The sequence below is a fragment of the Synechococcus sp. KORDI-49 genome (assembly GCF_000737575.1).
Taxonomy (GTDB): domain Bacteria; phylum Cyanobacteriota; class Cyanobacteriia; order PCC-6307; family Cyanobiaceae; genus Parasynechococcus.
This window is the reverse complement of the sequence record NZ_CP006270.1, coordinates 57,672-162,197: the sequence shown is the minus strand read 5'-3', so window position 1 is coordinate 162,197 and position 104,526 is coordinate 57,672. Positions and strand designations below refer to the sequence as shown.

Here is a 104,526-nt window from a genome sequence, read left to right as displayed (position 1 = left end):
CCACATCGATCGCGCCGAGCTCGCCGGCCCGCAGCAGTTCCGGTGCCAGAGCGGCGCACTCCGGGGATGCCGCCATCAGCGATCCCAGCCCTCGAGCCCCCACCGCCAGCACCACGGCATCCACGTCGTCGATCAACCCCGTCTCACCCGTGGCCAGCGATCGCGTCTGCACCGATTCGATCGCCCCGTTCTCTGGGGAGACGTTCAAACGAGCCGCCAGGGTGCCCCCCAGCACCTGCAGCTGATGCTCGCGGCCCAGCCGCTGGCTCAACGGCGCGAGCAGTTGCTCGCCGATGCTCCGGCTCCTGATCCAGCGCACATCAAAGGAATCCTGATGGGCCAGCGCGTAGTAGTAGAGGAGCTCCATCGTCACCGCCGCCGACAGCTCCTCCGGCGGCTTGAACAGGCCCACCAGCAGGATCGGCCGCAGGAATTCATCGATCATCCGCTCGCTGATCTGCAGCTGCCGGAACAGGCTGAGCGCATCGAGAGCGTCGTAGCGCGCGTACACCGCAGGGCTGCGGTTCAGATCGAGCATCGCCACCAGCAGCCCGGCGATGCTGAGTCGATCGGCAACCGGCAGTCGCTTGAAGTTGCTGATCGTGGCGAACGCCTGCCCCAGCGGACTGGGCAGCTGCAGCCCATCACCGAACACCGGTGCTGTGGCCTCCAGCCCCTGGGGCGACCAGAAGGCACTGCTAGTGAAGTCGGTGAACACGTTGCTCAGTCCGAGTTCATCGGTGAGCGCATTGATGTTGGGGTAATCCCGCCAGAAGCCGCGGGTGCCGGCTTCAAACGGTTTGCCGCTGGCGGTGGTCAGCGGCGTGCTGCCGGTGGGATCCGCCAGCCCATCCACGAGCGTGACCCGCACACCGGCCTGGCAGAGGGCCTTGGCCGCACCCCAGCCACCCCAGCCGGCTCCGATCACCACCACGTGCGAAGGGCCGGCCGTTGATCGGTGTTGCACCGCCATCATTCAGCCCTGCCGCCGGTCGAGGCGCACAAGCTAAGCAGGGTTGATCCAGCACCACCTTGATGCTCCGCGCCCTGCTGCTGATCCTCAGCCTCTGCATCGGCAGCACCGCCGTTGGCGCACCACCGGTGAGCCGCGACGATCCGGAATCATCCGATCCCGGTGGTGCCGCCATCTCCACCGCCGTCGGCTCGGCCGTGGTGGTCACCGCCAATCCCCGCGCCAGCCGGGCCGCCCTGGCAGTTCTCAATGCCGGCGGTTCCGCGGTGGATGCCCTGGTCACCGCCCAGGCGGTGCTGGCGGTGGTGGAGCCCCAGAGCTCCGGCCTGGCGGGCGGTGGTTTTCTGCTGCACTGGGATGCCCGGCAGCAGCAGCTGGAAGTGCTCGATGGCCGCGAGATCGCCCCGCAGCGCAGCCGACCGGGCGATCTGCTGCAGCCCTCCGGCGAACCGCTGCCCTGGCGGCAAGCCACCAGCCGCCTTGAGGCCATCGGTGTGCCCGGCACCGTGGCTCTGCTCTGGGAGGCCCATCAGCAGCACGGCCGCCTGCCCTGGGCCACCACGCTGAAACCGGCTATCCGCCTGGCCCGCGATGGCTTCCGCCCCAGCCCGCGCCTGCGCCGCTCGCTCGGCATCGCTCAACGCATCGGCGTGGACCACAGCCCCGCCTTCCAGGCGCTCTACCTGCCCGGCGGCCAACCCCCTCCCGCCGACCAGCTGTTCCGCAACCCGGCCCTGGCGCGCAGCCTGGAGCTGCTGGCAAACGACGGTGGCCCCTCGTTTTACGACGGGGCTCTGGCCAAGCGGATCCTGGCGGGGATGGCTGCCCTGCAGACCCTGCAGCCCGGCTTCCGCGGCTGGACTGCTGCCGACCTCAGCTCCTATGCGGTGGTACGCCGCCAACCCCTCTGCAGGCAGCAGTGGAACCACCGGCTGTGCACCATGCCGCCACCCAGCAGTGGTGGGCTGGCGGTGCTGCAGACCCTGGCGCTGCTGGAACAGGACAAGGAGCTGACCGATGCATCCGATCCCCACACCTGGCGGCAGCTGGCGCGAGCCCAGGCCTGGGCCGATGCCGATCGCCTCTACTGGGTGCACGATCCGATCGATGGCGCCATCCCCACCGGGGCGCTGCTGAATCCGCGTTACATCCAGGCCCGCAGCGCAGCGATGCAGGCCTCCCCAGCCCAGCGTCCGGCCCCGGGACTGCCGCCGGGCATGGCGCGTTATCCCTTCGCGCTGCAGGATCAGGGCCGCGAACAGGGCACCACCCACCTGGCGATCGTGGATGCCCGGGGCAACCTTGCCTCCTATACCAGCTCGGTGGAGACCGTGTTCGGCAGCCGCCATCTGGTGGCGGGGATGGTGCTGAACAACCAGCTCACCGACTTCTCCTTTCAACCCGCGATCAACGGCCGCCCGGTGGCGAACCGCCGCCGGCCCGGGCGCCGCCCGGTGTCGTCGATGGCCCCGATGATCGTGTTCCGCCACGGCAAACCGGTGCTGTCGGTCGGCAGCCCGGGAGGACGCAGCATCCCCAACGTGCTCAGCCGGGTGCTGCTGGCCTCACTGGTGTGGCAGGAGCCACCGGCGCGGGCCGTGGGACTGCCGCATCTCTCGATGCGCAGCTCGGGGTTGGCGGTGGAGAAGGATCCGCCCCTGCCCTGGCCGGTCGCCACCGATCAACTGATGCTGAACGATCAACCGATGCGACGGCAACGCCTCGGCAGCGGCACCGCCCTGCTGCAGTGGATCGACGGCCGCTGGCAGGGGGCTGCCGACCCGCGCCGCGAGGGAACCGCCCTGGCCATCCCCTGACCGGAACAAGCAGCGATCAGTTAGCACTCTGAGGATGAGAGTGCTAGCTGGAAGTGATGACGAGAGGGCGCAATCAAGAGTGAGTAAAGATCATCAACACGAACCTTTTCCCAGAGAAAAAACCCGTACGTTCGAACGGAACGAGTGACAAGATGCATGATCCTGCTTCACTTCTTCGGGCTGGGAGATGTTCTGCGCCGGTTTGAGCTTGAGCAGCTCACCGGGCTCAATCTGATGGGCTTCCGACCACTCAATCTGGATGATCTGGTGATCTGGTCACAGGAGGTGGCACTCCAGCACCAATGGGATGCAGACAGAATTCATCAGGATGTGCTGCGGCTCTGGATCAATCAGGCCGACGACATCAGTGCGTGGAAACTCCGCCTGCAGCACTCCCCCGGTGAGGTGGAGCTGCTCGCCGGCATCGGTGATGAACAGAGCTGGCAACGCCACTGGGAAAAGATGCTGCGCCAGACGCCCCGCGGTGGCCGGGCCTGAATCAGATCAGACGGCGACGGGATTCGCCAGCTGAGCCTGCACAGCGTCCCAGAAGCAGTGCCGATCGTCGATCACCCGTGATCGCACCCGCTCCACCCGATCGCGTGCCATGGGATCGCAACCGATGAGTGCCTCAACCATCTGCTCGGCCAGGGGGCCATGGATGTCTCCATCCAGCTCGATGTGGCGCTCGAGGTACCAGCACAGAGTTGGGCAGGGGAGATTGATCAGACGCAGACGCGCCAGCAGCGAACGGAACAGATCAGGCACGATCAGCTCCCGGCCGTAGGTGAAGGCCGCAGCGAGGGCATCCACCTCGCCCGCACGGATCAGGTCCTGGGTGGTGCGCAGGAATCGGCGTGCCGCATCCGGAATCGAGGGGTGACACACGGAACCGTGCAGATCTCCGGCCATCGCCTGAACGAGAACGGCATCGATCACGCTGGTGTCGGCGTCGATTTCCTCCATCGCCCGCCGGTAGATGGCGAAGTGGCTGAGATGCAACGGGCCACCGAGATGATCCGGCAGGCAATCGCACTCCTCCTCGGCCACGAGGCTGTTGATCAGCCCGGCAATCCTGGGGTGCGGCGGCGGAGCCCAGGGCGCACCGGATGGAGCGAGATGCTGCTGCAGAGCCTTGAGCAGCAGCATGAAATCCCACACCGCGAAAACGTGATGTTCAACGAACAGCCGCAGGTGAGCGATGGAATCAATCGCCTGGGGCAGCGGGTGACGCTGAAAATTCACACTCAGAGGCCCAGTTCGGTCAGACCGGGGAAGTCATCCGGCCGGGGTCCATCACCCCAGGTGAATCGGCGATCCTCCGGTTTGATCGACACATCGTTGATGCTTGCCTCACGGCGACGCATCAGACCGGTCTCCGAAAACTCCCAGTTTTCGTTGCCATGGGACCGGAAGAAATGTCCGGAATCGTCATGCCATTCGTATTGGAATCGAACAGCGATTCTGTTGCCGGCATAGGCCCACACCTCCTTGATCAACTTGTAATCAAGTTCCTGAGACCATTTGCGCTTCAGAAAAGCAAGGATCTGATCCCGGCCGTGGATGAATTCGCTGCGATTGCGCCAGAAACTGTCTTCGGTGTAGGCCAGCGAAACCTTCTCTGGATCTTTGGTGTTCCAGGCATTTTCCGCCATCCTGGCTTTCTGCTGAGCGGTTTCCAGCGTGAACGGTGGAAACGGTGGTTTTCCAGTCATGGGATTAAAAAAAGTCAGGGCAGCTGGCTGATCACACGCACGCTGGCATCAGGGCTGTAGCGGGCAACCCACTGAAGCAGCTGAGATTCCTCCTCATCCGTTCGTGTACAGGCGAATCCATAACGGGCTCGAACCCGCTCGGATGCGGCCCGCAGGGCCTTGACGCCCAGCGATTCGAATTCAGAAACCCGGAAGGAATCACCGGCTTTCAGGTACTGCAGGATCACCGTGGAAGGTGAATACAACGTGCTGGATTGACCATCAGGCCATTCCAGCTCAAAACGGACTTCGGGCATTCATCAGGCCTGACCGAAAGGATCCTGCATCACGCAAATCCGCCGCTGCTGTCTCATCAGTCACAGCCGAAGCCAGTCAGCCCTTCGCTGCCATCCCACAGAAGTTCCTGATCACCTTCACGCTGCAACGCAACCCGACAGGGGCCGCTGCCGAAGGATCCGATCCGGCAACAGATCAGGTGCGGATCCCCCTGCAGCATCCGTTGCAACCTGCCGGTCATCGACGGACGCACCGCCAGCAGATATCCGAAACTGGGAAAGCAGCGGAGCCAGGCCTGTTCATCCACCTGATCAGGTCGCTCGATCGCATCGAGCTCCAGGGTGATGGGAGAACCGCAGGATTCCGCGAACATCACCGCCGTGCCGCAGAGTCCGCCCATGCTGATGTCCTTGGCGGCATGAACGATGCCATCGGCCGCGAGCGCCGGAAGCAGGCTGAGATGAGAGCGCAGCAGACCGGGACTCGCCGCCGTGGCGGCATCCCAGAAGGGGTAGTGCCGATAGAAGCGACCGCTCCGGTTCACCAGCAGCCAGAGTTCATCCCCGGGTGACGCCGACCGGGCCGACAGCACAGGCCCCTCCGCCACACCGAGCACCGCGACCGACAGCGCTTCGTAGGGGCTCTGCTGATTGGAATGGCCACCGACCATCGGCACCGCGAAGCGGTCACAGGCGCTGCTCATCCCCTCCAGCAGACGCTGCAGCGAATCGGGCCCCGCGGTCCAGACGCTGTTCACCACAGCCAGCGGTCGCCCTCCCATCGCAGCGATGTCGCTGAGGTTCACCAGCACGCCGCTCCAGCCCGCGAACCAGGGATCCTCGACCACCAGAGCGGGATGCATGCCCTCGCAGGCCATCAACAGCTGCCCGCTCTGAGCCGGCAACAGGGCGGCATCGTCGCCCAACCGGCCCGGCTTGCCGAGATGGGGAAACGGCACGTGATTGAACACCGAAGCCGCCGGGCGGATGTCCCGCTTGGCGAGCAGACCGCTCTGACAACGCAGCTCTTCCGCCAGCGACAGCAGGCTCATGCGGCCAGCTGCAGGGACGGTCGCTGCTGTTTGGCCGGAACGTAGTAGCTGAGGTCCGCCTGCATCAGGTGATGGCGGATGCCACGGATCTCCAGCTCCTCGATCGACGTCCAGTGCAATCGCTTGAAGAAGCGCACGTTCTGCAGCTGCACCGTGGCCAGAAAACGGTCGCATCCCCAGCCGTTCGCCGTGGTGACCGCTTTCCAGATCAGGCCCTTGCCGATCTGATTGTGGCGGCGGAAGGAACTGTGCACACCAAGCCGGCCGCCGTACCAGAGGCGCGGTTCGGTCTCGACGATCCGGACCACACCCACCACATCAACATCGTCATCCGCATCCGGGGAGGGAGGACCGTGCTGCAGGGCCGCGATCGGCCAGGCCACAGCATCGAGTTCATCGCGATCGGAGCGTTCGAACACGTTCTGCTCACGGCAGAAGATGCTGCGCCGCAAGCGCCAGTAACCGCGGATCAGGTTGGAGTCAGCACGCAGCAGATGGAACGAGAACCGATCCGAGCAGGCCGTCGGAGACAACTGGAAATCGTCGGCATCAACGCCGATTCCGGCACGCACCGACGGCGTGAACAGTCGCGGGGCCGAGCTCACGCTCCTGCCGATGCCTCCACTGCTGGGATCAAGACACAACATGATGATCAGCCCGCCTGCTCGAACAACGACAGAGCCGAACAGGCACCGCACTTCGCACATCCAGCGGCCATCTGCTCCGAACGCAGATCCCCCTTCCGCAGCAGGTCGGCGACGGCCTGGTAGACATCCACCATGAAGCCGGTGTCCGGAGCGGGGTGATGCTCCAGGGGCGTTCCGGAGATGGGCACGAAGGGAACGATGAAGGGATAGACACCCAGCTCGATCAAGCGGCGACTGCAGTCGATCAAGGCGTCCCGACTGTCTCCGAGGCCCGCCAGAAGATATGTGGACACCTGACCGCGACCGAAGACGGCGACGGCATCGGCGAACGCCTCGTAGTAACGCTCCAGGCTGATCTCGGACTTGCCGGGCAGGATGCGGCGACGCACGTCCGCCTCCACAACCTCCAGATGCATGCCGAGGCTGTCGATGCCGGCCTGCTTCATCCGCTGATACCAGATCGGATCATCGGGGGGCTCGCACTGACCCTGAATGGGCAGATCGACCCGGCGCTTCACCGCGGCCGCCGTCTCCGCCATCAGCCGGGCACCACGGTCATCGGCGTTGGGCGTGCCGGTGGTCATCACCAGCTGGCTGACGCCATCGAGACGCACCGCCGCCTCGGCCACTTCGGCCACCTGCTCGGGGGTCTTGCGGACCAGCGTCGCGTCGTCCTCCAACGACTGCTCAATCGCGCAGAACTGGCAGGACTGCGAGCGATCGCGGAAGCGGATGCAGGTCTGCAGCAGCGTTGTGGCGAGCACATCCCGGCTGTGCAGCAGGGCGATCGAGCGGTAGGGGATGCCATCCGCGGTGCTGAGCCCGTAAAACGCCGGTTCATCGGTGGCGGCGACCTGGGCCAGGGAGGCATCGCCCGGACCGCTGAGGGCGACACCGTCCGGGGAAGCATCGAGATGATACGGCGACGCCTCGGAGGCGTTGTTGTACACAGGCACCATCACCGTGCGGCCACCGATCTCGAGAGCGCGGTGATCCGAGGGGCCGGCTCCACCCCGACGCCCCTGATTGCCGTTCAACGGCTCTGCCCGCAGACCCTTCACCTGCAGTTCCGTGACGAGGCGGCCCAGATCAGACATAGTCGAGCTCCTCGCTGAAGGCGGTCGGCTCGACCGGCATGTCGTCCATGGTCAGGGCCGGAGTGCGGTTGATGCGCAGCGAGAGCAGTTCCGGCCGGCTGTAGTGGCCGACGCTGTCCATCATCCGTTTGCGCTTGGTGATCAGAGCCAGATCCAGTTCTGCGATGGCCAGGCCCTCGCCATCGGGCAGTGGTCCGGCCAGGTAACGGCCCTCCGGACTGATCACCGCGGTATGACAGCCCCCCTGAAAGGCCTTGTGCAGCGACGTATCCGGCGTGATCGACGCGAAATCCTCGGGGTCAAGCCACCCGGTGGAGCAGATCACGAAGCAGCCGGCCTCCAGGGCGTGGTGTCGCATCGTCACCGCGGTCTGTTCGGTGAAGATCGGACCGACGAGTGAACCGGGGAACTGGGCGCAGTGAATCTCCTCGCCCTGAGCCATCAGGGCGTAACGGGCCAGGGGGTTGTAGTGCTCCCAGCAGGCCAGCGCACCGATGCGGCCGAGGGGGGTGGGCACCACCTTCAACCCGGCACCGTCGCCCTGCCCCCAGACCATCCGTTCGTGATACGTGGGTGTGATCTTGCGTCGCTTGAGAACGATCTCGCCGCAGCTGTTGAACAGCAGCTGCGTGTTGTAGAGCGTGCCTCCATCGCGTTCGTTCACTCCGAGAAGCACCTGCATGCCGTGCTGACGGGCAGCGGCCGCGACTGCATCGGTGACAGGACCCGGCACGACGACCGCCTGGTCGTAAAGAGCCAGGTGGGGGCGACCCATGCGAACCGGTGGTTCGACGAAGGAGAAATAGGGGTAGTAGGGAAGAAATGTCTCCGGAAAGACGATCAGCTCCACACCCTCGGCCGCCGCATCGGCCATGGCCTTGAGCACGTTCTGCAGAGATCCGTCGAGGCTGAACAGCACTGGACGGATCTGAGCGGCGGCAACTTTGACAGTGGTCACCATGACAGGGATCAGCTCCGGCTCAGAGCGTCCAGGTGTCGAGGATGAAGGCGCCTTCCTTGCGGTGCATCAGCACGATGTCGAGCACATCGAGAGGATTGACCGGCGTGATCCCTGGCATCAGGGCCTTCTCACCATGGCCGTAAAGCGCCTGAAGTGCGAAGCGGCAGGCGTAGACCTTTCCGCCCTGATCCATGAATTTCTGAAGGCGTGCATTGAAGTTGAGATGGCCGTCAAAGGCGGCATCACCAAGCTTCGGAAAACCCCGCATCACCCCGAGAGTGACACCAGGACCGTAGAGCAGCACTGAGGTTTCAAAGCCTTTGTTGATCAGACGACTGGCCTGCAGAAGGTTCACCAGACCGATGGATCCTTCGAAGGCAACGGTATGGAATGTGACCAGAGCCTTTTCACCCGGCTCAGCCTTGACGTCAGGAAAAACTTTTTCCTCGTAGTCAACGAGAAAATCCCCCGGCTGATTGGCGGGGCGGTCGACTGCAGGCATGTGAAGAAACGTTGATGAACAGAAGCGTGGACCCTGGCATCAACAAAAAGTGTTCCATTTGCAACCAAATACAGCAGCAATGCGCGAGAAATCGCTTCAACTAATTGTGCCTTTCAATACACAAATGAAAATGATTTTCCTGAATCATTGCAATGCCAAGTTGTGTGCTGAAGCATGCTCAACAGCGCGCATCACTCCGATCTCCATCAGGTTGTGGTGATCGGGGCCGGACAGGCCGGTCTTTCCGTGAGCCAGGCACTTCAGCAGCACGGAATCCGTCCTCTGGTGCTTGAGAAGAACCGGATCGGACACGCCTGGGATCAACAACGCTGGGATTCCTTCTGCCTGGTGACTCCCAACTGGCAGTGCCAGCTGCCTGATTTCCCCTACGACGGCGACCAGCCTCAGGGATTCATGGCCAAGGCGGAGATCGTGGCCTTCCTGCGCCGTTTCGCCCAGCACGTCGGGGCTGATGTGCACGAGGGTGTGGCCGTGCAGCGGCTTTCGCAGACCGGCAGCGGCTACCGCCTGCTCACCAGCGAAGGCGAGGTGAGAGCGCAGCAGGTGGTGGTGGCCACCGGTGGCTATCACACACCACGCAGGCATCCACTGGCGGAACGGCTACCGACCTCCGTGCTGCAGCTCGATGCCCGCGATTACCGCAATGCCGGATCCCTGCCGGAAGGCCCTGTGCTGGTGGTCGGCAGCGGCCAGTCCGGCAGTCAGATTGCTGAAGACCTGTTTTTATCCGGTCGGACGGTGCACCTGAGCGTGGGCAGCGCCCCCCGCTCGCCACGGATGTACCGAGGACGGGACGTGGTGGACTGGCTGGATCGCATGGGTTACTACGCCATGCCGATCAGCGAGCACGACGATCCACGCAGCGTGCGTGCCAAAACCAACCACTACCTCACGGGCCGGGATGGCGGCAGGGAAATCGATCTGCGGAGGCGTGCGATCGAAGGACTGCATCTGCACGGTCGCCTCGCGATGATCAGCAGCGACCGGATCCGGTTCGCCGACGACCTCAGCCGCAATCTTGATCAGGCCGATGCGGTGTACTGCCGGATCCGCAGCAGCATCGACAGCTGGATCGAGAAGCAGGGCATCGAGGCCCCCTCGGAGGCTCCTTACTCCCCCTGCTGGCAGCCACCGGATGGGCAGGATCCGGGTCTTGATCTCACCGGTGAACCGCTGGCGGCAGTGATCTGGTGCACGGGCTACCGCAGTGATTTCAGCTGGATCGATGTACCGGTGTTCGATGGTTCCGGACAACCCGCCCACGATCGTGGCGTCACCCAGAGCAACGGCCTGTATTTCCTCGGCCTGCCTTGGCTGCACACCTGGGGGTCCGGACGGTTCTGCGGCGTGAAAGACGATGCTCTGTATCTCGCACGGCTGATCAGCCTGAGGCTGAAACGGCGGGACGCCAGCCAGGAACGGCTGGAATGCACCGCTCTGCTGGGCTCCTGAACAAGGTCCGGCCGCTGGAGAACCATGGCCGTTGAGACGATCCCTTGGCATGTTGAAGGGATGAAGCAACACTCCTGGCTCCAGCGCATCGGCACCTACCTGCTCGGCCTGGTGGATGAGTATTGGGCCATGCGCCGACCATGGCAGTACGGCAGCAAGCAGCCGCAGTGCGCTCTGCGCAACAACGGAGACCAGCTCTAGGGGCTGGATCGACCGCTCAGCTCACCACCACACCCCAGTAACGGGCCGTGCCCTTCCAGCCGCAGACGCTGGTGCATCGGAGTGAATCGGCTCAGGTGGCCATCGAGAGATCGGACCCGTCGTCGATCTTGAGATGCTTTGTCAGGCAGGTGGTGACACAGACCTGATCATTGATGTCGCATTCAGTGATGCAAACGAAGTACTCATCCAGGGCTTGCCATCGTTCAGTGATGGATTCATGGTTGTGTTCTCGTCTGAGCGAATACATGTGACCCTCGCAAGTTCAACACACTTACAAGCAGCATTTAGTTCAGGTCAAGAAAACTATTGCGCAGAGTAAATTACTTAGGAGGAAATTCTCAGGCTTAAATACTCAGTTAGCACCACATGTGCAGCGAGAGCTGAGATCGAACTGAGCACGCCGTTTCCAGCTTCGTTGTCTGTCGTCTTCTGGGCAATGCGCCTTTACACGGGTTGCCGATGGGAAGCCGCCCCACAACAGTGAATCCAGGGCAGGGGAGACGCCATGGACTTCAGAAGCCGCATCTTTGCCAACTCGCGCGGTTCCACCATCGATGCCGTCGGCAACGGTCAGTACCTGGTCTGCCATCACTCCAGCTGTTTCAAGGTGAAGGGATGGCGACGGGCCCATGAGGCCGTGAAGCGCCTGGAAGGCTCATCGGACTGAACGATGGCTGAATATCGAATCCACTGCAGGCACTGCGGTTACGAGGGCCGCGACAACTCCCGTTGGATCCCCTTCGCCAAGGTGCAGGCCAGGGGACGGAGCTGCCCCCGCTGCGGGAAGGCGACGGATCTGGAACCCTGGTGCACGTTGCGGGCGGAAACCTCGGTGCCGGATCTCTGATCCGCGCAGGAGCGGCTCCATAGCATCGGCAGAGACCTGATCCGACCCCATGCCCACCACAGCGAACAGCTTCCAGGAGTTCGCCGCGCGGGTCGACTATTCGCTGCTGGAGGCTCTCCGGCCGGATCCGGACGCCACGGTTGATGGCAACGATCACCGGCCACGGCCGGTGATGTCCGGCCATTACGTGCCGGTGACACCCACACCGATTCCCAATCCGGACTACGTCGCCCACAGCAGCACCCTGTTCGCTGAGCTGGGCCTGGACGATGCGCTCGCCCACGACCCCGATTTCACCCGCCTCTTCTCCGGTGATGCATCGGTGGCCACCCCCCCCGATGCATCCCTGGGGCTGGGCCACCGGCTATGCCCTGTCGATCTACGGCACCGAATACATCCAGCAGTGCCCTTTCGGCACCGGCAACGGCTACGGCGATGGACGGGCGATGTCGATCGTCGAAGGCGTCTTTGAAGGCAGACGCTGGGAGATGCAGCTCAAGGGCGGCGGTCCGACCCCCTACTGCCGCGGGGCTGATGGCCGCGCCGTGCTGCGTTCCAGCGTGCGCGAATTCCTCGCCCAGGAGTTCATGCATGCCCTCGGCATTCCCACCTCCCGCTCGCTCACGCTGTACATGTCGCGCGATGAGACCGTGCGGCGGCCCTGGTATTCAGAGCACTCACGCTCCCTTGATCCGGACGTGATGGTGGACAACCCGGCGGCGATCAGCACCCGCGTCGCCCCCTCCTTCCTGCGCGTCGGGCAGATCGAACTGTTCGCCCGCCGCGCCCGCGAGAACGCCCACCCTGAAGCGCGCCATGAGCTGCAGCTGATCGTGCAGCACCTGATCGACCGCAACTACCGTCCGGAGATCGATCCCGACCTGTCCTTCCGTGAGCAGGTGCTGGAGCTGGCCCGCCTGTTCCGCGGCCGGCTGACGGCACTCGTCGCCGACTGGATGCGTGTCGGTTACTGCCAGGGAAATTTCAACAGCGATAACTGTGCCGCCGGCGGCTACACCCTCGACTACGGCCCCTTCGGCTTCTGCGAACTGTTCGATCCCCGCTTCCAGCCATGGACAGGCGGAGGAGCCCACTTCTCCTTCTTCAACCAGCCGATGGCGGCGGAAGCCAACTACCGCATGTTCTGGAAATCCCTGCGCACCCTGATGGAGGACGACAGCGACGCCCAGGAGCAGTTGGATCAACTGCAGGGAGGCTTCGCCGCGGCAATGCAGCAGCAGCTCGAGAACATGTGGGCCCGCAAGCTCGGGCTGGCCGCCTACGACGAAGCCCTGATCAGCGAACTGCTGCAGCTGCTGGTGGCCTCCAGAGCTGATTACACCCGGGTCTTCCGCCTGCTCTGCGCCATCCCCGAGCATCCGTCGGAGCTTCACGCAGGCTTCTATCTCCCCTGTTCCGAGGAGCTGGACGCCCAGTGGTTGCTCTGGCTGCAACGCTGGCGTGCCCTGATCACAACCAACGGCTCGTTCGAGGCGACATCGGCAGCCATGCAACGGGTCAACCCCGCCATCACCTGGCGGGAATGGCTGATCGCCCCCGCCTATCAACAGGCAGAACTGGGTGACAACGGCCTGATCCAGGAACTGCAGACCCTGTTCAGAACCCCGTACGACACCCCAACCGCCGAACTGGCCGCCGGATACGACCAGCTCAGACCACGTCAGTTCTTCAGCGCCGGAGGAATTTCCCACTACAGCTGTTCGTCATGAGCCCTTGGTGGCAACGGCCACACATCGGTTCAGCTGGTTAGTTTCACCAACCCATCAGCTCAGGCCAGTGAACCGAAGTCCACTCATCGCCTTTGCGGGCGGCACCGTTGTCATCGCCGTGATGGTGCTCGCCGCCTTCGCCAACATGGCCGCAGCGGAAACCACCACCTGTCCGCGCAGTCAGCAGCAGACCACCAGCACAGACGCCTGATGAACTCCGATTCCACATCCAGCTGGCCCGTGCTGCTGCCCCTCGTTCTGTTCTTCGGTGGCATCGGTTCAGCCGCCGCCATGACCCAGCTGCTCGCCGCCTTCTGACCAGACCCTGATGCAGCAGGCCGCCGTCAGTCCTTTTTCTCCGGTTTGATCAGCTCACCGGTCTGCAACGACACCACCGCGAAGCTGCCGACGAAGACCAAGGCCACCACAACCAGGAAGCCCGCCGTGAGGTTTCCGATCTCCAGCTCGCCCAGTATGAACGCGAGCGACGGAGTCATGTCCTGCCCACCATGGCGTCGTTCGGAAAGAACTCTTCGAACAGGCTGAGACGATCCTCCCAGCGCATCTCTGTTTCCAGCTGAAGCAGTCGCTTTCTCAGCCAGATCAGGCTGTCGACCGCGATCGGCTTGTAGGCCCTGCGCTCAAGCGAGCGGACCAGGTCGTCTTTGTTCTGAGCGGAATTCATTTCACCATGCAACCAATCGTCTTCAACGTAAGGAGGGCTCAGTGATGCGCAAGCAGCGTCACATTCAGTAAGCATTAGCGGACACGCAAACAACCGCCGTTGCTCATCCGGCCCGCGAAAATTCCCCATCGATGCCGTACTGCCTCAGACACTGCTTCACCGTGAGCACAGAGAGGGTTGCCCCACTCTCCCCATCGAAGAGGACATAGGGACAGCCCCTCAGCACGCAGCGGCGGCGCGCATCCATGTAGGCATCAAAAACGGAGCGATGCGAACACTCCTCCACCCAGCCTTCACTGCTGAGGTAGCGCGTATGAATCATGGCGCTCAGATTCCGCTCAGCACTCAGTTGGAGGCATCCTGAGAGGCCGACTTGCCCTCCAGAACCACCAGCACGTCATTCCAGGTGGGCTGAATCACCCGATAGGTGCAGGGCATGATCCGCGACTTCGTGCGCGCATGCACAAAAGCCTTGAACTCGGTCTTGAAGCAGAGCTCCCGAACCCACTCACCACCAGACTCAAGACGCTCGATGCAGTACATCTCACTCAACTTGGATGGTCACATCAAAGCCATAGCCAGTAGATCCCCCAGAAAACAACAGACCCTGTTCGGGATCACCCTTGTTGAGATCGTGATCCTCTGACCGGTTCGACTCTTCAACCAATCAAGCGCGTCGCCCGGGAAGCTTCGTCATCCGTCAAGTCCACGACGCGTTCTTTCTCATCACCAGATGAAGAAACCGACAAACGGATCAAGCCTGATTCGACCTAAGGATCCAACAATCGAGGAGATCAGGGTCGTAACACAAGAGCTGTATCGGTTTGAAGCATCAGTTCCGTAGCTGATCACACCACGCGTGCCGCCAGCGCCGCAGAAAGTGGAAAAGCGGAGAAATCTAGGGTTCCGATCCCATTCGGGATGTCTGGTCCGAGAGGTTTCGGTCGGCACAGCCGGCTGCACGGAGGGACAAAAGCCCGGGAGACCGCCACAACCCCAACTCCCCCTCCGATGTCATCCCCAACGGACCCCAACGGGGCCTTTCAGCGTTCGCATCCCAGCGAAGGCATGCAGGCGCTCGAGAAGGAACGCAAGCTGCCCCTCACTGGCTGGCAGCAGGAAGTTGATCAGGCCAAGCGCCTGGGTCTTGAAGCGGCCGAAAGCATCGTGGACCGCAACATCTCCACGTTCTCCCGCGGCGAGCTGCCCCACTTCGCGGGCATCAACACCTTCATGAAGGCGCCCTACCTGGAGGATGTGAACCAGGTGGGCAACTACGACGTGGCCATCGTCGGGGTCCCCCACGACTGCGGCACGACCTACCGCCCCGGCACCCGTTTCGGGCCTCAGGGCATCCGCCGTATCTCAGCGTTGTACACCCCTTACAACTACGAAATGGGAGTGGATCTGCGCGAACAGATCACCCTCTGCGATGTCGGCGACATCTTCACGATTCCGGCCAACAACGAAAAGAGCTTCGATCAGATCTCCAAGGGCATCGCCCACGTGTTCGCCAGCGGCGCCTTCCCGATCATTCTCGGCGGCGACCACTCCATCGGCTTCCCCACCGTGCGCGGCGTCTGCCGCCACCTCGGCGATAAGAAAGTCGGCATCATCCACTTCGACCGCCACGTCGACACCCAGGAGATCGACCTGGACGAGCGGATGCACACCTGCCCCTGGTTCCATGCCACCAACATGGCCAATGCTCCGGCCGAGAACCTGGTGCAGCTCGGCATCGGCGGCTGGCAGGTGCCGCGCGAGGGCGTGAAGGTCTGCCGCGAACGCGGCACCAACGTGCTCACCGTCACGGACATCACCGAGATGGGTCTGGAGGCGGCAGCCCAGTACGCGATCGAACGGGCCACCGACGGCACCGACTGCGTTTACATCTCCTTTGACATCGACTGCATCGATGCCGGCTTCGTTCCCGGCACCGGCTGGCCCGAACCCGGCGGACTGCTGCCGCGCGAGGCACTCAAGCTGCTCGAGCTGATCGTGCGCAACGTGCCGGTGTGCGGTCTCGAGATCGTCGAAGTGTCGCCGCCGTACGACATCAGCGACATGACCTCACTGATGGCCACCCGCGTGATCTGCGATGCCATGGCCCACCTGGTGGTCAGCGGCCAGCTGCCCCGCAAGGACAAGCCGGCCTGGGTCAGCGATGTCTGCAACATGAACGTCGATCAGAAGTGGAGATAAGCCATGCACGAAGTCGACATGACCAAGTGCCTGCTGATCTCCCTCAATGAATGGCGGCAGCGACGGGACGACCCCAGCGCGATGGTGGAGACCGTCCACCTCGAGGTGGGCCGCTTCACCTGCGTTGAGCCCGATCAGCTGGTGACCACCTACAACGCCGCGGTGCAGGGCAGCTGGCTGGATGGTTCCCGGCTCACCATCACCGACATTCCGTTCGTCGGTCGCTGCCTGGTCTGCAACAGCACCTACGACCCAGTCCCGGAGAGCGCCTACCGCTCCCCCTGCTGCGATCACCCACTGGAGGAGATCGTCAGCGGCCGTGAACTGCGGATCCGCAGCATCGATTACCGCAGTGAGGCCGGCGCTGCCCTTGAGTCCGGCTCCATCCAGCGCATGCGCTGACACCTACGCCCCTTTAGCCATGCACATGCCTCTCGAGGACACCCTCGGTCTCAACCTCCTCGCCGCCAACCAGCACCAGGCGGAGCACAACCACGAGCATTTCCAGGCCTGGAACGTGCTCTGCCTCAACCTGATGAGCAGCCCCGGCGCCGGCAAGACCGCTCTGCTCGAACGTTCCCTGCCAGCACTGGCCGCCGATTGGGGCATGGCCGTACTGGAGGGCGACATGACCACTCAGCTCGATGCCGAGCGCCTGGAAGCCGTCGGAATTCCCGTGGTGCCGATCACCACCGGTCGGGCTTGTCATCTCGATGCCGCCATGGTGAGCGGTGGCCTCCAACTGCTGAAGCAACGTCTGGATCCAGCCCAGCTCGATCTGCTGCTGGTGGAGAACGTGGGCAACCTCGTCTGCCCTGCGGAATTCGAGGTGGGGGAACACCACAAGGTGGCCCTGCTCAGCGTCACCGAAGGCGACGACAAACCGCTGAAGTACCCGCTGATGTTCCGCCAGGCGGATGTGGTGCTGATCACCAAGGTGGATCTGCTGCCCCACCTGCCGGTGGAGCTGGCGACGATCCGCCGCAACATCCACAGCATCAATCCAAACGCCACGGTGATCGAGGTCTCCGCCCTCAGCGGCGAAGGCCTCGATGCCTGGCACCAGTGGGTGCGGCAGGCCCTTGCCGATCGCACCGCCGGAGCCTCCACAGCCCACGCGCCAGACCAATCCCCTGCTCTGGCCACCGCCTGAGCCCCGATCCCGTCATTCAACCCATCACGCCGATGCCATGACCAAGCAACTCCGCAATCTCCTGATCGCCGGCCTGGCGATCGTTCTGGCTGTCGCCTGCGCCAAGTCCCCCACACCCACCGCCGTCAGCGGTACGCCGATCGTGCTCGGCTACAGCAACTGGGCCGGCTGGTGGCCCTGGGCCATCGCCGTGGAGGAGAAGCTGTTCGAAAAGAACGGCGTGAATGTTGAGATGAAGTGGTTCGACGGCTACGTGCAGTCGATGGAAACCTTCGCCGCCGGCAAGATCGACGGCAATTCCCAGACCCTGAACGACACCATCTCCTTCCTGCCGGGCGAGAACGGTGGTGAAGTGGTGGTGCTGGTGAACGACAACTCCGCCGGCAACGACCAGATCATTGCTGACGCCTCGATCACCTCCGTCGCCGAGCTGAAGGGCAAGACGGTGGCGGTGGAAGAGGGCGTCGTGGACGACTACCTGCTCAGCCTGGCCCTCAAGGATGTGGGCCTCAGCCGTGAGGATGTGGTGATCAAAGGCATGCCCACCGACCAGGCCGCCACAGCCTTTGCCGCCGGGCAGGTGGATGCCGTCGGCGCCTTCCCGCCCTACACCGGCACCGCCATGCAGCGCGAGGGTGCCCGGGTGATCGCCAGCTCCAAGGAGTACCCCGGTGCCATCCCCGATCTGCTCACCGTCAGCGCCAACCTGATCAAGGAACGGCCCGACGACGTTCAGAAGATCGTCAAGACCTGGTGGGACGTGCGCGACTTCATGGAGAAGAACCCCGAGAAGTCCGAGGAGATCATGGCCAAGCGGGCCGGCATTCCCACCGAGGAATACGAGCAGTACAAGGACGGCACCCGTTTCTTCTCGATCGAGGAGAACCTGGAAGCCTTCAGTGAGGGCGAAGGCATGCAGTACATGCCCTACGCCTCGGAATCCATGGCGGACTTCATGGTCTCCGTTGGCTTCATTCCCGAGAAGCCGGACATGAGCAACCTGTTCGATTCCAGCTTCATCAAGAAGGTCGCCGACTCCTGATGACTGCCACGGCCGCCGCTGCAACCAAGGGGAGGGGCTCAGGGCTCCTCTCCATGTTCACCCTGGGGGCCACCCCGTCGGGGCCAGTGCGCGGTGGCCTGCAGGTCGCCTCCCTGCTCATCCCACTGCTGGTCTGGGCGGCCATCGCCTCTCTGGGCCTGGTGGACGAGAAGTTCCTGCCATCACCGGGAGCTGTGTTCCGCTCCCTGGCCTCCATGGCCGAGAGCGGCATCCTGTTCCAGGACATCGTCGCCAGCACCGGGCGGGTGTTCGCTGGCTTTCTGCTCGCCACCGTTCTGGCGGTTCCGATCGGCATCTGCATGGGGGTGTACCCGGCGGTCTGCGCCCTGTGCGAACCCCTGATCGCCATGCTCCGCTACATGCCGGCAGCAGCGTTCATCCCCCTGCTGATCATCTACCTCGGCATCGGCGAGGAACCCAAGATCGCGCTGATCTTTCTCGGAACGATCTACTTCAACATCCTGATGGTGATGGATGCGGTGAAGTTCGTTCCCAAGGAACTGATCGAAACCACCCTCACCCTCGGCGGCCGCAGCCGCCAGGTGCTGGTGCAGGTGGTGGCCCGCTACAGCCTGCCCAGCATCATCGACACCCTGCGCATCAACATCGCCACCTCCTGGAACCTGGTGGTGGTGGCCGAGCTGGTGGCGGCCGAAGTGGGGCTGGGCAAACGCATTCAACTGGCCCAGCGCTTCTTCCGCACCGATCAGATCTTTGCCGAACTGATCGTGCTGGGGTTGATCGGCTTCGCCATCGACATGGGCTTCCGACTGCTGCTGCGCCTCAGCTGCCGCTGGGCGGTCTGAGCCATGGAACTGCTGGTCAAGAATCTCTCCAAACAGTTCGGCGACAAAACAGTCCTCGAGGACATCAACTTCTCGATGCAATCCGGTGAGTTCGTCACCTTCGTCGGCAGTTCCGGCTGCGGCAAAAGCACCTTGCTGCGGCTGATCGCCGGCCTTGATCACCCCAGCAGCGGCTCGATTCACGTGGATGGATCCACCGTTCAAGGGCCCGGCCCCGACCGGGGCATGGTGTTTCAGAAATACAGCCTCTACCCCTGGCTGAATGCCGCCGACAACGTCTCCTTCGGCATGCGGCTGCAAGGCATGACATCGAACGACGTACGCGATCGCACCGCCTATTTCCTCGAGGTGGTGGGTCTGCAGGATGCCGCCACCAAACTGCCGCGGGAACTCTCCGGTGGCATGCAGCAACGGGTGGCCATCGCCCGCGCCCTGGCCACCAATCCCAGCGTGCTGCTGCTCGATGAACCCTTCGGGGCTCTGGATCTGCAAATCCGCGAAACGATGCAGGACTTCCTGCTCAATCTCTGGCAACGCACCGGACTGACCGTGCTGCTGATCACCCACGACGTGGAGGAAGCTCTGGTGCTGGCCCAGCGCGTGCACGTGCTGGCACCGAACCCCGGCCGGATCATCCGCTCGCTCGACGTGATCCTGGATAAAAGCGATCTGGATCAGCTGCGCCTCAGCAGTGATTTCCTGCAGCTGCGCCGCAGCCTGGCCACAAGCCTGCGTCAACTGGAGCCAACCATCGGGTGATGGCGTCCCCGCAGCGGTTTCTGCCGGCCCAGGCCTACACCGATCCGCAGGTGCATCACTGGGACTGCAGCGGTTACGCCCAGCGCTACTGGCATCCACTGACCGCTGGATCGGCCCTGCCGGCCGGCCACAGCCTGGCGCTCACCCTGCTGAATCAGCCGCTTCTGCTCACCCGAGCCGATGACGGAACCCCCCGCGCCTTTCACAACCGCTGCCCCCACCGCGGCGTGGCCCTCCAGCACGAACGCGACGGAGCAACCGCCTGCCGTCGCCTGATCTGCCCGTACCACGGCTGGACCTACTCCCTGCAAGGGGAGCTGCTGGCCGCTGCCCGCGAACAGGGCTTCGATCCCCCCTTCCAACGCCAGGACTGGCCGCTCCCATCCCTGCCCTGCCGAGAGGATGGACCCTTGATCTGGGTCGCACTCACCCCGGCGGTGACGCCCCTGGAGCAGCAGCTCGACCTGGTGCATCAACGGGTGGCTGACCTCTGGAGACAGCCCCTCCATCAGGTGCGGATCCTGCAGCGCACCCTGCGCTGCAACTGGAAGATCGCCCACGACAACACCCTCGACGACTACCACGTCGCCGTGGCCCATCCGACGACGCTGCATCGCGAACAGGGGCCGGTGCGCGATTACGTCCACCACACCACGGCCCTGGTGAACCTGCTGGTGACGCCCCACGCCGATGGCGGTTGCTTTCACACCTTCGGCCTGCCCCCGTGGCTGCACCTGATCACCTGGCCGGACGGCCGGCTGGCGCTGCTGGAGTTTCTTCCCCTCAGCCTCGACAGCTGCTGCATGCAGTTGCGGCTGTTCGCTCCAGGGGCAGACAGCGACGGACCTGGACTGCCAGAGGATGCGGCCAACACCGTCTGGTTGAAGGAGCTACTGGCGTTCCTCGACGAGGACCAGGCCCTGGTGGAATCCGCCCAGCGGGGCTACCGCAGTGGACTCGTGCCCGGTCCGGTGCATGCCCTCGAACAGCGGATCCTGCATTGGCAGGAGGTCTACCGCCGGGACCTGCCGGATGAGCTGACCCAATCCCTCAGCTGCTGGGCGTATGGAGGGCGGAGCGAAGCCAACCCGCCATCGCCGAATTGATCGCCGCGATATCAGCCACCGGTTCTGCGCTGAAGGGCTGCAAGGGCATGTAGCCGTCCGGTCCGAACTCGGGGGTGATCGTGACTGGTTGAGCCGATGTGCCGACGGCATCCACGAACAGCTGCCAGCAACGACGATGGGCCTCCAGCGCATCGGCCCACTCCGGCGCGAAGGGATGGCTCACCGAAGGCCCTTGGGCATGGCCGATCCGGGCATGGATGTGATCGACCCGTTCAGCCATCACCTGGATCGGAATCAGATCGGGCGTCATCAATCGTTCGGCAACGCAACACCAATGGCTCAGGTCTGCCGTGAGCCGCAACCGCGGATGACGCTCGAGCCAGACCGGCATCTGCCAGGGGTTGAACAGACTGCGGCTGCGATGGGTCTCCACCATCACCGGACAGGGCTCAGCCTCGGTGAGATCAAGAACTGCTTCCAGGAACCGATGCTGCTCGGGCTCAGGCCAACTGTCGCTGCCCGTGATCAGATTGATCTTGAGTGGGTCCATCCTCCTGGCACGATCCAAGGCCCGCACAAGCTGATCAAGGTGCTGCTGGGGGCCATCCGCGAGATCGGGTGTGTACCCGCCACCGGTGGTGATTTCCAGGATCAGCGGGTTCCCACGGGCGAGGAACAGCTGCCGCACCTCATCAGGCGGCAGTGGTTCCATGCAGGCATGGTCGATGTTGCATTCCAGGCCGTCGAATCCCTGGCTCGCGGCACGATCCAAGGCGGCTTCCAGAGAATCATCCCAGCCCCAGAGTGATTGGAACAGTTGCACCGATTCAGTGGTCGTCGGTAAACAGCTGGGGTTGTATGCCGAGGTAGACAGCTTCTCGGAACAGCACCAGCTTGGCTTTGGCATCTCCGCGTTTCTGTGCCTCGCCGTAGCGCAGCTGCAGCGATGAGATCAGTGTCCTGCGCCTGGCATCAGGTCGGTCTGCAGGGGTCAAAAACGGATCAAGATCTCCGGCAATTATGAATCCACCTGAGCTGGGGCCTCAAGGATCAGGCTGCTTCTGCTTCGAGCGCTCAAACCAAACCGCAACCGCAAAAGAGATACCGACGGCGATGCCGGCCCCGATGAACACAAATCCGAATTCGATCGGCATCTCGAACCATCCGTTGCCCTGATCATCCTTCACCTGCCCGATCAAGGCTCAGGCCATCAACCGCTGATAGGCCTCGTTCACACGTCGGAACGCCTCCGCAGATCCCCCCATGTCGGGATGATGCCGTTTCACCAGGCGACGATGGGCCTGCTTGATGGCTTCGGCAGAGGCCCCCGCCTCCAGGCCGAGCACCGCCAGGGCAGCGGCCCTGCTCCCCCACGGTTCATCGGGCGTGCGCTGATCCGTCTTGCGCTGATCCGTGCGCGTCCGGCGCCCACGACGGCGGGCCTCGCTCTGCTGCAGTTGCTGCTGCAGATCCAGCACCACCCGTTTCGGATCCTCATCCAGCCATTCACTGGCCCGCACGCCGTACAGAGCAAAGGCCGCCAGAACAGCCGTCGACTTCTTGGTCGCCTTCCCGCCGACCGCCGACAGCAGATCCGTGCCCAGACCGCTCACCAACCGGTCGAGCCGTTGCTGCAGCGTCAGATGCCCAGGGAAACCGAGGCGGTTGAGGCGCACGATCAACGCCTCGAGCGCAGCTTGACGCAGACCGCTCCAACCCGGTTGACCGGCCAGAGCCTCACCCCACTGCAACACCTGCTCACGACTGATCCGCGCGGGATCAGCGACCGGCGGTTGGTGTTGGGGCCGACGCAGCAGGTCCAGCTCACGGGTGAGCCGCATCACCTCGCGCCGCAGCGCATCGTTCTCCGCCAGCAACGCCTCCACGTTGCTGGTGACCCGCTCCTGACGTGGCCGTGACGCGCGCGACCAGTCGCGTGGATCAAAGCCCACGGCAGGTTCCGCTCATCACGGGATCAATCACCACGGCAGCCGTTGGCCGTTGGCATGCCAGAAGCTGCCGCTGGTCTCCATGGTCAGCGCATCAATCCGTGCCAGCAATCCCGCCACAGACTCCTCCGGGCTGATGCCGCTGGGATGGAACTGAATCATCCGCGTGCGCACCAGCCCGGGATGCAGGATCGCCACGGCAATGCCACGCGGCTCCAGATCGATCGCCAGCGATTTGCCCGCGATGTTGAGTGCCACCTTCGACATCCGATATCCATAGGACCCTCCGGAGCTGTTGTCGTCGATCGAGCCCATGCGGCTGGTCATCAGCGCCAGCCTGGAGCCGCGGGGCATCTGCGGCACAAGCGCCCGTGCCAGCAGCAGCGGCGCCAGGGCATTCACCTCGAACTGGCGGCGGATGCCCTCCGCATCGAGATCAGCCAGTCCCATCGACTGGAGGATCCCGGCATTGAGGATCACTCCATCCAGCGGCTGCGCATCGAGGCGCTGCACCAGATCAGCGATCGCCGGCTCGCTGCTCAGTTCAATGCCGTCTTCGATGCGCACCGTCAGATCCCGCAGCTCGGGGGAGCTCTGGCGGCAGACGGCAATCACCTGGTCGCCGCGGGCCTGCAGCTGGCGGCAGTACTCGAGCCCGATGCCGCGGTTCGCACCGGTCACCAGATAAGTCGCCATCCGTACGCATCCCTCAGTCCGATTCCGTCCTACCGCCAAGCAGCCCCCCAGCGACGCCGTCAGCGAATCGGCACAGCAATGAGTAGCGATACCTACACCCTCTCCCGGCTTTGAGCGGAATGATGAACGCACCCCGGTGAGGGGTATGCGTCGACTATCGGGAGGGCCTGGGAACCCTCCCTTTTTCATGGCTTTTCGCGGGAGCGCGTGGCTGTTCAGGCCAGCTGACGCCCCTTCCAGGTCCAGCCGCGTCCGGTGAGCGTCCGCCATACCGACACCGGACCGATGGCACCCACCAGCAGCCCTCCTGCCCCCATCAGCCACCAGTGGGTGAGCGGCACAGCGAAACGGTGGCGGTTCCACAGACGCAGAACCAGCTGCTGAACGATGGCCAGCAGAGCCAGCGCCAGCAGAGCAGACCAGAGCCCTGCCGGCTCAGGCAGCACCAACCGCAGCACCACGGCAGCCGGTGCCAGCAGCCAGGGGGTGCTGAACATCAGCACCACAACCGCCGCCGCACCGAGAGCCCGGAGTGGATCACGGTCGAGACCGAGGAACCAGTTCTTGGTCCAGCCCTCCCAGAGCGAGGCCAGGTCGGCATACATGCGCAGGTCCACGGCATCGACACCGAGCAGATACCGCAACCGGTAGCCCTCCGCTTTGATCCGTCGCGCCAGGGCCAGGTCCTCCACCACCTCGGCGGCCAGGGCGCGGTGTCCGCCGATCGCGTCATAGCTGCGGCGCCGGAACAACATGAACGGCCCCGCCGCGAAGGCGACCGACAACGCCGGATCATTGGCGGCAACGATCGGAAAGCCAAGACCCAGCAGGCTGGCCATGATCGGCTGCACCATCCACTCCGCGAGGCAGCCGCAGACCAGCCTCGGCGCCAGGCTGAACAGATCCGCCTCCTCATCGATCGCCTGGGCGAGGGCCCGTCTCAGGGCATCCGGCTTCAGGCGCACATCGGCATCGATGAACAGCACCCAGCTGCTGCTCACCTGCTCCATGGCCCGGGTACAGGCCCAGTTCTTGCCCACCCAGCGCTCCCCGTCCGGTCGCGGTCCGGCCTGCACCAGATGAACCTCGGCTGCGCTCGCGCCCTGCTCGTCGGCCGTGCGCAGCGCCAGCTCCGTTGTGGCATCGCTGGAATCGTCGTCCACCACCAGCACCTCCCAGCTGCTGCAGGGACTCTCACTGCTCAGCACAGCCGCCAGGCAGGCGCCGATGTTGGCGGCTTCGTTGTAGGCCGGAATCACCACACTCAGGGAGGTGGATGGCAGCGCGGCGTCTGGCGGCGTCTGCAGCTTGGGCGCCACAGCGAACACCTGCTGCAGCCCCAGCTGCAGGATCAGCAGGCCGATGCACGCCGCGGCGGCCATCAGAAGCAGAAGCACACCACAGATCAGAACAGGGTCCAGGGGGGGTGCACGACAGCAGCCTCCAGACAACCACGCAGAACCAGACGATCCGACAGAGTGCAGGAACCGATGCGAGCACCGATGAACCAGGCCAGCCGCGAACAGGTTCTCGCCGCATCAGCCGGATGGGTGGCAGTGCTGCTGAATGTGGTGCCGGGCCTTGGAGCCGGCTATCTGTATCAGCGCCGCTGGCGCGAGTACTGGATCACCTCGCTGGCAGCCACCGCCTGGTTTGTGGCCGGTGCCCTGCTGGGTCGCGGTGCCGATGCCGATGCGGAGGCGATCAACCAGCTCGTCGGCCTGCTCGGCCTGCTGGTGCTGGCCGGGATCACGGCGGCGGAAGCCGGTCTTGCCGTGAAGCGGGTGCGCTCATGACGGCCCTGCCTCCCATCGCCGGTCGTGAGGCTGAACTGCAGACCCTGATGCGGCAGGACGCCCCGATCTGGCGAGCCCACAGCAACCTGGCGCTCGATCGGATCCGATCCGGCTTCGCCTGTGCGCTGCACATGCATCAGCCCACCATTCCAGCCGGCGGCAACGGAGCGCTGATCTCCCACCTTCAGTACATGTTCGAGCACCAGGGGGAGGGGGATAACCACAACGCCGAGCCCTTCGCCCAGTGCTACAGACGGCTCGCCGATCTGATTCCGCAGCTGATCAGCGACGGCTGCAACCCGCGGATCATGCTCGATTACTCCGGAAACCTGCTCTGGGGAGTGGAGCAAATGGGCCGGACCGACATCACAGCCTCCCTACGCCACCTGGCCTGCGATCCGGTGATGCAGCGCCATGTGGAGTGGCTCGGCACGTTCTGGAGCCATGCCGTCGCGCCCTCCACGCCGATCCCTGATCTGAAGCTGCAGATCAGCGCCTGGCAGCATCAGTTCGCGGCTCTGTTCGGCACCGAGGCGCTGCAACGGGTGAGGGGCTTCTCGCCACCGGAGATGCATCTGCCCAATCACCCGGACACCCTCTACGAATTCATCAGCGCCCTGAAGGACTGCGGTTACCGCTGGCTGCTGGTGCAGGAACACAGCGTGGAGACCCTCAGCGGCGAACCTCTCAGCCAAAGCCAGAAGTACCTGCCGAATCAGCTGACCGCCCGCAACAGCAGCGGCGACATCGTGAGCATCACGGCCCTGATCAAAACCCAGGGCTCCGACACCAAGCTGGTCGGCCAGATGCAGCCCTGCTACGAGGCACTGGGACTGCAACGCCAACAGCTGGGAGACATCTCCATCCCTTCGCTGGTGAGCCAGATCGCTGACGGCGAGAACGGCGGCGTGATGATGAATGAGTTCCCCTCCGCCTTCCAGCAGGCCAATCAACGGATCCGGGACGACGGCAACGACTGCGTGGCCATCAACGGCAGCGAATACCTGGAACTGCTCGATGCCGCCGGTGTCGGCAGCGACCGGTTTCCGGTGATCCAGGCGGTGCAGCAGCAACGTGTCTGGGCAGCGGTCGGTGAGACCGCCACACCGGAAGCCGTCCAGACCGCCATCGCCTCGCTCCAGGCCGCCGGCGATGGTTTTTCGATGGAAGGTGCGTCCTGGACCAACAACCTCAGCTGGGTGCAGGGCTACGACAATGTTCTGGAGCCGATGAACCAGCTGAGCGCGCGGTTCCACCAGACATTCGATCAACAGGTGTCCGCAGACCCGGCCGTCACCGGCACGCCGGCCTACCAGGAGGCCTTGCTGCACCTTCTGCTGCTCGAGACCAGCTGCTTCCGTTACTGGGGCCAGGGCACCTGGACCGACTACGCCCGGACCATTCATCAACGCGGTGAAGCGCTGTTGACCGGTTCCACGCACCAGGCAACGCGTTTGATGGATCGCTGACTCAGCCGCCTTGTGTGTCCTTGAGTCTGCTGAGCTGCAGAGTCAGCGATCGGGCATCCTGCTCCAGTTCCCGCTGGATGCAGTCCACCACTTGCTCCGGAGACGCAAGAACCGCTTCATGGGTGAACCGGAGCGTGCGCATGTGCCGACTGAGCAGACGATCACGCTCGTAATCGCACTCCCGTTTCTTGGTGCGGTTGTGACGGGCTCCATCCACCTCCACATTCAGCAGCGAATGCGGGCCGATCACCAGCAGATCCAGCCGACGACAGATGGTGGGATCGCCACCGGGAATGCAGGTTCGTACCTCGAAGCAGAACAGAACGTCAGCAGCGGCGAGTGCCTCGCAGAGACGGACGTGTCCCTCGGAATTCAGATCAACACCCCGGAACCGATGCTCTGGCATCGATGAAAGCTCCCACCGTTCCATTCAGGCACATCACCCCTTGATGTCAGAGGCTGGGATCCGTGCCGACAGGGGGTGTCAGCCGTTTCGCCTCCACAAGCCCGGAGCCATTGCAGTGGTGGCAATGACAGAACTCATTCCGCCCGGTTCGGAGATAACCATGACCGGAGCAAGCCTGACACTCGCGGCGCCCACATGATGACTGTGATCGTTGAAATGTGATGAGCATTGACATGCTCCAAGGTCAACAATTTCATTGTGTGGAGCTGTCAACCATGGCGGCCATCAGTTGCCCGATGCAAACGCGGAGCACTGCTCCATCGCCGCTGCAGCGGGAAGTCCGGCTTCATAGGCCTGCACGGCGCAGCCACACAATCGGTGAGCGAACTCCTCCGGCCGTTGCGTGTTCACCGATCGGCACTGGCGATACATGGCGACCTGCTGCGGAGTGAGAGGAGCAGAGCGGGCAGGCGCCCCCATCAGAACAAACGGGGCGTGAAATGCAGCGACAACGATGAGGGGTTTCATCGGAATCGTCGAAGAAATGTCGGGACTCCTACACGATGCACGCGATGGGAATGGAGCCCGCTGATTCTCTGTCGAACGCAAGAATTGAAATTTCAGCAGTTCATTTTAGAAGCGCACATTCCAAGCTCGTTTCGAACTCACAGAATATTCCGATCGGGGTCAGGGCTCGCTCCTGCGCCAGCTGCGCTCCAACCGTTCCCGGTCGGAAACCGATGGCGGAGCCGCCGCACCCAGCTTGCGGCGGTAAGCACCTGTGATGCGCCAGAACTTCCAGAACGAGGCTGTCGCCACAACAGTCCAGGCCACCAGGATCCAGGCAGGGCTCAAGATCAACCACCTCATTCAGCCCCATGATGGACGCCCTGACAGCGGAATGAGTCCATGCAGCTGATCGCAGGCCTGTTTCTGCCGCTCCTGATGCTGTTCCATCTCGTGGGTCCGGTGCCCGGAGATCTGGGTGTCCACAACGGCCAGCTCAGCCCATGCCCCAGTCCCGCCCACTGCGCCAGCCGTTCATGGAACCCAGCGGACCCCCAGGCCGGTTTCGAGACACTGGCGGAGGCTGCCGCAGACCTGCCCCGCAGCGTCGTGGTGGAGAGGGATGACGGCTATCTGCATGCTCAGGTGAGCAGCGCTCTGTTCGGTTTCGTCGACGATCTGGAACTCCTGCGCCTCAAGGAGGGGCAGGAAGTGCAGGCCCGTTCGATCTCACGACTCGGGGATTCCGACCTGGGCGTCAACGCCCGCCGGCTGATGGAGCTGGACGCTGCGCTCGAGGGTTGATCACCCCTGCGGACTCAGACCTTGGCCCGCCGGAAACGACGCAGATCGCTGGCCATCTCCCGGAGGCCAGCCAGAAAGCCCACCGTCGCGAAAGCCACGAAGCCAACGATGATCAGCGTTTCCATAAGCGCTCTGGGATCGGCCATCAGTGCGGACCAGGAGGAGGTGAGCACACACATGGCAGGAAAGGGCGATTGATGAACAGCTAGCAAAGTCTCGATAAAATGCCTTCACAGACAGAAACCTGATTACAGGAAAATACACAAATGAATGAAATCATCTGCCCCCATTGCCGAACGGCATTCAAGATCGACGAGGCAGGGTATGCCGACATCCTCAAACAGGTTAGAGATCGGGATTTCGAACAACAGCTGCAGGAACGACTCACGCTGGCGGAGAGGGAGAAACAGGCTGCTGTGGAAATCACAGCCCAGAAAGTAACCACGGAGATGCAGAAGATCGCCGCATCAAAGGATGCAGAAATCCAGAATCTGAAAGCGTCCCTGGATGCCAGAGATCTCGCTCAACAACTGGCGATTGCAGAAGCCGTCACCACATCGGAGAGGCAGCGCGACATGATTGCAGGGGAACTGCAGCAACTCAAGGACAGTCATGCCACCGCAGCACGACTGGCGGAGACGAAGTTTGCCAAGGACCTTCAGGCGATCACACTCCAGAAAGAGGGTGAGCTGCGAGACCTCAGGGCACAGCTTGATTCCAGTGGGGTCGCACGGAAGCTGGCGATCAACGAAGCGGTGAGCGGCGTTGAGAAGGAGCGCGATGCCCTGCGGAACGTTCTCGACCAGACCCAGCTGAAACATCAGCTGGAAGAACAATCTCTCAAGGACAGTTACGAACGGCAGATCAAGGATCGCGATCAGGCGATTGAACGCCTGCGGGATATGAAAGCGCGGCTGTCCACCAAGATGGTCGGCGAAACCCTCGAGCAGCATTGCGAAACGGAATTCAATCGCATCCGCGCTGCCGCCTTCCCCAGGGCATATTTCGAGAAAGACAACGACGCCCGCAGCGGCAGCAAGGGGGATTACATCTTCCGAGATCAGGATGAGGCCAACAATGAGATCATCTCGATCATGTTCGAGATGAAGAACGAAGCCGATACAACAGCCACCAAGAAGAAGAATGAAGACTTCCTCAAGGAACTCGACAAGGACCGCACCGAGAAGAACTGCGAGTACGCCGTGCTGGTCTCACTGCTGGAGCCGGAGAGTGAGTTGTACAACTCCGGCATCGTCGATGTCTCACACCGGTACGGCAAGACGTATGTGATCCGGCCCCAGTTCTTCATCCCGTTCATCACCCTGCTGCGCAATGCTGCCATGAAGTCTCTGGAGGTGAAGGCCGAGCTGGCACTGGTGAAAGCGCAGAACATCGACATCACCAACTTCGAAAATGAACTGGACTCGTTCCGGAACAACTTCTCCCGCAACACGGATCTGGCACGCCGACGGTTCCAGACCGCAATCGACGAGATCGACAAATCAATTCTCCACCTGCAGAAAACCAAGGACGCGCTGATCGGTGCCGACAACAATCTGCGCCTTGCCAATGACAAAGCGCAGGATGTATCGATCAAGAAGCTGACCCGTCGCAACCCGACCATGGCAGCCAAATTCGCCGAGCTCCGCGGATCAACGGAAGACGGTTGATCAGGCGAACTTACGCGGGTAGGGCGTGTCGCCGGCGAGCTCGAGATTGATTTCACGGCAGATGTTCATCATCGCGCCGAGGCCGAAGTCTGGACCGTTGGGGCCATCGATGAACGCCTGGAACTGTTCTGGGGTGATCCCCTCGCGAACTTCCCAGATGCAGAAACAGGGACCCTCCGGGGCGATCGGATTGAAGCTGTGGTTGTAGAAGCCGGCCTCAAGGTTGGTCGTCACAGCCTCATCCCAGCCACCACCGGGAGCCTGGGCTTTCTGGGCGGTGTCCCACCACTGCTGAGCTTTACCGGCACGAAATTCGTGCTGCACATGAAAGAAGGTCGAGGCCATCGGGGATCGGCGATTCACGGTGAGTCAAACGCATGGTTCCTGTAAGCGAGACGACAGGGATTCGGCATGATCTGGGTGGTTCCTTGAATCCATCGGGTTCATGCCATATGCCATCGCGCCCACGCAATCGCATCGGTGAGGTCTACGGACAGCTCACGGTCGTCCGGCCATCCGAACGCCGTTCCCGCGGGGGAAACGCCTACTGGTGGTGTCGCTGCAGCTGCGGCTGTGAACGGGAGGTACCGAGCGACAAGTTGTCCCACAACACAACTCGCCGCAAAGCCACCGTCACAGCCTGCGAGAACTGTTCCCGCGAGAGGCAGGTGGAAGGAGTCTGCGCCAAGAATGATCGAGAAGAACTGGAACGACGCCGTGCAGCACAGCAGAACCGTCTGGATCTGAAGGGAAGCATTCCAGACGCCTGGCTCAAACTGCCGCTGACAGATGCTCACGCCCGTGAACTGGGAGCGGTGAAATTCTTCCGCGGAACCCGTTGTCTCCGAGGACATCTTGCTCCCTACAGAATCAACGGGGGATGCATGGCATGCGCAGGTCAGATTCCGTCAGCGGAATGAAACAGGCGCTTGTGATGAAAGCCTGTGATCAACGCTCGGATCGACCGACATTCGCCGTCATCCAGGCCCAGAGGGTCATCACGGAAGCACCGAACGTGAGCAGAGCGAGAAGTTTGGTTTCCATCACAGAAAGTCGTAATCGTCTTCGGAATCACCGGCAAATGCATTCATTACCAATGCTGAGAAAGGAATGAACACAGCGGCTGCAATCAGCAGTTCCATCACGTCGGCATTGAATGCCCTGACAGTAATTAATATTAGTTCACATTCCGTGGCCGTCGTGACCGTTTCGGCGGCATGAGTGCAAATACCCAACCCAGCTTCAGTCGAGCGCGGGGCTGGATCGCAGGCTGCTGAACTGAAAAGCCATCAGGCCGTGAGCCGTGAACCGGACGGCACAGAGCAGCGCCAGACCGATGCAGAGGGGGCAGTGAGTCAATCCCATCGCTGCAGCATCTTCGTCTGCGCTGAGGGATGGGAACCGAACGACGGAATTCTTGATGATCGGAGGCCTGGCCTCAACCCAGAAGACGCTGAACAGCGAGGGTCACCGCCACCCCCTTCGCGAAAGAGATCCATAACAGTGGATATGTGCCCAGCTGAAACCGGCGCATCAGGGCGTTGAGTGCGGTCTTGTGCCAACGGATCAGTGCGGGATCACCCTCGGTACCGAACTGATGAATCCGTTTCAGGGACACCTGACCGAGTTTGGCCATGACCATCGAAGAAGCGTTGCCCGGATGCTCGGTCAGCCTCAGAGACATGGCAATGGTGCTGCTGGTAAAGTGGTTTTTTGCTCCTCTTCCTCGGAGAACGGATGAGTCAGGTCACTGTCGGCGAGAACGAAGGCATCGAATCCGCATTGCGCCGCTTCAAGCGGTCGGTCGCTAAGGCTGGAATCTTCTCCGATCTGCGCCGCATCCGGCACCACGAGACTCCGGTTGAGAAGTACAAGCGCAAGCTGAAGCAGCGCTCCCGCAACCGCCGGCGCTGAGCCCTGCAGGAGAGCTCAGCGTCAACGCTGAATCAGCCGTTCAGCTGTAGACCTTCGAGATCAGTGCTCCGGCCTGCTCATCAGGGAAAACCGGAGTGACCGTCCAGTTCAGGAATTCAGCCCACTCGGCGGCGTGCTCGTAACAGACGCCGGCATCATCCGTTTCAACGATGATCCAGCCCTCGACGGATCCGGGGGCGTGGTAGCGCGTCCAGGAGCTGCACCCTTCCGGCATCGGAGCGCCGGTGCTCATGAAACGACGGGCTGCCTGCTCGTGGTAGCCGGTCTTGAATTGCCAATGCATCAAGAAGGTCATCGGTTCTTGGAAAAGGACACCCGCTCCTACCACCGCCATCCCGCCTCGCGGAGATGCGCAGAACACTGGTAGGTTCTGCGCACACGACTGGGACCCATGATTCGCAGCCTGCTCTCGATCGTCGCCGTCGCCCTCCTCTGGGTTCAGGTGCCTCAGTGGCAGGACGACTGGTCCCAGTGCGCCGTTGACGTACCGGACGTCGATTGCCACTGGTATGTGACAGCTCCGGACAGCACCTTCGGGGAGGGATTCGACTGGGCCACGGCACCCTGGTTCGATGTCAACGGTCTGCTGGACATCGCTGACCTGAAGCACACCGTGGCGGGTCTGCAGAGCTGAGACTCAGCCCATGCTGATCACGACAGGACCTGAGACCGGGTCTGTCACCCCCAGCTCCGGGGAAATCTCCTCGAGGAAATCCCGGACGCTGTTCAGATGTTCAATCATGTTGGAACGACCGGCCATCAGAGCGTCCTCGCTGTCCCAGAGGCCGACGAAGCAATACCGCCGTTCTCCGATCCGTGCCATGTGGTTTGAGGTCATCCCCTCGGGACGCACCCACGCACGCACCTTGTCGAGGTACTGCTCTTCGCAGCCCTGCTTCACGATCACACGAACACTGTTCAGGTAGCTGGTCACGGCTTCGTTACTGGTGATCACTCTCACTGTTCCAGATCAGGACGCAGCTGACCGTCTTCAACGTCACAGCTGATGGTCCCCCTTCGCCAGACTCACGGCGCTCCGGGATCCATCGATGCTGCTTCCCAATCCCTTCTGCCCGATCAGCGCCGCCAAGATCGCCGGTCTCAAGGCCACGGTGGTGCTGTTGCTCGTGCTTCTGATGAAGTCGAAACTGCTTCGCCTCAAGATGTCGCTGCTGGGAAGCGTGCTCGGATTCGCCATGCTCGTGGGATTCCTGCTGACCAGCGGGTTGCTCACGGTGATCGCCGGAGGCGCCGTGGCCTACGCCGCTACCCGATCCAACAGCAACTGAACCCGTGAAGACCCGTCTCGGCCTGCTTGCGGGCATCGCTCTTTCCGCCGCCGGAGTTCTTGGCATCGCCGGATCCGGCATCGTCTGGAACTTTCTGGGCCGTTTCTACGGACTGGGCGGCACCGTCGCCTCCCTGGTGCTCGTCGCCATCAGTCTTGTGCTGCTGCGCCCCCTGCCCCCGGAGCCGGTGCTGGTGATCGAACCGCAGACCCAGCCAACCCTGTCTGAACCGATCCGCCTGAAGCGCCCTGAAGCATCCCTGATCGGATCCCTGCTGGCGACGTTCGGCACCCTGGGTCTCGCAGCATCAGGCCTGCTCTGGAACTTTCAGGGTCTGGCGCTTGGACTGACCGGCACCATCACGTCTCTGGCGGCGCTCGCCTTCAGTGTGCTGTTCCTCTGGCCGTCAGCAGGGCGAACAGCGGCGCGTCCGATGGCTCCCAGCCCGATCCGCGACCCCGAACCCGCTGCGGTGGCGATGGTCGAGGAGCGTGATGTCACGCCAACCACCGCCGAGGAGATCGCCCGGTCACTGGCTGAGGAACAGGAGAGTGCCTCACCACCCGATCTGGTCACCTTCGCTCCGGACCATCTGCTCCCCGGTCAGACGCTGGTGAGACGGAAACGCCGCCCGGGTGCCTCCCTCAAAGGCTACCGAGGCATGGTGGAAGAGCTGTTCCGAACCTGATGGCTCTGTGACCGGAACCCTTCGTCCGCTCCCGACAACCGGCGCCGTCACCGGCATCCTTGAAGCGCTTGGCTTCTTCCGGGATCCGGACTTCGCATCGCGACGATTCCATGAATACGGCGATGTCTTTGAGACGACACTGATCGGTCAGCGACTGGTGTTCATCCGGGGAGAGCAGGCGATCCGTGATCTGTTCGATCAATCCGACGCCGTTCAGGGCTGGTGGCCGAAGAGCGTCCAGACGCTGCTTGGGAGCCGTTCCCTGGCCAACCGCAACGGTGCCGCCCACAAAGCGCGCCGTCGCGTGGTGGGTCAGCTGTTCGCCTCCGCCGCCCTGCGGCGCTACAGCCCATCGATCGTGGCGATGGTCGACGGGCTGGCCGACGAACTGCTGCAGTCGGAAACGGCCGTTCCTCTGGCCGAACGCATGCGCCGCTTCGCCTTTGCGGTGATCGCCACCACGGTGCTCGGTCTCGACGAAGACGACCGCGATGCTCTGTTCACGGACTTCGAGATCTGGACGAAAGCGCTGTTCTCCGTTCCACTGGCTGCTCCCGGCAGTCCTTTCGCCAGGGCTCTGGCGGCACGCAGCAGGTTGCTGAAACGCCTGCAGACGGTGCTTCAGGAAGCGGATGGCGGGAGGGGAGGCCTGGATCTGCTGAGCGGAGGCCTGGATGAAGCCGGCCTGCCACTCACGGATGAGGATCTCGTTGAACAGCTGCTGCTGCTGCTGTTTGCCGGATATGAAACCACCGCCTCATCGCTGAGCTGCCTGATGCGGGCCCTGCTGCTGGATCAGGAACTGATGCCCTGGCTGGATGAGGAACTCGATCAACTCACCTGGCCACCGCAGGGCGATCCCACCTCAGCCTTCGATCCCAGCCGGGCGCCACGGCTGCAGGCCCTCAGCAGTGAAGTGATGCGGATGACCCCTCCGGTGGGTGGTTTCTTCCGGCAGACCATCGAACCGATCGGCCTGGCGGATGTGGAGATTCCTGCTGGACGGGTGATTCAGGTCGCCCTGGCCGCCTCCAACCGTCAGGGTGCCGGAGACCTGGAGACGTTCCGGCCGCAGCGCCACCTGGATGGGTCCTCCCAGCAGATGCTGCTTCCCTTCGGTGGTGGTGAACGGGTGTGTCTGGGCAAGGCCCTGGCGGAGCTGGAGCTCCGTCTGATGACGGTGGGTCTGCTCAAGCGGGTCCGCTTCAGCCTTGTTCCCGGACAGGATCTCGATCTTCAGCTGATCCCCAGCCCTTCGCCGAAGGACGGACTTCTGGTGAGTTCAGCGCCGCGCTGAGAACTTCCGGACCATCGCAGCGTTCAGGCGCTCTCGTGGAAGATCCGCTCCAACTCCCGGCGGAAGGCCTGACTGCTCAGTGGTTCTCCACCGCGCCGGCGCCTGTTGCGTTGCAGAAGCGACCCGATCCACCACAGCTGAAGCGCAGCGAACAGCCCCCCTGTGAGCAGCAACGCCAGCATCAGTAGCTGGACTCCGGCAGGGTGAACCCTGACTGCATGTGCCCGACGTCGAGCATCACGTAGGTCAGCCACAGCAGCAGCGCTGCCACCCCCGCCCCAGCCGCCACCTTGGCCAGCGAGCGGCCGATCATCTCCAGAAGGCTGACCTCTTTCATCGGAACATCGTGGTGATGCACCGATTCTGGCTGCGGCAGGGCCCCTATGATCTCGGCGCTCTGCTGGGCACACCGATGAAGTGGGAATACACCCAGTTGAGGTTCGTGCCGCGCGGCAAGAGCTGGACCGGGGAGATCGAGGAGCTGTGGCTTGATGAGCAGCAACTCATCTCCCGAAGCCATCCCCAGAGGGAGATCACACTGGTGGGGCTGATGAACGAACTGGGAGAGCAAGGCTGGGAGCTGGTGTCCTATGCCCAGCCCTTCACCGGCTACCACGGTGGTTGCTACACCTTCAAGCGTCCACGCTGAATCCCATGCCGCTCTTGCCTCGCTGGCGCTACATGACCCCGGAGGCGAAAGCTCTCACCCGCAAGGTCGGCATATCCGCCGCGGTGGTGCTCTTCGGACTGGTGCTGCTGCGCACTCTGCTTCCCTGGATGATCCTGGCGCTGATCATCTGGTGGGTGCTCAGCGCGATGAACCGGCAGTGATCCCAAAAAAAAGACCCCGCCGAAGGCAGGGTCTTTCCCGATCAGGCGTGTGACCTTGTTTCCACCCTGATCAAGTCCTCACAGTCACAAGGTGGCTCACAGGGAGTCCGACCGGAAGAACACAGGTGAAAGAGGGCCGACTGTCACAGTGACAGTTCGGTGGATTCAGGCCTGGCCGAACAAGCCGAACGTGATCTGGCTGGCAATGCCATGGCCGGTGAGGAATTCCGTGATAAGACCGATCAGGAAACCCAGCATGGCGACACGGCCATTGAGCAATTCGGCTCGTCCCATGCGCTCCGACTGGATCTGTGCCTTGGCAGCGTCCTGATACCAGGCATCGCTGGACTGGGTGACTGAGTTGGACATGGCAGGTCCTTCGTGTAAAGCAATGTTACAGGACGTGAAGCCCGCTTCAACGATTGACAGGAACTTCGCTCAGGCCGGGGGTACGGGAGACCAGGTCATCCAGAGATTCAGCCGTGGCGGTGTAATCAGGCTCCAGCCGGCGGGCGATCAGCTCATCGATGGAAAGCATCCCAGGCCCACAGGCCAGAACGGCGACGGCGGCCGCGAAATACAGACCGAGAAGCTCGAGCAGGTAGATGTTGAATCCAGCCGTGATGATGGCGTGGTAGATGGCAACGCTGATCGTTCCGGCGACGGCCAGAGCCCCGAAGCGGGTGAGCAGACCCGTGATCAGCAGCCAGCTGCCGATCACTTCGGAGAATGCGGCCACGTACGACAGCAGGATCGGGAAGGGGAGATGCAGGGGACGCACGAAGGCGTCGGCGAAGTTCTCGATGTTGGCGAGCTTCTCGTAACCGTGGTGAATGAGAAGCGAGCCTGTGAACACCCGCAGAAGAAGCAGACCCAGATCAGCAAGGAAAGGGCGCGTAAGGACGGCGCGGATCATTGGGCTGTTAACACTTCACATAGGTTAAAAAACTTATGTGAAGCAGTGTGGCTCAACCCCTTAATTGAGCATTTCTACCCAGCCCTGTCGGTGACTGGGGGACGTGGTCAGTCGACCTCGTCAAGCTTGGCGTTGTGCTCTTTCTGCATCTCCACCATCTCGCCACAGCTCAGCGCCGGTGTGTACTCGATGTCGATGCCGAACATCGATCTCCAGAACATGAAATGCCGGAACAGCGCTTTGGCGTCAGCCGCCTTGCAGATGATGCACACACGACCTGATTCCGGCATGTGGAGCCTGGCCACGAGCTCGAAGCCGTCGAATCTGTCTTCGGAAGCACCACCTTCCATGTATTCGATGAAGGCGGTGTAGGCCTCGTCCTGGGTTTCAGAGGGAATCTGCGCTTCGCAAACGAAAAACTGCACGGGAGCTCCTGGGGACGCCGTTTTTCTAGTGGCAACCGCATCCGAAGGGCGGTGCCCCCTGAGACACGATCAGGCGAGAGCATCGGCCATGGCCACCGGTTCGAGTTCCTCACTGCTGGTGATCTCGACGATGCGACCGATCGACGCCGGAGTCTGCAGAGCCTCCACACAGCAACGGGCCACCAGCCGCCGGGGGATGGAATCACTCTCCTGTTGATCCGGCCCGCTCCAGCGAATGGCCTCGCGCTCCAGATCCTGATCACGCTCCGAGAGACCGCCGGGTCGGATCACAGTCCAATCCAGACCACTGGTTTCAAGCGCACGTTCGCCGACACGCTTCCAGACCAGGATCAGACCGAACAGGTTGAGGGGATGCCGCCAGCGGCCGGCACAGAGGGAACTGACCAGCACCACACGGGAGACTCCGACACGACGGCAACTCTCCACCTGGCGCCTCACGCCCCAGGCATCCACACGCATCGGACCACTCAGATCGATCGAGGGGCGAGCACCTGTGGCGATCACCAGGGAATCCACATCCCGCAAGGCCTGATCAAGTGACGCGTCATCCGTCAGATCGAGGCGATGCTGCTCACAGGCCTCCAGGGATTCAGGCAGCGTGGATGCTGGTCGCAGCAGCAGCCTGGCCTGGCCTCCGGCACGCACCACCTCTTCGGCCACACGGAAACCGGTCCGCCCGGAAGCTCCGCTCACGGCCACCGTGCCGAGCATGCTGCTGCTGTCGCTGGCCAGACCCTAACGACGGCCCGCCGTGGGTACGGGTCGGGTGATCGCCAGCAGCAGGGCTCCGATCAGGGAGAGATTGCGGATGAATCCAGCATCGATCGGTGCTGCATGGAAGATCAGCGTGGTAGGCACCAGAAAAATCAGCAGAAGCGAGGCACCGAGACGGGTGTCTCGCCCCAGCCCCAGAAAGAACGAACCGAGAATCAGGAGCACGATCGCCGCTGCCAGCAGGGCACCCCCCACTGGAGCGGGAATGCCCTTGGCGGCGATGCGGCTCACCGTGCCGCCGAAGTCAGTCAGTTTCCCTGGAACGGCGTTGATGAACATCGCCGCCAGGGCCAGACGACCGAACCTGTCAACCAGGTCAGTCGTCATACACGAGGCATTCGGGTTCGTCGGGGTTCTGCTCGCAGAACAGCTCGAGCGGGGAAGGATCGTGCTTGTCCTCGGGGAAAGCACGCTTGTGATCGAGCAGCCACTGCAGCTCCTCGGTCAGGTGGCGCACCTTGCCGTCGTTGTGATCGGCGAGGGCCTTCAGGAATTCCTCCTGATCCTTCTGGATGTGGTCGTCGATGGTTTTCATGCTTCCGGTCGAAACCTCTCCTCCGCTTGTTAGCGAGCGAAGGCGGACCGGATCAGCGGGTATTTCTACCTTTATTGGAAAAACAACACATCAGCATTCGCAATCGTCTCTGATCAAAGTCATGTGACGCATTGGTGGTCAGAAGAGCCATCAGGGGCGATCGTCTGATTGACAAAGAAAAGCGTTCATGCATTTCACGGAACGATCGCTGCTGACGGGCACAATCCTGTTCGGGATTGGGCTCATCGTCGGTATCGCCATCGGCTCGGCGACCGCCGTATCGGCACTCACCCAGGGGGCTCCTGACGTGCTGCAGAGCTGGTCAGGTGTGGTGGCCCTGCCCTGATATTGACGAACGATCCTGAACCGCCTATCAACACTCCCAAGGCGGCTTCGAGATCATGAACAGCAATGCTGAGCGCATCATCTTTCGCAGACGGAAAGCAGGATTGCATCGCTTTCTCGCCAGCATGCGCCAATTGATTTTCGGCTGATGAACAGCTGAGGTCAGTGCTTCAGCAAATGATGCGGCGCCGCGAGCCTGTGGTGGGCCATGTTGGGCGTGTCCTTCGCGTCGCGTCCGTGACCGATCGCAGGCCTTACACCGTCCTTTACCGGACGTCTGACAACAGCACCCTCGAAAACTGTTTCTACGCCTCTGATGCCTTTCAGGCTCGGTTGCTCGCCATCGAATTCAACAACTACATCAAGGACCACCCCAACCGCATCGTGAGGATCTTCAGCTCCCCCACCTGCTGAGCCGCCGTTCAGCAGGTGTGAACAGCCCTCAGATCAAGGCAAGCGGAAGGGGATGATCCAGGGATCGGCAGTTGTGGTCGTCGTCGTTGGTGGTCCTTAATTCAAGGTTGAAGAACAGGGCCGACGGCTTCGACACATAAGGTCCCGCATGCCAGGTACCCGGATGCAGCTTGATGCCCTCACCCGGGAGCAGTTTCAGCAGCAGAACAGAGTCGGAGCTGAGCCCGGCGGTGCCGGCTTCATGCGGAGCGACCGCCAGCCACCAGGGCTCGGCATCAGCGGATCCGAGGCACTGACTGACGCGGAAATGGCAGGTCATCGCCGCCACCATGGGAGGGCGACGCCTCAGACGCATCAGATAAAAGCGCGGTTGGCCGTCGGGGTCGAAATGAAGATCGGCATCCTCCGGACCGAATCTGGCTGGATCGTCCTGAGGCAGAAGCAGGGTTCCACACGCCGAGAACCGGGAGTCCTGCGGTCGGATCGGCTTGATCACATCGGTCATCGGATCGATGCGGATCCTCAGCGAGACCCGACGCTGATGTTGCCGGCACTGATCAGCTGTTCGAGCCTGGCGGTGAGCTTCTGCTCCGTTCGATCGAAGTCGTCATGGTTTCCGGCGACGTAGGCCAGCTCCTCACTGGTGATCACCTGATGGGTGACGGCATCCAGATAGATCTGAACCAGGGACATCGTTCCGACGTCAACAGGGCACAATCCTGGCAACAGTGGTCGGGAAACGGAGGCGTCCTTCGACACGGACGGAAGCGGTATGCACCCCCAGCGGATTCAGAGCCTCATCAAGGAGTGCGGCCTCGGTCTCTTCGACCTGGCCTGCCGTGTCAGTGCCCTCACCACCTGGGATCTCAACGTGCCGGTGGGTGTGATCGATGCCCGGCGCAGCACCCCGAAACTGACCGTCACCGCCATCGGAACGATCAACTCGGTGGTGCGGGCATCCGCCACCATCGGCCATCCGCTGATGCGGCGCTTCTTCGAACGCATGGAGGCCGTCGGTGTGGATCAGGCCCTGAACGAATCCAACTCAGGGCCGGAATCCGAAGCCTTCGAAGAGGTCTGGCAGGCCTACAAGGACGAACGCCGCCGCGGCGAAGCACCGATGTGGAGCATCGAAGACGCCACGGATTTCGTGATGACCTCGCGGGAGGCGCTCAGCGATCGCGAAGTGGCCTGTGTGGCGATTCTTCCCGGAGAACCTCACGCCATCGTCACCTTCTCGGTACCGATCGCCTTCCTCACGAGCGGATGACCGCCGCCGCATCCCGATGAGCCTGGAATCCCTGCTGATGTTCCTGGGGCTCGGCCTGATCGCCGTGATCGCCAACGCGATGTCGGCGTTTGCCGGCGGCGGAGCCGGACTGGTGCAGCTGCCGGCTCTGATCCTGCTGGGCCTGCCTTTCGCCACAGCCCTGGCGACGCACAAGCTGGCCAGCGTGGCCCTGGGAATCGGTGCCGCCGGACGTCACTGGCGGGCCAGCAGTCTCGATCCGCAGCTGTCAGGCCTCGTGTTGCTGGCAGGACTTCCCGGGGTGTGGATCGGTGCCAGTGCCGTCCTGGCCCTGCCGGATCGCTTGGCCTCGGCTGCCCTCGCACTCCTCACCCTCGGACTGGGGTTCTATTCGGCCCGCCGACCTGAGCTGGGCCGTGAGGACCGGCCGACGGCTTGGACCCGTTCAACGATCGCCGTCGGGGCCGCGGTGCTCTTCGGAATCGGAATCCTGAATGGATCACTGACCTCCGGCACCGGACTGTTCGTGACCATCTGGCTCGTGCGCTGGTTCGGACTGAGTTACACCCGCGCGGTGGCCCACACGCTGATCCTGGTGGGCCTTGGCTGGAACGGCACCGGAGCCCTCGTGCTGGGCATCAGCGGGGAGATCCGCTGGGACTGGCTGCCGGCACTGATCGCCGGGTCGTTGATCGGTGGATACCTCGGAGCGCACCTGTCCCTGAAGCGGGGCAGCCGCATGGTGAAACGCGCCTTCGAGCTGCTGGCCCTGCTGATGGGCGTTTCACTGCTGATCCGGAGTCTCTGAGGAATCTGTCGCCAGAAAACGTCCGGCAAAACGGGTCGCCAGCACCGCGGTGGCTGCCCCGTAGGCGATGAAGGTGATGGCCTGACCGGTCGTACCGGTTTCGTAGACCTCGCCTGTGAGCAGCATCCAGTCCATCAGTGACGCAACCGTGCCCCAGATCACCACCCAGACCGAGACATAGGCGATACCGCGAAAGGTGGAGTTCACGCTGGCCGAAGCGACTGGCGAAAGGCTAAAGAAGCAGCACCAGCTCCAGACATCCGTGTCTCGCTCCTTTCACTCCGCTCTGGTTCCTCCGCTGGTGCGCAATCTGAACAATCTGAGCCACCTGCTCAGGCGGGCCGGACGTCACGCGGAGGCCTCGGGGTTCCCGATGGCCGTGCTTCTCTCCAGCCGCCTTTACCCCGACATGTTCGATCTCACCCGTCAGGTGCAGATCAGCACGGACATCTCCCGGCGGGGCGTGGCCCGTCTCTCCGGACGGGAGGCTCCCGTGATGGAAGACAACGAGACGGAGCTGAGCCAATTGCTGGAACGGATCGCACGAAGCATCGACTTCATGGAGAGCATCACAGCGGCGGAACTTGATGGGGCCGAAGACCGCGAGATCCGACTGCCCATCCCAGGAAGCATGGGGGGAGGCGAGCGGGTGTTCGAGGGGGAGGACTTCCTGCGCTCCTTCGTGCTTCCCAATGCCTATTTCCATGTGACCACCGCCTTCGCCATCCTTCGCCACAACGGCGTGCCGATCGGAAAGTTCGATTACCTCCTTGGCGAGGATGCCCCCTGAAACGCAGTGCCTCCCGTAGTCTCAGCCCGGACAGGACGTGGGGATGCCGAGGAAGCGCCGCAAGCTCAGCAAGGAGATGGAGGCCGAGATGGCCGCCGCCAAGCGCAAGATCGAATTGATCATGGCTCTGATCCATGACATCCGGGACGACGACATCCAGGGTGAATATCTGGAAGCCTTCGGGCAGATCCGTTCAGCCGTTGTGAACCTCGTGGCGAAATACACCACAGACGGGTTCTGCGAGGAGACCGAAGGCCTCCTCGCGCTTTACAAGGGCCTGATTGTGGAATTTGAAGAGGAGTTCGAGCTCTGAGACCGAGTTCAGAGGCTGTAGGAGACCCCGCGGTAGCGGAAGTTGCCTGACTTCTGATCAGCAGGGCCATTGCTGGCGCTGTACCCACACCCTCGATAGGTGAGCGTGCGGGAGGAGCGCGCCGCGTCCTGACGGGCGCCGTACACGCCGCGGTCGTAACGGAGCTGCTGGGATTGAACTGATACGGCCTGCTCGTAAGCCTGGCCGCGATAAAGAAGCGTGGTCATGGGTCGCGTCCGAGATTGGCCGGCGTCCCCGTTCCATGGCGCCGGTCGAACTGCGCTCCGCTGTGTAGCGGAGTGAACGTTGTGTAGCGGTTGCTACAGACCCGTTATAGAGCAATGGTCAAGACGTGTGATGTTCAACAGAGCACAGGCTTATGGCCCGCCGGGGAGATAATCAACCGACTCATTCGATCGGTCGCCATGCCGTTGCGGCAGAACAAGAATCAAGTCTCTCCGCTTCGGCTGAAGATCACCCTTTTGGTCGCTGGTTTTGGACCACTGATCGCCGTCGGACTATGGCTCCAGTCCAAGGGATTCTTCAGTTGATGGCCATCCATCACGCCCTTGCAGCCCCACTGTTTCTGGCGCTGTTTCTGACGCTGCCCGACGGAAGGGCCGTCAAGGCTGAAACCATTCGACTCACCCTGAAGAACGGCGACACCATCAACGCTGAATTGGTGCCGGATGAGAGCACGGACGAGCGGAAGGTGGTGATGCATCCTCAGCTCGGCCGCCTGGAGGTGAGCCGGGATGCCATCCGACCCGAGCCGACACCCCCTGCCTGGAAATCCTCGATCTCCGCAGGAGTGATCGGGAACAACAAGGATGGGAATGACGACGTCACGGCCACATTCGCAGCAACATCGACTTACAAAAAAGACGGCGACAAACTCAGCCTGAAAGGGGGATACAACTACAACACCACCCGGGACGGGAATGAGCCCTTCAAGGTGCAGACCGACAAGGGCTCCGCGACCGTCCGTTACGACCGACGACTCAGCCGAGGCATCTCGCTGGTCACATTCGCCGACTACCACTACAACGCCACGAACGAGGCCAGCGTCAACACGGTGAAAGGGGCCGTCGGGCTCGGAGTTCCACTGATCAACACCCCATCCACCCAGCTGACGCTTTCTTTCGGCCCCTCCTTTCAATGGGGCAACGGAGGGAGCGACTGTGACACCGACTCAGCCTGTGGCCGGACCTACCCCGGAGCCAGCTTCACCACAGAGCTGGACTGGACACCGAATCCATCCTTCCGCATCAGTCTCGACAACAACTTCTCGGCCCTTGCCGCCTCGGAGTTGAAACCCACCAACAGCTTCGGCGCCACCATCAAATATTTCCCGTCCATCACCAGCGGCATGTTCACCTCCTTGCAATTCCTCTCCACTTACAACAGCATCGCCAAGCCGGAGATCGACAACACCGTCAACGGTCAAGTCGGAATCGAGTTCTGAATCATGCTGACGCCTCCCCTCAACAGTGACGACCTGCGTCGACTGTTCAGCAAGCCTTACGGAACTCCCGGCCCCACCCCGGAGCAATGGAAAGCGGTCTACGCCGAAGACGTTCTGTTTATCGACCCAACTCAGGAACAAAAAGGTGTCGATGCATACATCCGCGCCCAGGACGGCCTGATGAAGCGGTGTGACGATGTGTTCCTGGAAACAGAGAGCGTGGCTCTCAACGGTGAAGTGGCTTTCGTGGAATGGCGCATGGGCCTGAAGATCAAAGGGATCGAATTCATCTACCCGGGTGCAACAAGGCTCGTTTTCGGGAGCGATGGACGCATCACCAATCACAGGGACTACTTCGATTTCGTGGGTCCGACCTTCGGCCCTGTCCCTGTTCTGGGGCCATTCGTGCGCTGGATCTACAAACGATTCGTGTCTTGACAGTGACCGCATCAAAGTAAAAATCAAGGCATGATGATTTAATTCCGCCAGTTCTGATGGACCACGAACTCGACAAAGTCATCGCATGGATCGACGATCGCGATGCTGAAGCCGAGCAGTGGCTCAATGAACAGGCTGCTGAACGCTTCAATCTGAAACCGGAATCCGAAATGGCTGCCTACCTCGCAGCTGTTCTTTCATCCGACCTTCTTCCGGACTGAAACCCCTGCACTGCCACATGCTGATCGGTCCTCCGGCCAGCGGCAAATCCACCACCGCTCAAGAGCTGGCAGCACAGCTGCAGGCCCTGGTTCTGTCAACGGATGTGCTGCGTGAGGAGCTGTGGGGAGATGCGGCGATTCAGGGTCCCTGGCCCGTCCTTGAACGCGTGCTGCACAGCAGGATCCAGGAGTCCGTCGAAGCCGGGCGACCCGTTTTGATCGATGCCACCCACGCCCGCCGCCGCTGGAGGCGGCGGTTGATCCACGCATCCGGCCTGCCTGCCGAGGTGCACTGGGTGGGCTGGTGGATGCAGACGCCGCTCAGCATCTGTCTGGTCTGGAATCGACGCCGCACCCGCCTGGTGCCGGAGGAGGTGATCCGTCGGTTCGCCGCCACACTTTCAGACCCGCAGGCCTCTCCGACGCTGTCGGAAGGCTTTGCAGCCCTGCATCCACTGGATCCCAGCCGCGGGGGCCTGCAGGATCAGATCCGCCAGGCCCTCGAGGGAACAGCGCTCAATCAGGGAACAGATGACGCGACGACTGAAGCCTGATGAGAAACAGAGACCAACAGTGCAGCATCAGCGCGAAAGCCAGCGTCCGATCAACCAGCAGGGGAGATAGATCAGAACTCTCAACAGCAGCTGATCTACGGCTGCCAGATGCATCTCTGGGATGACGACATCCTCAGGGCCCTGGCCGACAAGCAACGCAACTGCATGGTGACCGTGCCTGTCACCGACTGGATGCGAGAGGAGCCTCGGGCCCTCCATGGCCAGGAGGCCAAGTGGCGCGACGTCGTGGAGAAGTGGTATCCACGCATTTCCTGCCGCCATGACCAGCTGCCGGAACCACCCGGCGTCTCCTACACCCAGGCGATCGAGGACTGCCTGAAACAGACGAGCCGGCAGTCCAGACACTCGGAACGCAGCCGTGGAGGCGGCGAACTGAATATCGGCAAGCTTTATTTCACCCTCACCGGCCAGGCCACCTTTCCGGAGTTCGACCAGCTGCTGGATCGCATTCACAGCGATGACCATCGGCAGGACAAGCGGCTTCCCGGGATCATCCTCGTGAAGGGCAGCAAGCAGTCGGGAAGCGATCTGGGGCTGATGCACCACAAATTCTTCATCGGTCGCGGTCGTCCCTTCCGTCACAACCAGAACGGGGAACTGAGCCTGATCGTTGGCACCTACAACTGCTCCTGGGGAGCACGCAACAACCTGGAAAGTCTGATGATTTTCAGACGCGAGGATTACAGGGAAATCATTGATGCCTACCGAACGGAATTCTTCGGAATTGTCTGTTCCAGGAAACTGGCCTGGGGCTACTGGCCCCTGGCATGAAGAAAGGTGAGCAGACGCTGCAATCAGGCACCGCCATGTCGAACCTGCATGCACCTGCAACAGGTTGATGAGCCTCGGCGAACTGTTCCTGGAAGCCATGGCCTCCGGCGTGATCACCAAGGGGGAGGTGGCCTGGGTGACGTGTCATCAGGATGACTTCAACCGCACGGAGGAGGCGGTGGCCCAGCGGCTCGGGCGACTGATGGACGAGGGCAGCATTCAGCTGGGGTGCCGGCTGCCCTCCGCCTGAGCTCGGATTGGCCTCCGGCTCCCCGGCTCAGGCCGACGTGATCCTGAACTTCTGGTTTCAGGAGTGCCGTCCGATCCAGTGGTTTCAAGCAGATCCTGGGATGGACAGCGTCATCCGCAGCCGGTTCGGTGCCGCGGTGCAGCAGGCGATCGACGGAGACTGCCAGGACTGGCATCAGGAACCACAGACAGCCCTGGCCCTCGTGCTGCTGCTCGATCAGTTCCCAAGGCACATCTGGCGCGGCAAGGCGGCGGCCTATGCCGGAGACAGCCAGGCTCTGCAACTCAGCCTGCTGGCCGAAAGCCATGGCTGGCTTCAACAGGAAGAGCAGCGTGCCCGGCGTCAGTTCTGGTTGATGCCAGGCTTCACAGCGAGGACCTCGCCGTGCAGACCCAGGCGCTGAGCCTGTTCGAACGATGGACCGATCCACGCACCCACGCCGTAGCCTTGCGGCACAGGGAGATCATCCGACGCTTCGGGCGCTTCCCGCACCGAAACAGCGCCCTGAAGCGCAGCTCAACGCCCGCTGAGCTGCAGCATCTTCAACAGAAGAGATCAGCTCAGAGCGCCCGCTGATGCAACCGACGCCGGCCGGACCTGCCGCGCATCCGTTTCACCATGCGGCGACCGGCACGGCTGGTCTGGGCCACCTCCAGCTGATTCCAGCGCCAGCCCAGAAGGGAGACCAGCACCACCAGCACCACCAGCAGCAGTCCGACGATCACAGGCAGAGACTGCTGCGCCACAGCTCCTGCTCATCCCCCAGATGGTGGCGCATGCAGCTGCTGATGCAGTCATCGTCGCCATCCACAGGACAGCGGGTGATGCACTCAAACCAGGCATCCACGGCATCCCAGGTCCTGCTCGTTCCGGGGCCGTCCTGTTCGTTCACCATCACAACCCAGCGCCTTGAAACCGTTGTAAGCCCTCCGGCGACAGGAGAGCATCCGCCAGTCACAAGCCTTGAGAAACGGCATGCCGCCGATCAGCGCTCACCCTCCTGATCCAGGGAGAACTCCAGCAATGCGGCATACAACAGGGTCCGCAGACGCTGCAGATCCTGCTGCTCCACGGGATCCGGTCCGCCAGGCCATTTCTGCAGATAGAAATCCACCGAGCGGTGAAGCAGGCGAATGGCCGCGATATCCAGATCGAACTGAAGCGTGGGGGGCTGGTCGGTCATCGGTCGATTCTCCGACCCCCATCCTGAAGTCTCCTGACTTACACAGCTGCGACTCAACTGCGGGTCAGGGCAAGAATTGATCGCTTACAGTCAGCGAAGAGATGACATCACTTCCGATTAATCATCAATAAGCATGGACACATTCACCGTCAGACGAGTTATCAGCGGTGACACATTCGTCATCAAAGACAAGACCATCGGAAAGGTAAAGGTGCAGATCGCCGGCATCACGTCGGCCATCAGTGCCAACGGGAACTGCGATGAGCGCTTTCGCGACATCCTCACCGGCCTGCTGCCGAAGGGCTCAGACGTTGAACTCAACCTCAAGGATCTGGATGATCAGGGCAATGCGACATCGGACGTCATCTTCCAGGGAGATATCGCCAAGAAATTGATCAAGCGAGGCTATGCACAGGTGAACCTGGCTCGCCTTGAAGACATCAGCCCATCCAGACTCAAGAAGCTGGAAAGGCTCCAGCAACGCGCCATCGACAAGAAGAAAGGTTTCTGGAGTGATGCATTCGCCGACTGCAGGCCGGAAGACTTCCCCGACGACGTGATCTCCAGCGAAGCGGAGATCACGTCGACCAGCCAGCTGCCGGAGTTCACCACAAAACCCGACAGCGGCATCCCGGGATACAACGGCGCCAGCGACATCCAGTGCAGCACCTGCTCGTGGACCGACATCGGCTTCGTGCCGGGGCAATCCACCCAGCTCTTCGGAGATCAGGACATCACCGTCGCCACACTGTTCGATCCGGAACTCGTCGGCCCTGATATGGCCGAACCGATCACAGGCTGAACAGCAGCTCGACATCCGCACCAGCCTCGGTATAGTACAGATGTACTGACTCGAGTCGAGCATGGCGCCCCCCATGGAGAGGTCTGTTCTGCGACCCAGCCGGTCACTGATGACCTGCATCACCTGCCAGTGCTTCCGGCATCAGACAGACGATGACGGCACCACGCACCCCGCCTGCGAGCTGCACGCCTCCACGATTCCTCAGGGCCACCATCTCAACCACCGCTGCCATCAGTGGCTGCCCCGTCTGGAACTGAAGATCGGCTGGTGCCCCGAAGCCGCCTGAATCAAGGACACCAGAGGAGGGGGCAGCAACCGATTCTGATCTGTCTGATGAAGCTGGGAACCAGAAATGCCTTCACCAGATCGAGGACCACGGAGAAGCGCTTCAGCACACAAAAAGCCCCCACCTTGCGGTGAGGGCTTTCCGATTCAGTTGATCTGAATCGTTTGGTCTGTTCCAGAAGGAACAGGTTGATTCCAGATCAACCGATGGCAGGTGCCTGCAGAGCCACAGGAGTGGACTCAACAGTTGCCAGGTCGAGGGGGAAGTTGTGAGCGTTGCGCTCGTGCATCACTTCCATGCCGAGGCCGGCACGGTTGATCATGTCGGCCCAGGTGTTCACAACGCGGCCCTGACCATCAAGGATGGACTGGTTGAAGTTGAAGCCGTTCAGGTTGAAGGCCATGGTTGACACGCCCATGGACGTGAACCAGATGCCGACAACAGGCCAGGCAGCCAGGAAGAAGTGAAGGCTACGGCTGTTGTTGAAGGAGGCGTATTGGAAGATCAGGCGACCGAAGTAACCGTGGGCAGCCACGATGTTGTAGGTCTCTTCCTCTTGGCCGAACTTGTAGCCGTAGTTCTGGGACTCGGTCTCGGTGGTTTCACGCACCAGGGAGGAGGTCACCAGGGAGCCGTGCATGGCGGAGAACAGGGATCCACCGAACACACCTGCGACGCCCAGCATGTGGAAGGGGTGCATCAAGATGTTGTGCTCGGCCTGGAACACCAACATGAAGTTGAAGGTGCCGGAGATGCCCAGGGGCATGCCGTCGGAGAAGGAGCCCTGACCGAAGGGGTAGACCAGGAACACAGCGAAGGCAGCTGACAGCGGAGCGCTGTAGGCCACGCAGATCCAGGGGCGCATGCCCAGGCGGTAGGAGAGTTCCCACTGGCGACCCATGTAGGCGGAGATGCCGATCAGGAAGTGGAAACAAACCAGCTGATAAGGGCCGCCGTTGTACAGCCACTCATCGAGGGATGCAGCTTCCCAGATGGGATAGAAGTGCAGGCCGATGGCGTTGGAGGAGGGAACAACAGCACCGGAGATGATGTTGTTGCCGTAGAGGAAGGAGCCGGCGACAGGCTCGCGGATGCCGTCGATATCAACCGGGGGAGCGGCGATGAAGGCGATGATGAAGCAGATGGTGGCTGCCAGAAGACAGGGAATCATCAGCACGCCGAACCAACCCACGTAAACGCGGTTGTTGGTGTCGGTCACCCACTGACAGAAGGCTTCCCAGTTGCTCTGGCGTCCGCTGCGGATGGCGGTGGACATGAGAGAGAAATGAAGACGGAAACAACCCCCCTGAAAGAAGGGAAGGTTGTGAAAAGCCTATGGAGTGCCGCACTTATTACACGGCGATTAAATATTCCGACGCAGGTCTCAATTCAACTTCATGAAGCACTTCATGAAGGCGTCATGAAGTTGCGTGAAGTAGCCACTGCTGGGATTGCTTCATGAATCCTCCCCAGTCCAATCGTTCCTGTTCGGCAGCCTTCGCCACCAGAACCGGCGCCTCCCGCTTGAGCCGCTCCAGATCCAGTGCATCCACCCCTGCATTCAACGCCAGCCAGTCCGCCATGGAACGCCCCACGACGCGGGTGAGGTAGGCAGCGCTGATCGCCTGCATCGTGCCCGCCACCAGCCAGCTGCCGCCATCCAGCTTCGCCAGCCCCAGCAGCATCTGGCTGCTCCACTCCACCACCCCCTGAGCGAGGGCGGCTCGGGCGAGCTGACCGGCAGCCTCCCGCAACACATCCGGCTGCAGATCCGTGCCCCACAACGTGCCCATCTCACGCAGCATCAGACCGTTGGCCACCGCCACCGCCAGCAGATCAAGGCTGGGCAGGGGGGATGCCAGCACGGAAGCCGCCACGATCCACTGGGTCCGCTGCTGCAGCGCCTGGAAGCGACGGCGACGCACCTGCTCAAGGTCAGCCTGCCACTGCTGATGCAGGCCCCTCAGCAGGCGCTGACGGGTGTCCTGAAGGTTGCGGATCGGTGCTCCCAGCTGACGGCGCAGGGGCTGAAGGACATCCCGCAACAGGCCATCCGGCCGCTGGACCAGCACGCGATCCACCCAGCGGGCGGGGAGCTGAGCCAACAGGGACTCGCTGCAGTGCCGATCACTCTCCCCGGCCGTGCTCCGCACCAGCAGCCACGTCGGCTGATCCTCCGGCAACTGCTGGATCCAGAGAAGGTCCTCCGCCAGCAGCGGTGCCGCAAGGCTGAACAGGATCAGCTCCTGCTCTTGAAGCACCGTCGGCCAGGTTCTGGCCCCCTCCGCACTGGCCAGGGGACGCGCCACGGACAACGTCAGCGGGGCCGCACCGGCCAGGGCCTGTTCGAGCTCCCCCTGCTGCGGGCAGGTCGCCGGATCGACGCACACCAGCGCCAGCCGTTGCGGACCCGAACGCTGGACCACCGCATCGAGCTGCTGACGTCGGACACCACCGTCGGGCTCCAGCGTTTCGAACTGATCCAGAACCTCCCTGCAGCGGGCGATCCAGCCCTGAAGGGAGGCGGGTTCCTGAAAGCGGGGAGGCGTCGACCCGCGGCTGAGCCACCAGACCCCGGCGCCGGTGAGCAGCACGCCGAGGCCACCACCGGGGACGTGCAGCAGATCACCGAGAAACCACTGCCCCAGAAACAGTCCACCGCCAGCCAGAGCGAGCCTGCCGGTGAGGTCCTTGGGCACCGGGAGAAGCTTCGCCAGCGGGACCGGGGGATTCACGCAGCAGACCTCAGGGGCAATCGTCGTCTTAGCTCAACCTCCAGCATGCGACCAGGAACACCGGTCAGACCGCTGAGTTCTCCATACCGTGAAGGGACGGAACGCGCTGATGCATGGCCACCAGTAACGGACGGATCGTCACGGGACGAGGAGGCGACCGTCGCAACAATGTCCGGCGCGTGCTCACCGTTGCCCTGGCCCTCAACATCTCGATGTCGCTGCTGAAGCTGACCGTCGGCCTGGTCAGCGGCTCCCTCGCCGTGATCGCCGATGCCATGCACAGCGCCACCGACGCTCTCTCGAGCCTGACCGGCCTGATCACGAACAACCTCTCCGACCCCAGACCCGACCGTGATCACCCGTACGGACATCACAAGTACGAAGCGATCGGCGCCCTCGGCATCGCGGGATTCATCCTGTTCACGGCCCTGGAGATCCTGCTGAGGTCTGGCGAACGGGTTCTGGAGGGTCTGCCCGCCATCCGCGTGACGGGCCAGGAGCTGCTGCTGCTGCTGCTGGTGCTCGGACTCAATCTGCTTCTGGCCGGTTACGAGCACAACGAAGGGCGGCGGCTCGACAGCGCCCTTCTCAAAGCCGATGCCCAGCACGCCGCCAGTGACGTGTGGACCACCGTGGTCGTGCTGGTGGGCATGGCCGGAGCCCTCTGGCTGAAGGTGAGCTGGCTGGACGTCGCACTGGCGATCCCCATGGCGCTGCTGCTGATCCGGGTCTGCTGGCAGGTCCTGCGCCGCACCCTGCCCTGGCTTGTGGATCACATCGCCATCGCACCGGAGGCGATCCACGCCGAGGCGATGGGGGTGCCCGGTGTGATCAACTGCCACGACATCGCCAGCCGCGGCGTGCTTGGGCAGCAGGTGTTCATCGACATGCACATGGTGGTTGAGGCCGATGACCTGGCCACGGCGCACAGCATCACCGAGCTGGTGGAGGAACGCCTCGATCGGAGCTTCGGCCCTGTGCGATGCACGATTCATCTCGAACCGAAGGACTACGTGGAAGAGGGCATCACCTACACCGGCACCCATGGCTGACGGGCCGATCAGCATCGATCGCCTGGGCAGCCTCACCGCACGCCAGCGTCTGGCCCTCTTTGGGGTGCTGGAGGAAGTGCGCCAGGCGCGCTCCTGGAGCTGGAGACTGCCGGTTCTGCTGCACGACCGCTGCTGGCTGCGGCTGTCGCGCATCCGACTGGATCAGCTGCAACGCTGGCTCCCACCCGATGGCGGCGGCGACGCCCCGGAACTGATCCGGTACAGGGAGCTCCTGAGCACGGGAGATTCCCCGCTTCAGGCCCAGCAGCGCTGCTGGCTCGAATTCGGGACGGAAGACTGCCAACGCGCCCTCAAGGGCTTCTGGGTCAGTCAGGACACCTGCCGACATGGCTGGACCACCACGCGATACCTGGATCTGCTGAGTCGCTACAGGGAGATGTTCGAAGCCGGGGACACCGCGGTGCCGATGCTGGTGCTGGCGCGCGCAGGCAGTCGCGAGCGACACAAGCTGTGCTGGGTTTCTGACAGCACACCGACGATGCGGCACACTTGCGCCTGATTCCAGGCCGCAGGCCATGAGCGATTCGTACGGCAGCGATCCCCAGCAGCAGGGAGGTCAGGGTGACGGAGGCCGTGAGGGCTTCCGGGGTGAAGGCGGCCGTGGAGGCAACCGGGGCGGCCGCCCATCCGGCGGGAACCGCGAAGGTGGTGGTTTCCGCATCCGCCTGAGCGACAACGAGATGCGCTCCGCGCGGGCGCTCCAGGAAGCCTTCAATCTGCGCTCCACCGTTGCGGTGCTCGGCTTCGCCGTGCGCACCCTCGGCCAGATGCTCGAAGACGGCCAGCTCGGTGAACTGGTGGAGCAGCAGCGCTCCCAGGGAGCACGGGGTGGCCGGCGCGATGGCGGCGGGAAGGATGGCGGCGGTCGCGGTCGTCGCTTCGACGATGAGCGCTCCGGTGGCGGTGGACGCGGGTCCCGTCCCGATCCCTTCGCCCGCCCCTCCAAGCCCCAGCCTCCAGAGCCGGAACCGGAGCCTGCACCGGAGCCAGAGCCGGAGACCGCACCGGATGCCGAGGCTGAACCCCTGGCCGAGACCGGGAGCGAGGCGGCCGTTGAGTCCACCGACCAGGAGTCCACTGACCCGGAGACCACTGACCAGGAGACCACCAAGACCGCCGAAGCCGAGGCCTGATCGATGCCACGCCCCCGGGTTCTCTCCGGTGTCCAGCCAACCGGTGCCCTGCATCTGGGCAACTGGCTGGGGGCGATCCGTAACTGGGTCGATCTGCAGAACACCCACGACACCTATGTGTGTGTGGTTGATCTGCACGCGATCACCGTCCCCCATGACCCGGCGAAGCTCGCGGAGCACTCCCTCGGCACCGCCGCCCTCTATCTCGCCTGCGGGATGGATCCGGAGCGCTGCGCCATCTTCATCCAGAGCCAGGTGGCGGCCCACAGCGAGCTCTGCTGGCTGCTCAACTGCGTCACCCCTCTGAACTGGCTGGAACGGATGATCCAGTTCAAGGAGAAGGCGGTGAAACAGGGCGACAACGTCTCCGTCGGCCTGCTCGACTATCCGGTGCTGATGGCAGCGGACATCCTTCTCTACGACGCCGATCTGGTGCCAGTTGGTGAAGACCAGAAGCAGCATCTGGAACTGGCCCGTGACATCGCCCAGCAACGCATCAATGCCCGCTTCGGCAGTGAGGACCATCCGGTCCTCAAGGTTCCCCAGCCGATGATCCTCAAGGAAGGGGCCCGGGTGATGAGCCTCACCGACGGGCGCAGCAAGATGAGCAAGAGCGACCCCAACGAGGGCAGCCGCATCACCCTGCTGGATCCACCGGAGCTGATCACCAAGAAGATCAAGCGGGCGAAGACCGACCCGGAGAGAGGCCTGGAATTCGGCAACCCGGAGAGACCGGAAACAGACAATCTCCTCAGCCTCTACGCCATCCTCAGCGGCAAGGGTCGGGAGCAGGCCGCGGCGGAATGCGCCGACATGGGATGGGGTCAGTTCAAACCACTCCTGGCGGAGGCCACCGTGGCTGCGCTGGAGCCGATCCAGGCGCGTTACCACCTGCTGATGGAGGACCGCAAGGAGCTTGAGCAGGTGCTCAAGAACGGTCGGCACAAGGCTGAAAGCGTGGCCAATGCAACCCTCTCCAGAGTGCGCGATGCCCTCGGCTTCGCGACTCCGGGCTGATCGGGATCCGCAGCATTGATAAGCCGGACTGATCAGAGCTGCCCAAGACGGCACTGCGCGGAATCACCCCCGCAACAGCCCCGGACCAGCCGCCGCCAGGCGAGTCTCGCGAGTCCCGGAGCCAGCGTCCACCCGCCTACACATATTTCAAGGTCAGCGTCAACCCCACCAGGGCCGATCTCGCGCAACCGCCTCGTGTCCAGCAAGGTGACCGTCCACTTGATTTCACTGCGTGCAGCGGCCTTTTCGCTTCGAAGATCTGCAACAGAACAGCCGTCCGTTGCTGGCGAGTGTCGCCTGCCTGTCTCTTCTGTTCTGCTCCGGAGCACCCCTCTCCAAGGTCTCGTTCTCGCCTGCTTCCCTGCAGCCGTCATCCGCCTCTGCCGCATCCAACCGATCGCTCCTGGCCAACGTGAGGGAGAACGGTCCCTACGAACTCACCCCGCAGCGCCGGGCCCTGCTGAACACGATCCGCTACGCCGAGGGCACCTGGAAGGACGGTGAAGACCAGGGCTACCAGATCATGTACGGCGGTGGGAAGTTCAAGGATCTCTCCCGTCATCCCGAGACGGTGGTGAAGAAGCGCTACTCCAGCGCAGCCGCCGGTGCCTACCAGTTCCTGCCGACCACCTGGAAAGGGGTGGCCAAGGAGCTGAAGCTGAACAGCTTTGAACCGAAGCATCAGGACCAGGCAGCACTTCACCTGGTCAAACGCCGCGGCGCTCTCCAGGAGATCGATCGAAGCGGTCTGACCCCCAAGGCCATGGCGCAGCTCGCACCGGAGTGGGCCTCGTTCCCCACCAGGGCCGGTCGCAGCGCCTACGGACAACCGGTGAAGAGCCATCAGGAACTGGCCCGCTTCTACAGCAGCAACCTCAGGGACCTGAAACGTCACCTCGGCGCCTGATCCGGGCCGACAGACTCCAGACCTCGGTGACGAGTCCGTGCCAGGAGGTCATGGCATCCAGAGAAACCGCCACCGGTTGATCGGTGGCGGTCATCAGAGCCCGGGTGGCGACAAGACGGCGTCTGCCGTCCTCCAGTCGCTCCGCCAGCTGCTGCCGTTCAGCGGCCGACATCACCGAATCCGGACATCGGCTGAGCAGCTCATCCCCGCGGCTGAACCAGTGATCGAAGTCCGCCAGCAAGGACTCCAGCAGCGATGTCATCAGGGTTCCGGCCTCCGATGGCGGACCGGAACCATCGCTGTCGATCACAGACTGAACCGCAACTCGCTCATAGGATGGCGGGCCCTGACCAGGAACCGGTGAGCAGCGCTGCAGCAACCACCCCAGCCCCCTCAGCTCCGGTGGTTCTGCCCAAGACCAGCGAGAACGAGCAGCTGCTGAAGATCCGCCACTCGATGAGCCATGTGATGGCCATGGCGGTGCAGCAGCTCTTTCCCCAGGCCCGCGTGACCATCGGCCCCTGGACCGAAACAGGCTTCTACTACGACTTCGACAACCCGGATCCCTTCACGGAAGCCGATCTGAAGGCGATCAAGAAAGGGATGATCAAGATCATCAACAAGAAGCTCCCCCTTGAGCGCGTCGAGGTGAGCAGGTCAGACGCTGAGGCCAAGATCAAGACTCAGAACGAGCCTTACAAGCTCGAAATCCTCGAAGGACTGCAGGAGCCGATCACCCTCTACACCCTCGGGGAGGAGTGGTGGGATCTCTGCGCAGGGCCCCATGTGGAGCACACAGGACAGCTCAACCCGAAGGCCTTCGAGCTCGAAAGTGTTGCCGGCGCCTACTGGCGCGGCGACGAAACCAGAGCCCAGCTGCAGCGGATCTACGGAACCGCCTGGGAAACACCGGAGCAGCTGACGGAACACAAACGTCGCAAGGAAGAGGCCCTGCGCCGCGACCACCGGCGCATCGGCAAGGATCTCGATCTGTTCTCGATCGAGGATGAAGCCGGAGCCGGTCTGGTGTTCTGGCACCCCCGCGGCGCCCGCATGCGTCTGCTGATCGAGGAGTTCTGGCGCCAGGCGCATTTCGAAGGCGGCTACGAGCTGCTCTACACGCCCCATGTGGCCGACATCAGCCTCTGGAAGACCTCCGGCCACCTCGATTTCTACGCCGAGAGCATGTTCGGCCCGATGCAGGTGGACGAGCGGGAGTACCAGCTCAAGCCGATGAACTGCCCCTTCCACGTGCTCACCTACGCCAGCAAGCTGCGCAGCTACCGGGAACTGCCGATCCGCTGGGCCGAGCTGGGAACCGTGTACCGCTACGAACGGCCTGGGGTGATGCACGGCCTGATGCGTGTGCGGGGGTTCACCCAGGACGACGCCCACGTGTTCTGCCTGCCGGAGCAGATCAGCGATGAAATCCTGCGCATCCTGGACCTCACCGAACGGATCCTCTCCACCTTCGACTTCAGCAATTACGAGATCAACCTCTCCACCCGTCCGGAGAAATCGATCGGCGATGACGCCGTCTGGGATCTGGCCACCAACGGCCTGATCGAAGCCCTCGAACGCAAGGGCTGGGCCTACAAGATCGATGAAGGGGGCGGCGCCTTCTACGGCCCCAAGATCGACCTGAAGATCGAAGACGCCATCGGCCGGATGTGGCAGTGCTCCACCATCCAGCTGGATTTCAACCTGCCGGAGCGGTTCAAGCTCGACTACATCGCCGCGGATGGCAGCAAGCAGAGACCGATCATGATCCACCGCGCCATCTTCGGCTCCCTGGAACGGTTCTTCGGGATCATGACCGAGAACTATGCCGGTGATTACCCCTTCTGGCTGGCTCCCGAGCAGGTGCGGCTGCTGCCGGTCACCGACGAGGTGCAGCCCTATGCCGAACAGCTGCTGGAGCAGCTGACCCAGGCCGGAGTGCGCGCCACCGTCGACCGCAGCGGCGACCGCCTCGGAAAGCTGATCCGCAGCGGCGAACAGATGAAGATCCCTGTTCTGGCCGTGATCGGTGCCAAAGAGGCCGAACGGAGTGCCGTGAGCCTGCGCAGCCGCCGCGACGGGGATCTGGGGGAGAAGCCAGTGGCCGATCTGCTCACCGCTGCACAGGTGGCGAATGCCCAGCGGCTGGCAGGCCTGGAACTGAAGCCATGAGCGATCCCGGCATCACCCAGCTGAGTGACCTGGCCCGGTTGCGGGGGGCACCGGAGCTGAGCCCCGCCGCAGCCGATCGGCTCCGGGCCGAACTCGCCACCGCCATGAGCCAGGCCAGCTGGTTCACCGTTGGCGTGATGGCGCCCTCCGCCGAGATGGCGCTCAAGACGCTGCGCGCTCTGGAGAGCAGCCAGGGCTGGGATCCTCTCGACCTTGTCGACACAACCGAGGAGAGCGGGCCGGTTTTTCTGAAGGCCAACCAGAAAGGGGGCACGATCCGGATCCGCATCGAACACGGCCTCGGGGAAGGGATCCTGATCAGTGGTCACGGCGACGATGAGAGCCAGCCCAGCACCACCTGGGGACCGCTGCCGCTCGACTTTTTCTGAACCCCGCCGGTCTCCGGCCTTTACGGCAGACGACATCAGAAGCAGCCTGAAGCAGACAGCGTCGGAGCGTCACATGGCCGCCACCACTCTTCTGGCGGGGGACATGGGGGGAACGAAGACCCTCCTTGCCCTGTACGGCCTCGATGGCTCAGGCCTCCAGGTTCTGCGTCAGCACCGTTTCGCATCCAGCGAATGGCCATCGCTGGAACCGATGCTCCAGGCCTTCCTCAACAACCGGCCGGAGGGCATCGCAGCACCCACGCATGGCTGCATCGCCGTGGCAGGGCCTGTGCGCAACCACAGCGCCAGGATCACCAACCTCCCCTGGCAACTGGAGGAGAGGGCCCTGGCCGAGGCCGCGGCCATGAACCAGCTGGAACTGGTGAACGATTTCGCCGTTCTGATCTACGGCCTGCCCCATTTCGATGCCGAGCAGCAGGTGGTGCTGCAGGAGGGCACACGCGACGCCGGACCGGTGGCGATTCTCGGAGCGGGAACAGGCCTCGGCATGGCCAGGGGGGTGCACGGGAGCCATGGGCTGATGGCTCTGGCCAGTGAGGGCGGCCATCGCGAGTTCGCTCCCCGCACGGAGGAGGAATGGCAGCTCGCCTGCTGGCTCAAGCAGGACCTCAACCTGGATCGGCTGTCGGTGGAGCGGATCGTCAGCGGCACCGGCCTTGGACATATCGCCCACTGGTTGCTGCAGAAACCGGAGGCTGCCAACCATCCGCTGCGAGCGATCGGTGAGGCCTGGCGCCGCAACATGGCCAGCGATCTTCCAGCGCAGGCCAGCCATGCGGCAGCCGCCGGGGATCCGCTGATGATCCATGCCGAGCAGCTTTGGCTCTCCGCCTATGGCGCCGCCGCCGGCGACCTGGCTCTGCAGGAGCTCTGCACCGGAGGCCTTTGGGTGGGAGGCGGCACCGCAGCGAAGCAGCTGGCGGGTCTGCGGTCAGCCACCTTCCTCGAGGCGATGCGGGACAAGGGCCGCTTCCGGGAGTTCATCGACGGTCTGCAGGTGACCGCCGTGGTCGATCCGGATGCCGGATTGTTCAGCTCTGCCTGCCGGGCCCGGATGCTCGCTGAGTCGAGTGGGACACTGTCCTGAGCAGTTCAGCTGGGATGGCGCAGCCGCGCATCGGTCAGAAAGTGGTGGTGGACGTCCCGGCGACCACCGCCAACCTCGGTCCGGGCTTCGACTGCCTCGGCGCGGCCCTTGATCTGAACAACCGCTTCGCGATGCGACGCATCGAGGGCAATGGGGAACGCTTCGAGCTGATCATCGAGGGCACGGAGGGCAGCCATCTGCGCGGTGGGCCCGACAACCTCGTGTACCGAGCCGCCCAGCGCGTCTGGAAAGCCGCTGACATGGAACCGGTCGCCCTGGAAGCCCGGGTGCGTCTCGCGGTGCCGCCGGCGCGGGGGCTGGGAAGCAGTGCCACGGCGATCGTGGCCGGGCTGATGGGTGCAAATGCCCTGGTGGGTGAACCGCTCAGCAAGGAGAAACTGCTGGAGCTGGCCATCGACATCGAGGGACATCCGGACAATGTGGTTCCTTCCCTGCTAGGGGGGCTCTGCATGACCGCGAAGGCGGCCTCTCAGCGTTGGCGGGTGGTGCGCTGCGAATGGATCAGCACGGTGAAAGCGGTGGTCGCGATCCCCTCGATCCGTCTGAGCACCAGCGAGGCGCGTCGCGCCATGCCGAAAGCGATCCCCGTCAGCGATGCCGTCGTGAACCTGGGGGCACTCACCCTGTTGCTGCAGGGACTGCGCACCGGCAACGGCGATCTGATCGCCGATGGCATGCACGACCGGCTGCACGAGCCCTACCGCTGGCGGCTGATCAAGGGTGGCGACCAGGTAAAGGCGGCGGCGCTCGAGGCGGGCGCCTGGGGGTGCGCCATCAGCGGCGCCGGCCCCAGCGTTCTGGCGCTCTGCTCCGAGGACTGCGGCAACGCCGTCAGCCGGGCCATGGTGAAAGCCTGGGAGGCGGCAGGCGTGGCCAGCCGCGCTCCGGTGCTGAACCTCCAGACCGCCGGCAGCCACTGGCAGCCGGCAGAAGATGGGTAGTTGTACCCAAATCACTGATCCAGCCCTGTTAGGTTTGTTAAAGATTGCGGACACGGGATGGACGTTGGGCTAGCGCAAGCCGCCACATCCGAAGCGACGTTTCCCTGGCTCTCCCTGATCGTCCTGTTACCGGCCGCCGGTGCCCTGTTCATGCCCCTGCTTCCCGGGGATGACGATCGACCGTCTCCATGGCCGCGAAACCTGGCCCTGGCGGTGCTTCTGGTCGATCTGCTGCTGATGCTGGTGGTTTTCGCCACCCGTTTCGATCCCTCCATCGACGGCCTTCAACTGGTGGAGCGGGTCAACTGGTTGCCCGTGATCGGCCTGGAATGGTCCCTCGGGGCCGATGGTCTGTCCGCCCCCCTCGTGGTGCTCAGCGGTCTCGTCACCCTGCTGTCCGTCGCGGCCAGCTGGTCTGTGGAGCAGAAATCGCGCCTGTATTTCGCCCTGCTGCTGGTGCAGGCATCAGCCCAGGGCATTGTCTTTCTGTCCCAGGATTTCCTGCTGTTCTTCCTGGCCTGGGAACTCGAGCTGGTCCCGGTTTACCTCCTGATCGCCATCTGGGGAGGGCAGAACCGGCAATACGCGGCCACGAAATTCATCCTCTACACAGCGCTTGCATCGCTGCTGATCCTGATCAGCGGCCTGGCCCTCGCCCTCTCCGGAGACGAGTTCACCCTGAATCTCACCGAGCTGGCGGCCCGCTCCCCCGGCGGCAGCTTCGGATTGCTCTGCTACCTCGGCTTCCTGGTGGGTTTCGGCGTGAAACTGCCGATGTTCCCTCTGCACACCTGGCTTCCCGATGCCCATGGCGAGGCGAATGCGCCGGTGTCGATGCTGCTGGCCGGAGTGCTGTTGAAGATGGGTGGCTACGCGCTGCTGCGGTTCAACGTCCAGATGCTTCCGGACGCCCACCTCACCCTCGCCCCCGCGCTGGTGATCATCGGCATCGTCAACATCATTTACGGAGCCCTGAACGCCTTCGCTCAGGACAACGTCAAACGGCGGATCGCCTGCAGCTCGGTGAGCCACATGGGCTTCGTTCTCCTCGGCATCGGGGCCGTCAATGCTCTCGGCGTCAGCGGAGCGATGCTCCAGATGGTGAGTCACGGTCTGATCGCCGCAGCGATGTTCTTCGTGACCGGCGTTTTCTACGAACGCACCAAGACGCTGTCGATTCCCAACATGGGAGGCCTTGCCAAGGCACTGCCGATCACCTTCGCCTTCTTTCTGGCCAGCTCGCTAGCGTCGCTCGCCCTGCCAGGCATGAGCGGGTTCATCAGCGAGATCACCGTGTTCCTCGGCATCACCAGCCAGGAGAACTTCACGTCCCTGTTCCGAGCCATCACCGTGCTGATGGCGGCCATCGGGCTCGTGCTGACGCCCATCTACCTGCTCTCGATGTGCCGGCGGGTCTTCTTCGGTCCGAGGATCCCGGCACTGGCGAGTGTGGAGGACATGCATCCCCGCGAGCTGGTGATCGGTCTCAGCCTGCTGGTGCCCACCCTCGTGATCGGCATCTGGCCACGGGTGGCCATGGATCTCTACGAAGCCTCCACCGATGCTCTGGCCAACCAGCTGAGCAGTCTCAGCCTGATGGCCCTGATCAACCGTCTCCCCCTCGGCTGATATGACCGCGACACTCTCTCCTCTGCTGCGCGGGGAAGGCCTTCCTCAGTACAGCGCCATCAACCCTGAGATGGTGAGCCGCGATGTTCCGGCTCTGCTCAAAGCGCTCAACGACGAGTTCAGCGCCCTGGAACAGTCGCTGGATCAAGCCCTGAACAGCGATGCTCCCCTGCCCTGGGATGCCGTGATGATCCCGATGCAACGGATCGGCGAACGGCTGCGCTGGAGCTGGGGCGTTGTGTCCCACCTCAACGGGGTCTGCAATTCCAAGGATCTGCGGGAAGCTCACGCTGCTCAACAGCCCGAAGTCGTTCGTCTCGGCAACCGACTCGGCCAGAGTCAGGTGCTGCATCGGGCGCTGCAACGGCTGCGCGACCAACCGGCGGAGCCCCTGAGCGAGACAAGGCAACGGATCCTCGCGGCGGAACTGCTCTCGATGCGCCACCGCGGTGTCGGCCTTGCGCCGGATGTGCAGTCCGCCTTCAACACGTCCAGTGAGCGCCTGGCAGCGTTATCCACCCAGTTCAGCAATCACGTGCTGGATGCCACCCAGCAATGGACCCTGATGCTCAGGGATCCCGAGCAGGTGGCCGGCTTACCGCCACGGGCCCTGGATGCCCTGGCGGCCGCGGCCAGAGAGGCTGGGGAAACCGATGCCACGGCCTCCTCCGGCCCCTGGTTGCTGGGACTCGACATGCCCCGCTATCTGCCGTTCCTGACTCACGCTGAGAACCGTGACCTGCGCGAAACCGTCTATCGCGCCCACGTCAGCCGGGCCAGCGATGGAGACCTCGACAACCGTGCACTGATCGAGGAGATCCTCAGCCTCCGGACGGAACAGGCTGAACGCCTCGGCTATCGCCACTGGGCCGACGTCAGCCTGGCCGCGAAGATGGCGGACGATGTCGACGCCGTGGAAGCGCTGCTCGAAGAGCTGCGCGCGGCAGCCTTCCCTGCAGCGGAACGGGAGCTGGCGGAACTGAAAGCCTGCGCAGCACGCCAGGGAGCTGCCGAAGCGGAGACGCTCGCCGCCTGGGACGTGCCCTACTGGTCCGAACAGCTGCGTCGTGAACGCTTCGATCTCGACCAGGAGGCGCTTCGCCCCTGGTTCCCCCTGCCTCAGGTGCTCGAGGGTCTGTTCGGACTCTGCAACCGCCTGTTCGATGTGGAGATCCGGGCCGCCGATGGAGACGCACCCATCTGGCATCCGGACGTGCGCTATTTCCGCGTGCACGGTCGTGACGGAGCGCCGGTTGCGGCCTTCTATCTCGACCCCTTCAGCCGTCCCGCCAGCAAACGCGGTGGAGCCTGGATGGATGAGTGTCTCGGACGCAGCCGGTCAGCGGATGGCGAGCCGGTGCTGCCGGTGGCCTACCTCATCTGCAACCAGACCCCCCCGGTGGGTGAGGCCCCAAGCCTGATGAGTTTCGAGGAGGTCGAGACCCTCTTCCACGAATTCGGCCACGGACTCCAGCACATGCTCACCACCGTGGAGGAGCCGGAGGCAGCGGGCATCAACAATGTCGAGTGGGATGCCGTTGAACTGCCAAGCCAGTTCATGGAGAACTGGTGCCTGGATCGCTCCACCCTGATGGGCATGGCCCGGCACTGGCAGACCGGCGAACCACTGCCTGAAGAGGAATACAGAAAACTGCTGCTCAGCCGCACGTTCAACGCCGGGCTCGCAACCCTGCGCCAGGTGCATTTCGCCCTAACCGATCTGCGCCTGCACAGCAGCTGGACTCCAGCCTCGGGCACAAGCCCCGACGAGCTGCGCCGTTCGATCGCCGAGACCACCACCGTGATCGCGCCGATTCCGGAGGATCAGTTCCTCTGCGCCTTCGGCCACATCTTCGCCGGTGGCTACGCCGCCGGGTACTACTCCTACAAGTGGGCCGAGGTGCTCAGCGCTGATGCCTTCGCCGCCTTCGAGGAGGTCGGTCTCGATCAGGAGCAGCAGGTGCGGGCCACTGGGGCCCGCTTCCGCGACACCGTGCTGAGCCTCGGTGGCAGCCGTGCACCTGCCGAGGTGTTCCAGGCCTTCCGGGGACGTTCCGCCAGCACCGCCGCCCTGATCCGTCACTCCGGCCTCCAGGCCGCCTGAACCTCAGGGCAGGCGCAGATCCCTCCGCAGGATGCGCAGGGCATCGGGATGGGAGATCATCTGCTGGTGGGTCCAGACCGGCAGTTCACAACGGCTCCCCTGCGGAAGCACGGCCCACCATCCGGGACACACCATCAGATCCCAGCGGCAGGTGTAGCTGCGGCAGGACACCGCCGCCAGGGCCTGGGGATCACGGTTCAGGTCCCGCAGCAGATCACTGCCGATCTTCATGTCTGCCGCACCCGCCAGCAGCGGCCGCGGCACCGCCATCGCGGCCAGGGTGCCGTTCTGGGGGCTGCCGACACTGAAGAAGCGGCGCGTTCGCTGGGCGCCGGCGAGCTCCTGCAGCCAGATGCGACTGATCACGCCCCCCATCGAGAAACCGAGCAGATCGATCGGCGTGTCATCCCCGAACCGTTCCCGGATCTGCCGGTCCAGACGGCCAGCCAGAACGCGCAACGGGACATGACCCAGACCGTGGGGAAGATGGGGGGCCAGCAGCGGCCGCTCCGGTTGATCGAGGGCCTGAATCAACCGCCGGAACAACCGCGGGGTGTCCCAGAGACCATGCATCAGCACCAGGGGCGGAGACGCACTCATGCCGTCGGTCGGGATGCCCCGTGACGGACGCGCTCCACGGCAACCCAGCCATCGAAACCGGAGACGGGAGGAGCGCACTTGCAGAGCCGCAGCCAGACGGGCAGCGGGCCGTGAAGGCTCTCCAGCCGATCCAGCACCTGCTCACTGAAGTGCTCGATCGTCAGGCAGCGCAGACCTGCGGCCAGCTCCTGCAGTGCAGCGATCGTGCGGTTGTAATCCACGCTGCCGCTGAGATCGTCATCGGCTGCGGGGCGGCTCAGATCGAGAGACAGCGTGATGTCGAGGCGGAACCATTGCCCATCGCGACGCTCGTGCTCCAGCACCCCAACGTGGGCCCAGAGCCTCAGCTCACGGATGTGAAGGGCATCGAGATCAGTCAAAGGGGCAGGTCGCTGTGGCTGAACTGGCGGGCACCGGAGGAGAAGTCCGCGGCGATGTGACCGTCTCCCCGCAGGCGGTAGCGATAGGTCACCAGACCCTCAAGACCGACGGGGCCGCGCGGAGGAAGCGTCTGGGTGCTGATGCCCACCTCGGCTCCGAAGCCGTAACGGAAACCATCGGCGAAGCGCGTGGAGCAGTTGTGATACACACCGGAACTGTCCACTGCCGCCAGGAACCGGTCGGCGACCGCCGCATCACCGGTGACGATCGCCTCGGTGTGGCGCGAGCCGAAGCGACGGATGTGCTCCATGGCGGAGTCCATGTCGGGAACCACCCGCACCGCGAGCACCAGATCGAGATATTCCGTGCGCCAGTCCTCCTCACTGGCGGCCGCCTCCACGCCGAGAGCCTGACTGGCAGCATCTCCCCGCAGGGTCACACCGGCATCCCGAAAGGCCGGGACCGCTTCGGCCAGAAACGCCGGCGCGATCGCCTCGTGCACCAGCAGGGTCTCGATGGCGTTGCAGGCGGCCGGGTACTGCGTCTTGCTGTCGATGGCCACCCGCAGTGCCTGGGCCACATCGGCCGCTGCATCGACGTAAAGATGGCAGATGCCATCGGCATGGCCGAGCACTGGAATCCGGGTGTTGTCCTGGATGAAACGGACCAGCTCATTGCTGCCGCGCGGAATGATCAGATCCACCAACCCATCGAGGCGCAGCAGCGCCAGGCTCTCCTGGCGGGTGGTGAGCAGCGTCAGGGCATCAGCCGACACGTCACTGCTGCTCAGCCCGTGCTTCAGGGCCTCCATCACGGCCTCGTTGGTGCAGCGCGCCTCGCTGCCGCCTTTGAGGATGGCACCGTTTCCCGAGCGGATCGCCAGTGAGGCGATCTGCATGACGGCATCCGGCCTGGCCTCGAAGATGACGCCCACCACCCCCAGCGGAACGGTGATCCGCTCCAGCACAAGCCCCTGATCCAACTCGCGATGAAGCTGCCTGCGGCCGAGCGGGTCCTCCAGGGCCGCCACCTTGCGCACTCCTTCGATCGCCCCGGCCAGCTTCGTGGCATCAAGCTTGAGGCGCGCCATCAGGGCCGGCGCCAGTCCCTCAGCGGCTGAGCGCTCCAGATCCTCGCGGTTGGCCGCCACGATCGCCGCGGCCCGATCGTCCAGGGCATCCGCCATGGCCTGGAGTGCCGCGGCCCGCTGGCCGTCATCGGTCTGTCCCAGGTCCACGGCCGCCAGACGCACGGCAGCCGCCCGCTGCAGCAGCTCCGCAGAAGGCTCGGGGACGGTGGTCATGGCGGATCAGAGTCAGCTGTCGCTCATCATCCCGCCCAGCCGTTGCAGGGCGAGTCGTGCCGCACCGAGGCGTCCGGCACCATTGCCGAGGGCACAGGCCTCGATCCTCAGCCCCTCGCGGGACACGGCCTGAACCCTGGATTCCACCTCGCGTCTCAGCGCGGGAAGGAAATGCGGTGCGGCTCCGGCCAGACCGCCCCCCAGGAGCACCAGCTGAGGCGTGAACATGTACACCAGTGATGTGATCCCGACACCGAGGCTGGAGCCGTAGCGGTCCCAGACCGCGAGGGCTTCCGGATCCCCCGCCGCCGCCGCACGACCCAGTTCGCGGGGCTCCCGTTCACTCAGCCGTCGCAGGGCCCCGATGCTGGCGAACTGCTCGAGGGATCCGCGGTTGCCGCTGTTGCAGGCGGGACCCTCCGGATCCACCCCGATCAAGCCCGGCTCGGCTGCCGCACCGTTGTGACCGGTGAACAGGGATCCATTGAGCAGAACTCCGCCCCCAACCCCCGTCCCCAGCGTGAGGAGAACGACATCCCCATAGCCTTGTGCCGCACCGCGCCAGGCCTCCCCCACCACGGCGCAATTGCCGTCGTTGGCAAGGGTCACCCGGCGCTCCAGTCGCGGCTCCAGCCAGTCCGCCAGCGGCACCTCCTCCCAGCCGGGGAGATTGATGCACACCCGGGCCACCCGGGCCGCGGCATCCATCGGCCCCGGCAGACCGATGCCCACCACAGCGGCGAGCCGCTGTGGATCGAGCTCCTCCACCGCCTCGCACAAGGCCATGGTGACGGCCCCCGGCACCGCTGGCTGGGGTGTAGGCAACTGGGCTTCCGCCAGCAGATCGCCGCTGCGACTGAAGCGGGCCAACTTGATCGCCGTCCCACCGAGATCGATGCCGATCACCTGGGAACTGCTGTGTCCGGAAGCGTCGCTGGTCATCGTTCAGAACCGGAAGAACACCTGCAACTGGCTCTGCCAGGTGCCGTTGACATCCACCGCGCCGGAGATGCTGGTGCTCGGTGAGATCTGATAGCTGACGCTGGCCTTCGGTGGCACATCGGTGTTGTTGGGAGCCGCCAGCACGGAGACATCGAAGCGATCCGTGATGTCGACGCCGAACTCCGTCATCAGCGCGAAGGTGGGAGGAACACGACCGGAGGTGCGGTCGTCCTCCGTTTTCACCTCCGGCGTGACGTACGTGGGGTAGAGCGCCACCTGCAACCGCTGTCCCATGGCGTCGGTGAGGGTGCCCAGCACCGGAGACAGCAGGGACTGGCCGAGCACGGTGGCCAGGGCAGCACTGGCGCCCCCACCGGAGAGCATGGTCAGGGAGTTGCCGCCGATCAGCGCCAGCAGCTGAGACTGAGACAGGCGTGGCGAACTGCGCAGGACAAGATTTTCCCTGAGGCGATTCGCCGGTCCGATGGCCTCGACCGTGACCCGTATCAGCTGGAAATTGCCTCCGCTGACACTGCTGACGGCATCCAGGGCCCCGAGCTGAGATTCCTCAAAGATGCTGCCCGACTCAGAACTCCCGATGGTGCTCAGACCAACCGAATCAGAGATGCGCGACTTCATGGCGATGTCAACGAAGGGAACCAGTCCCAGGGCCGGCGTGAACACCGCGACGTTCGGGGCACGGTGGTCCAGCCGGAAGGTGGAGGAGAAGAGGCTGATGCGCCCGCTGTTGAGGCGGATCAGGCCACGCACCTTCAGGGAGGGATCGAGTGGACCGTTCAGCAGCAGCTGTCCGCCGCCGCGGAAGCTCACCAGGGGAGGCATGTCCACGGACAGATTCGGTCCCAGACGCAGCCGCAGATTGCGGAACTGAATCGCCGGCAGATTCGGCAGCAGAGCGTTGAGTTGATCCGGGGCCGCCACGGGCACGCCGGGGCCGAACAGCACAAGCGGCTCCTGGAAATCCCACTTCTCCTGCATCAGCGTGTTGAGCTGAACAGGCGCCACAACACTGCTGGCATCCTGAATTCCCGGTGAAAGCGTGGATGGGAGAGCCCTTCCCGGGCGCAGCCGCGACAGCAGACCTCCACGGGGACGGATCCCTCCCTGATCCAGGCTGATCTCACCGCTGATCACCGGTCGGCTGATCACACCGCTGAGCGTCACCTTGGCGTCGGCCACCACCTGCAGAGCCTCCTGCTCGATGCGTGCCTTGACGAGTTCCAGCGTGAGCGGATCCGGTTCGTCCACCGGGTCGAACAGACCGATCGAACCACTGCCGCGCAGCTCACCTCCCGAGGCCAGCTGCGCCTCCAGGGACTGAATCTCGAGCCGGTTGAAATCAAACAGGACCGAAGCCCGCAGGCGACGCAGCTGCTGATCGCGGATCCTCAGATCCAGGTTGTCCATCACCAGGAAGCCGTTGGCCTGGGGCTGCTCAAGGGTTCCGCGCAGCATCAGCCGCAGATCCATGGCGCCACGCTTCAACTCCACGGAGTCGCCGGACAGGGCGGTCAAGAAATTCAGGGCATCCCCATGGCTCTCAATCTGCACATCGAGCGGCGAAGAGGCCTGCAGCGGCACCGCACCCACGATCGTGATCGACTCCCCGGCCTTGCTGGCGCGCAAGGCCAGATCCAGGTTGAGCGCGTCGCCGTTGAGAACGATGCTGCGGCGCTCCAACCGCAACGCACTGTCCCCGAGCGCAGCCTGTTCCAGTGCCAGCTCGGCATCGATGAGCGGACCGCCGCGCGCATCCAGGCGATAACGGCCCGAAACACCCAGTGCACCCCGCAGCGTCGAGGGCAGTGGACCGAACAGGGCCAGCAGTGAAAAGGGCAGATGCAGCAGCTGAAAGCGTCCTTCTCCTGCACGCAGGGGCCCCTGGATTGATGCCACGAACGGCTCCAGCTGCAAGGCCAGATCCCGATCCGCGCCGTCGAGCCAGAGGTGACCACGGGCCTGGAGATCCAGGTTCAGGCCGGCCAGATCCGGGCCGTTGAGGATGGCGGTGCCATCCACACGCCCACGCAGGTCAGAGGGATCGATGCCCTGCTGCGGATGATCCCGCTCGTAGTCCAGCAGCGCCTGCCGCGACAGGGCCAGTGCCTTCAGCTGACCGTCCAGACTGCCGCCGAAGGTGTTGATCACCAGGCGACCGAGATCCTCGGCCCGGCCGCGCTCAAGCTCATCGAGGGGGTCCTTGTTGCGGAGCTGACGGGCCAGATTGACGAGCCACGGCACGCTCAGTCCCTCCGCGTCGGCCCTGCTGCTGAGGGCTCCACCCAGTCGTCCGGTTGCGGTGAAGCCGACCTGACCTTCCGGAGGCTGCAGGTCACCCTGAAGCTGGAATGCCCCCTCCGCCAGACGTCCGCTCAAGTTGGCAGCAGCGAAGTTGACGCCGAAGGCCGTGGGCTGATCGAGGCTGAGGCTGCCGCTGAGGAGAAACGGACTGACCCTCAGTTCCCCACTGCCGTCTAGGCGGCCGGAGAGGCCCTCGGACCGGGACTGGGCCGCCAGGATCACCTGCAGACCATCGAGGGGGAACCCCTCGGCATTCCAGCGGTAGCGACGCTCTCCGCCCTGAGCCTGGAGCTCAAGGGCACCGTCCTCCCGTTGCACCTGCACGCGTCGGGGCCAGCCATCGGAGCCGAGGGTGGCGCGCAGGCTGCCGGAATGAGCACGGGACTCCAGGGCCAGGGTCAGGTCCTGGCCCTGGGCGCCTTGCATCCGCCCCTTCCAGCGCTCCGCCAGCTGCAGAGCACCGACCCGCGGGTTCGTCAGTTCCAGCGCCAGATCAGGCCGCAGCGTGTCCAGCGGCCCCTGAAGCCGCCCCCTGGCTGCGATCGTCCCCCCCAGGGACACACCGGCCAGGTCGCTGAACCGATCCAGAACCAGAGGCTTCAGGTTCAGACCGGCCTGAAGCGCGCCGGTCTCCAGCCCGTTGGCCCCCAGCGCGAGGGGCAGTTGGCCGGAACCATCAAGCAGCGGGCTGTTGAAGCGGTCGAGCACCAGCAGCGACGAGGCCGCGGACCAGCCCGCCTTCAGATTCCAGCGCTCCAGGAACGGATTGCCGCCTTGCTGCAGCTCCAGCGAGAAAGCAGGGGCAGCCAGTGGACCCGTCGCCATCAGCTTCCCCGAGATCGTCCCGGTTTGCCCGAGGGACGTCCGCAACGCCGGGACAGCGCTCCACAGCGGCGGAGCCAGGCTCAGGTCCTGGCTGATCAGGTTCAGACGGGGGTAGGCATCGCCCACGAGATGGAGCCTGGAGGCACCGGCCCGCATCCGCAGATCGACGGCGAGCTCTGGCTTCTGCAGGGTGCCTGAGAGCCGGAATCCACCGTTGACAGCACTCTCGGGCCCGAGCGTCTTCACCAGCGAAGGATTGTCCTTCCAGAGCTCGGGAGTCAGCGCCAGCTCTCGACTGGTCAGATCCAGCCTGGGGTAAGCGGAACCCGCCAGCCGCAACCGAGCACCGGGCGCCTGCAGCTGCAGGTCCTCCACCTCGACCCGTGGAGCGGCAGGATCCGTCCAGGGCATGCGCAGCTGCGCCTTGATCTGAAGAGGCCCCTCGAGATCCACCTGCTCGGGGAGGTCCAGCTGCCCCGCCAAGCGCCAGCGCGGGGCGGCCCAGGGACCATCCATCCGAATGTCGAGGTCATCGTCGTGCCCCTTCCGCTGCGCCCGCAGACGCAGATCCAGGGAGCGCTGCAGGATCACATCTCCGACGGCATCCAGGGTCCAGTCCCCGGAGCTGATGCGACTCCGCGCGATGGACACGGTGCGATCCCTGCAGCCCAGTGCCAACTGGGGGGTGGTGAGGGGATCGGGGAGGGATACGCTGCGCACCTCCAGCTCACGCAACCGCAGGCTGCCGCGACACGCCGGACGCCCCTGACGCCATTGGAGGCGCAGATCGCCATCCAGAAGACCGCTGATGCGGAGATTGTCCCGGGGGGACACCAACGCCGCCAGCCGGTCCAGCGCCAACCCGTCCATCCGGCCATGCAGATCGAGCCGGGAACGATCCCAGCGGCCACGCCCTTCGAGCCGCAGGCCGCCCTTCTGATCGCTCCAGCCCAGTCGTAACGCCGTGCTGAACGTCCGCGCATCGAGGTTCTGGGAGAAGCGACCGCCCACGAGCAGCGTCTGCCCCGATGGAGCCAGTTCGATCCTTGCCGCTGGACCGAGGCTGTAACGCAGGTCGAGACGGGGCGGTTGCGATCCGGGCAGACCGCGACCCAGAATCCAGTAATCACCTGCCGCATTGCGCGACAGGCGTGCCACCGCCCCCTGCAGGTGCAGCCTGAGCACAGGCTTCCAGTGACGCAGGCTGGCGATCGGGTCGAAGCGGATGGTGAGGCCGCTGACGGACACCTGGGAGCGGTCCTGCTCCGCAGGGAGAATCCGCGAACGACCGATGGCCACTCCCCAGGGCAGCAGCCCGCGGTACTCACCAAGTTCGATCGGGTGCCCGAGCGGGCGACTGATCGAGGTTTCCAGTGACGGGGTTAGCCGGGCCACCAGATCCGCAGCAGCCCGATCGAGGCCCCAGCAGCCCGCCACCACACCTCCGGTGATCAACAGACCAGCGGAGAGTCGTCGTCCTGACCATGGGATCCGCCGCGTTTCACCCATCGACCGCGACGTCGTCCCCCGAAGCCCGCGCAATATAAGGAGGTCCCCTGCGGTAGACCAGATCCCATGGCCCTCGATCAGCTCTTGCTCACCGCAGCGCCCTGGCTGGGCTGGTCAGGCCTGGCGCTGGGGCTGCTGACGGTGGTGGCCTTCGTTGCCGGCTGGGGACTGCGCTTTCGCCTGGTGGGCGTGAGCAGCTTCACGCTGCTGCTGTCGGTGAGCTGCTGGGCCTTCGCGGTGAGCTACTCCCCACCGGTCCGCATCGAAGGAGCCGTGCGGGTGCCGATTGTGTTCGACAACGGTGAAGCCCTGGTGGTCGCCCAGGCACCAGCGGAGATGCCGATGTCCGCAGTGACGCCGACGCTCGAGCAGCTGGCGGGCAACCTGCGCGGCGCAGGCCGCAGCAGCCGCACGGTCCAGGTGCGGCTTCGGGCGTTGCAACCGGATGGGGACGGACGCAGCCGGCCGGTGATCCTGGGAGAGATCGTTCGTGATTTCCGTCAGGCCCCGCCCCGATGAGCGGCGGCGATCAAGGCCATCCACGGGAATGGAACGATCTGCCTCAGTCCTTCCGGCAGGAGCGCATCGATCTGGAAAAAGCGGGAATCCGCTGCTGGGAAGCCCTGCGTGACCTCGATGACCTGCAACTGAGCCGGCTTGTGCGCGGCGGCCGCTCCTCCCCCCGCAACCTGAACCGGCTGCGGGGCATCGCGACCCTGGTCTGCGAACTGGATCTGGCGCCCCAGGATGCGGCCCTGCTGATGCACGCCGGCATCGCCAGCCGCAGAGCACTCGCTGACTGCACACCGGAACAGCTCGTGCGACAGACCGGTCGACTGCAGCGCAGCCTTGGCATCGCCCGGCCGGGATCGGTGGATCTCCCGATGGCAAAAGCGTGGATTCAGCAGGCCAGGCAACTCAGGAACTGACCGCTCCGCTCACCCGGCCCATCGATCCACTGCGTATGAAGGATCAAACACGAACCTGCTGATGAGCGGTTTGATGCGCTGGATCGTCCTGGCCGTGGTGGGAGTTTCTCCCGTTGCCGCCGAATCGGAACTGCTCAACAGCGTCAAGCGCAACCCCTCAGAAGCCAGTGCCCTCTGCAGTTCCTTCCGCAGGCTGAACGGTAACGGCCAATCCGCCTACTCCAGTGAAACCACCCGGCTGATCGCGAGCCAGAGAAACCTCTCCACGACAGATGCCGAAGTGCTGATCACCTATGTCGTGGGGATGACCTGTCCGGATGTCCGCTGAGGGCGCTGAGCTGATCCCAGTCGCCGAACGTGAGGCCGAGCTGACGCTCAGCGACGGGGTGCGACTGCGCTCACACCTCTGGTACCCCCGCCATGGGGGACCCTGGCCAGCACTGTTGATGCGCCAGCCCTACGGACGAGCGATCGCCTCGACCGTGACCTACGCCCACCCCCGCTGGTGGGCGGAGCAGGGCTATCTGGTGGTCGTTCAGGACGTGCGCGGCCAGGGGGATTCCGAGGGACGTTTCGGAGGATTCGGGCAGGAGGCCTCAGACACGGCCGAAACCCACGCCTGGGTGCGCGCGCTGCCCGAGTGCAACGGGCTCCTCGGCTGCTACGGCTTCTCGTATCAGGGAGTGACCCAGCTGCTGGCACCAGACGATGCGCCGCCGCCGGAGTGCCTGGCGCCCGCCATGGCCGGTCTGGATGAACGGCAGCACTGGTGCAGCGAGGGTGGCGCCCACTGGTGGCATCTCGGACTGGGTTGGGGCCTGCAGCTGGCCGCCCTTCAGGCACGCCGGAAGGGCGATGAAGAGGCGTGGCTGACACTCCGACGCAGCCTTGAGCAGGGCAGCTATCTGCGGGAGGGCCGCACCCTGCTCGAACGTCACGATCCGGACGGGATGGCCTGCCGCTGGTTCCAGCAGGATCCGCTCACTCCCGACGCCTGGACGGTTCACACCGCCCCGCTGACTTGGCTGCAGCGACCGATGCTGCTGCTGGGGGGCTGGTGGGACCCGCATCTTCTGGGAATCCTCGACCTCTGGCAGCGCAGCACGGCTGCTGGCGGCGATCCCGAGCTGCACATCGGTCCCGCCAGTCACCTGCAGTGGTGGCCTCAGTCTCAGAGGCTGATGCTGCACTTCTTCGATCGCCACCTCAAGCTCTCAACCGACACCCCGACATCAGCGGCCTCGCCACGGTTCTGGGATCTGACCCGTCACGAATGGCAGGAGTCCCTCTGTGCCACGCAGCATTCCTGGCGGTTGCAGGGAGATGGACTGACCAGCATCGATCCGGAGAGCGGCACTCTGAAAGCACAGGAACCCGGACAGGGCACCGTGACCATCGTTCATGACCCGTGGCGGCCCGTGCCGGCCATCGGAGGGCACCTGAGTCCGGATCCAGGTCCGGCCGAGCGCAGTGCGATCGATCAACGCGCGGATGTGGCCACCTTCACCGGCGGCGAGGTCGGGCAGCCTGTTCAGCTGCAGGGGCAACCGGTTCTGACCCTGGATGCTTCTGCGGATCAACCCGGGTTTGATCTCTGTGTCGCCCTGTCCAGGATTCCCCGGGGGAGCTCCCAGGTGCAACAGCTCAGCACCGGAGTGCTGAGAGTGACCGGCGAACCGGCCCTGCTCTGCTCACAGCGCCGGATTCCGCTGCAACCGCTGCTGGCGACCCTGCATCCCGGCGACCGACTGCGGCTCTCGATCGCCGGCGCAGCCTGGCCAGCCGTGGGGGTCAATCCGGGAACACCCGAGGTCGCCAGTGGCCCCCCCGGCAGCCGACATCGGGTCGTGACCATGACACTCGAGCTTGCCGGCTCACACCTGTCGCTGATTCCGTTCGACTCCGGCAGAGTGATCACCGACTGATATCAACGATGTGAACCTGCTAGCCGGCCTGCTGGCCACGATCGTCGCCGCTGCTCCCGTTGCCGCCCAGCAGACCAACAAGACGGAGTTGACGCCTGCTCAGTCGACGGCCGCAACAGAACTGCTTCTCCAGGCCCTGAAAGAGCGTCAGGCTGCCGTGATTCACAGCAATTTGGCCGAGAGCGTCCGCAGCAGCATCGACGTGGCGACCATCCAGAAGCGACTGGACAGTCGCAAGGCGATCCTCTCGACCAAGGTGATCGGGGTGACCCCCGGTTACCGCACCACCACGGTGGATGCCGTTGTGAGCACGGCTGACGGTGAAAAGCCCATCCTGCTGATGCTGGATGACGACGGCAAACTGCTGGCCTGGAAATGGGCAGGCCAGATCGAGGGTCTCGAAGCGACGGCTCTGGATTTCGTGAAGGACCTGGCAGCCGGTCGCTGGGTCGTTGCCCGCTCGAAGCTCTCGCTCGACATGCAGAGCGAGCTGGCACCGGGTGACCTGGAGCGCAAGTGGACCAAACTCCAGAAGGTGTCCGGCGGATTCCGCCAGGTGAAGGACGCGGTGATCGCCAATCAGGGTGGAGAGCAGCAGCTCGTGCTCGTGGCGGTCGAGTTCATGAACACAACGTCCAATCTGTTCGTCATCTTTGACGGCAGTGGACGGATCATCAACGTCGACATCTCCGAGGAGTTCGTCTGATCCGACCGCGATCCCTGCTGATGAAATCCGCTTAACATCGCGCCCACTTCTCAGGTCTCTCATGGGTGGCGCGGCAGTCCTCGACTGGATGGTTCAGGACGGCGAACGACTGGCGAACTGCCGCCACGATCATCCCTTCGCGGTGCTCGGCCCCCAACCCCTGGAGGGTGACTGGATCGTCCGGGTCTGGATGCCGGAAGCCGAGACCGTGACCCTGCTGCTGGGCGATCAGCAGCTTCCGATGCAGTCGCCCCATCACCCCTGGGTGTTCGAGGCCAAGCTGAGCGAGAACCCCGGCAGCGACTACCGGGTTCGGGTGCTTCGCGGCGGCATCACCCATGAACAGCACGACCCCTGGGCCTTCCGGGGTGAATGGATGGGTGAGATGGACCGCCATCTCTTTGCCCAGGGCAACCATCACCACATCTGGGAACGGATGGGTGCTCATGTCACCGAACGGGATGGCGTCAGCGGCGTGATGTTCTGCCTCTGGGCTCCTCACGCCATGAGCGTGTCGATCCTCGGGGATCTCAATTCCTGGGACGGGCGTCACCATCCCATGCAGCAACGCCTCGGCGGCATCTGGGAACTGTTCATCCCCGGGCTGCCCGAGGGCTCCCTCTACAAATACGAGATCCGGACGCAGGAGGGGCACTGCTACCAGAAGGCCGATCCCTACGGCTTCCAGCACCAGGTCCGCCCGGAGAACAGTTCCGTTGTGGCCCACCTGAGCGGCTACAGCTGGGCGGATGGCGAATGGATGCGCCAGCGCGACAGCAGCAATGCCCTGGACCAGCCGATCTCCGTCTACGAGATGCATCTCGGCAGCTGGATCCACGCTTCAGCCGACGAGCCCTGGATCCAGCCGGACGGCACACCGCGCGCTCCGGTGCCTGCCGCCGACATGAAGCCAGGCGCACGCCTGCTCACCTACGCCGAACTGGCCGATCGCCTGATTCCGTACGTCAAGGCCCGCGGTTTCACCCATATCGAACTGATGCCGATCACCGAGCATCCCTTCGATGGTTCCTGGGGTTACCAGGTGACCGGCTGGTATGCGCCCACCAGCCGCTACGGCACCCCGGACGAGTTCCGGGCCTTCGTGGATCGCTGTCACGCGGAAGGCATCGGCGTGATCATCGACTGGGTACCGGGGCATTTCCCCAAGGACAGCCATGGACTGGCTTTCTTCGATGGCACCCATCTCTATGAACACGGCGATCCGCGCATCGGCGAACACAAGGAATGGGGAACGCTGATCTTCAACTACAGCCGCAACGAGGTGCGCAACTTCCTGGTTGCCAACCTGGTGTTCTGGTTCGAGCAGTTCCATATCGACGGCATCCGCGTCGACGCGGTCGCCTCGATGCTCTATCGCGACTATCTGCGTCCAGACGGTGAATGGCTTGCCAACGAACATGGCGGCCGTGAGAACACCGAAGCCGTGCGCTTCCTGCAACAGGCCAACCATGTCCTGTTCCAGCATTTCCCCGGGGCACTCTCCATCGCCGAGGAATCCACCACCTGGCCGATGGTGACGCAACCCACCGACATCGGCGGGCTGGGATTCAACCTGAAGTGGAACATGGGCTGGATGCACGACATGCTCGATTACTTCGAGCTGGATCCCTGGTTCCGCCAGTTCCACCAGAACAACATCACCTTCTCCATCTGGTACACCTACACGGAGAACTTCATGCTGGCGCTCAGCCATGATGAAGTGGTGCATGGAAAGAGCCATCTCCTGCACAAGATGCCTGGAGATGACTGGCAGAAATATGCCAACACCAGAGCTCTTCTCGCGTACATGTGGACGCACCCAGGCAAGAAAACCATCTTCATGGGGATGGAATTCGGGCAGCGCGCTGAATGGAATGTCTGGGGGGATCTGCAGTGGGACCTGCTCAACTACGACGCCCACCAGGGCATCCAGCGTCTCGTCGACGATCTGAATGTTCTCTACAAATCAGAACCTTCTCTCTGGAGAGACGACTTCGACCAGTACGGATTCCAGTGGATCGACTGCAACGACAATCGCCACTCCGTGATCAGTTTCATGCGTCGCGAAAGCACGGGCGGAAGCTGGTTGGTGGTGGTGGCGAACTTCACGCCGTCGAGTCACTCCAACTACCGCGTCGGTGTGCCGGTGGATGGCTTCTACGAAGAGATCTTCAACAGTGATGCGGCGCGTTACGGAGGCAGCAATCTCGGGAACATGGGCGGCAAATTCACCGAGGCATGCAACATCCACAGCTATGAGAATGCTCTGGATCTCTGCCTGCCGCCGCTGAGCGTCATGGTCTTCCGCCATGACCCCAAACGCAGCCTGCTCGCTGAGAAGAACAACGCCATGTGAAGTTGACGCACCAGCTCAGGTAGGTTGCCGGCTTGATCCCCAGACCCGGATGAGTGACTCCCTGCCCCTGCTGCTGCGTGCCGCGCGCGGTGAATCAGTGGAGCGTCCTCCGGTCTGGATGATGCGTCAGGCAGGCCGCTACATGAAGGTCTACCGGGACCTTCGCGACCGTCATCCCAGCTTCCGGGAACGCTCGGAGAACCCCGATCTCTCCTACGAGATCTCCATGCAGCCGTTCGAGGCCTTCCAGCCCGATGGAGTGATTCTGTTCTCCGACATCCTCACGCCGCTGCCGGGCATGGGGATCGACTTCGACATCGTGGAGAGCAAGGGGCCGCAGATCAATGACCCGATCCGCAACCTGTCCCAGGTGGAGGCCCTGAAGCCCCTGATCCCCGGCGAGAGCATGCCCTTCGTGGGCCAGGTACTCGGTCGGCTGCGGGAGAGCGTCGGCAACCGGGCTGCCGTGCTCGGCTTCGTGGGCGCCCCCTGGACCCTGGCCGCCTACGTGGTGGAAGGCAAGAGCAGCAAGAACTACGCCGTGATCAAGGCGATGGCGTTCCAGGAACCCGCGCTGCTCCACAGACTGCTGGACCACTTCGCCGAGTCGATCGCCAGCTATCTCCGCTACCAGATCGATTCCGGCGCCCAGGTGGTTCAGATGTTCGACTCCTGGGCCGGTCAGCTCAGCCCCGCCGATTACGACACGTTCGCCGCGCCGTATCAGAAGAAAGTTGTGGATCTGGTCAAGCAGACCCACCCCGATACACCGTTCATCCTCTACATCTCCGGCAGTGCCGGCGTGATCGAGCGGATGGCCACCACCGGTGTGGACATCATTTCCCTCGACTGGACGGTGGACATGGGTGAAGCCCTTGCGCGTCTGCCGGAGCACATCGGCGTTCAGGGCAACGTCGATCCCGGCCTGCTGTTCGGGACACCGGAGGCGATCCAGGCCCGCATCGATGACTGCGTGAGCAAGGCCCGCGGTCGCCGCCACATCCTCAACCTTGGCCACGGCATCCTGCCGGGGACGCCTGAGGAGAACGGCCGTGCCTTCTTCGAGGCCGGCAAATCCGTGATGGAGCGCATCGGGGCAGCCGCTTGACCCGGATCCTGGTCACCGGAGCCAGCGGCTGCGTTGGCCAATACGTCTCGCGCTGGCTTCTGGAGCACTCCGACGCGGAGCTGCTCCTCTGGCTGAGGGATCCCTCCAAGCTCACCGCGGTTGCGGCCGATCATCCAAGGATCCGGCTGCTGGTGGGAGATCTGCGCGAGACCGATCGCTTCGCGGCGGAGTTGTCGACGGTGAACCGAGTGATTCACACCGCCACCGCCTGGGGCGATCCGGAGCGGGCCGAACAAGTGAATGTCGTGGCGGTGAAGCGGATGCTGCAGCTGCTCGACCCGACGGTGATTGAGCAGGTCATCTACTTCTCCACCGCCAGCATCCTCGATCGCCATCTGCGACCGCTGCCTGAAGCTCTTGCCTACGGCACCGAGTACATCCAGACCAAAGCCCGCTGTCTCGAGGACCTGGAGCAGCACCCCCTGGCGTCACGGATCATCGCCGTCTTTCCCACCCTGGTCTTCGGTGGTCGGGTGGATGGCACCAGCCCCTTCCCCACCAGTTACCTCACCGAAGGGCTGGCGGAGGCCAGCCGCTGGCTCTGGCTGGCCCGATGGCTGCGGGCTGACGCCAGCTTCCACTTCATCCATGCCGAGGACATTGCCCGGATCTGCGGCCAGTTCGCCACACGCGCCCATGAAGCGAACCGTGAGCCCGGACAGGGCGCTCTGCGCCGGATCGTGATGGGGCAGCGGGCCATCTCCGTGGACGCTGCGGTGGCCACGATGTGCCGCTGGCGTGGGGTGGGCCGGACGCCGGGCATTCCGCTCTGGCCATGGCTGATCGAAACGCTCATCCGTGTGCTGCCGATCGAAGTGAATGCCTGGGATCGCTTCAGCATTCGTCAGCGCCACTTCATTCACGACCCCGTGAGCGCACCCGAGCGCTTCGGCGGGACCAGTCATGCCGCCACCCTGGAAACAGTTCTTAGCGATTCAGGCCTCCCAAACCGCGGCAAACCGAGAGCCACGCGTAAAGTCTGACCATCGTTTCTTCAGCCAATGCGGTCTGTCATTCGCACCTTCGCAGCTGCTTGCTGTGCCCTCCTGATGCTGATCGGCCTGAACGTCGGCAGCGCCCAGGCCTCCACCGTCGAGGTCAAGCTGGGTACCGATGCCGGCATGCTCGCCTTTGAGCCCGCCACCGTGACCATCAAGGCCGGTGACACCGTCAAGTTCATCAACAACAAGCTGGCTCCTCACAACGCCGTCTTCGATGGCCACGACGAGTACAGCCACTCCGACCTGGCTTTCGCACCCGGTGAATCCTGGGAAGAGACCTTCAGCGAGGCCGGCACCTTCGACTACTACTGCGAGCCCCACCGCGGAGCCGGCATGGTCGGCAAGGTGATCGTCGAGTGATCGATTCAGCGATCACACCTCGCTGACACCAAACCAGCTCGAAAACCCCGAATCTCTCCAGAACGGAGGGGTTCGGGGTTCTTTCATTTGATCCCTCCGCTGGATAGTTTGGGGTGAACCATTGAGATTGAATGGCTCGCATCGCAGGCCTGCTCACCTTGCTGCTCGCTCTGATCGTCGTGATGGCCCCCCAGGGGCCGGCCTTCGCGATCAGCACAGACCTCGAACGCGGTGAGCAGATCTTCTCCAGTAACTGCGCCGCCTGTCACATGGGCGGGGGCAATGTGATCCGCGCCAGTCGCACCCTCAAGATGCGCGATCTCAATTCCCATCTCGAGGCCTACCAACAGGATCCGCTGGAAGCGATCGAACACTCCATCGAAGACGGCAAGAACGCGATGCCGGCCTACGCCGGCGAGTTGAGCGAGGACGACATCATTGCTGTTGCCACCTATGTGGAGCAGCAGGCCGAGCTGGGCTGGTGAGTCGCGAAGCCCTGAAGGACTTTCTGCATGCGGTGGAGCGCAGCCCGCGACTGCGCCAGGCCGTTCAGTCCTGTGGCACGGATGATGCCCTGATCGAGCTGGCCACCAGCAACGGCTTTCAAGTGCGGAAGCTCGATCTCCTGCACGATGCCGAGGACACCCGAATCAGCGACTGGTTCGATCGCAGTGCCGTGAAACGGCACTTCCACATCTCCGGCTGATCCGGATCATCTGTCCGTTGCTAAAGGACGTGTAGGTCTCGTTCAGCATGCACAAGCTCAACCTCCTGGCGGGCCTTCCCGTCGCCCTTCTCCTGGTGGTCGTGGGGCTGCCACCCCGGAGAGCTCTGGCCGCCCCATCCGGCTCGGACTGCCTGATCGCCAGTGCAGATGTTCCCGAAATCCACAAGGGACTGCTCAAGGGATACCTGCCGGATAACGCCATGCCGGACAGCCTGCAGCTGCTTCCGCCGCCGCCGCAACTCGGCCAGCCGGAGCATGCCCTTGATGACACGGTCTCCCGCAGAAGCTTCCCTCTGCCCGGCACACCGCGCTGGAACCTCGCGGCTGCCGATGCAGACCTTGGATTCCCTCAGGCAGCCAGCACCTTCTCCTGCGCCATCGGCGCCCCCATCAGCGAAGAGGCCACACCAACGCTGGTGATGCTGCTGCGCCGAACGCTCACCGATGCAGGTCTCTCCACCTACAAAGCCAAGAACCACTACGGCAGGAAGCGCCCATTCCTTGTGAACGGGAAACCGATCTGTTCGCCTGAAGACCAGGCGAAGCTGACCACGGATCCGTCCTACCCATCCGGTCACACCGCTGTGGGCTGGGCCTGGGCCCTGATCCTCAGCGAGATGGTGCCGCAGCGCCGCAATGAAATCCTGGCTCGAGGTCTGGCGTACGGGGAGAGTCGCCACCTCTGCAACGTGCACTGGGCCAGTGATGTGATGAACGGGCAGCTGATGGGCGCCGCCGCTGTGGCCCTTCTGCATACCAATGCTGAATTCGAGGCTGATTTCATCGCTGCGAAGGCCGAAGTGAATGCCGCCAAAGCCAAGGGCCTGCCCCCCAGCCGGGACTGTGCCGCCGAAGCGGCGGCACTGGCCCAGCGCACCCGCCCCTGAACGGCTCAGGCCTGCCTGGCCAGCTTCAGCACCTCCAGATACAGCTGCTCATCGATCTCGCGGATGTCGTACTCCGTCGGCTTGACGCCGTGATGGTGCTCATGGACCACCATCCAGCAGCTGCGTTCCAGCTCGCCGCCGGCACTGGCGGCGAGCTCCAGACCCTTCTGCACGAGGGTCTCCACAAGCTGCTGATCGACCATTCCGACGCTGAAAGGTTCGGCGAACTCTAAAAACCGATTCCGGTTCACCGCCCGCTGGCGAAAGGGCCCCACCGGAGCCTTCGGTTTGCCGCCCCAGATCGCAGCGGGATCGCCATACGGTTTGCTCAGTTCGGGATCACTTCCCTATGCAACCCACGGCGGAACAGTTCACGGAAAAAGCCTGGGCCGCCGTTGTCGCTGCCCAGCAACTGGCCCAGTCGGCTCGCCATCAACAGCTGGAGAGCGAGCACCTGCTGCTCGCCCTGCTGCAGCAGAACGGCCTGGCCGGTCGCATCCTTCAAAAAGCCGGTGTCGACCCCAGCGGCTTCGAAACATCCGTGCAGGCCTACCTGAAGCGGCAGCCGAGCATGAACTCCCGACCGGAATCGGTCTTTCTCGGCCGCGGGGTGAACGGAGTGCTGGATCGGGCTGAATCCCAGCGCAACAGCTTCGGCGACAGCTACATCTCGATCGAACATCTGCTGCTCGCTCTCACCGAGGATGACCGCTGCGGCCGCCAGCTGCTCAACCAGGCGGGGGTGGACGCCGCCAAGCTGAAAGAAGCGATCACAGCCGTGCGGGGCAATCAGTCGGTGACCGACCAGAATCCGGAGGGGACCTACGAATCCCTCGAGAAATACGGCCGTGACCTCACGGCAGCGGCCCGCGACGGCAAGCTCGACCCGGTGATCGGTCGCGATGACGAAATCCGGCGCACCATTCAGATCCTCAGCCGACGCACCAAGAACAACCCTGTGCTGATCGGTGAACCAGGCGTCGGCAAGACGGCGATCGTGGAGGGACTGGCCCAGCGCATCGTCAACGGCGATGTTCCCTCAGCCCTGCAGAACCGGCAGCTCATCGCCCTCGACATGGGATCCCTGATCGCCGGTGCGAAATACCGCGGTGAATTCGAGGAGCGGCTCAAGGCCGTGCTCAAGGAGGTCACCGCCTCCGAGGGCCAGATCGTGCTGTTCATCGATGAGATCCACACCGTGGTGGGAGCCGGAGCCAGCGGCGGGGCCATGGATGCCAGCAACCTGCTGAAGCCAATGCTGGCCCGCGGAGAACTGCGCTGCATCGGAGCGACGACCCTGGATGAACACCGCCAGCACATCGAGAAGGATCCAGCCCTCGAGCGTCGGTTCCAGCAGGTGCTGGTGGATCAGCCCACCGTGGAGGACACCATCTCGATCCTCAGGGGACTCAAGGAGCGCTACGAGGTGCACCACGGCGTGCGCATCGCCGACAGCGCCCTGGTGGCAGCCGCGGTGCTGAGCAGCCGCTACATCGCGGACCGCTTCCTGCCGGACAAGGCCATTGATCTGGTGGACGAGTCCGCCGCCCGCCTCAAGATGGAGATCACCTCCAAACCGGAGGAGATCGATGAGATCGACCGGAAGATCCTGCAGCTGGAGATGGAGAAGCTCTCCCTCGGTCGGGAATCCGACAGTGCCAGCCAGGAACGTCTGCAGCGCCTCGAGCGTGAGCTGGCGGAACTGAGCGAGCAGCAGAGCACGCTCAATGCGCAATGGCAGCAGGAGAAAGGCGCCATCGACGACCTCTCTGCCCTGAAGGAGGAGATCGAACGGGTGCAGCTTCAGGTGGAGCAGGCCAAACGCAGCTACGACCTCAACAAGGCCGCGGAACTCGAGTACGGCACCCTGGCCGGTCTCCAGAAACAGCTGCAGGAGAAGGAACTTCAGCTCTCCGGAGACGAGGCGGGTGAGAAGACCCTGCTGCGTGAAGAGGTGAGCGAGGACGACATCGCTGAAGTGATCGCCAAGTGGACCGGCATTCCCGTGGCACGCCTGGTGCAGAGCGAGATGGAGAAGCTGCTCCAGCTCGAGGACGACCTGCATCAGCGCGTCATCGGGCAGGACGAGGCTGTGACCGCCGTGGCTGATGCGATCCAGCGGTCCCGGGCAGGCCTCAGCGACCCCAACCGTCCGATCGCCAGCTTCCTGTTCCTCGGTCCCACCGGAGTCGGCAAGACGGAACTGTCGAAAGCCCTGGCCAACCGTCTTTTCGACAGTGACGACGCGATGGTGCGCATCGACATGTCGGAGTACATGGAGAAGCACACCGTGAGCCGTCTGATCGGCGCACCTCCGGGCTACGTGGGCTATGAGGCGGGTGGTCAGCTCACGGAAGCGGTTCGCCGCAGGCCCTACGCGGTGATCCTCTTCGACGAGGTGGAGAAGGCTCACCCCGACGTGTTCAACGTGATGCTGCAGATCCTTGATGACGGGCGGGTCACCGACGGTCAGGGACGCACGGTGGACTTCACCAACACGGTGCTGATCCTCACCAGCAACATCGGCAGCCAATCGATCCTGGAGCTGGCCGGGAACCCGGATCAGCACGGAGAGATGGAACGACGGGTGAATGAGGCCCTGCGCGGCCACTTCCGACCTGAGTTCCTCAACCGTCTGGACGATCAGATCATCTTCCGCAGCCTCGACCGGCAGGAACTCCGCCAGATCGTGAGCCTGCAGGTGGAACGGCTGCGACAGCGCCTGGAGGAGCGCAAGCTGGACCTGCAGCTAAGCGAAAGCGCCTCGGACTGGCTCGCCAATGTCGGTTACGACCCGGTGTACGGGGCGAGACCTCTGAAGCGGGCGATTCAGCGGGAACTGGAGACCCCGATCGCCAAGGCCATCCTCGGGGGACGCTTCAGCGAAGGCCAACGGATCTCCGTGGAGGTCGAGGCGGCCGGGGTCGAAGCCGAGCGATTGGTGCTCAGCTGATCTGCGCTCAGGGAACAAGCAGCGACCAGGTGAAGGCGGCGCCGATGCCGATCCAGACACCGGCGGCGATCTGGCGCCCGTTGCTGCCGACCCCCTCCAGCAGACGGCTGGAGACACCGGTGACGGCCAGCAGCAGCACACCCTGACCGATCAGCAGCCCGAGGCCATAGGCGAACAGCGGAGCCGGCTCAGCGCCGATCACAGCTCCGCCCAGCAGGTATCCGTGCAGGCTGATGGCCGGCAGCAGCAGCCACACCGGCAGGCGTCCGAGGATCACCAGACCTTCGAGCACGAGAGTGAGGGAGACGCAGGCCTCCGCGGCGGTCTCAAGCGCTGACGGCAGAGGAACCAACTGGGAAACGAGACTGCCGCCCAGGCCCAGAGCCAGCAGCGGAAGCACCCAGCGACGGGGCTGACGCAGACCCACAAGAGCGATGGCCAGCAGAAACAACAGATGGTCGGGCCCCAGCAGAGGGTGACCGATCCCGCTGATCACGCCCTGCCAGGCGGTGATTCCGGATCCCTCCGGCATGCCGAAGGGGTGATGGGCCAGGGCGGGAGTCGCGGCGAGCAGAGACAGCAGCGACAGCCCCAGACAGGGCCCAGCCCTGCGGATCATCTGGTTGGAATGCATCGTGTTCGATCCTCGTCGATGAAGAAGTCGGCGGGCGTTCTGACTGACGACGGATCGGCCGGACTGACCGATGGAATCGCTTCACAGCTGCGGGACAGCGCCGGATTTTCACCGGTCTTTCCCCGTTACCTCCAACAGCTGATCTCTGCTGGAACCGAGCACTTCGTTATAGCTGAGTGGATTCATTCCCAAACCATTCCGGAACAGAGCTGTAGGTGGCGGCATTGCGTTCGTTCTCACGCGCCTCCACCGCCCAGCAGCAGGTGCGGCCCAGATCACGTTCCTGAAGCAGCTGATTGGCCCAGCTCCAGACCAGTTCCGCGGTGGTTTCCATCCCAACGTTCGTCATCACACGCAGATCAAGAGCGCCGAGCTCGTGCAGGCGCTGCCATTCCTCCAGCAACGGATCGTCTTCGTTGACGAGGAAAGTGTGGTCAAAGTGATCACGCAGGCGCTGCTCAAAGCCTTTCAGGCCCGAGAAATCCACCACAAAACCGCAGACATCGAGCTGACGGGCCGCGAACCAGAGCGTGAAACTGCGGCTGTAACCGTGAACGAAGCGGCAATGGCCCGGATGACGCCATTGCCGATGACAGCAGGGATACCCCTCGAACCGCTTGCTGCAGACGTGACGGGAGGGAGGGGTCAGCACAAATCAAATGAGGGAGGACGCTGCAGGAAGATCGGAACAGTGCTTGAAGCATGAGGCCTGATGCAGCCCTCCAGCCCCGCCTTCATCAACCAACTCCGTTTTAACGACGCCGGCTTGCTGCCAGCTGTCGCGCAGGACTGGCTTGACGGAGCCGTTCTCATGGTGGCCTGGATGAACCGGGAGTCGATCGAGCACACCCTGCGCAGCGGAGAGGTGCACTACTGGAGCCGGTCCCGCGCCGAGCTCTGGCACAAGGGAGCCACCAGCGGCCACACCCAGATCCTGCGGGGCCTTCGGTACGACTGCGACGCCGACGTGCTGCTGCTGAGCATTGAACAGACCGGAGATGTGGCCTGTCACACCGGGGCCCGAAGCTGTTTCTACGAGGCCGGCGACACCCGCAGCGACGGAGGCAGCGACGCCCTGCCGCCTCCAGCGGATGCCTGCACGGAGCTGTATCGGGTGATCCGTGGCCGGCAGAGCCAACCGGAGGAGGGCAGCTACACGAACAAGCTTCTGAGTGGCGGTGACAACCGGATCCTCAAGAAGATCGGCGAGGAAAGCGCTGAGTTCGTCATGGCCTGCAAGGACGATGTGCGCGAGGAGATCGCCGGTGAAGCCGCCGATCTGATCTTTCATATCCAGGTGGCCCTGGCTCACCACGGCGTCAGCTGGCGGGAGGTGCAGGAGGTGCTGGCGGCGCGGCGTGGAGCTCCGCGCCGCCCTTGATCACTGGCCGGTGATCGGGCCGAAGCGGTTGGGCTGAGTCCGCACCCAAGACAGGGTCTGACGATCGCGATCGCTGGGCGTGAGCACCGGATCGGCTCCTTGATGCACAGCCAGGGCATCAAGGGAATCATCGCTGTGGCCCCAGAGCCCGAAGGCATGGCCGAGCTCATGCAGAGCCGTGGCCTCCAGCGCCTGGGCACGAAGCTCCGGCGAAATCAGCAGCTCAACCAGCGGTTCCCGGCGGCGCTGGCCGGCACGGTTGAGTTCCGCCAGCCGCAGCACGCTGCGTCCGTTGCTGGCTCTCCATCCGGTGTCGGTGCGACGCCGTGGAGGTCGCTGGCGAAGGATGCGGATCTGCGCACGCTCAGGCTGATCCACCAGCACCACAGGAACCTGCTGACGCCAACGGGAGAGTGCGGTGTCGACAGCGCGACGCCAGCGCACACTCCAGCGGTCCGCGGGGTCAGGGACCGGTTCGATCCAGAGGCACCAGCGGGGGAGACTCGGCAGGCCAAAGGCCGTGGTGGCGAGGCGCTTGGCGTAACCAGGCGCCTCACCCTCCCGTGACTGAGCCTGCAGAGGCTGCTTCAGAAGGCGGATCTCAGCAGCGGGAGGACAGGGCTCAGCCTGCATCAGGCCGCCGGCAGGCCAACCCCTCGGGCCATCAGCGTGGCCAGCATCGGGATGGAGGCGAAGCCGAGCAACTCGATGTTGATGATCCAGCTCAGGCGTCCGGCCAGAGCCTCGCTCACCTTGGGAAGTTCACCCTTGCGCAGTGGGATCGCCCAGAGGATGTAGGTGATGGTCGGATACAGCGACAGCGCACCGACGGAGAGGTAAATGCCGACCTTCCACCAGAACAGTGGATTCTCCGTGTAGAAGGCTGAACCCTGCCCGAAGTGGATCACCCGCAGGATGCCGCTCACCAGGAGAGCCAACGCTGCAATGCCGTAAACGATGTCGGTGATCACCATGGCCGTGGCCTCGCCACGGTCGGGATTCGCCTTGATCAGACGCCTCTCCAGCACGAGAGCGCCGAAGCAGACCATGAAGCTGAGGTAATGGACGTAGGCGACGCCAGCATTTTTGGCGACATCCGTTGTGAGCGCGACCGCCAGTGTCATGAAAACAGGGACGACAACGGCGCGACCCTAGCGGCATACAGCCTCACAACTGCTGATTATCTTCAGCAAGAAGAAGAAACACTTTAACTATGGATAAAAAGTGAATTCCGCAGTCTTTATTACACCCACCAAATGAAAACACTTTGGTTCTAAGTTCAATTGAGTGATCGCGTCATGATGGTGAGCTCACTAAGTGCTTTTCTTGGAGAAATCGGCCGCCACCAGCTGCTGACCCCGGAACAGGAACTGATGATGGGGAGAAAGGTTCAGGCGATGGTTGCCATCACTGAACGTTGTCATCTTGCAGGCGGATCCGGGCCAGCATGCGACTACAACGATGAAGAAAAAGTGGTGATTCGCCGCGGCGAGCGTGCGAAAAATCAAATGATCACCTCCAATCTGCGTCTGGTTGTCAATCTGGCCAAGCGCTACCAGGGCAAAGGCCTTGATCTGCTTGATCTGATCCAGGAAGGCACCCTCGGGCTCACCCGCGCCGTTGAGAAATACGATCCAACCCGCGGACATCGCTTCTCCACCTATGCCTACTGGTGGATTCGCCAGGGCCTGAACCGAGCGCTGTCGACGCAGAGCAGAACGATCAGGATCCCGGTCAACGTCAACGAAAAACTGACCAAACTGCGTGCCGCCAAAGCACGCCTGATGCAGCGCAACGGTCTCACCCCAACGACCGAACAGCTGTCTGAATTCATGGCGATCCCTGTGGCCGAAGTCGAGGATCTGCTCGCCTGCGAACTGCGCAGCGTCACCGTGAGCCTGCAGGGAGTGGTCAAGTCGAAATCAGACCCCTCGGAGCTGGTCGACGTGTTGCCCAGCGATGAACTTCCCCCGATGGAACGCGCGGAGATCGCCGAACGCTCCGCTTCGGTCTGGACTCTGCTGAGCAAAGCCAACCTCACCCCGAAGGAACGGACGGTGGTGACCCTGCGTTTCGGCCTCGACGGCTCCAACGAGTGGCGCACCCTTGCCGAGGTGGCCCGTCACATGAACTGCTCTCGGGAGTACTGCCGGCAGGTCGTGCAGCGGGCCCTGCGCAAGCTCCGCAAGACGGGCATTCAGAGCGGTCTCGTGGAATCCGCACTCTGAGGGTGAGGGCGACCCCATCGCCAAAGACGGCGCGGCGCGCAACAGTGCAAGTGACGTGAAGGAGGGTTCGTGGACAAGGCGGCGGACGTGACGGTGGAAGCGGATGTTGTGGACAGCGAGGTGATCGATGAAGGCCTGCTGCGCTCTCTGCTGCGACGAACAGGTCGCACCGTCGCGACACCGGCCCTGGAAGCTCTTGAACTTCTCCTGGATGACGCCACCCCCTCACCGGTGCGTTTCACGATGCTGGCGGCCCTCAGTTATCTCCTGATGCCGGCGGATCTGATTCCCGACCTGCTGCCGGTGGCCGGATTCAGTGACGATCTCGTCGCCCTGACCGCGATGGTGGGAATCTGGCGGAATCACATCACACCGGACATCAGCCGTCGAGCTCAGCGCAGACTGGATCGCTGGTTCCCCCTCACGCGCTGATCCGCTTCCCGATGTCTGCCTGGACACCTTCCTTCGAAACAGAGCTGACCCACCTGCTCAAGGACTGGCTCAAGCAGCAGGGCAGAACCCAGGCCGATCTGCGCCGCAGTCTTCGCGCTCTGTCGACCCGCATGCCGTCCATCCTGGAGGTGCTCGAGCGGGAACATCGACTGAACGGGCTGGCCGGTCTGGCGACCCGTCTCTGCCGGGTGGAAGCCGAATGGCACGGTGAGGTGAGCGCCGATGCTGACCCGGAAACGCAGACGGATCCATTCGGACAGCTGGATCTGCTTCTGCAGGAAATCCGACAGGACTGCCCCAGCTGACGCCATGGGCGGCAGAGTGGTGGCTCTGAACCATGGAGTGATGACTCTGCTGAAACGGATGGCCGGCATCGGTCTCCTGCTGATGCTTCCGATGAGTGCCCATGCCCAGAGCGAAGGCTGGGTGCTGAGCCCAGGCAGCAAGGCTGGCAAGCAGAGCACCGTGGTGCCCAAGAACTGTGTCACCGGCGCGGACGGCTCGATCACCTGTGACACGGAGATCGTCAACCCAGCCAGCAACACGCCGGCCCGTCCGTATTACAACCCCTTCAACGACTGAGCAGCCCTGTGAAACCCTCCCTTCCCAAGGGACTGACCTTTCTGGCACTGGTCGACGCCGGCGAGCGCCGGGTCGCCAGAATTCTCGCGGTGATCACAACCGTCGTCATTCTGGCGGCCATCGTCCAGCTGATTCTCTCGCTCGGCGCCAAGCTGCTGATGGGAGCCCAGGCCACCTGGCTGGGCAACGACCTGATCAAGGTGCTCGGTGACCTGCTCACCGTGCTGATCGCCCTGGAGGTTCTGCAGAACATCACCAGCTACCTGCGTCGGCACGTGGTTCAGATTGAACTGGTGCTGGTCACTGCGCTGACAGCCGTGGCCCGCAAGGTGATCGTGCTTCCTTCCGGGGCCGAGAACAAACCGCAGCTGCTGGTCGGTCTCGGGATCGCCGTGGTGTCGTTGTCGGCGGCCTACTGGCTGATCAAGCGCGCCAATGCAACTCCAGCCGGAGCGTTCCGGGCGGTGGATCCGTCCGCTGAAGACGGTATCGGCGATGGGATGGAATCATCAGATGATCTCCGGCGCTGAGATCAGCCACATCCTCCGGATCCCTCAGCTGCAAACGGGCGCTACCCCGCAACAGAAGCATCCAGAGGCTTTCGGTTGAATCGATCCACTCACCGTCAGAAGCACAGCTGGCGTTTGACCTGATCAGCATCAGCCGCCAGGCAGCCCCTTCAGCCAGCGTGTCCGCATGGTCATGGCCGGGAGCCGGCAGAGGCCCGCGGAAGATGTTGTCCGCACAGAGAATGTCGCCGGCCGTGGAGGGTTCTCCCCAGCGCCGTCCGATCTCGAATCCCCAGGAGCGGGCCAAGGCCACCACCTGGTTGTGATCAGAGCACCCGGCCAGGGACTGACGACGCTCCTGATCCGTTTCCAGACAACTCACTAGCTTCTGAAGCTGGGCGACTTTGTCAAGGAAAAGGAGCAGATCCTGTTCGGCCATGACCAGGGACCTTCCCCGCTGCATCAGTGATCCTGGCAACAGACGGAAGGACAGGCTGAGTCCGAAAGTCAGGACCTGCTGATCTTCCTGCTCATGCCGACAGCCACCAAGGTGCTCACCATCGGAGATCTGGAAGCAGGATTCTCCACCTACTGCCAGGCCCTGAGACGGCTTGTCGCCGACGGACGCGAACTGGACTCCATCCGTCGCACCATCTGCTGGGACTATCTGCAGCGGCTGCACACATCTCTGCCTCAGAGCTACCGCTCTCCCGAAGAGCTGGTTCAGCGCTACAGACGCTCTCAGATCAGCCCTGCTGCAAACTGAACGATCGAACAGCTGATCGACGGTTGAACATTCAACCCAGGATTCATCCCATCGCCCGAAGCCTGAGAAGGACCCTTACCTGTCTGCTGGTAGCGATCCTGGTCATCAGCCTCAGCCCCAACAGCGCCCTTGCCGCAGACATCAGCGGCAGGGGCGCTGTTCTGTTTGAGCAGCACTGCGCCGCCTGCCACATCCATGGAGGCAACATCATCCGGCGAGGCAAAACTCTGCGGATGAACGCTCTGGAGAAACGCGGCATCGCCTCACCGGAAGCGATCGCTGCGATTGCACGCGAGGGGATCGGGCAGATGAGTGGATATGAGCAGGTGCTCGGAACAGGCGGAGATGTTGCTGTGGCGGACTGGATCTGGGAACAGGCTCAGAACGCCTGGATCCAGGGATAGACCTCGACAGACGTCCAGATTCCCTGCGTCCAATAGATGTCCTGCTTCACGAGCTCTTGCACGGTGGCAAGGTTCTCTGCCTCGAAGATTCCGAACACATGGGTGCTGCCTTCTGTGGGTCCGAGGGTGATCAGAGTGCCTTGCTGCTTGAGAGACTGCAGTCTCGAGAGATGCTCTTCCCGGAATGGAGTGCGCTTTTCGAGAGCATCAGAGCAGTAAGTACCCCACAGAACAAAACGCGCCATGACGAAATAAGGATCGGAAAGAACTTTCCCTCGAAAAGGATGGCACGGCGGCGTCACCAAACGCTATGTTGAGAATGTTGATACCTACAGAAACCAATGCTCACCGGAAGCGACCTTCTCAACAAAGTCAAGGAGCTGGGTGATGTCAGCAAGTCAGATCTGGTTCGCGCCTGTGGCTATGTCACCAACAAAAAGGATGGTGGCGACCGTCTGAACTTCACAGCCTTCTACGAAGCACTTCTCGAAGCAAAGGGAGTCAGCCTTGGAACCACCGGCATCGGTGGTATCGGCAAAGGTGGCCGCAAACTGAGCTACGTCGCCACAGTTCAGGGCAACGGCAACCTGCTGATCGGCAAGGCCTACACCGCTCTGCTCGAACTCAAGCCCGGCGACGAATTTGAAATCAAGCTTGGTCGCAAGCAGATCCGCCTCGTCCCCGTCGGTGGCGGTGACGAAGAGGAAGAGTGATCCAAAGCTCCTCAGGGGAAACGGCCAGACCCCAACTGCCCCGGTGAAAACCGGGGCTTTTTCTTTTCTCCGAGAGAAGCGAAGGAAGGTGGTGGGTGCTCGATCAATCGGCTGCCTGCCTCAACTCCCGGCAGAATTCTCCGGCCTGCTGAGCCACCTCGGCCTCAGCTGCAGCTGCCATACGCTTCACAAGTGCACTGCCGACGATGGCACCATCGGCACCCCAACTACGCACCTGTCGAACCTGTTCAGCCCCTGAGATCCCGAATCCCACAGCGACAGGAACAGGGGAGGATTCCTTCAGCTTCTTGACGAGCCCCTCGACTCTGGTTTCCATCCGGCTGCGCTCGCCGGTGACACCTGTGACACTGACGAGGTAAGTGAAACCGCGACTGCGCTGAGCGATGCGCATCATGCGCTCCTCCGGCGTCGTCGGTGCCACGAGCAGCACAAGATCCAGACCGAAACCGGCTGCCACCGGTGACAGCTTCTCGGCCTCCTCGAGAGGAAGATCCGGAACCACAAGACCCGCAGCTCCTGCCTGCGCTGCCTGCTCACAGAAGCGCTCCATGCCCATGTTCAGGAGTGGATTGCTGTAGGTGAACAGAATCACAGGGATGGTGAGTTCCCCCTTCAGGGAGCTCAACATTTCAAGAACACCGGCCGGTGATGTGCCACCGGAGAGTGCACGGGCTGCAGCCGCCTGAATCACCGGGCCATCGGCAAGTGGATCGCTGTAGGGGATGCCCAGTTCAACGATGTCGGCCCCCTCCCTCTGCAGCTGCATGAGCACCGAGCTGGTGGTCGCCAGATCAGGATCACCTGCCATCAGAAAAGGCATCACAGCCATGCGTCCCTCGCTCTGAAGCTGCGCGAAACGCTGAGCGATGCGGGATGTCTGCTGGCTGAGACTCTCCATCTGGACGACCGGGATGAAACCCAACGAGCCTATGAGTCGGCCGTCGACTTGTCCTCATCGGCCCCGATCCGGCGGAGCAGCTCCTGCTGTTCCGCCTCAGGCAGCGCATCAAAACGGGCTTCCAGATCCTGGGTCGTCTGCTCGTCGTACACGGCCCGATAACGACGACGCTGCTCCATGAATGTCATGTTTCCTGTCACCACTCGGAACAGATAGGAGCCTGTCCAGATGATCACGATCATCACGAGCAGAGCCTGAGCCGCGATGCCTGCGGAAAAACCTTCCAACCCCGCGGCGCGGAATCCCAGTAATCCCACCCCACCGAGAGCCAGCACGGCCAGACCGATCAGCAGAACCCTGCCTCTGGTCACCTCAGGCCTCTCCCTGTCCGCTCATGCGCAGATTCAGGAATGGAGCAAAGACGATCATTCCCGGGAAGAAGAGAAACACCATCCCGTAGACGACCAATCGTTCGATCTTTCCCATCTGGTGCCAGCGCTTGTTCATCCAGAGGAACAGAGCAAGCGGCACCACCAGAAGGTAGAGCCCTGCCAGAGCTCCGTAGGCTCCGATCACGAGCAGCGTGTCCTGAGAGAGGCTGCCAGGCAGCGACAGGAGGTCCAAGGCCATCCATTCGTTCACCGAAATCTAGGATGTCCTGCATGGGGGCATGGCGGAATCGGTAGACGCACGCGACTTAAAATCGCTTGGGCCGCAAGGCCTGTGGGGGTTCAAGTCCCCCTGCCCCCACTCGGTGACAGTTCAGAACTGGGATCTCCGGGGAACCAACCGTCGGAACGGTCCATTCGCCGCCGCTAGGCGCTGGGCAGCAGAGCCGTCAGCTTCTCGCGGAACTCACCCTTCTGCATGCCGCCTTTGATTTCACCGTGGATGGTGAACGCACCCTCCGGATCGGAAACCAGCAAATAGGTCGGCCAGCCCATGCCCTCCTTGTTGGGGTACTGAGCCAGCAGAACCTTGCGATATTTCCGGTAGGTCTCGGTGTCCTGGAGCATCACCGTGACGAAGCTGCAGCCGAGCTCCTCGCTCACCTTGGCGTCGTAATGACTCATCCGATGACAGGTTCCGCAGTCCTCGGAGCTGAACTTGAGCAGATGCATGACGTCACTCCCGCATGAACCGACGCTAGCGAGACCCTTCTCCCTGTCCTGCCGATTCAGGTCCGGTCATCAGACGCCACGACAGCACGTCCCCCGCATGGAACGGCACGAGCCCTTCCACAGCGGCTGGTACCAGCTGATCGCGTCGGACCAGCGTCACCCGCTCCTGATTGACCGGCAGTCCGTAGAAGGCAGGCCCATGCAGGCTGGCGAACCCCTCCAGACGGTCCATCGCCTGCTCCTGATCAAACACCTCGGCGTAGCTCTCCAGTGCGTGGGGAGCGTTGAAGATGCCGGCGCATCCGCAGGCGGTCTCCTTTCCGGAGCGTGGGTGCGGAGCTGAATCCGTGCCCAGGAAGAAGCGGGGATCACCGCTCACAGCCGCCTGTCGAAGCGCCAGACGATGGCGTTCACGTTTGGCGACGGGAAGACAGAAGAAATCGCTGCGCAGGCCACCGGCGAACATCGCGTTGCGGTTGATGTGCAGGTGGTGAGGGGTGATCGTGGCGGCGAGGTGACGGTCGGCTGATCCAACGAAATCAACGGCCTGCTCGGTCGTGATGTGCTCCAGCACAATGCGCAGCTCGGGATAACGCTGCCGCAGCCCCTTCAGATGGCGTTCGATGAACACCGCCTCACGATCGAAGACATCCACATCGGGATCGGTGACTTCCCCGTGAATCAGCAGGGGCATGCCGATGCGCTGCATGCAGCTCAGCACAGCTGCGATGCGGTCCAGATCGGTCACCCCGGCGGCGGAATTGGTGGTCGCATTGGCGGGGTAGAGCTTCGCGGCGGTGAACACCCCGGATCGGAACCCCTGCTCCAGCTCAGCAGGGTCGAAATCATCGGTGAGGTAGGCCGTCATCAGGGGCCTGAATCCAGTGCTGTCGGAACAGGCCGCCAGAATTCTGTCGCGGTAGGCAGCAGCAGCCGCCACGGTCGTCACCGGCGGCCGCAGATTCGGCATCACGATGGCGCGCCGGAAGGCCCTGGCCGTGTGGCCCACCACCCGTTCGAGCATCTCGCCATCCCGAAGATGGACATGCCAGTCATCGGGTGCGGCGAGTGTGATCCGATCAGGCATTGGGCGTCAGTTCCGCCACGGCGAGCTGGAGGGCCTGCAGACGGTCACTGGTGATGTGGCGCTCCGGCAGACGTTCGAGAAGCTTCAGCTTGCGGAGGCGGTTCGCTGTACTGCCGGTCGCTCCCACCATGAACACCTGACGCCCCACTTCCATGGCCTCCTTCACCGCATTCTCCAGCGCGATCGCGGCCGTGACACCGAGATGGGAGACCTCCGAAAGATCAAACACAACAGCCTGACAATTACCGATGGCGTTGTGTTCCCTCGAGATGGCCTTCGCGACACCGAAGATCATCGGACCGGCCAACTGGAACAGAAGCACCTTGCCAGCGGCCTGATCCAGCAGGGACTGCTCCTCCTCGCTGAGCTCGACGTCGTCGTCCGTTGTGCTGATCGTCTTCACCTTCTTGGACTGCAGCGCACTCATCCGATCAATGGTGAGCACATTGGCCACGAACACCCCGATGCCGACCGCTGTGATCAGATCCACCAGAACGGTGAGCACAATCACGCCGTAGGTGATCACAGCCGCCTTGGGGGAAAGGTGATGCGCCCGCTTCAGAAATTCCCAGTCAATGATGTCGATGCCGACCTTCAGAGCGATGCCGGCCAGCACCGCCAGAGGGATCATCGAGGCCAGGGGGGCTGCCAGCAGCACCACGAGCATCAGCACAACGGCTCGGATCACACCGGAGAGTGCCGTGCGGCCACCGGCCTGAATATTGACCACGGTGCCCATCGTGGCTCCCGCACCCGGCAGAGCACCGAACAGACCGGACGCGACGTTGGCCAGGCCCTGGCCGATCAGTTCCTTGTTGGAATCGTGTTCGGTGCGGGTGAGGCTGTCGGCCACCACCGACGTGAGCAGAGCATCGATGCAGCCGAGCATCCCCAGCACGGCGGCGTTCACCACCATCATCCGGATCTGACCACCGGAGAAGTCCGGCATGCTGAGTGAGGGGAACTCGGCGGAGAAGGACGGAATCGTCCGCAGACCTGCCCCGCTGAACACGGAAACCGCCAGCAAGGTGCCGACCACCAGTGCCAGCAGCTGTGGCGGGCAGACCTTCTTCAGAGCCGATGGTGTGAACCAGAGGATGGCCAGGGTGATCACGGCCAGCGAAAGCTCCATCGGCTGCGTTCCCTGGATCAGGGCAGGCAGCTGACTGAGGGTTCCCATCACGCCACCCTTCGGATCCTGGCCGAGGAAAGGCGCCAGTTGCAGCAGCACCAGAATGATGCCGATACCGGACATGAAGCCCGAGATCACTGTGTAGGGCATCATCGTGATGTATCTGCCCAGCCGGAACAGGCCGAACAGAATCTGAAAGACGCCGGCCAGCACACCGACCGTGAAGGCCATCGCCAGGGCCTTCTCAGGACTCTCCGCTGTACTGGCGAAGCTGATCACCACCGAGGTGAACACCACCGTCATCGGACCCGTGGGTTCCGAGATCAGCGTGGGGGTCCCTCCGAACAGGGACGCCACCAGGCCGATGATCACGGCGCCCCACAGACCGGCGGCAGCACCCACCTCCGGAACCCCGGACGCATTGCCGACCGCGATACCGAAGGCCAGGGCCATCGGCAGTGCGATCACAGCCGCCGTGAGACCTCCGAAAGCATCTCCACGGAGATTGTTGGTGTTGAAGCGATTCAGCACACCCTGAGCTGTGTCTAGAGAGGCCGAACCCTAAGCCGGTTCCCGGCAGAGCAGAATCCCCCCACGATTGACGGTTCTATGCCGGAATTCCTGCAGGCGTCACTGGAAGTGCTGATCGGTATCGCCCTGCTGTTCGGTGGCGGCGAACTATTCGTGCAGGGGGCCGTCGCCCTGGCGGTGATCTTCGGCATCCCACAGCTGGTGATCGGCCTGACCGTGGTGGCTCTGGGCACCAGCGCTCCCGAACTGTTCGTGAGCATCAATTCAGTGCTGCAGGGCGCTGATGCCCTGGCGGTGAGCAACGCGGTGGGCAGCAACATCTTCAATGTGATGGTGGTGCTGGGCAGCAGCGCCGTGGTGTTGCCGCTGCGCGTTGAAAGCCGACTGGTGCGTCGGGATGTTCCGCTGATGATCGCCATCTCCGCAGCGGTCTGGGGCATGGCCTCTGCAGGACGGTTGACCTGGCAGGCCGGCATCGCCCTGCTGCTGGGCCTTGTGATCAACACCATCTGGGAGATCCGCACGGCCAGGGAGGAACCGGATGCCACCGAAGGGGCGGAACCGGAGATCGATGCGGATGCGGCCAGTGGTGGCTGGCAGGTGGCGGTTCTGAAGCTGCTCGCCGGCATCGTCGTGCTGACGATTGGATCGAAGGTGCTGGTGGGCGGAGCCACCACAGCGGCCACACTGCTCGGCGTCAGTGAAGCCGTGATCGGACTCACGATTGTCTCGGCGGGCACCTCGATGCCGGAGCTGATCACCTCCCTGGTGGCGGCGTTGCGGGGGCGCACCGATCTGGCGATCGGCAACGTGGTGGGCAGCTGCCTGCTCAATCTGATGATGGTGCTGGGCGGCGGAGCCCTGATGGCCGCAGGGCGCGGCCTGGACGTGAGCCCGGAGCTGATCAGCGAAGACCTTCCGGTGATGCTGCTCACCAGCCTGGCCTGCCTGCCGATCTTCTGGACCCGAGGTCAGATCAGCCGTCTGGAAGGGGGGCTGCTGCTCGGCCTCTATGTGCTGTACATCACCGACAACGTTCTTCCCAGAACCCAGTTGTCGGAATGGTCTGATGAATACCGGCTGGCGATTCTCTGCCTGGTGATGCCGATCGTGATGATTCTGATCATCACGCAGGCGGTCATCTACTGGCGCACGACGCGCCGTAGCGCCGATCACTCCCTCAGGTGAGTCAGACAACCAGGCCAGTTGTATTTCCACATTCAGGGATGACCGTCCCGAAAACGATGTCCATGCTTTGGAAGCGTGCCTCTCGGCTTGCCGATGCTCGATCTTCTACCTGCGCTCAACGATAAAAATCTCCCCTGGCTCGACGTCATTCATCCGATCGTCGTCCACTTCGTGATCTCCATGGCACTGATCACGGTCGTCTTCGACGTGATCGGGGTGGTGACCGGAAAGAAGAACCTCTTTGAAGTGAGCTTCTGGAATCTGCTCGTCGCCACAGTAGCGATCTTCGTTGCCATCATCTTCGGACAGATCGAAGCCGGCCTCGCCAATCCCTACGGGGCCTCGCGAGACATCCTCAATGTCCACAGCACCATCGGCTGGTCCCTTGCCGGTGTGCTGGCTCTGCTCACCGGATGGCGCTACGTGGCTCGCCAGAAGGATCCCACTGTCCTGCCGAAGGGCTTTCTGGCTCTTGATCTCGTGCTGGCCGGTCTGGTGTTCGTCCAGGTGTATCTCGGCGACAAACTGGTGTGGGTCTACGGATTGCACACCGTGCCGGTGGTGGAAGCGATCCGCCAGGGAGTGGTGTCATGACCCTGCTCGCCGCCATCCCATCGCCGATCAACGAAATCGCCGACTCTCTCGGTGCCAATGATCTTCCCTACGCGATTCCACTGCACCCGAATCTGGTTCATCTGACCATCGGGCTGTTTGCGATCGGAATCGCCTTCGACTTCGCCGGTGCCTTCTATCCGCTGGAGAAGCGGCTGTTCCGCTTCCTGGCCCTGCCGGTGACCCGCAGCGGTTTCCACGATGTGGGCTGGTACAACCTGGTGGCCTGCAGCGGCATCACCTTCTTCACGGTGGCCGCCGGTTTCTACGAAATGCTGCTGGCGGTGCCGCTGCCCGGCATCCGCAGCATCCTCGGCCAGACCGCCATCGACACCATGCTGTGGCATGCCATCGGGGGGGTCGCCATTCTTCTGGTGATCGTCGCCATGACCGTCTGGCGCGGCTACCAGCGCTTCGTCTGGCGCAGGGATCTGGGACGCCAGGTGACCTGGCTGTACCTGTTCTGCGGGGCCTCGATGCTGATGGTCATGGGTCTGCACGGCAGTCTCGGCGCCTGGCTGGCCAGTGATTTCGGCGTGCACATCACCGCGGATCAGCTGCTCGCCGCCGGTGCCGATCTGAAGGAGGTGCTGCCATGACCACCACTGCCCCCAAGAAAAGCCCGAACATCGGCGCCATCGTGGGCATCACGATCGCCGTGGCGATCAACCTGGTGATCGCCAAACTGATGGCGACCTGGTCGTACAGCTGGTTCCCGCCGCAGGCATCCAGTGCAGCGTCCTACGTCGACGATCTGTTCGCGCTTGAAACCGGTATCGGCTCCTTCATCTTCTTCGGCTGCACCGGAGTGATGGGCTGGGTGCTGCTGTTCAACCGGGCCGGCAAGTACGACGAAAGCGACGGTGCTCCGATCGAAGGCAACACCAAGCTGGAAATCATCTGGACGATCATTCCGCTGGTGACGGTCTTTGTGATCGCCACCTACACGATGAACGTGAACATGAAGCTTCAGACCCTCGGTCCGAAGCACAAATACGTCATCGGCACCGATCCGACCGCACTGATGGAAGCCGATCCCATGGCGGATGTGGGACCGATCGATGTGATCGCCCGCCAGTGGAGCTGGGAATTCATCTACCCCAATGGTGTGCGCAGTTCAGAACTGCATCTTCCGATTGATCAACGGGTCAATTTCCGGCTGATCTCGGAAGACGTGCTGCACAGCTTCTTCGTTCCGGCCTTCCGTCTGAAGCAGGACATCATCCCCGGAAGCATCATTTCCTACAGCCTCACGCCAACCAAAGAAGGCCGCTTCCGGCTGCGCGACGCCATGTTCAGCGGCGCGTACTTCTCGCAGAACCAGACCGACGTGATCGTCGAATCGGAGGAGGCCTTCAGCGCTTGGCTGAAAACAACAGCCCAGCAGCCTCTGCAGCCCGGACTCGATCCAGGCCGCCCGCTGTATGACCGCCGCATCGCCCGCGGTGACAAGGGCTGGGCAACGGTGCCACCCGCACCGGCTCCGATGGTGAACGACCCCGGCGATCCCTCCATCCCCCACGACGCCTGAGACGCGCCATGACGACCACCAAGTACGACCCCCGCATCCTCAAAGCGCCGCATCCGGTACCCGGTGCACCCGATAACTGGAAGCGGTTTTTCAGCTTCAACACCGATGCCAAGGTGATCGGCATCCAATACATCGCCACCTCGCTTTTCTTCCTGCTGGTGGGTGGTCTGCTGGCCATGATCGTACGGGGCGAACTGATCACGCCACCGGCTGATCTGGTTGATCCGAGTGTTTACAACGGGCTCTACACAATGCACGGAACAGTGATGCTGTTCCTGTTTCTGTTCCCGATTCTCAACGGCTTCAACAATCTGTTGATCCCCACGATGATCGGTGCGCCCGACATGGCATTTCCGAAGCTGAACGCCGCGGCCTTCTGGCTGGTGCCGGTGTTCGCCGCGGTGCTGATGGGCAGCTTCTTCGCCCCCGGCGGACCGGCGTCATCGGGCTGGTGGTCCTACCCGCCGATGAGCCTTCAGAACCCCCTCGGGCACTTCATCAACGGCGAGTTCCTGTGGATCCTGGCGGTGGCCCTCTCGGGAATCTCCTCGATCATGGGTGCCGTCAATTTCGTGACGACGATCATCCGCATGCGGGCACCCGGGATGACGTTTTTCCGCATGCCGCTGTTCGTGTGGACCGCCTGGGCTGCCCAGACCATCCAGCTGATCGGTTTGCCCGCTCTCACCGGCGGAGCGGTGATGCTGCTGTTCGACCTCAGCTTCGGCACCAGCTTCTTCCGCCCGGAAGGCGGTGGCGATCCGGTGCTGTTCCAGCACTTCTTCTGGTTCTATTCCCACCCCGCTGTTTACGTTCTGGTGCTGCCGGTGTTCGGCATCTTCTCCGAGCTGTTCCCGGTCTATGCCCGCAAGCCACTGTTCGGTTACCGCTTCGTGGCGATCGCCTCCTTCGGCATCACCTTCCTCAGCCTGATCGTGTGGGCCCACCACATGTTCTATACGGGCACGCCGAACTGGATGCGCCACATCTTCATGTTCACCACGATGCTGATCGCGGTACCCACGGGCGTGAAGGTGTTCGCCTGGTTGGGAACGTTGTGGCAGGGAAATTTAAGGCTGAACACGCCGATGCTCTTCTGCCTCGGCGGACTGTTCAACTTCATCTTCGCCGGCATCACCGGCGTGATGCTGGCCACGGTTCCGATCGACATTCACGTGGGCAACACCGCCTTCGTGGTGGCCCACTTCCACTACGTGATCTTCAACACGATCGGCTTCGGGGTGTTCGCCGGGATCTACCACTGGTTCCCCAAATTCACCGGCCGGATGTACTACGAAGGCCTCGGCAAGGTGCACTTCGTGCTCACCTTCATCGGTGCCACCTTGAACTGGCTGCCCCTGCACTGGGCCGGTCTGCTGGGCATGCCCCGCCGTGTCGCCTCCTACGACCCGGAATTCGCGATCTGGAACGTGCTGGGCAGCATCGGTGCCTTCATGCTCGGCGTCGCCTCGATTCCCTTCCTCCTCAACATCGTGAGCTCCTGGGCCCGGGGTCCGAAGGCTCCTCCCAATCCCTGGCGGGCCATCGGCCTGGAGTGGCTGCTGCCCTCCCCGCCACCAGCTGAGAACTTCGAGGACGACATCCCCACCGTGATCAGCGAGCCCTACGGCTACGGCCTGGGGCACCCCCTCGTCGAGGACGAGGAGTTCTACGTCCGCCGCTCCCTGGAGGCCTGACCCGATGACCAGCGTCAACCCCGATCTGCAGCTGAATCACACCCCCGGGCATGTGAAGCACGACGGTCACAACATGACCGGTTTCGTGATCTTCCTCTGCTCCGAGAGCGTGATCTTCCTGGCCTTCTTCGCCGGCTACGCGGTGCTCAAGCTCACGGCCCCCCAATGGCTCCCGGATGGTGTCGCGGGGTTGGAGGTGCGCATGCCACTGATCAACACCGTGGTGCTGGTGAGCTCCAGCTTTGTTGCCTACTTCGCTGAGCGCTACCTGCATCAGCGCAACCTCTGGGGCTTCCGGGCGGTGTGGCTGCTCACCATGGCCATGGGCTCGTACTTCGTCTACGGGCAGTACGTCGAATGGTCGGAGCTCACCTTCAGCCTCAGCAGCGGTGTGTTCGGCGGGATGTTTTATCTGCTCACCGGCTTTCACGGTCTGCACGTGATCACCGGCATCCTGCTGATGGGCCTGATGCTGGCGCGTTCCTTTCGTCCGGGGAATTACGACAAGGGCGAAATGGGCGTCGCTTCGGTGAGCCTGTTCTGGCACTTCGTCGATGTGATCTGGATCATCCTCTTCCTCCTCATCTACGTCTGGCAGTAATCCCATGATCATCGACGACCGCCATTACGACGTCATCGTCATCGGCAGCGGAGCCGGTGGCGGCACCCTGGCCGGTGCCCTCAGCCGCAAGGGCAAATCCGTGCTGGTGCTGGAGCGCGGCGGGGCCATGGCTCTCGAGGACCAGAACGTCGCCGACGTGGATCTGTTCCGCAAGGACCGCTACCACCCCAAGAACGAACGCTGGTTCGGGCCGGACGGCGATCCCTTCGCGCCCCAGACCACCTACGCCCGCGGCGGCAACACCAAGATCTGGGGAGCTGTGCTCGAGCGCATGCGCGAGCAGGACTTCGGCGAAGTTCCTCTTCAGGAGGGGATCTCGCCGGCCTGGCCATTCGACTACGGCGAACTGGCGTCGTACTACGAGCAGGCGGAGCAGTTGTACCGGGTGCACGGCAAGGCGGGGGTGGACCCCACCGAGCCGGGCCGCAACGGTGATTACGTGGCCATGCCCAAGCCGGTGGAGCCGTTCCTCGAACCCCTGCGTGCCGCGCTGCAACGCCAGGGATGCCAGCCGTACGACATTCCGATCAGCTGGTCCGAAGATCGGGACGACCCGAGCGGCGATTCCCAGCTGTTCGGCCTTGAAGCCGGAGATCCAGACCGGCTCACCATCCGCGACAACGCCAGGGTGCTGCGACTGCATGTGAACCCCAGCGGCAGTGAGGTGAAGGCCGTGGAGGCGGAGCTGGATGGCGACACCTGGCTGTTCCGCTCTGATGTCGTGGTGCTGGCGGCCGGGGCCGTGAACACCCCGGTGATCCTGCTGCGTTCGGCGAACTCGCACCACCCCAAAGGCATCAGCAACGGCTCCGATCAGGTGGGCCGCAATCTGATGAATCTTCAGCTCACCTCGATCCTGCAGCTGGCCACGGAACGCAACAGCGGCAGATACGGGCGCTCTCTGGGCATCAACGACTACTACTGGGGTGACAAGAACGTCAGCTTCCCGCTTGGCCACATCCAGACAGCCGGAGGCGTTCTGCAGGACGCGTTGTTTGCCGAGTCACCACCAGTGCTTTCCCTGGTGAGCAAAATGATCCCCGATTTCGGCCTTGAGCGACTGGCGTCCCGCTCCGTCGCCTGGTGGGCGATGACGGAGGTGATGCCGGATCCCCATAACAAGATCTGGCTGCACAACGACCAGATCAGGATCAATTACATCCACAACAACCGGGAAGCGCATGACCGCTTGGTCTACCGCTGGATCGACACCCTGAAGGAGGTGGAGAAGGATCCGGTGACCAAGGTGGTGTTGAAGGCACCCACCCATGCCCGCGGTGGAGCACCGATGAGCGTTGTGGGTTATGGCTGCGGTTCCTGCCGCATGGGTGAGGATCCCTCGAGCTCCGTGGTCGATGGCTTCGGCAA

147 protein-coding genes, 1 tRNA gene, 1 pseudogene and 2 riboswitches (2 of these 151 running past the window's edge) are annotated in these 104,526 nt (G+C 63.2%); of the genes and pseudogenes, 84 read left to right on the top strand and 65 right to left on the bottom strand.

The window, feature by feature from the left end:
• Positions 1 to 973: the 5' portion of an FAD-dependent oxidoreductase gene (locus KR49_RS00885; protein ID WP_043690760.1), read on the bottom strand. 659 nt of this gene lie to the left of the window's left edge; the window shows 973 of its 1,632 coding nt (coding positions 1-973); it begins with the start codon at positions 971 to 973; its stop codon lies off the left edge, out of view.
• Positions 974 to 1,035: 62 nt separating this feature from the next.
• Here KR49_RS00885 and KR49_RS00880 point away from each other — a divergent pair, with 62 nt between their 5' ends.
• Positions 1,036 to 2,790 (top strand): gamma-glutamyltransferase family protein, encoded by a 1,755-nt coding sequence (locus KR49_RS00880; RefSeq protein ID WP_043690759.1) that lies wholly within the window; start codon positions 1,036 to 1,038, stop codon positions 2,788 to 2,790.
• Between the two features lie 156 nt (positions 2,791 to 2,946).
• Positions 2,947 to 3,288, top strand: a complete 342-nt coding sequence (locus KR49_RS00875; RefSeq protein ID WP_043690758.1) for a hypothetical protein — start codon at positions 2,947 to 2,949, stop codon at positions 3,286 to 3,288.
• A 6-nt stretch (positions 3,289 to 3,294) separates the two neighbouring features.
• Here KR49_RS00875 and KR49_RS00870 read toward each other — a convergent pair whose 3' ends face one another.
• The 8 genes from KR49_RS00870 to KR49_RS00835 are packed head-to-tail and all read right to left on the bottom strand — an operon-like array spanning position 3,295 to position 9,039.
• Complete coding sequence (locus tag KR49_RS00870) at positions 3,295 to 4,035, bottom strand: DUF3050 domain-containing protein (RefSeq protein ID WP_043690756.1); 741 nt, start codon at positions 4,033 to 4,035, stop codon at positions 3,295 to 3,297.
• A 2-nt stretch (positions 4,036 to 4,037) separates the two neighbouring features.
• The gene (locus KR49_RS00865) at positions 4,038 to 4,505 is read right to left on the bottom strand and encodes a nuclear transport factor 2 family protein (RefSeq protein WP_043690754.1); all 468 of its coding nucleotides are present in this window, start codon (positions 4,503 to 4,505) and stop codon (positions 4,038 to 4,040) included.
• A gap of 14 nt (positions 4,506 to 4,519) precedes the next feature.
• A complete protein-coding gene (locus KR49_RS00860; protein ID WP_043690753.1) occupies positions 4,520 to 4,801 on the bottom strand; it encodes an MSMEG_0570 family nitrogen starvation response protein in 282 nt (93 codons plus the stop codon).
• Between the two features lie 56 nt (positions 4,802 to 4,857).
• Positions 4,858 to 5,832, bottom strand: a complete 975-nt coding sequence (locus tag KR49_RS00855) for a sll0787 family AIR synthase-like protein (RefSeq protein WP_043690751.1) — start codon at positions 5,830 to 5,832, stop codon at positions 4,858 to 4,860.
• Positions 5,829 to 6,479 carry an MSMEG_0567/Sll0786 family nitrogen starvation N-acetyltransferase gene (locus KR49_RS00850; RefSeq protein ID WP_084187908.1) on the bottom strand — a complete coding sequence of 217 codons (651 nt, stop codon included), beginning with the start codon at positions 6,477 to 6,479 and terminating at the stop codon, positions 5,829 to 5,831. The genes KR49_RS00855 and KR49_RS00850 overlap by 4 nt, the downstream gene beginning before the upstream one ends.
• A gap of 5 nt (positions 6,480 to 6,484) precedes the next feature.
• The gene (locus tag KR49_RS00845) at positions 6,485 to 7,576 is read right to left on the bottom strand and encodes an MSMEG_0568 family radical SAM protein (protein ID WP_043690748.1); all 1,092 of its coding nucleotides are present in this window, start codon (positions 7,574 to 7,576) and stop codon (positions 6,485 to 6,487) included.
• Complete coding sequence (locus KR49_RS00840; protein ID WP_043690745.1) at positions 7,569 to 8,537, bottom strand: Nit6803 family nitrilase; 969 nt, start codon at positions 8,535 to 8,537, stop codon at positions 7,569 to 7,571. The genes KR49_RS00845 and KR49_RS00840 overlap by 8 nt, the downstream gene beginning before the upstream one ends.
• Positions 8,538 to 8,556: 19 nt before the next feature.
• Positions 8,557 to 9,039, bottom strand: coding sequence for an MSMEG_0572/Sll0783 family nitrogen starvation response protein (locus KR49_RS00835; protein WP_006041142.1), 483 nt, complete (start codon positions 9,037 to 9,039; stop codon positions 8,557 to 8,559).
• Between the two features lie 174 nt (positions 9,040 to 9,213).
• Here KR49_RS00835 and KR49_RS00830 point away from each other — a divergent pair, with 174 nt between their 5' ends.
• From KR49_RS00830 to KR49_RS14150, 6 genes and pseudogenes are all read left to right on the top strand, one after another.
• Positions 9,214 to 10,512, top strand: coding sequence for an MSMEG_0569 family flavin-dependent oxidoreductase (locus KR49_RS00830; protein ID WP_043690740.1), 1,299 nt, complete (start codon positions 9,214 to 9,216; stop codon positions 10,510 to 10,512).
• A 24-nt stretch (positions 10,513 to 10,536) separates the two neighbouring features.
• A complete protein-coding gene (locus KR49_RS13675) occupies positions 10,537 to 10,713 on the top strand; it encodes a hypothetical protein (protein ID WP_156957059.1) in 177 nt (58 codons plus the stop codon).
• Positions 10,714 to 11,239: 526 nt separating this feature from the next.
• Positions 11,240 to 11,401: a hypothetical protein gene (locus KR49_RS14155; RefSeq protein ID WP_173402109.1), complete on the top strand. Its 162-nt coding sequence runs from the start codon at positions 11,240 to 11,242 to the stop codon at positions 11,399 to 11,401.
• 3 nt (positions 11,402 to 11,404) lie between these two features.
• Positions 11,405 to 11,581, top strand: a complete 177-nt coding sequence (locus KR49_RS13670; RefSeq protein ID WP_156957058.1) for a hypothetical protein — start codon at positions 11,405 to 11,407, stop codon at positions 11,579 to 11,581.
• 49 nt (positions 11,582 to 11,630) lie between these two features.
• Positions 11,631 to 13,311, top strand: a pseudogene (locus KR49_RS00825) (protein adenylyltransferase SelO family protein).
• Positions 13,312 to 13,378: 67 nt separating this feature from the next.
• Positions 13,379 to 13,522: a hypothetical protein gene (locus KR49_RS14150; RefSeq protein WP_173402108.1), complete on the top strand. Its 144-nt coding sequence runs from the start codon at positions 13,379 to 13,381 to the stop codon at positions 13,520 to 13,522.
• Between the two features lie 133 nt (positions 13,523 to 13,655).
• Here the strand turns inward: KR49_RS14150 and KR49_RS14145 are convergent, their stop codons facing one another.
• The 4 genes from KR49_RS14145 to KR49_RS00810 form a co-directional block, all read right to left on the bottom strand.
• Complete coding sequence (locus KR49_RS14145) at positions 13,656 to 13,808, bottom strand: hypothetical protein (RefSeq protein WP_173402107.1); 153 nt, start codon at positions 13,806 to 13,808, stop codon at positions 13,656 to 13,658.
• Positions 13,805 to 13,996 (bottom strand): hypothetical protein, encoded by a 192-nt coding sequence (locus KR49_RS00820; RefSeq protein ID WP_084187906.1) that lies wholly within the window; start codon positions 13,994 to 13,996, stop codon positions 13,805 to 13,807. The genes KR49_RS14145 and KR49_RS00820 overlap by 4 nt, the downstream gene beginning before the upstream one ends.
• Before the next feature lie 103 nt (positions 13,997 to 14,099).
• Entirely contained in the window at positions 14,100 to 14,318 is a 219-nt protein-coding gene (locus KR49_RS00815) for a hypothetical protein (protein WP_043690737.1), read from the bottom strand.
• Between the two features lie 23 nt (positions 14,319 to 14,341).
• Positions 14,342 to 14,548 (bottom strand): hypothetical protein, encoded by a 207-nt coding sequence (locus KR49_RS00810; protein WP_156957057.1) that lies wholly within the window; start codon positions 14,546 to 14,548, stop codon positions 14,342 to 14,344.
• Positions 14,549 to 14,883: 335 nt separating this feature from the next.
• Positions 14,884 to 14,982, top strand: a riboswitch (guanidine-I (ykkC/yxkD leader).
• A 25-nt stretch (positions 14,983 to 15,007) separates the two neighbouring features.
• Between KR49_RS00810 and speB the strand changes: the two genes are divergently transcribed.
• The 7 genes from speB to KR49_RS00775 are packed head-to-tail and all read left to right on the top strand — an operon-like array spanning position 15,008 to position 21,085.
• A complete protein-coding gene (speB, locus tag KR49_RS00805; protein WP_043690732.1) occupies positions 15,008 to 16,198 on the top strand; it encodes an agmatinase in 1,191 nt (396 codons plus the stop codon).
• Positions 16,199 to 16,201: 3 nt separating this feature from the next.
• Entirely contained in the window at positions 16,202 to 16,600 is a 399-nt protein-coding gene (locus KR49_RS00800; RefSeq protein ID WP_043690729.1) for a hydrogenase maturation nickel metallochaperone HypA, read from the top strand.
• A 19-nt stretch (positions 16,601 to 16,619) separates the two neighbouring features.
• A complete protein-coding gene (gene hypB / locus KR49_RS00795; RefSeq protein ID WP_084187904.1) occupies positions 16,620 to 17,351 on the top strand; it encodes a hydrogenase nickel incorporation protein HypB in 732 nt (243 codons plus the stop codon).
• A 37-nt stretch (positions 17,352 to 17,388) separates the two neighbouring features.
• Complete coding sequence (locus KR49_RS00790; protein ID WP_043690725.1) at positions 17,389 to 18,393, top strand: ABC transporter substrate-binding protein; 1,005 nt, start codon at positions 17,389 to 17,391, stop codon at positions 18,391 to 18,393.
• Complete coding sequence (locus KR49_RS00785; protein ID WP_043690723.1) at positions 18,393 to 19,220, top strand: ABC transporter permease; 828 nt, start codon at positions 18,393 to 18,395, stop codon at positions 19,218 to 19,220. The genes KR49_RS00790 and KR49_RS00785 overlap by 1 nt, the downstream gene beginning before the upstream one ends.
• Positions 19,221 to 19,223: 3 nt before the next feature.
• Positions 19,224 to 19,979 carry an ABC transporter ATP-binding protein gene (locus tag KR49_RS00780; RefSeq protein WP_043690721.1) on the top strand — a complete coding sequence of 252 codons (756 nt, stop codon included), beginning with the start codon at positions 19,224 to 19,226 and terminating at the stop codon, positions 19,977 to 19,979.
• Positions 19,979 to 21,085, top strand: a complete 1,107-nt coding sequence (locus tag KR49_RS00775; protein WP_052378115.1) for an aromatic ring-hydroxylating dioxygenase subunit alpha — start codon at positions 19,979 to 19,981, stop codon at positions 21,083 to 21,085. The genes KR49_RS00780 and KR49_RS00775 overlap by 1 nt, the downstream gene beginning before the upstream one ends.
• On the opposite strand, the gene KR49_RS00770 is transcribed toward KR49_RS00775, so the two are convergent.
• From KR49_RS00770 to KR49_RS00755, 6 genes are all read right to left on the bottom strand, one after another.
• Complete coding sequence (locus KR49_RS00770; RefSeq protein ID WP_043690719.1) at positions 21,030 to 21,869, bottom strand: sugar phosphate isomerase/epimerase; 840 nt, start codon at positions 21,867 to 21,869, stop codon at positions 21,030 to 21,032. The two genes, KR49_RS00775 and KR49_RS00770, sit on opposite strands and share 56 nt — an antisense overlap.
• A 4-nt stretch (positions 21,870 to 21,873) precedes the next feature.
• On the bottom strand, positions 21,874 to 22,041 hold the full coding sequence (locus KR49_RS14140; protein ID WP_173402106.1) for a hypothetical protein: 168 nt from the start codon (positions 22,039 to 22,041) through the stop codon (positions 21,874 to 21,876).
• A 48-nt stretch (positions 22,042 to 22,089) separates the two neighbouring features.
• A complete protein-coding gene (locus KR49_RS13665) occupies positions 22,090 to 22,245 on the bottom strand; it encodes a hypothetical protein (protein ID WP_156957056.1) in 156 nt (51 codons plus the stop codon).
• Positions 22,246 to 22,248: 3 nt separating this feature from the next.
• On the bottom strand, positions 22,249 to 22,998 hold the full coding sequence (locus tag KR49_RS00765; protein WP_043690717.1) for a J domain-containing protein: 750 nt from the start codon (positions 22,996 to 22,998) through the stop codon (positions 22,249 to 22,251).
• Between the two features lie 27 nt (positions 22,999 to 23,025).
• A complete protein-coding gene (locus tag KR49_RS00760; protein ID WP_043690715.1) occupies positions 23,026 to 23,691 on the bottom strand; it encodes an SDR family oxidoreductase in 666 nt (221 codons plus the stop codon).
• A gap of 215 nt (positions 23,692 to 23,906) precedes the next feature.
• Entirely contained in the window at positions 23,907 to 25,073 is a 1,167-nt protein-coding gene (locus KR49_RS00755; protein ID WP_052378278.1) for a glycosyltransferase family 2 protein, read from the bottom strand.
• A 120-nt stretch (positions 25,074 to 25,193) separates the two neighbouring features.
• Here KR49_RS00755 and KR49_RS00750 point away from each other — a divergent pair, with 120 nt between their 5' ends.
• Complete coding sequence (locus tag KR49_RS00750) at positions 25,194 to 25,487, top strand: hypothetical protein (RefSeq protein WP_043696381.1); 294 nt, start codon at positions 25,194 to 25,196, stop codon at positions 25,485 to 25,487.
• Complete coding sequence (locus KR49_RS00745; RefSeq protein WP_043690712.1) at positions 25,484 to 26,956, top strand: glycosyl hydrolase family 57; 1,473 nt, start codon at positions 25,484 to 25,486, stop codon at positions 26,954 to 26,956. Before KR49_RS00750 ends, KR49_RS00745 begins: the two co-directional genes overlap by 4 nt.
• A gap of 1 nt (position 26,957) precedes the next feature.
• Here KR49_RS00745 and KR49_RS00740 read toward each other — a convergent pair whose 3' ends face one another.
• From KR49_RS00740 to KR49_RS13655, 3 genes are all read right to left on the bottom strand, one after another.
• Positions 26,958 to 27,362, bottom strand: coding sequence for a DUF559 domain-containing protein (locus tag KR49_RS00740; protein ID WP_162176148.1), 405 nt, complete (start codon positions 27,360 to 27,362; stop codon positions 26,958 to 26,960).
• Between the two features lie 285 nt (positions 27,363 to 27,647).
• Positions 27,648 to 27,890, bottom strand: coding sequence for a hypothetical protein (locus KR49_RS13660; RefSeq protein WP_156957055.1), 243 nt, complete (start codon positions 27,888 to 27,890; stop codon positions 27,648 to 27,650).
• Positions 27,891 to 28,049: 159 nt separating this feature from the next.
• A complete protein-coding gene (locus tag KR49_RS13655) occupies positions 28,050 to 28,217 on the bottom strand; it encodes a hypothetical protein (protein WP_186485772.1) in 168 nt (55 codons plus the stop codon).
• A 54-nt stretch (positions 28,218 to 28,271) separates the two neighbouring features.
• Here KR49_RS13655 and KR49_RS00730 point away from each other — a divergent pair, with 54 nt between their 5' ends.
• On the top strand, positions 28,272 to 28,673 hold the full coding sequence (locus KR49_RS00730) for a DUF1499 domain-containing protein (protein ID WP_043690703.1): 402 nt from the start codon (positions 28,272 to 28,274) through the stop codon (positions 28,671 to 28,673).
• A gap of 14 nt (positions 28,674 to 28,687) precedes the next feature.
• Here the strand turns inward: KR49_RS00730 and KR49_RS14065 are convergent, their stop codons facing one another.
• Positions 28,688 to 28,846 (bottom strand): hypothetical protein, encoded by a 159-nt coding sequence (locus tag KR49_RS14065; RefSeq protein WP_162176144.1) that lies wholly within the window; start codon positions 28,844 to 28,846, stop codon positions 28,688 to 28,690.
• 93 nt (positions 28,847 to 28,939) lie between these two features.
• On the opposite strand from KR49_RS14065, the gene KR49_RS00725 reads away from it, so the two are divergent.
• Complete coding sequence (locus KR49_RS00725; RefSeq protein WP_043690700.1) at positions 28,940 to 30,343, top strand: DUF2130 domain-containing protein; 1,404 nt, start codon at positions 28,940 to 28,942, stop codon at positions 30,341 to 30,343.
• Here the strand turns inward: KR49_RS00725 and KR49_RS00720 are convergent, their stop codons facing one another.
• Positions 30,344 to 30,688, bottom strand: a complete 345-nt coding sequence (locus KR49_RS00720) for a hypothetical protein (protein WP_043690697.1) — start codon at positions 30,686 to 30,688, stop codon at positions 30,344 to 30,346.
• Between the two features lie 107 nt (positions 30,689 to 30,795).
• Here KR49_RS00720 and KR49_RS00715 point away from each other — a divergent pair, with 107 nt between their 5' ends.
• A complete protein-coding gene (locus tag KR49_RS00715; RefSeq protein ID WP_043690694.1) occupies positions 30,796 to 31,263 on the top strand; it encodes a hypothetical protein in 468 nt (155 codons plus the stop codon).
• A 123-nt stretch (positions 31,264 to 31,386) separates the two neighbouring features.
• Here the strand turns inward: KR49_RS00715 and KR49_RS00710 are convergent, their stop codons facing one another.
• The 3 genes from KR49_RS00710 to KR49_RS00700 all read right to left on the bottom strand — a co-directional run bounded on the left by KR49_RS00710 (position 31,387) and on the right by KR49_RS00700 (position 31,979).
• Complete coding sequence (locus KR49_RS00710; protein ID WP_043690692.1) at positions 31,387 to 31,578, bottom strand: hypothetical protein; 192 nt, start codon at positions 31,576 to 31,578, stop codon at positions 31,387 to 31,389.
• 7 nt (positions 31,579 to 31,585) lie between these two features.
• Complete coding sequence (locus KR49_RS14445; RefSeq protein ID WP_255475596.1) at positions 31,586 to 31,708, bottom strand: hypothetical protein; 123 nt, start codon at positions 31,706 to 31,708, stop codon at positions 31,586 to 31,588.
• A gap of 73 nt (positions 31,709 to 31,781) precedes the next feature.
• The gene (locus KR49_RS00700) at positions 31,782 to 31,979 is read right to left on the bottom strand and encodes a hypothetical protein (RefSeq protein ID WP_043696379.1); all 198 of its coding nucleotides are present in this window, start codon (positions 31,977 to 31,979) and stop codon (positions 31,782 to 31,784) included.
• A gap of 101 nt (positions 31,980 to 32,080) precedes the next feature.
• Between KR49_RS00700 and rpsU the strand changes: the two genes are divergently transcribed.
• Positions 32,081 to 32,257, top strand: coding sequence for a 30S ribosomal protein S21 (rpsU, locus tag KR49_RS00695; protein WP_009790002.1), 177 nt, complete (start codon positions 32,081 to 32,083; stop codon positions 32,255 to 32,257).
• Between the two features lie 40 nt (positions 32,258 to 32,297).
• Here the strand turns inward: rpsU and KR49_RS00690 are convergent, their stop codons facing one another.
• Positions 32,298 to 32,573, bottom strand: a complete 276-nt coding sequence (locus KR49_RS00690; protein ID WP_043690687.1) for a DUF3303 domain-containing protein — start codon at positions 32,571 to 32,573, stop codon at positions 32,298 to 32,300.
• Between the two features lie 96 nt (positions 32,574 to 32,669).
• Between KR49_RS00690 and KR49_RS00685 the strand changes: the two genes are divergently transcribed.
• Complete coding sequence (locus KR49_RS00685; RefSeq protein ID WP_043690684.1) at positions 32,670 to 32,912, top strand: hypothetical protein; 243 nt, start codon at positions 32,670 to 32,672, stop codon at positions 32,910 to 32,912.
• A 3-nt stretch (positions 32,913 to 32,915) separates the two neighbouring features.
• Here KR49_RS00685 and KR49_RS00680 read toward each other — a convergent pair whose 3' ends face one another.
• The gene (locus KR49_RS00680) at positions 32,916 to 33,233 is read right to left on the bottom strand and encodes a hypothetical protein (protein ID WP_253912779.1); all 318 of its coding nucleotides are present in this window, start codon (positions 33,231 to 33,233) and stop codon (positions 32,916 to 32,918) included.
• A 94-nt stretch (positions 33,234 to 33,327) separates the two neighbouring features.
• Between KR49_RS00680 and KR49_RS00675 the strand changes: the two genes are divergently transcribed.
• From KR49_RS00675 to KR49_RS00665, 3 genes are read left to right on the top strand one after another with little or no spacing between them, the layout of a single operon-like run.
• The gene (locus KR49_RS00675; RefSeq protein WP_043690681.1) at positions 33,328 to 33,567 is read left to right on the top strand and encodes a hypothetical protein; all 240 of its coding nucleotides are present in this window, start codon (positions 33,328 to 33,330) and stop codon (positions 33,565 to 33,567) included.
• Positions 33,568 to 33,571: 4 nt separating this feature from the next.
• Entirely contained in the window at positions 33,572 to 34,255 is a 684-nt protein-coding gene (locus KR49_RS00670; RefSeq protein WP_052378114.1) for a hypothetical protein, read from the top strand.
• Between the two features lie 7 nt (positions 34,256 to 34,262).
• Positions 34,263 to 35,552: a cytochrome P450 gene (locus KR49_RS00665; RefSeq protein WP_043690678.1), complete on the top strand. Its 1,290-nt coding sequence runs from the start codon at positions 34,263 to 34,265 to the stop codon at positions 35,550 to 35,552.
• A 23-nt stretch (positions 35,553 to 35,575) separates the two neighbouring features.
• Here KR49_RS00665 and KR49_RS14135 read toward each other — a convergent pair whose 3' ends face one another.
• Both KR49_RS14135 and KR49_RS14130 read right to left on the bottom strand, forming a co-directional pair.
• Entirely contained in the window at positions 35,576 to 35,734 is a 159-nt protein-coding gene (locus KR49_RS14135; RefSeq protein ID WP_173402105.1) for a hypothetical protein, read from the bottom strand.
• The gene (locus KR49_RS14130) at positions 35,734 to 35,889 is read right to left on the bottom strand and encodes a hypothetical protein (protein WP_173402104.1); all 156 of its coding nucleotides are present in this window, start codon (positions 35,887 to 35,889) and stop codon (positions 35,734 to 35,736) included. The genes KR49_RS14135 and KR49_RS14130 overlap by 1 nt, the downstream gene beginning before the upstream one ends.
• A gap of 75 nt (positions 35,890 to 35,964) precedes the next feature.
• Here KR49_RS14130 and KR49_RS00660 point away from each other — a divergent pair, with 75 nt between their 5' ends.
• Positions 35,965 to 36,201 (top strand): hypothetical protein, encoded by a 237-nt coding sequence (locus KR49_RS00660; RefSeq protein WP_043696366.1) that lies wholly within the window; start codon positions 35,965 to 35,967, stop codon positions 36,199 to 36,201.
• Between the two features lie 5 nt (positions 36,202 to 36,206).
• Positions 36,207 to 36,383, top strand: a complete 177-nt coding sequence (locus tag KR49_RS14125) for a hypothetical protein (protein ID WP_173402103.1) — start codon at positions 36,207 to 36,209, stop codon at positions 36,381 to 36,383.
• 165 nt (positions 36,384 to 36,548) lie between these two features.
• Here KR49_RS14125 and KR49_RS00655 read toward each other — a convergent pair whose 3' ends face one another.
• The 6 genes from KR49_RS00655 to KR49_RS00630 all read right to left on the bottom strand — a co-directional run bounded on the left by KR49_RS00655 (position 36,549) and on the right by KR49_RS00630 (position 39,054).
• Complete coding sequence (locus KR49_RS00655; protein ID WP_043690677.1) at positions 36,549 to 36,752, bottom strand: chlorophyll a/b-binding protein; 204 nt, start codon at positions 36,750 to 36,752, stop codon at positions 36,549 to 36,551.
• A gap of 46 nt (positions 36,753 to 36,798) precedes the next feature.
• Positions 36,799 to 37,299 carry a DoxX family protein gene (locus tag KR49_RS00650; RefSeq protein WP_043690674.1) on the bottom strand — a complete coding sequence of 167 codons (501 nt, stop codon included), beginning with the start codon at positions 37,297 to 37,299 and terminating at the stop codon, positions 36,799 to 36,801.
• Positions 37,300 to 37,406: 107 nt separating this feature from the next.
• The gene (locus KR49_RS00645) at positions 37,407 to 37,724 is read right to left on the bottom strand and encodes a DUF3303 domain-containing protein (protein WP_043690671.1); all 318 of its coding nucleotides are present in this window, start codon (positions 37,722 to 37,724) and stop codon (positions 37,407 to 37,409) included.
• Positions 37,725 to 37,793: 69 nt separating this feature from the next.
• Positions 37,794 to 38,456, bottom strand: a complete 663-nt coding sequence (locus tag KR49_RS00640) for an SDR family oxidoreductase (protein ID WP_043690667.1) — start codon at positions 38,454 to 38,456, stop codon at positions 37,794 to 37,796.
• A 24-nt stretch (positions 38,457 to 38,480) separates the two neighbouring features.
• Positions 38,481 to 38,846 carry a DoxX family protein gene (locus KR49_RS00635; protein ID WP_043690665.1) on the bottom strand — a complete coding sequence of 122 codons (366 nt, stop codon included), beginning with the start codon at positions 38,844 to 38,846 and terminating at the stop codon, positions 38,481 to 38,483.
• Positions 38,836 to 39,054, bottom strand: coding sequence for a CP12 domain-containing protein (locus tag KR49_RS00630; RefSeq protein ID WP_043690663.1), 219 nt, complete (start codon positions 39,052 to 39,054; stop codon positions 38,836 to 38,838). Before KR49_RS00630 ends, KR49_RS00635 begins: the two co-directional genes overlap by 11 nt.
• A gap of 187 nt (positions 39,055 to 39,241) precedes the next feature.
• Between KR49_RS00630 and KR49_RS13650 the strand changes: the two genes are divergently transcribed.
• Positions 39,242 to 39,400 (top strand): hypothetical protein, encoded by a 159-nt coding sequence (locus KR49_RS13650; protein ID WP_156957054.1) that lies wholly within the window; start codon positions 39,242 to 39,244, stop codon positions 39,398 to 39,400.
• Positions 39,401 to 39,564: 164 nt separating this feature from the next.
• Positions 39,565 to 39,813, top strand: a complete 249-nt coding sequence (locus KR49_RS00625) for a hypothetical protein (protein ID WP_156957053.1) — start codon at positions 39,565 to 39,567, stop codon at positions 39,811 to 39,813.
• 28 nt (positions 39,814 to 39,841) lie between these two features.
• Here the strand turns inward: KR49_RS00625 and KR49_RS00620 are convergent, their stop codons facing one another.
• Both KR49_RS00620 and KR49_RS14120 read right to left on the bottom strand, forming a co-directional pair.
• Positions 39,842 to 40,318, bottom strand: a complete 477-nt coding sequence (locus tag KR49_RS00620; protein WP_043690657.1) for a hypothetical protein — start codon at positions 40,316 to 40,318, stop codon at positions 39,842 to 39,844.
• 17 nt (positions 40,319 to 40,335) lie between these two features.
• Entirely contained in the window at positions 40,336 to 40,506 is a 171-nt protein-coding gene (locus KR49_RS14120; protein WP_173402102.1) for a hypothetical protein, read from the bottom strand.
• Between the two features lie 79 nt (positions 40,507 to 40,585).
• Between KR49_RS14120 and KR49_RS00610 the strand changes: the two genes are divergently transcribed.
• Both KR49_RS00610 and KR49_RS00605 read left to right on the top strand, forming a co-directional pair.
• Entirely contained in the window at positions 40,586 to 41,083 is a 498-nt protein-coding gene (locus tag KR49_RS00610) for a hypothetical protein (protein ID WP_043690654.1), read from the top strand.
• 16 nt (positions 41,084 to 41,099) lie between these two features.
• Positions 41,100 to 41,870, top strand: a complete 771-nt coding sequence (locus KR49_RS00605; RefSeq protein ID WP_156957052.1) for a sulfite exporter TauE/SafE family protein — start codon at positions 41,100 to 41,102, stop codon at positions 41,868 to 41,870.
• Here KR49_RS00605 and KR49_RS00600 read toward each other — a convergent pair.
• Positions 41,847 to 42,077 carry a hypothetical protein gene (locus KR49_RS00600; RefSeq protein ID WP_043690652.1) on the bottom strand — a complete coding sequence of 77 codons (231 nt, stop codon included), beginning with the start codon at positions 42,075 to 42,077 and terminating at the stop codon, positions 41,847 to 41,849. The two genes, KR49_RS00605 and KR49_RS00600, sit on opposite strands and share 24 nt — an antisense overlap.
• Before the next feature lie 55 nt (positions 42,078 to 42,132).
• Between KR49_RS00600 and KR49_RS00595 the strand changes: the two genes are divergently transcribed.
• On the top strand, positions 42,133 to 42,660 hold the full coding sequence (locus KR49_RS00595) for a DUF1993 family protein (protein ID WP_043696359.1): 528 nt from the start codon (positions 42,133 to 42,135) through the stop codon (positions 42,658 to 42,660).
• Between the two features lie 43 nt (positions 42,661 to 42,703).
• Positions 42,704 to 42,973, top strand: a complete 270-nt coding sequence (locus tag KR49_RS00590; protein WP_043690650.1) for a hypothetical protein — start codon at positions 42,704 to 42,706, stop codon at positions 42,971 to 42,973.
• Between the two features lie 8 nt (positions 42,974 to 42,981).
• Here the strand turns inward: KR49_RS00590 and KR49_RS00585 are convergent, their stop codons facing one another.
• Entirely contained in the window at positions 42,982 to 43,200 is a 219-nt protein-coding gene (locus tag KR49_RS00585) for a DUF4278 domain-containing protein (RefSeq protein WP_043690646.1), read from the bottom strand.
• A gap of 293 nt (positions 43,201 to 43,493) precedes the next feature.
• Between KR49_RS00585 and KR49_RS00575 the strand changes: the two genes are divergently transcribed.
• The 8 genes from KR49_RS00575 (at position 43,494) to KR49_RS14545 (ending at position 47,269) form a co-directional block, all read left to right on the top strand.
• Entirely contained in the window at positions 43,494 to 44,438 is a 945-nt protein-coding gene (locus KR49_RS00575) for a DUF481 domain-containing protein (protein ID WP_084187902.1), read from the top strand.
• Positions 44,439 to 44,441: 3 nt separating this feature from the next.
• A complete protein-coding gene (locus KR49_RS00570) occupies positions 44,442 to 44,876 on the top strand; it encodes a nuclear transport factor 2 family protein (RefSeq protein WP_043690641.1) in 435 nt (144 codons plus the stop codon).
• 56 nt (positions 44,877 to 44,932) lie between these two features.
• Complete coding sequence (locus tag KR49_RS13645; protein ID WP_156957051.1) at positions 44,933 to 45,097, top strand: hypothetical protein; 165 nt, start codon at positions 44,933 to 44,935, stop codon at positions 45,095 to 45,097.
• A gap of 17 nt (positions 45,098 to 45,114) precedes the next feature.
• Positions 45,115 to 45,651 (top strand): ATP-binding protein, encoded by a 537-nt coding sequence (locus tag KR49_RS00565; protein ID WP_052378112.1) that lies wholly within the window; start codon positions 45,115 to 45,117, stop codon positions 45,649 to 45,651.
• A 108-nt stretch (positions 45,652 to 45,759) separates the two neighbouring features.
• Positions 45,760 to 46,443, top strand: coding sequence for a hypothetical protein (locus KR49_RS00560; RefSeq protein ID WP_043690638.1), 684 nt, complete (start codon positions 45,760 to 45,762; stop codon positions 46,441 to 46,443).
• Positions 46,444 to 46,510: 67 nt separating this feature from the next.
• Positions 46,511 to 46,693, top strand: coding sequence for a hypothetical protein (locus KR49_RS00555; RefSeq protein WP_043690636.1), 183 nt, complete (start codon positions 46,511 to 46,513; stop codon positions 46,691 to 46,693).
• Positions 46,694 to 46,700: 7 nt separating this feature from the next.
• The gene (locus KR49_RS00550; RefSeq protein ID WP_371257639.1) at positions 46,701 to 47,096 is read left to right on the top strand and encodes a DUF924 family protein; all 396 of its coding nucleotides are present in this window, start codon (positions 46,701 to 46,703) and stop codon (positions 47,094 to 47,096) included.
• Complete coding sequence (locus KR49_RS14545) at positions 47,078 to 47,269, top strand: DUF924 family protein (RefSeq protein ID WP_371257638.1); 192 nt, start codon at positions 47,078 to 47,080, stop codon at positions 47,267 to 47,269. The genes KR49_RS00550 and KR49_RS14545 overlap by 19 nt, the downstream gene beginning before the upstream one ends.
• Here the strand turns inward: KR49_RS14545 and KR49_RS13640 are convergent.
• The 3 genes from KR49_RS13640 to KR49_RS00545 form a co-directional block, all read right to left on the bottom strand.
• Complete coding sequence (locus KR49_RS13640) at positions 47,254 to 47,439, bottom strand: hypothetical protein (RefSeq protein ID WP_156957050.1); 186 nt, start codon at positions 47,437 to 47,439, stop codon at positions 47,254 to 47,256. The two genes, KR49_RS14545 and KR49_RS13640, sit on opposite strands and share 16 nt — an antisense overlap.
• On the bottom strand, positions 47,415 to 47,588 hold the full coding sequence (locus KR49_RS14115) for a hypothetical protein (protein ID WP_173402101.1): 174 nt from the start codon (positions 47,586 to 47,588) through the stop codon (positions 47,415 to 47,417). Before KR49_RS14115 ends, KR49_RS13640 begins: the two co-directional genes overlap by 25 nt.
• Before the next feature lie 90 nt (positions 47,589 to 47,678).
• Positions 47,679 to 47,876, bottom strand: coding sequence for a hypothetical protein (locus KR49_RS00545; protein WP_043690633.1), 198 nt, complete (start codon positions 47,874 to 47,876; stop codon positions 47,679 to 47,681).
• 211 nt (positions 47,877 to 48,087) lie between these two features.
• On the opposite strand from KR49_RS00545, the gene KR49_RS00540 reads away from it, so the two are divergent.
• Together KR49_RS00540 and KR49_RS00535 are read left to right on the top strand one after the other, a co-directional pair.
• Entirely contained in the window at positions 48,088 to 48,678 is a 591-nt protein-coding gene (locus tag KR49_RS00540) for a thermonuclease family protein (protein ID WP_162176147.1), read from the top strand.
• A 61-nt stretch (positions 48,679 to 48,739) separates the two neighbouring features.
• On the top strand, positions 48,740 to 48,964 hold the full coding sequence (locus tag KR49_RS00535; RefSeq protein ID WP_043690628.1) for a hypothetical protein: 225 nt from the start codon (positions 48,740 to 48,742) through the stop codon (positions 48,962 to 48,964).
• A gap of 199 nt (positions 48,965 to 49,163) precedes the next feature.
• Here KR49_RS00535 and psbA read toward each other — a convergent pair whose 3' ends face one another.
• Both psbA and KR49_RS00525 read right to left on the bottom strand, forming a co-directional pair.
• On the bottom strand, positions 49,164 to 50,240 hold the full coding sequence (gene psbA / locus KR49_RS00530; RefSeq protein WP_043690625.1) for a photosystem II q(b) protein: 1,077 nt from the start codon (positions 50,238 to 50,240) through the stop codon (positions 49,164 to 49,166).
• Between the two features lie 142 nt (positions 50,241 to 50,382).
• A complete protein-coding gene (locus KR49_RS00525; protein ID WP_084187900.1) occupies positions 50,383 to 51,699 on the bottom strand; it encodes a YcjF family protein in 1,317 nt (438 codons plus the stop codon).
• 113 nt (positions 51,700 to 51,812) lie between these two features.
• Here KR49_RS00525 and KR49_RS00520 point away from each other — a divergent pair, with 113 nt between their 5' ends.
• From KR49_RS00520 to KR49_RS00500, 5 genes are all read left to right on the top strand, one after another.
• On the top strand, positions 51,813 to 52,751 hold the full coding sequence (locus KR49_RS00520; RefSeq protein ID WP_043690623.1) for a cation diffusion facilitator family transporter: 939 nt from the start codon (positions 51,813 to 51,815) through the stop codon (positions 52,749 to 52,751).
• Positions 52,744 to 53,271 (top strand): hypothetical protein, encoded by a 528-nt coding sequence (locus tag KR49_RS00515; RefSeq protein WP_043690620.1) that lies wholly within the window; start codon positions 52,744 to 52,746, stop codon positions 53,269 to 53,271. Before KR49_RS00520 ends, KR49_RS00515 begins: the two co-directional genes overlap by 8 nt.
• A 16-nt stretch (positions 53,272 to 53,287) precedes the next feature.
• A complete protein-coding gene (locus KR49_RS00510) occupies positions 53,288 to 53,905 on the top strand; it encodes a hypothetical protein (RefSeq protein WP_043690619.1) in 618 nt (205 codons plus the stop codon).
• Between the two features lie 3 nt (positions 53,906 to 53,908).
• Positions 53,909 to 54,922, top strand: coding sequence for a tryptophan--tRNA ligase (gene trpS, locus KR49_RS00505; RefSeq protein WP_043690617.1), 1,014 nt, complete (start codon positions 53,909 to 53,911; stop codon positions 54,920 to 54,922).
• Between the two features lie 232 nt (positions 54,923 to 55,154).
• Positions 55,155 to 55,829, top strand: coding sequence for a glycoside hydrolase family 104 protein (locus tag KR49_RS00500; protein ID WP_043690615.1), 675 nt, complete (start codon positions 55,155 to 55,157; stop codon positions 55,827 to 55,829).
• On the opposite strand, the gene KR49_RS00495 is transcribed toward KR49_RS00500, so the two are convergent.
• The gene (locus KR49_RS00495; protein ID WP_371257637.1) at positions 55,798 to 56,139 is read right to left on the bottom strand and encodes a DUF2605 domain-containing protein; all 342 of its coding nucleotides are present in this window, start codon (positions 56,137 to 56,139) and stop codon (positions 55,798 to 55,800) included. The genes KR49_RS00500 and KR49_RS00495 overlap by 32 nt on opposite strands.
• A gap of 26 nt (positions 56,140 to 56,165) precedes the next feature.
• On the opposite strand from KR49_RS00495, the gene thrS reads away from it, so the two are divergent.
• From thrS to KR49_RS00465, 6 genes are all read left to right on the top strand, one after another.
• Positions 56,166 to 58,001, top strand: coding sequence for a threonine--tRNA ligase (gene thrS / locus KR49_RS00490; protein WP_043690612.1), 1,836 nt, complete (start codon positions 56,166 to 56,168; stop codon positions 57,999 to 58,001).
• Complete coding sequence (locus KR49_RS00485) at positions 57,998 to 58,390, top strand: DUF1824 family protein (RefSeq protein WP_043690609.1); 393 nt, start codon at positions 57,998 to 58,000, stop codon at positions 58,388 to 58,390. Before thrS ends, KR49_RS00485 begins: the two co-directional genes overlap by 4 nt.
• Positions 58,391 to 58,463: 73 nt before the next feature.
• Positions 58,464 to 59,498: an ROK family protein gene (locus KR49_RS00480; protein ID WP_043690607.1), complete on the top strand. Its 1,035-nt coding sequence runs from the start codon at positions 58,464 to 58,466 to the stop codon at positions 59,496 to 59,498.
• Positions 59,499 to 59,512: 14 nt separating this feature from the next.
• The gene (gene thrB, locus KR49_RS00475) at positions 59,513 to 60,460 is read left to right on the top strand and encodes a homoserine kinase (RefSeq protein WP_043690604.1); all 948 of its coding nucleotides are present in this window, start codon (positions 59,513 to 59,515) and stop codon (positions 60,458 to 60,460) included.
• 57 nt (positions 60,461 to 60,517) lie between these two features.
• A complete protein-coding gene (locus tag KR49_RS00470) occupies positions 60,518 to 62,089 on the top strand; it encodes an NAD(P)H-quinone oxidoreductase subunit 4 (RefSeq protein ID WP_043690601.1) in 1,572 nt (523 codons plus the stop codon).
• Between the two features lies 1 nt (position 62,090).
• Entirely contained in the window at positions 62,091 to 64,193 is a 2,103-nt protein-coding gene (locus KR49_RS00465; protein WP_043690598.1) for a M3 family metallopeptidase, read from the top strand.
• 3 nt (positions 64,194 to 64,196) lie between these two features.
• Here KR49_RS00465 and KR49_RS00460 read toward each other — a convergent pair whose 3' ends face one another.
• Genes KR49_RS00460 through KR49_RS00440 form a run of 5 tightly spaced genes read right to left on the bottom strand, consistent with a single transcriptional unit; the run spans position 64,197 to position 72,075 of the window.
• Positions 64,197 to 64,793, bottom strand: coding sequence for a triacylglycerol lipase (locus KR49_RS00460; protein ID WP_043690596.1), 597 nt, complete (start codon positions 64,791 to 64,793; stop codon positions 64,197 to 64,199).
• Positions 64,790 to 65,173, bottom strand: a complete 384-nt coding sequence (locus KR49_RS00455) for a dihydroneopterin aldolase (RefSeq protein ID WP_043690593.1) — start codon at positions 65,171 to 65,173, stop codon at positions 64,790 to 64,792. The genes KR49_RS00460 and KR49_RS00455 overlap by 4 nt, the downstream gene beginning before the upstream one ends.
• Positions 65,170 to 66,477 carry a glutamate-5-semialdehyde dehydrogenase gene (locus tag KR49_RS00450; protein ID WP_043690591.1) on the bottom strand — a complete coding sequence of 436 codons (1,308 nt, stop codon included), beginning with the start codon at positions 66,475 to 66,477 and terminating at the stop codon, positions 65,170 to 65,172. The genes KR49_RS00455 and KR49_RS00450 overlap by 4 nt, the downstream gene beginning before the upstream one ends.
• Positions 66,478 to 66,489: 12 nt before the next feature.
• Positions 66,490 to 67,419 (bottom strand): ROK family protein, encoded by a 930-nt coding sequence (locus tag KR49_RS00445; RefSeq protein ID WP_043690588.1) that lies wholly within the window; start codon positions 67,417 to 67,419, stop codon positions 66,490 to 66,492.
• A gap of 3 nt (positions 67,420 to 67,422) precedes the next feature.
• Positions 67,423 to 72,075: a translocation/assembly module TamB domain-containing protein gene (locus KR49_RS00440; protein ID WP_043690586.1), complete on the bottom strand. Its 4,653-nt coding sequence runs from the start codon at positions 72,073 to 72,075 to the stop codon at positions 67,423 to 67,425.
• A 66-nt stretch (positions 72,076 to 72,141) separates the two neighbouring features.
• Here KR49_RS00440 and KR49_RS00435 point away from each other — a divergent pair, with 66 nt between their 5' ends.
• From KR49_RS00435 to KR49_RS00380, 12 genes are all read left to right on the top strand, one after another.
• Complete coding sequence (locus KR49_RS00435; protein ID WP_043690584.1) at positions 72,142 to 72,594, top strand: Ycf51 family protein; 453 nt, start codon at positions 72,142 to 72,144, stop codon at positions 72,592 to 72,594.
• The gene (locus KR49_RS00430) at positions 72,591 to 73,004 is read left to right on the top strand and encodes a DUF4332 domain-containing protein (protein WP_043690581.1); all 414 of its coding nucleotides are present in this window, start codon (positions 72,591 to 72,593) and stop codon (positions 73,002 to 73,004) included. The genes KR49_RS00435 and KR49_RS00430 overlap by 4 nt, the downstream gene beginning before the upstream one ends.
• Positions 73,005 to 73,077: 73 nt before the next feature.
• The gene (locus KR49_RS00425) at positions 73,078 to 73,332 is read left to right on the top strand and encodes a hypothetical protein (protein WP_084188069.1); all 255 of its coding nucleotides are present in this window, start codon (positions 73,078 to 73,080) and stop codon (positions 73,330 to 73,332) included.
• The gene (locus KR49_RS00420; RefSeq protein ID WP_052378110.1) at positions 73,322 to 74,929 is read left to right on the top strand and encodes a CocE/NonD family hydrolase; all 1,608 of its coding nucleotides are present in this window, start codon (positions 73,322 to 73,324) and stop codon (positions 74,927 to 74,929) included. Before KR49_RS00425 ends, KR49_RS00420 begins: the two co-directional genes overlap by 11 nt.
• 10 nt (positions 74,930 to 74,939) lie before the next feature.
• Positions 74,940 to 75,635, top strand: a complete 696-nt coding sequence (locus tag KR49_RS00415; protein WP_052378109.1) for a DUF3887 domain-containing protein — start codon at positions 74,940 to 74,942, stop codon at positions 75,633 to 75,635.
• Positions 75,636 to 75,696: 61 nt separating this feature from the next.
• A complete protein-coding gene (gene glgB, locus KR49_RS00410) occupies positions 75,697 to 77,991 on the top strand; it encodes a 1,4-alpha-glucan branching protein GlgB (protein ID WP_043690575.1) in 2,295 nt (764 codons plus the stop codon).
• Positions 77,992 to 78,040: 49 nt separating this feature from the next.
• The gene (hemE, locus tag KR49_RS00405; RefSeq protein WP_043690574.1) at positions 78,041 to 79,099 is read left to right on the top strand and encodes a uroporphyrinogen decarboxylase; all 1,059 of its coding nucleotides are present in this window, start codon (positions 78,041 to 78,043) and stop codon (positions 79,097 to 79,099) included.
• On the top strand, positions 79,096 to 80,103 hold the full coding sequence (locus tag KR49_RS00400) for an NAD(P)-dependent oxidoreductase (protein WP_043690571.1): 1,008 nt from the start codon (positions 79,096 to 79,098) through the stop codon (positions 80,101 to 80,103). The genes hemE and KR49_RS00400 overlap by 4 nt, the downstream gene beginning before the upstream one ends.
• Before the next feature lie 18 nt (positions 80,104 to 80,121).
• Positions 80,122 to 80,481 carry a plastocyanin gene (gene petE / locus KR49_RS00395; RefSeq protein ID WP_043690568.1) on the top strand — a complete coding sequence of 120 codons (360 nt, stop codon included), beginning with the start codon at positions 80,122 to 80,124 and terminating at the stop codon, positions 80,479 to 80,481.
• Between the two features lie 131 nt (positions 80,482 to 80,612).
• A complete protein-coding gene (locus KR49_RS00390; protein ID WP_043690564.1) occupies positions 80,613 to 80,966 on the top strand; it encodes a c-type cytochrome in 354 nt (117 codons plus the stop codon).
• Complete coding sequence (locus KR49_RS00385; protein ID WP_043690561.1) at positions 80,963 to 81,187, top strand: Nif11-like leader peptide family natural product precursor; 225 nt, start codon at positions 80,963 to 80,965, stop codon at positions 81,185 to 81,187. The genes KR49_RS00390 and KR49_RS00385 overlap by 4 nt, the downstream gene beginning before the upstream one ends.
• Positions 81,188 to 81,234: 47 nt before the next feature.
• On the top strand, positions 81,235 to 82,095 hold the full coding sequence (locus tag KR49_RS00380) for a phosphatase PAP2 family protein (RefSeq protein ID WP_043690557.1): 861 nt from the start codon (positions 81,235 to 81,237) through the stop codon (positions 82,093 to 82,095).
• Positions 82,096 to 82,100: 5 nt separating this feature from the next.
• Here KR49_RS00380 and KR49_RS00375 read toward each other — a convergent pair whose 3' ends face one another.
• Positions 82,101 to 82,298, bottom strand: coding sequence for a hypothetical protein (locus tag KR49_RS00375; RefSeq protein WP_043690554.1), 198 nt, complete (start codon positions 82,296 to 82,298; stop codon positions 82,101 to 82,103).
• 146 nt (positions 82,299 to 82,444) lie between these two features.
• Here KR49_RS00375 and clpB point away from each other — a divergent pair, with 146 nt between their 5' ends.
• Positions 82,445 to 85,048 carry an ATP-dependent chaperone ClpB gene (gene clpB / locus KR49_RS00370; protein ID WP_043690552.1) on the top strand — a complete coding sequence of 868 codons (2,604 nt, stop codon included), beginning with the start codon at positions 82,445 to 82,447 and terminating at the stop codon, positions 85,046 to 85,048.
• 7 nt (positions 85,049 to 85,055) lie between these two features.
• Here clpB and KR49_RS00365 read toward each other — a convergent pair whose 3' ends face one another.
• Both KR49_RS00365 and KR49_RS00360 read right to left on the bottom strand, forming a co-directional pair.
• Complete coding sequence (locus KR49_RS00365; protein WP_043696339.1) at positions 85,056 to 85,667, bottom strand: HupE/UreJ family protein; 612 nt, start codon at positions 85,665 to 85,667, stop codon at positions 85,056 to 85,058.
• Positions 85,668 to 85,693: 26 nt separating this feature from the next.
• Positions 85,694 to 85,856, bottom strand: a riboswitch (cobalamin riboswitch).
• Positions 85,849 to 86,334, bottom strand: coding sequence for a 6-carboxytetrahydropterin synthase (locus KR49_RS00360; protein WP_043690549.1), 486 nt, complete (start codon positions 86,332 to 86,334; stop codon positions 85,849 to 85,851). (Overlaps the previous riboswitch by 8 nt.)
• Before the next feature lie 60 nt (positions 86,335 to 86,394).
• On the opposite strand from KR49_RS00360, the gene hisIE reads away from it, so the two are divergent.
• Positions 86,395 to 87,063, top strand: a complete 669-nt coding sequence (gene hisIE / locus KR49_RS00355; protein WP_043690547.1) for a bifunctional phosphoribosyl-AMP cyclohydrolase/phosphoribosyl-ATP diphosphatase HisIE — start codon at positions 86,395 to 86,397, stop codon at positions 87,061 to 87,063.
• Here hisIE and KR49_RS00350 read toward each other — a convergent pair whose 3' ends face one another.
• Entirely contained in the window at positions 87,064 to 87,696 is a 633-nt protein-coding gene (locus KR49_RS00350; RefSeq protein WP_043690544.1) for a peptidase, read from the bottom strand.
• Positions 87,696 to 88,187, bottom strand: coding sequence for a DUF2214 family protein (locus KR49_RS00345; RefSeq protein WP_043690542.1), 492 nt, complete (start codon positions 88,185 to 88,187; stop codon positions 87,696 to 87,698). Before KR49_RS00345 ends, KR49_RS00350 begins: the two co-directional genes overlap by 1 nt.
• 177 nt (positions 88,188 to 88,364) lie before the next feature.
• On the opposite strand from KR49_RS00345, the gene KR49_RS00340 reads away from it, so the two are divergent.
• The 5 genes from KR49_RS00340 (at position 88,365) to KR49_RS00320 (ending at position 90,856) form a co-directional block, all read left to right on the top strand.
• Positions 88,365 to 89,291, top strand: a complete 927-nt coding sequence (locus tag KR49_RS00340) for a sigma-70 family RNA polymerase sigma factor (RefSeq protein WP_043696336.1) — start codon at positions 88,365 to 88,367, stop codon at positions 89,289 to 89,291.
• A gap of 69 nt (positions 89,292 to 89,360) precedes the next feature.
• A complete protein-coding gene (locus KR49_RS00335) occupies positions 89,361 to 89,723 on the top strand; it encodes a YkvA family protein (protein WP_043690539.1) in 363 nt (120 codons plus the stop codon).
• Between the two features lie 11 nt (positions 89,724 to 89,734).
• Positions 89,735 to 90,049 carry a hypothetical protein gene (locus KR49_RS00330; protein ID WP_043690535.1) on the top strand — a complete coding sequence of 105 codons (315 nt, stop codon included), beginning with the start codon at positions 89,735 to 89,737 and terminating at the stop codon, positions 90,047 to 90,049.
• A 4-nt stretch (positions 90,050 to 90,053) separates the two neighbouring features.
• Positions 90,054 to 90,326, top strand: a complete 273-nt coding sequence (locus tag KR49_RS00325) for a hypothetical protein (protein ID WP_043690532.1) — start codon at positions 90,054 to 90,056, stop codon at positions 90,324 to 90,326.
• A gap of 8 nt (positions 90,327 to 90,334) precedes the next feature.
• Positions 90,335 to 90,856: a phosphate-starvation-inducible PsiE family protein gene (locus KR49_RS00320; RefSeq protein WP_043690531.1), complete on the top strand. Its 522-nt coding sequence runs from the start codon at positions 90,335 to 90,337 to the stop codon at positions 90,854 to 90,856.
• Here KR49_RS00320 and KR49_RS00315 read toward each other — a convergent pair.
• Complete coding sequence (locus KR49_RS00315) at positions 90,750 to 91,274, bottom strand: Nif11 domain/cupin domain-containing protein (RefSeq protein ID WP_043690527.1); 525 nt, start codon at positions 91,272 to 91,274, stop codon at positions 90,750 to 90,752. The genes KR49_RS00320 and KR49_RS00315 overlap by 107 nt on opposite strands.
• 93 nt (positions 91,275 to 91,367) lie before the next feature.
• Here KR49_RS00315 and KR49_RS00310 point away from each other — a divergent pair, with 93 nt between their 5' ends.
• Together KR49_RS00310 and KR49_RS00305 are read left to right on the top strand one after the other, a co-directional pair.
• A complete protein-coding gene (locus tag KR49_RS00310; RefSeq protein WP_043690524.1) occupies positions 91,368 to 91,601 on the top strand; it encodes a DUF3136 domain-containing protein in 234 nt (77 codons plus the stop codon).
• 23 nt (positions 91,602 to 91,624) lie between these two features.
• A complete protein-coding gene (locus KR49_RS00305) occupies positions 91,625 to 92,005 on the top strand; it encodes a c-type cytochrome (protein ID WP_253912778.1) in 381 nt (126 codons plus the stop codon).
• On the opposite strand, the gene KR49_RS00300 is transcribed toward KR49_RS00305, so the two are convergent.
• Positions 91,981 to 92,250: a YciI family protein gene (locus tag KR49_RS00300; RefSeq protein ID WP_043690521.1), complete on the bottom strand. Its 270-nt coding sequence runs from the start codon at positions 92,248 to 92,250 to the stop codon at positions 91,981 to 91,983. The genes KR49_RS00305 and KR49_RS00300 overlap by 25 nt on opposite strands.
• A 96-nt stretch (positions 92,251 to 92,346) precedes the next feature.
• On the opposite strand from KR49_RS00300, the gene KR49_RS00295 reads away from it, so the two are divergent.
• On the top strand, positions 92,347 to 92,718 hold the full coding sequence (locus tag KR49_RS00295; protein WP_043690519.1) for an AbrB family transcriptional regulator: 372 nt from the start codon (positions 92,347 to 92,349) through the stop codon (positions 92,716 to 92,718).
• Positions 92,719 to 92,821: 103 nt separating this feature from the next.
• Here KR49_RS00295 and trpA read toward each other — a convergent pair whose 3' ends face one another.
• Genes trpA through KR49_RS00280 form a run of 3 tightly spaced genes read right to left on the bottom strand, consistent with a single transcriptional unit; the run spans position 92,822 to position 94,267 of the window.
• Positions 92,822 to 93,637 (bottom strand): tryptophan synthase subunit alpha, encoded by an 816-nt coding sequence (gene trpA / locus KR49_RS00290; RefSeq protein ID WP_043690517.1) that lies wholly within the window; start codon positions 93,635 to 93,637, stop codon positions 92,822 to 92,824.
• Between the two features lie 29 nt (positions 93,638 to 93,666).
• Entirely contained in the window at positions 93,667 to 94,008 is a 342-nt protein-coding gene (locus KR49_RS00285) for a DUF3007 family protein (RefSeq protein ID WP_043690515.1), read from the bottom strand.
• Position 94,009: 1 nt separating this feature from the next.
• Entirely contained in the window at positions 94,010 to 94,267 is a 258-nt protein-coding gene (locus KR49_RS00280) for an NAD(P)H-quinone oxidoreductase subunit L (RefSeq protein WP_173402100.1), read from the bottom strand.
• Between the two features lie 34 nt (positions 94,268 to 94,301).
• On the opposite strand from KR49_RS00280, the gene KR49_RS00275 reads away from it, so the two are divergent.
• Positions 94,302 to 94,387 (top strand) — tRNA-Leu (locus tag KR49_RS00275).
• A gap of 65 nt (positions 94,388 to 94,452) precedes the next feature.
• Here the strand turns inward: KR49_RS00275 and KR49_RS00270 are convergent.
• From KR49_RS00270 to KR49_RS00260, 3 genes are read right to left on the bottom strand one after another with little or no spacing between them, the layout of a single operon-like run.
• The gene (locus tag KR49_RS00270) at positions 94,453 to 94,758 is read right to left on the bottom strand and encodes a thioredoxin family protein (RefSeq protein ID WP_043690513.1); all 306 of its coding nucleotides are present in this window, start codon (positions 94,756 to 94,758) and stop codon (positions 94,453 to 94,455) included.
• A gap of 25 nt (positions 94,759 to 94,783) precedes the next feature.
• A complete protein-coding gene (pyrC, locus tag KR49_RS00265; protein WP_043690511.1) occupies positions 94,784 to 95,845 on the bottom strand; it encodes a dihydroorotase in 1,062 nt (353 codons plus the stop codon).
• On the bottom strand, positions 95,838 to 97,508 hold the full coding sequence (locus KR49_RS00260) for a SulP family inorganic anion transporter (protein WP_043690509.1): 1,671 nt from the start codon (positions 97,506 to 97,508) through the stop codon (positions 95,838 to 95,840). The genes pyrC and KR49_RS00260 overlap by 8 nt, the downstream gene beginning before the upstream one ends.
• Before the next feature lie 78 nt (positions 97,509 to 97,586).
• Between KR49_RS00260 and KR49_RS00255 the strand changes: the two genes are divergently transcribed.
• The 7 genes from KR49_RS00255 to KR49_RS00225 form a co-directional block, all read left to right on the top strand.
• Positions 97,587 to 98,696 (top strand): calcium/sodium antiporter, encoded by a 1,110-nt coding sequence (locus tag KR49_RS00255; protein WP_043690505.1) that lies wholly within the window; start codon positions 97,587 to 97,589, stop codon positions 98,694 to 98,696.
• A 93-nt stretch (positions 98,697 to 98,789) separates the two neighbouring features.
• Positions 98,790 to 99,290 (top strand): DUF2231 domain-containing protein, encoded by a 501-nt coding sequence (locus tag KR49_RS00250; RefSeq protein ID WP_043690501.1) that lies wholly within the window; start codon positions 98,790 to 98,792, stop codon positions 99,288 to 99,290.
• Complete coding sequence (locus KR49_RS00245; protein ID WP_043690498.1) at positions 99,287 to 99,907, top strand: DUF2231 domain-containing protein; 621 nt, start codon at positions 99,287 to 99,289, stop codon at positions 99,905 to 99,907. Before KR49_RS00250 ends, KR49_RS00245 begins: the two co-directional genes overlap by 4 nt.
• Positions 99,904 to 100,839, top strand: a complete 936-nt coding sequence (locus KR49_RS00240; protein WP_043690495.1) for a cytochrome c oxidase subunit II — start codon at positions 99,904 to 99,906, stop codon at positions 100,837 to 100,839. The genes KR49_RS00245 and KR49_RS00240 overlap by 4 nt, the downstream gene beginning before the upstream one ends.
• An 8-nt stretch (positions 100,840 to 100,847) precedes the next feature.
• Entirely contained in the window at positions 100,848 to 102,536 is a 1,689-nt protein-coding gene (locus KR49_RS00235; RefSeq protein ID WP_043690492.1) for a cbb3-type cytochrome c oxidase subunit I, read from the top strand.
• 4 nt (positions 102,537 to 102,540) lie between these two features.
• On the top strand, positions 102,541 to 103,137 hold the full coding sequence (locus KR49_RS00230) for a heme-copper oxidase subunit III (protein WP_043690489.1): 597 nt from the start codon (positions 102,541 to 102,543) through the stop codon (positions 103,135 to 103,137).
• 4 nt (positions 103,138 to 103,141) lie between these two features.
• On the top strand, positions 103,142 to 104,526 hold the 5' portion of the coding sequence (locus KR49_RS00225) for a GMC oxidoreductase (protein WP_043690485.1). Its footprint extends 121 nt past the window's final position; the window shows 1,385 of its 1,506 coding nt (coding positions 1-1,385); the start codon lies at positions 103,142 to 103,144; its stop codon lies off the right edge, out of view.

Excerpts from the sequence above, each read along its gene's own strand:
- KR49_RS00880 (WP_043690759.1), top strand. The coding sequence starts at position 1,036 with ATGCTCCGCGCCCTGCTGCTGATCCTCAGCCTCTGCATCGGCAGCACC.
- KR49_RS00875 (WP_043690758.1), top strand. The coding sequence starts at position 2,947 with ATGATCCTGCTTCACTTCTTCGGGCTGGGAGATGTTCTGCGCCGGTTT.
- KR49_RS00865 (WP_043690754.1), bottom strand. The coding sequence starts at position 4,505 with ATGACTGGAAAACCACCGTTTCCACCGTTCACGCTGGAAACCGCTCAG.
- KR49_RS00860 (WP_043690753.1), bottom strand. The coding sequence starts at position 4,801 with ATGCCCGAAGTCCGTTTTGAGCTGGAATGGCCTGATGGTCAATCCAGC.
- KR49_RS00855 (WP_043690751.1), bottom strand. The coding sequence starts at position 5,832 with ATGAGCCTGCTGTCGCTGGCGGAAGAGCTGCGTTGTCAGAGCGGTCTG.
- KR49_RS00850 (WP_084187908.1), bottom strand. The coding sequence starts at position 6,479 with ATGTTGTGTCTTGATCCCAGCAGTGGAGGCATCGGCAGGAGCGTGAGC.
- KR49_RS00845 (WP_043690748.1), bottom strand. The coding sequence starts at position 7,576 with ATGTCTGATCTGGGCCGCCTCGTCACGGAACTGCAGGTGAAGGGTCTG.
- KR49_RS00840 (WP_043690745.1), bottom strand. The coding sequence starts at position 8,537 with ATGGTGACCACTGTCAAAGTTGCCGCCGCTCAGATCCGTCCAGTGCTG.
- KR49_RS00835 (WP_006041142.1), bottom strand. The coding sequence starts at position 9,039 with ATGCCTGCAGTCGACCGCCCCGCCAATCAGCCGGGGGATTTTCTCGTT.
- KR49_RS00830 (WP_043690740.1), top strand. The coding sequence starts at position 9,214 with ATGCTCAACAGCGCGCATCACTCCGATCTCCATCAGGTTGTGGTGATC.
- KR49_RS13675 (WP_156957059.1), top strand. The coding sequence starts at position 10,537 with ATGGCCGTTGAGACGATCCCTTGGCATGTTGAAGGGATGAAGCAACAC.
- KR49_RS14155 (WP_173402109.1), top strand. The coding sequence starts at position 11,240 with ATGGACTTCAGAAGCCGCATCTTTGCCAACTCGCGCGGTTCCACCATC.
- KR49_RS13670 (WP_156957058.1), top strand. The coding sequence starts at position 11,405 with ATGGCTGAATATCGAATCCACTGCAGGCACTGCGGTTACGAGGGCCGC.
- KR49_RS14145 (WP_173402107.1), bottom strand. The coding sequence starts at position 13,808 with ATGACTCCGTCGCTCGCGTTCATACTGGGCGAGCTGGAGATCGGAAAC.
- KR49_RS00820 (WP_084187906.1), bottom strand. The coding sequence starts at position 13,996 with ATGAATTCCGCTCAGAACAAAGACGACCTGGTCCGCTCGCTTGAGCGC.
- KR49_RS00815 (WP_043690737.1), bottom strand. The coding sequence starts at position 14,318 with ATGATTCATACGCGCTACCTCAGCAGTGAAGGCTGGGTGGAGGAGTGT.
- speB (WP_043690732.1), top strand. The coding sequence starts at position 15,008 with ATGTCATCCCCAACGGACCCCAACGGGGCCTTTCAGCGTTCGCATCCC.
- KR49_RS00800 (WP_043690729.1), top strand. The coding sequence starts at position 16,202 with ATGCACGAAGTCGACATGACCAAGTGCCTGCTGATCTCCCTCAATGAA.
- hypB (WP_084187904.1), top strand. The coding sequence starts at position 16,620 with ATGCACATGCCTCTCGAGGACACCCTCGGTCTCAACCTCCTCGCCGCC.
- KR49_RS00790 (WP_043690725.1), top strand. The coding sequence starts at position 17,389 with ATGACCAAGCAACTCCGCAATCTCCTGATCGCCGGCCTGGCGATCGTT.
- KR49_RS00785 (WP_043690723.1), top strand. The coding sequence starts at position 18,393 with ATGACTGCCACGGCCGCCGCTGCAACCAAGGGGAGGGGCTCAGGGCTC.
- KR49_RS00780 (WP_043690721.1), top strand. The coding sequence starts at position 19,224 with ATGGAACTGCTGGTCAAGAATCTCTCCAAACAGTTCGGCGACAAAACA.
- KR49_RS00775 (WP_052378115.1), top strand. The coding sequence starts at position 19,979 with ATGGCGTCCCCGCAGCGGTTTCTGCCGGCCCAGGCCTACACCGATCCG.
- KR49_RS00760 (WP_043690715.1), bottom strand. The coding sequence starts at position 23,691 with ATGGCGACTTATCTGGTGACCGGTGCGAACCGCGGCATCGGGCTCGAG.
- KR49_RS00755 (WP_052378278.1), bottom strand. The coding sequence starts at position 25,073 with ATGGCCGCCGCGGCGTGCATCGGCCTGCTGATCCTGCAGCTGGGGCTG.
- KR49_RS00750 (WP_043696381.1), top strand. The coding sequence starts at position 25,194 with ATGAACCAGGCCAGCCGCGAACAGGTTCTCGCCGCATCAGCCGGATGG.
- KR49_RS00745 (WP_043690712.1), top strand. The coding sequence starts at position 25,484 with ATGACGGCCCTGCCTCCCATCGCCGGTCGTGAGGCTGAACTGCAGACC.
- KR49_RS00740 (WP_162176148.1), bottom strand. The coding sequence starts at position 27,362 with ATGCCAGAGCATCGGTTCCGGGGTGTTGATCTGAATTCCGAGGGACAC.
- KR49_RS13660 (WP_156957055.1), bottom strand. The coding sequence starts at position 27,890 with ATGAAACCCCTCATCGTTGTCGCTGCATTTCACGCCCCGTTTGTTCTG.
- KR49_RS00730 (WP_043690703.1), top strand. The coding sequence starts at position 28,272 with ATGCAGCTGATCGCAGGCCTGTTTCTGCCGCTCCTGATGCTGTTCCAT.
- KR49_RS00725 (WP_043690700.1), top strand. The coding sequence starts at position 28,940 with ATGAATGAAATCATCTGCCCCCATTGCCGAACGGCATTCAAGATCGAC.
- KR49_RS00720 (WP_043690697.1), bottom strand. The coding sequence starts at position 30,688 with ATGGCCTCGACCTTCTTTCATGTGCAGCACGAATTTCGTGCCGGTAAA.
- KR49_RS00715 (WP_043690694.1), top strand. The coding sequence starts at position 30,796 with ATGCCATCGCGCCCACGCAATCGCATCGGTGAGGTCTACGGACAGCTC.
- KR49_RS14445 (WP_255475596.1), bottom strand. The coding sequence starts at position 31,708 with ATGGGATTGACTCACTGCCCCCTCTGCATCGGTCTGGCGCTGCTCTGT.
- KR49_RS00700 (WP_043696379.1), bottom strand. The coding sequence starts at position 31,979 with ATGGCCAAACTCGGTCAGGTGTCCCTGAAACGGATTCATCAGTTCGGT.
- rpsU (WP_009790002.1), top strand. The coding sequence starts at position 32,081 with ATGAGTCAGGTCACTGTCGGCGAGAACGAAGGCATCGAATCCGCATTG.
- KR49_RS00690 (WP_043690687.1), bottom strand. The coding sequence starts at position 32,573 with ATGACCTTCTTGATGCATTGGCAATTCAAGACCGGCTACCACGAGCAG.
- KR49_RS00685 (WP_043690684.1), top strand. The coding sequence starts at position 32,670 with ATGATTCGCAGCCTGCTCTCGATCGTCGCCGTCGCCCTCCTCTGGGTT.
- KR49_RS00675 (WP_043690681.1), top strand. The coding sequence starts at position 33,328 with ATGCTGCTTCCCAATCCCTTCTGCCCGATCAGCGCCGCCAAGATCGCC.
- KR49_RS14135 (WP_173402105.1), bottom strand. The coding sequence starts at position 35,734 with ATGCTGGCGTTGCTGCTCACAGGGGGGCTGTTCGCTGCGCTTCAGCTG.
- KR49_RS14130 (WP_173402104.1), bottom strand. The coding sequence starts at position 35,889 with ATGAAAGAGGTCAGCCTTCTGGAGATGATCGGCCGCTCGCTGGCCAAG.
- KR49_RS00660 (WP_043696366.1), top strand. The coding sequence starts at position 35,965 with ATGAAGTGGGAATACACCCAGTTGAGGTTCGTGCCGCGCGGCAAGAGC.
- KR49_RS14125 (WP_173402103.1), top strand. The coding sequence starts at position 36,207 with ATGCCGCTCTTGCCTCGCTGGCGCTACATGACCCCGGAGGCGAAAGCT.
- KR49_RS00655 (WP_043690677.1), bottom strand. The coding sequence starts at position 36,752 with ATGTCCAACTCAGTCACCCAGTCCAGCGATGCCTGGTATCAGGACGCT.
- KR49_RS00650 (WP_043690674.1), bottom strand. The coding sequence starts at position 37,299 with ATGATCCGCGCCGTCCTTACGCGCCCTTTCCTTGCTGATCTGGGTCTG.
- KR49_RS00640 (WP_043690667.1), bottom strand. The coding sequence starts at position 38,456 with ATGCTCGGCACGGTGGCCGTGAGCGGAGCTTCCGGGCGGACCGGTTTC.
- KR49_RS00635 (WP_043690665.1), bottom strand. The coding sequence starts at position 38,846 with ATGACGACTGACCTGGTTGACAGGTTCGGTCGTCTGGCCCTGGCGGCG.
- KR49_RS00630 (WP_043690663.1), bottom strand. The coding sequence starts at position 39,054 with ATGAAAACCATCGACGACCACATCCAGAAGGATCAGGAGGAATTCCTG.
- KR49_RS13650 (WP_156957054.1), top strand. The coding sequence starts at position 39,242 with ATGCATTTCACGGAACGATCGCTGCTGACGGGCACAATCCTGTTCGGG.
- KR49_RS00620 (WP_043690657.1), bottom strand. The coding sequence starts at position 40,318 with ATGACCGATGTGATCAAGCCGATCCGACCGCAGGACTCCCGGTTCTCG.
- KR49_RS14120 (WP_173402102.1), bottom strand. The coding sequence starts at position 40,506 with ATGTCCCTGGTTCAGATCTATCTGGATGCCGTCACCCATCAGGTGATC.
- KR49_RS00610 (WP_043690654.1), top strand. The coding sequence starts at position 40,586 with ATGCACCCCCAGCGGATTCAGAGCCTCATCAAGGAGTGCGGCCTCGGT.
- KR49_RS00605 (WP_156957052.1), top strand. The coding sequence starts at position 41,100 with ATGAGCCTGGAATCCCTGCTGATGTTCCTGGGGCTCGGCCTGATCGCC.
- KR49_RS00590 (WP_043690650.1), top strand. The coding sequence starts at position 42,704 with ATGCCGAGGAAGCGCCGCAAGCTCAGCAAGGAGATGGAGGCCGAGATG.
- KR49_RS00585 (WP_043690646.1), bottom strand. The coding sequence starts at position 43,200 with ATGACCACGCTTCTTTATCGCGGCCAGGCTTACGAGCAGGCCGTATCA.
- KR49_RS00575 (WP_084187902.1), top strand. The coding sequence starts at position 43,494 with ATGGCTCCAGTCCAAGGGATTCTTCAGTTGATGGCCATCCATCACGCC.
- KR49_RS00570 (WP_043690641.1), top strand. The coding sequence starts at position 44,442 with ATGCTGACGCCTCCCCTCAACAGTGACGACCTGCGTCGACTGTTCAGC.
- KR49_RS13645 (WP_156957051.1), top strand. The coding sequence starts at position 44,933 with ATGGACCACGAACTCGACAAAGTCATCGCATGGATCGACGATCGCGAT.
- KR49_RS00565 (WP_052378112.1), top strand. The coding sequence starts at position 45,115 with ATGCTGATCGGTCCTCCGGCCAGCGGCAAATCCACCACCGCTCAAGAG.
- KR49_RS00560 (WP_043690638.1), top strand. The coding sequence starts at position 45,760 with ATGCATCTCTGGGATGACGACATCCTCAGGGCCCTGGCCGACAAGCAA.
- KR49_RS00555 (WP_043690636.1), top strand. The coding sequence starts at position 46,511 with ATGAGCCTCGGCGAACTGTTCCTGGAAGCCATGGCCTCCGGCGTGATC.
- KR49_RS14115 (WP_173402101.1), bottom strand. The coding sequence starts at position 47,588 with ATGGTGAACGAACAGGACGGCCCCGGAACGAGCAGGACCTGGGATGCC.
- KR49_RS00545 (WP_043690633.1), bottom strand. The coding sequence starts at position 47,876 with ATGACCGACCAGCCCCCCACGCTTCAGTTCGATCTGGATATCGCGGCC.
- KR49_RS00535 (WP_043690628.1), top strand. The coding sequence starts at position 48,740 with ATGGCGCCCCCCATGGAGAGGTCTGTTCTGCGACCCAGCCGGTCACTG.
- psbA (WP_043690625.1), bottom strand. The coding sequence starts at position 50,240 with ATGTCCACCGCCATCCGCAGCGGACGCCAGAGCAACTGGGAAGCCTTC.
- KR49_RS00520 (WP_043690623.1), top strand. The coding sequence starts at position 51,813 with ATGGCCACCAGTAACGGACGGATCGTCACGGGACGAGGAGGCGACCGT.
- KR49_RS00515 (WP_043690620.1), top strand. The coding sequence starts at position 52,744 with ATGGCTGACGGGCCGATCAGCATCGATCGCCTGGGCAGCCTCACCGCA.
- KR49_RS00510 (WP_043690619.1), top strand. The coding sequence starts at position 53,288 with ATGAGCGATTCGTACGGCAGCGATCCCCAGCAGCAGGGAGGTCAGGGT.
- trpS (WP_043690617.1), top strand. The coding sequence starts at position 53,909 with ATGCCACGCCCCCGGGTTCTCTCCGGTGTCCAGCCAACCGGTGCCCTG.
- thrS (WP_043690612.1), top strand. The coding sequence starts at position 56,166 with ATGGCGGGCCCTGACCAGGAACCGGTGAGCAGCGCTGCAGCAACCACC.
- KR49_RS00485 (WP_043690609.1), top strand. The coding sequence starts at position 57,998 with ATGAGCGATCCCGGCATCACCCAGCTGAGTGACCTGGCCCGGTTGCGG.
- KR49_RS00480 (WP_043690607.1), top strand. The coding sequence starts at position 58,464 with ATGGCCGCCACCACTCTTCTGGCGGGGGACATGGGGGGAACGAAGACC.
- thrB (WP_043690604.1), top strand. The coding sequence starts at position 59,513 with ATGGCGCAGCCGCGCATCGGTCAGAAAGTGGTGGTGGACGTCCCGGCG.
- KR49_RS00470 (WP_043690601.1), top strand. The coding sequence starts at position 60,518 with ATGGACGTTGGGCTAGCGCAAGCCGCCACATCCGAAGCGACGTTTCCC.
- KR49_RS00465 (WP_043690598.1), top strand. The coding sequence starts at position 62,091 with ATGACCGCGACACTCTCTCCTCTGCTGCGCGGGGAAGGCCTTCCTCAG.
- KR49_RS00460 (WP_043690596.1), bottom strand. The coding sequence starts at position 64,793 with ATGAGTGCGTCTCCGCCCCTGGTGCTGATGCATGGTCTCTGGGACACC.
- KR49_RS00450 (WP_043690591.1), bottom strand. The coding sequence starts at position 66,477 with ATGACCACCGTCCCCGAGCCTTCTGCGGAGCTGCTGCAGCGGGCGGCT.
- KR49_RS00445 (WP_043690588.1), bottom strand. The coding sequence starts at position 67,419 with ATGACCAGCGACGCTTCCGGACACAGCAGTTCCCAGGTGATCGGCATC.
- KR49_RS00440 (WP_043690586.1), bottom strand. The coding sequence starts at position 72,075 with ATGGGTGAAACGCGGCGGATCCCATGGTCAGGACGACGACTCTCCGCT.
- KR49_RS00435 (WP_043690584.1), top strand. The coding sequence starts at position 72,142 with ATGGCCCTCGATCAGCTCTTGCTCACCGCAGCGCCCTGGCTGGGCTGG.
- KR49_RS00430 (WP_043690581.1), top strand. The coding sequence starts at position 72,591 with ATGAGCGGCGGCGATCAAGGCCATCCACGGGAATGGAACGATCTGCCT.
- KR49_RS00425 (WP_084188069.1), top strand. The coding sequence starts at position 73,078 with ATGCGCTGGATCGTCCTGGCCGTGGTGGGAGTTTCTCCCGTTGCCGCC.
- KR49_RS00420 (WP_052378110.1), top strand. The coding sequence starts at position 73,322 with ATGTCCGCTGAGGGCGCTGAGCTGATCCCAGTCGCCGAACGTGAGGCC.
- glgB (WP_043690575.1), top strand. The coding sequence starts at position 75,697 with ATGGGTGGCGCGGCAGTCCTCGACTGGATGGTTCAGGACGGCGAACGA.
- hemE (WP_043690574.1), top strand. The coding sequence starts at position 78,041 with ATGAGTGACTCCCTGCCCCTGCTGCTGCGTGCCGCGCGCGGTGAATCA.
- petE (WP_043690568.1), top strand. The coding sequence starts at position 80,122 with ATGCGGTCTGTCATTCGCACCTTCGCAGCTGCTTGCTGTGCCCTCCTG.
- KR49_RS00390 (WP_043690564.1), top strand. The coding sequence starts at position 80,613 with ATGGCTCGCATCGCAGGCCTGCTCACCTTGCTGCTCGCTCTGATCGTC.
- KR49_RS00380 (WP_043690557.1), top strand. The coding sequence starts at position 81,235 with ATGCACAAGCTCAACCTCCTGGCGGGCCTTCCCGTCGCCCTTCTCCTG.
- KR49_RS00375 (WP_043690554.1), bottom strand. The coding sequence starts at position 82,298 with ATGGTCGATCAGCAGCTTGTGGAGACCCTCGTGCAGAAGGGTCTGGAG.
- clpB (WP_043690552.1), top strand. The coding sequence starts at position 82,445 with ATGCAACCCACGGCGGAACAGTTCACGGAAAAAGCCTGGGCCGCCGTT.
- KR49_RS00365 (WP_043696339.1), bottom strand. The coding sequence starts at position 85,667 with ATGATCCGCAGGGCTGGGCCCTGTCTGGGGCTGTCGCTGCTGTCTCTG.
- hisIE (WP_043690547.1), top strand. The coding sequence starts at position 86,395 with ATGCAGCCCTCCAGCCCCGCCTTCATCAACCAACTCCGTTTTAACGAC.
- KR49_RS00350 (WP_043690544.1), bottom strand. The coding sequence starts at position 87,696 with ATGCAGGCTGAGCCCTGTCCTCCCGCTGCTGAGATCCGCCTTCTGAAG.
- KR49_RS00345 (WP_043690542.1), bottom strand. The coding sequence starts at position 88,187 with ATGACACTGGCGGTCGCGCTCACAACGGATGTCGCCAAAAATGCTGGC.
- KR49_RS00340 (WP_043696336.1), top strand. The coding sequence starts at position 88,365 with ATGGTGAGCTCACTAAGTGCTTTTCTTGGAGAAATCGGCCGCCACCAG.
- KR49_RS00330 (WP_043690535.1), top strand. The coding sequence starts at position 89,735 with ATGTCTGCCTGGACACCTTCCTTCGAAACAGAGCTGACCCACCTGCTC.
- KR49_RS00325 (WP_043690532.1), top strand. The coding sequence starts at position 90,054 with ATGGGCGGCAGAGTGGTGGCTCTGAACCATGGAGTGATGACTCTGCTG.
- KR49_RS00315 (WP_043690527.1), bottom strand. The coding sequence starts at position 91,274 with ATGGCCGAACAGGATCTGCTCCTTTTCCTTGACAAAGTCGCCCAGCTT.
- KR49_RS00310 (WP_043690524.1), top strand. The coding sequence starts at position 91,368 with ATGCCGACAGCCACCAAGGTGCTCACCATCGGAGATCTGGAAGCAGGA.
- KR49_RS00300 (WP_043690521.1), bottom strand. The coding sequence starts at position 92,250 with ATGGCGCGTTTTGTTCTGTGGGGTACTTACTGCTCTGATGCTCTCGAA.
- KR49_RS00295 (WP_043690519.1), top strand. The coding sequence starts at position 92,347 with ATGCTCACCGGAAGCGACCTTCTCAACAAAGTCAAGGAGCTGGGTGAT.
- trpA (WP_043690517.1), bottom strand. The coding sequence starts at position 93,637 with ATGGAGAGTCTCAGCCAGCAGACATCCCGCATCGCTCAGCGTTTCGCG.
- KR49_RS00280 (WP_173402100.1), bottom strand. The coding sequence starts at position 94,267 with ATGGCCTTGGACCTCCTGTCGCTGCCTGGCAGCCTCTCTCAGGACACG.
- KR49_RS00270 (WP_043690513.1), bottom strand. The coding sequence starts at position 94,758 with ATGCATCTGCTCAAGTTCAGCTCCGAGGACTGCGGAACCTGTCATCGG.
- pyrC (WP_043690511.1), bottom strand. The coding sequence starts at position 95,845 with ATGCCTGATCGGATCACACTCGCCGCACCCGATGACTGGCATGTCCAT.
- KR49_RS00255 (WP_043690505.1), top strand. The coding sequence starts at position 97,587 with ATGCCGGAATTCCTGCAGGCGTCACTGGAAGTGCTGATCGGTATCGCC.
- KR49_RS00250 (WP_043690501.1), top strand. The coding sequence starts at position 98,790 with ATGCTCGATCTTCTACCTGCGCTCAACGATAAAAATCTCCCCTGGCTC.
- KR49_RS00245 (WP_043690498.1), top strand. The coding sequence starts at position 99,287 with ATGACCCTGCTCGCCGCCATCCCATCGCCGATCAACGAAATCGCCGAC.
- KR49_RS00240 (WP_043690495.1), top strand. The coding sequence starts at position 99,904 with ATGACCACCACTGCCCCCAAGAAAAGCCCGAACATCGGCGCCATCGTG.
- KR49_RS00235 (WP_043690492.1), top strand. The coding sequence starts at position 100,848 with ATGACGACCACCAAGTACGACCCCCGCATCCTCAAAGCGCCGCATCCG.
- KR49_RS00230 (WP_043690489.1), top strand. The coding sequence starts at position 102,541 with ATGACCAGCGTCAACCCCGATCTGCAGCTGAATCACACCCCCGGGCAT.